Here is a 114,662-nt window from a genome sequence, read left to right as displayed (position 1 = left end):
GATCGGCATTTTCCTTGCCACCAGCGGACGGGGCGAGCTGTTTCCTGCTCCGACGATCAACCGCATCGTCGGCCTGATCATAAATGCGGCGCGCTCCACGCCCTTCATCATTCTCGTCGTTGCGATCATTCCGTTCACGCGACTGATCACCGGAACCTCGATCGGCACCTATGCGGCGATCGTGCCGCTGACGATCGCGACCATTCCCTTCTTCGCCCGTCTGGTCGAGGCGGCCATCCGTGAGATCGACAAGGGCCTGATCGAGGCTGCCCGCGCCATGGGTGCCACGCCGACGCAGATCGTCTTCAAGGTGCTTTTGGCGGAAGCCCGGCCTTCGCTGATGGCGGCGCTCACCATGACCATGGTCAGCCTGATCGGTTATTCGGCAATGGTCGGTGCCGTCGGCGGCGGTGGTCTCGGTGACCTTGGCATTCGCTATGGCTACCAGCGCTTCATGCCGGAAATGATGCTCGCTGTTGTCGTCGTGCTGATCGTACTCGTCCAGCTCGTGCAGAGCGCCGGCGATGCGCTGGCTCGTCGCTTCGACAAACGCAATCGCAAGAACTGAGTGTTTCAGAGGGGTAAAGATAATGAAGAAACTGATTGTCGCGGCCACGCTCGCCGCTCTCTTTTCCACCGGTGCGGCTTTTGCCGAAACCAAGAAGGTTGGTGTGACCCCCGGTCCGCATGCGCAGATCGTTGAGAAAGTGAAGGAAGTCGCCGCCAAGAAGGGTCTTGAGCTCGATGTCGTCGAATTCTCCGACTACGTCGTTCCGAACCAGGCGCTGTCGGATGGCGACATCGACATCAACTCGTTCCAGCACCAGCCCTACCTGGACAACCAGGTGAAGGAGCGCAGCCTCGATCTCGTCTCGGTGGCGAAGTCGGTCAACTTCCCGATGGCCGGTTATTCGAAGAAGATCAAGGCTCTGTCAGAGCTGAAGGACGGTGCATCGGTTGCCATTCCGAACGACCCGAGCAACGGCGCACGCGCGCTTCTGTTGCTGGCAGACCAGAAGCTGATCACGCTGAAGGACGGGATCGGCGTGAAGGCTTCGGTCGCAGACATTGTCGAAAACCCGAAGAAGCTCAACATCGTCGAACTGGACGCCGCCCAGCTGCCGCGTTCGCTCGATGACGTCGATCTGGCTGCCATCACCACCAATTACGCGCTTGCTGCCGGCCTCAACCCGAAGACGGACGGGATTTTCCAGGAAAGCACCAAGGCACCTTATGTCGGTGTCATCGCCGTTCGCGCCAAGGACAAGGATGCCGACTGGGTAAAAACCTTCGTCGAGAGCTATCACAGCGCGGAAGTGTCGGCCTTCATCGAAGAAAAGTTCAAGGGCGCGATCACGCCGACCTGGTAAGCGCCAACAGAATTGCGTTTCCGGCCACCTCCCAAGATACGCGGCCGGGAACGCCATAAAACCCAACAAAATCGTGAGGAAACATCCAATGAAGAAGCTCGTACTCGCCGCCGCATTTGCGCTTGCTGCTGCAAGCTCCGCACTTGCCGAAGACATCAAGGTCGGCGTCACGCCGGGTGAACACGCCAATATCATGGAAAAGGTTGCCGCCGTCGCCAAGACCAAGGGCCTCAACATCGATATCATCGAGTTCTCCGACTATGTCGTGCCGAACCAGGCGCTGAACGATGGCGACATCCAGGCCAACTCGTTCCAGCACCAGCCCTATCTCGACAACCAGATCGCCGATCGCAAGTTCGATCTCGTTGCCATCGGCAAGACGATCACCACCCCGATGGGCGTTTATTCCAAGAAGGTGAAGAGCCTCGACGAACTGAAGGACGGCGACACCGTTGCCATCCCGAACGACCCGACCAATGGCGGCCGCGCGCTGCTGGTACTGGCATCGAAGGGCCTGATCAAGTTCAAGGACGACGCCGGCATCAAGGTCACGCCTTCGGACATCATCGAAAACCCGAAGAATATCGAATTCTCAGAGCTCGACGCTGCCCAGCTGCCCCGTTCGCTCGATGACGTGGATGCTGCCGTCATCAACACGAACTACGCCATGGAAGCCGGCCTGAACCCGAAGAAGGACGCGATCGCAATCGAGGGCGAGAAGTCCCCTTACGCCAACATTATCGTTGTTCGCGCTGCCGACAAGGATCAGCCCTGGGCCAAGACGCTGGTTGAAGCCTATCACGACGAGAGCATCCGCAAGTTCATCAACGATGAATACAAGGGCGCCCTGATCCCGTCCTGGTAATTTTTGGTCGGACTAAAGTTTGATTTGTTACAGCCCCTTACGCAAGAGACCGCGTGAGGGGCTGTTGCATTTGTTGTCGCGTCTTGCATCACTATCTTAACTGTATCTGAAGGAATGTCCGCGATAAACTTCTGGTTTAGAGAGGGGTTTTATGGGGCTGTTATCATTCCGTTTCAGACGCCCCGTGAACGTTGGGCGAAAGTCCGCCGTGACTTCGATGCTCGGCGTCTTCGCCCTTGTTGTTTTTCTCGTCACGATTTTCATTCTCACGGCTGTCAACCGGATTGCCGACCACACCAACAATCTCGATGAACAGCGGTCGCGCGCGACGACCAGCGGCGCTGTGCGAACCTTTCAGGACCAGCTTCACGCGACGCTGAACGACTATGCGGCGTGGGACGATGCAGCCACATTCGTTTATGCCCCGGATGGTCAAGACTGGATCGTCAGCAATTTCGGCGACATGACCGTCAACAGCGATCTTTTCGACGTCGCGATCCTGCTCGATGCTCACCGTAATGTTCTGATGGCCTACCAGGATGGTCAGCCGGTCGCTTGGACACCCGGTGATTACTTTGATTCATCGCTCTGGACGCTTTACGACAAGGCTAAATCTGCCGGCCCGGAAAGCGTTCCCGAGGCAACAGGGTTTGTCGCATCCCAAAAGGGCGTTACGGCAGCCGGTGTGGCTCTCGTCCGCGAGAAGTCGGGCAAGATCACCGTGCCGCCGGAAAACCGGCGTTATCTCGTCTTTGCGCGCCATCTCGATGACGAGAAGGTTGCAGCACTCGGGGAAACCTATGTCATCGGCGGGCTTCATTTCGTCGGTGCAGATGAGGCGCTGCCCAGTGCAGTCGAGATCCGCAATCTGCATGGCCGGCTTCTGGCAAAACTTGGCTGGACGCCGCGCAAGCCGGGTGACGTCAGCTATCAGCAGGTTCGTCCACTGGTCTACAGCGCGGTTGCCATGGTCGGGCTGTTTTTCCTGCTTCTGCTGGTCGCGGGAACGAATACTCTCAATCGCCTGAAAGCGGACGAGGCTGCTGCACGCCGTCTGGCGATGACGGATAGGCTGAGTGGCCTGCTCAATCGTACTGGTTTTTTCGTGGCGCTGGATGACATGGTCGAGGAAGGATCGCGCAGCCAGCAAAGCGTGACGCTGCTCTATCTCGATCTCGATGGGTTCAAGGAAGTCAACGATGCCTATGGCCATGGAACCGGAGATACGTTGATCCGCAGCGTTGCGGCGGGCTTGAGGATTCTTGTCGGCGACGGGGCGGTGCTTGCCCGCGTTGGCGGAGACGAGTTTGCTATTGCTGTTCTTTCCGAAGATCCGGGTGGCGAAACGACACTGTTCTGTGAGCGAATTCTCGGGTTCTTCGAAGAGCCTTTCACCATCGGTGAGCGGGTGGCGGTAATCGGGACGAGTATCGGAATTGCAATATCCCCGCACGGCATGGTCAATGGTGGAGAGCTGGTCCGGCGTGCCGATATGGCGATGTATCGTGCCAAGGATAGCGGACGCAGCCGTTTCGACTATTACACGCCGGATATGGACGCCGAGCGCGAGGAGCGCCACAGGCTCGAGATCGACCTCAGGATCGCCATCGAACGCCAGGAGCTGACGGTTGTGTACCAGCCGGTGGTCTCGGCGCAGAATGGCAAGATTGTCGGTGTGGAAGCACTCGCTCGCTGGAACCGCAAGGGTTACGGTTCGGTCTCTCCTGATGTTTTCATCCCGATCGCGGAGACCTCTGGCCTGATCGATCAGCTCGGTCTTTTCGTGCTGCATCGCGCTTGCGAGACGGTGAAGCGCTGGCCTGGCCTAAAACTGTCAGTCAACATATCTCCCGGGCAGTTCCGCGACCCTGCATTTCCGCAGAATGTCGAATGCGTGCTGCGGCAGACCGAAGCCGTACCGGAAGACATCACGCTGGAGATGACCGAAGGTTACTTTATCCAGAATGCCGACCGGGCCAAGACGTCCATGGCCGGGCTGCGACGGTTGGGGGTCCATATTGCACTCGACGATTTCGGTGCCGGCTTCTCAAGCGTCGGTTATCTTCGCCAGTTCGGGTTCGACCGCATGAAGATCGACAAGTCGCTGATCCATGCGCTCGATCAGGAACGAAGCGCGGTTGACCTGTTGCATGCAACCGTTGCCCTTGCGCGCTCGCTGGATATTCCGGTCACCGCCGAAGGTGTCGAGACGGACGCACAGGTGCTGCAATTGCGGCTCACTGGCTGCGATCAGCTGCAGGGTTACCTGTTCGGCCAGCCGATGTCGGCCGACGATATCGATGGCGTTTTCCGGCGAGACGAGCGCAGGGCGATCTTTTCGCTGGCGTGAGCGGCTGCTGATCAGCTGCCGATATGCTTGACGCCGCGTTTCTTGGCGAGGGCGATCTGGTGCTGCCGCTGGCGGTAGCGCAGGCGATCCGCCTCGGTGCGCGTGTCGTAGCAGTTCGAGCAGGAGACACCTTCCTCGTATTTCGGAGACGTGATCTCTTCTGCGGTGATCGGATTGCGGCAGGCGTGGCAGAGCTTGTGATTGCCTTCCTTGAGCCCATGCTCGACCGAGACGCGCTCGTCGAAAACGAAGCAGGCGCCTTCCCACATGCTTTCCTCTTCCGGTACTTCCTCAAGATATTTGAGGATGCCGCCCTTGAGGTGATAGACCTCTTCGAAGCCTTCTTCCTTCATGAAGGCTGTCGCCTTTTCGCAGCGGATGCCGCCGGTGCAATACATGGCGATCTTCGGCTTGTTGTGCAGGCCGGTATTGTTGCGCACCCAGTCGGGAAACTCGCGGAAGGTCTTCGTGTTCGGATCGACCGCGCCCTTGAAGATGCCGATCGCGGTCTCGTAATCGTTGCGCGTGTCGATCAGGATCGTTTCGGGATCGGAGATCAGCGCGTTCCAATCCTTCGGGTCGACATAGGTGCCGACGATCTTGTTGGGGTCGATATCCTCGACGCCCATCGTGACGATCTCTTTCTTCGGCCGGACCTTCATGCGCAGGAAAGGCATTTTCGATGCGCGGCTTTCCTTGTGCTCCAGCTTGGCGAGTTCCGGCTGGGCGCGCAGATGGGTTAGAAGACGGGCGATCGCATCATCGGTGCCGGCGACGGTGCCGTTGATGCCTTCGCGGGCGATCAGCAGCGTGCCCTTGATGCCGTTTTCATCGCAGAACGCCTGAAGCGGCGCGCGAAATTCTTCGAAGCGCTCGAAACGGGCGAAGTGATACAGCGCCGCAACGAGGAAGCCATTGGTTGCCCCTTCGGCATTCTGGGGCCGCGATGTGATCTGATTGTCTGTCATGGGCGTCAAATACAGCGCTATCGTGTCGCACGCAACGCGGATTCTTTATCCGGCCTTGCGAGGCTCTTCCTCTCGCTTGCGGTGCTTGCCGGTGCTTATGGTGGCGGCCCTCTCCCAGAGAAGTGCGATGAGGGAAGCTTCCTGCTTCGGCTTCTCTGACAGGAGTGCGCGCGCCTGCTCCAGGGCATCGCGTCTGAGGGCCTGCTGGCGGTTGATGATCGCCGCAAGCAGGCGAGCGAGCGTGTCGCCGTTGCCGAACAGATCCGGCTCCTTGTCCGCCAGCTCGGTCAGCACTGAGAGATCGTGTTCATGGCCCAGAAGATCGACGAGCCTCTTGCATTCACCCTGCTTCGCCAGCATGGCCGAGGGCCAGATATCACGCAGCAGCGACAGGTGCATCCAGTAGGCCTGACCGCTCTTGCGCAGTTCGTGATAGGCCTCAGCCCCGCCATGCTTTTCGCATTCGGCGAGTGCCGCATGAGCTTTCACCAGTTGTTTCTTCCAGGCCTTGCCGAGATGTCTGGCGGTTTTGCTTGGCCTATCCGAGAGTTTGAGGGCATCGAGGGCTTCGATCGCTGCCCCGCAGCCTTCGATCGCCGCCTCCATCTTGGCTGGCAGGTCGTGCTCTTCTTCGGCTATGCGATCCCTGCGCGCTGTCAGCGTTGTTCGCGCCTTGTCGAGCGCCGTCCTTTCTTCGGGCGAGGCTGCGAAGTCGGTCAGATAGGTTACGGTCTCGACCAGCGCCGTGGCATCGCGCACGGACGAAAGCTGCCGGGCGATATCGCGTATGCGCGCATTCTCCTGGCTGCGGAAATCCGGAGCATCGGGCTGGATGAGGCGATAAAGGGAGCGGACGCGCTTGAAGCGCTTGCGCGCATCGTGAATGGCTTCGTGCGGCCCATCGGGATGATCTCGCAGATATCTGATCGCCTTCGACAACTGTTTCCGGGCGACGGAACGGAACTCGGTGGTGAACGGCTCAGACGGCCGTAAACGGTAGGCCATGCACGAGTTCCTCGCTCAGGTCTTCAATTGCCATGTTGACGTTCGAATAGCGCCGGTCGCCGGTGATCTCCTTGCCGATCCAGGTCGGAAGCAATGGCTGCTCCTTCTCGCTGGCGATCTCGACTTCGGCCACGACCAAACCGGCATAGGCGCCGGCATAGACATCCACTTCCCAGGTGTAGCCTTCGTAGGGGACGAAGTACCTTGTCTTTTCGAGGACGACGCCGAGAGCCTGCTCTGCCATTTCACGCGCATCGGCCAGAGGTATGTCATATTCGAATTCGTCCCGGGCGAAGAGATTGCGTCCGATCTTGATCGTCAGTTTCGCCTTCTTGTCATCCATGATGCGGACGCGGACCGAGCGATCCTTTCCGGAAGCGACATAGGCCTGCAGGAAACTGGAGGATGAGGAGGCACCGGAGCGCCAACCATCGGTCTTTACGAGGTACTTCCGCTCGATTTCCTTCGCCATGTCATTTACACCTGTCTTGGAACATCGACCGAAACCTAGTGCAAACATGACGATTGGAAAATGCGTTCTGTCGCACCGTCCGGTTTTTTCTCGACAATGACGGTGCCTACGGTTATTTCCGGGCGATATTTTCAATCGTTTCAGGGAGAATGTGCATGGCTAGCAAAACCGAGAAAGTCCTTTCGATCCTCAAGTTGCAGCCGGTCGTGCCGGTGCTCATCGTGGATGACGCGAAATCGGCGGTTGATCTGGCAAGGGCGCTCGTCGCCGGTGGCCTGCGCGCCATCGAGATCACCTTGCGCACGCCGGCAGCCCTTGATGCCATCAAGGCAGTTGCCGCTGAAGTCGAAGGCGCAAATGTCGGTGCTGGTACCATCCTGAACTCGAAGGACTACGAAGCTGCCGTCAAGGCTGGCTCGACCTTCATCGTTTCGCCGGGTGCAGCGCCCAGCGTCATCTCCGCCGCCAACGATTCTGCGGTTCCGCTTCTGCCGGGTACGGCAACGCCGAGCGAAGTCATGACGCTGCGCGAAGCCGGTTATGACGTGATGAAGTTCTTCCCTGCCGAACAGGCTGGTGGCGCCGCCATGCTGAAGGCATGGTCTTCGCCGCTCGCAGGTACTTTCTTCTGCCCGACCGGCGGCATCTCGCTCAAGAATGCCAAGGACTACCTATCGCTGCCGAACGTCGTCTGCGTCGGTGGCTCCTGGGTGGCTCCGAAGGAACTGGTTGCCGCAGGCGACTGGGCCGGCATCACCAAGCTCGCTTCCGAAGCCTTCGCACTGAAAGCCTGAGGCTGGCGGGGTAACCCCGCGAGGCGTTCTGACATTTTCGTTATCGATGACGCGGGAAAATTGTTTTCCCGCGTTTTCGTTCCTATCTCCCAATCGAAATTCAACCGATAGGAGATATCGATGTTCGACGCGAAAAAGCTTCTCGACCAGTTCCTCGGGTCACAGGTTCCCGGGCGCTCGGGAAGCGGCAAATCCGGATCCGCCTCGGGATGGGCCGGGCAGGTGACGGACATCGCCAAAAACAATCCGCTGAAGACGGCCGGTATTGCCGCCGCCATTCTCGGCACCAAGACCGGGCGCAAGTTCGCCGGAAACGCCGCCACGATCGGTGGTATCGCTGCCGTTGCGGGCCTTGGTTATCTCGCCTACAAGAACTACAAATCGGGGCAATCGCCGCAGGCCGCTCCGCAACCGCAGCCGACCGCGGCCCAGCCGATTGCGCTGCCGCCGCCAGATTCCGCCTTCAGCCTGGAATCCCCGCAGCTTTCCAATGATTTTGCGCTCACGCTGGTAAGGGCAATGATTGCCGCTGCCAAGGCGGACGGCCATATCGACCAGAGCGAGCGGGCCAATATCATGGAGAAGATCCATGCCGTGGATCTGGGGGCTGAAGCCGAAGCGTTCATTGCCGAGGAACTGGCGAACCCGGTCGATATCGACGATCTCGTCGCAGCGGCTCGAACCGAGGAGCAGAAGGTCGAGCTCTATACCGCGACGCGTCTGACGATCGATCCTGATACGCGGGCGGAACGCGGTTATCTCGATATGCTCGCCGGCCGTCTCAACCTGCCGGACGCATTGATCGACCATATCGACGCCACGGTGTCGTCGGCCAAGGTTGCTGCTCCTTCGGTGTGAACAGAACAGAAAAGCGCGTATCGGTTGTGGTTTCTCGGAACAATCGCCTCTGCTGATGCTTTTGTTGGCAGATAAAGGAGCGAGACGATGATGAAAACCGAGACGATTTCGACCGATATCTGGCTGAAAGTCATGTGCGCGCTGATGATCAATGCCGTGCTCTTCGGAGCCGGCGTCATTCCCGTGCTTTCCGTGCCGGCGCTTGCCGAGCAGGCGAAATACCTGATCCCTGTGGTAGTCGTGGCGAGCCTCGCGATTACGCCATTGCTGTGTGGGTTTGTTGCGCGGCGCATGCGGATCAGAAACTGGGGCGTTTCCCAGTGGCGCGAAGGCGATCTGATCTCGGGCTAGAGGCGATCGAAGGAAAAAGGTAGTGAAAACAAGGGCTGGCTGAAAAGCCGGCCCTTGTTCTTTCAACCGTCGGCCCCGCCGATGCGACGTCGGAACAGTCCCTCGAGCTTTTTCCAGATGCTTTCGGGTTCGGGTGAGCCAATCATCATTCGTCCCTCGCGGGTGATCGAGATTACCGCTCCCGTCGACCACTCTCCGCCGTGATCGATGCTGATGAGTTTGTTGCGCGCGGCGTCCTGAAAGAATGGTTCTTCTTCCAAGAATTCGTATTCATCGTCAGAAAGACAGAGGCGACCTGACGAACTCTCGGCGATATGGCCAAGAAAGGTCAGCAGACGAGGGTCTATCCGAGGTTTTTGCGGGAGGTTTACGGGCATCTTCAGCACCCCAAGATCTTCGCCTCATCTAAATCTATATTAGCGAAACAACAATATCCTCGCCCGGCCAAATATTGATTGATGAAAAATTGGAGATAAGCGCTGGAAGCTGGTTCAATGTCGAAGGCTGCGCGCGGCATTGCCTTTGCAATGTCCCTGACTTAATCGTCGGATGTCGAAACAAGGCCATTCCGATGCACGATCTGAAAACCTACAAAGTTGCAGCTCCCAAGCCCGTCACCTTGAAGGGACGGTTCGTCACTCTCGAGCCCTATGATCGCGATGTGCATCTAGAAGCGCTGTGGGAGGCTCTGGGCGGGGAGGGGATCAACGATCTTATCCGGTATTTCCCCAACGAGAACTATGCCACGGCAGACGAATTCGGAACTTGGCTGGAAGGCGCGCAGGCCAATCTCAGCTTCATCACGCTTGTCGCGCGTGAAAACGCCAGCGGCAAGATTGTCGGCATGGCGAGCTATATGCGTCCTGATCCCAAAAATGGGGTCGTCGAAGTGGGCTCGGTTGCGCATGGCGAGGCGATGAAGCGTTCGCCCATGGCGACCGAATTGCATTACCTCATGGCTAGGCATGTCTTCGAGGATCTCGACTATCGCCGCTACGAATGGAAATGCCACAACGAAAACGAGCCGAGCAAAAGAACGGCCGTTCGTTATGGTTTTACATTCGAAGGCGTCTTCCGGCAGCACGTCATCTCCCGCGGCGCAAATCGCGATACTGCCTGGTTCTCGATGATCGATGGCGAGTGGCCTGTCATCAAGGCCGCATTCGAGGCTTGGCTCTCGCCGGAGAATTTCGATGCCGATGGCAGCCAGAAGCGGCGGCTGGAGGATATTCGCGCCGAAATCGGCCGCGCTTGAGAGGATGAGCATGAAGCCGGAGACAAGATCGCAGGTGGTTGCCGCGGCGCTGATCATGATCGGCGCCGTCGTCGTCATTTATTTCCTGCCGTCTCTGGTGCTCTGGATCGGCCAGTATTCGCCGGTGCTTGCCTTCGTGGTCGGTGCGGTGCTGTTGCTTGGTTTCTTCTGGATCTTCTGGCTGAGGGCACGATATCAGCGCAGGCGCTGATATTTAACCCGGAAAGGCTCTAAGCCTGCAGGGATGCGCCGAGCAGCGACAAGCCCACCAGAAGGACGAAGAGCGCGCCGGCAATCTCGATCGCATGGCCGACGCGTCGGCCGGTCTTCGAACCGGGGCCGGCAACCTTGAGGGCGATATCCTTGGCACCAACAGCAAGCGATGCGAGGATCGTCACTGTGATCGCCGTGCCGAGCGACATGGCCAGCACCGACAGAATGCCACCAAGATAGAGACTGTTCAGCAGTGAGAAGCTCATGACCAGGATCGCGCCGGAGCAGGGGCGCAAGCCCACCGCAATGATCGCCGACCAGGCTTCCTTGAGGCTGAAGTCCTTGCCGTCCAGCATTTTCGGATCCGGCATGTGGCTGATACCGCAGGCCTCGCAATAGTCACCGTCTCCCTCGTAGTCGTGCTCGTCGATTTCCACGGCCTTGAAGTTCAGGCCGGTGGCGCTACGGCTTGCGGCAGGGCCATCGAACAGCATGGCGGTTGCTGCTGCCGGTTCGGATGTCCGGACGACCCGAACGTTTAAGGAGCGAAGCTTTTTCACCAGCAGCCAGGCGCCGAACACAGCAACCATGGCAAAGCTTGCGACTTCCATGGCCCAGGTCGCCTTGGTCATGGTGATACCCGAGCCGCGCAAGGCAAAGAAGGCTGCGCCGACGACAAGGATCGCGACCAGTCCCTGCAGAAGCGCCGAGACAAATGAAATGGCGACGCCGCGGCGAAGCTCCACTTCGTTGGCGATCATATAGGAGGAGATCACCGCCTTGCCGTGGCCAGGGCCGGCTGCGTGGAATACGCCATAGGCGAAAGACAGGCCGATGAGACCTGCCAATGCGGAAGGATCCTCCCGCATCGCTCTCAGCGCGCCGGTCAACGCACGGTAAAAGGATTGCTGATAATAATTGATCCAGCTGAGATAGGGAGCGAACGGCCCGCCAACGGAGAAGGAAGGTTCTGCCGAGCCGACGCCCAAAGGTGACTGGGCATGGGCAGCACCTGCAAGATACAGGCCGGCGAGGGCCGCAACGACGAAGGTTGCCGTTATGTTGAGCCTTGAAGATTTCAGCATGTCAGCTCCAGACGGGTCGCGAACATTTTGGACATGTCGGTTCCGGTCGGATCGTTGAAGAAGGCGTCGGTCAGCGTGGAGCTGTTCTGGGACAGCACCTCGTCGGGATCCGGCCGTACGACCTTGTGCTGACATTTCGCGAATGCCGGACCTTCTGCGACCAGATCCTTGTCGGTCGGAAAATCAATCGCGGTATACATGGTGGGGTCGTAGACACCAAAGGTCAGCCGGCCCTTGAGCGGCATCGGTTTTTCCGGCTTGACGGCGAAAAAGACCAGGATCTGGCCCTCGTTGAGGCTGACATGGATCACGTCCGGCTTCCGAACGCCGACCGGTGCGCCATTCACCGTCAGGGTGGTGAAGTAGTGATAGTCCCCCAGAGACGTGCGCATGGTCTCACCAAGTTCCGCCAGTTCCTCTTCATCGAGCTTCAGGTCGCTGTTCTTGTCGAAGTCCAGCAGCACGCTGGATGAAAAGACTTCGTCAAAGCGCCAGACATTGCGCAGTTCCTGGACGTTGCCGTCGGCGCCGCCGATCACTTCCAGCCGCGAATCGACGAATATGTGAGGATGAGCGCCGGCTGCATGGGGCAGCGCAAGGGCCAACAGGGCAGTGATGATCGCAAGTCTGTTTCGCATTCGGCCCGGTGCCCTATATTTTCCCCGCCTGATTTGAGCGATCTGCTGTGCCGTTCAAATGGGACGGAATTTCGACTCACGTGTTACACAATTACTGTGTCATCGCGCCTGGCGGAACCAGTTGGCGAGAAAATCGACGAAGCTTCTGACCTTGGCCGGAAGATAACGGCGATGCGGGTAGACGGCATAGATGCCGCGGTCCTTGATGATGTAGTCGTCGAAAAGCGTGACCAGTTCGCCGGACTGGATAGATGCATTGGCTATGAAATCCGGGATGATTGCAACGCCCAAGCCCGCGCGGGCGGCGCGCAAGGTCGCCTGCGGGCTGTTGACCTCGATCGGGCCCGATACGCCGACAGATAAAGTCGAGCCGTCCTTTTCGACGAAACGGATATTGTTGTGCCCGCGCGTGTTGGTGTCGATGATGAAGGGGACGCCGCTCAATTGCTGCGGATGGTCCAGCGGACCGTATTGCGCGACGATATCTGCGGTCGCGACGGCATGGACACGAAAATCGTTGAGTTTCTTGGCGATCATGCCGGAATCTTCCAGCCGCGTGATACGGATCGCCAGATCGAAATTTTCCTCGATCAGATCGACGAACCGATCGTCTGCGACGATTTCCAACTGAACATCGGGATGCGCCTTGGCGAAATCGATCAGCGACTGGCCGACATCGGCATCGATGAAGGTGCGCGGCACGGAAACGCGCAAGCGGCCCTTGAGGTCCGCATTGCCTTCGCGCACGAGGTCGGCGAGGTTGTCGATCTCTTTCAGGATATCCGAAGCGCTTCGGTAATAGGTGTGGCCTGCCTCCGTCAGTGAAAACTGCCGCGTCGTGCGGTTCAGAAGCAGCGCGCCGAGATCATCCTCAAGCTCGCGAACATATTTGGAGAGCAGCGCCTTGGAGCGTCCAGTACGGCGCGCGGCTGCCGAAAAACCCTCGGCTTCGACCACATCGATAAAGGCGCGCATGCGGGTGAGGGTGTCCAAGGCCTGTCTCCTGAATATTGAACGAAAGCGGCTGCTTCGTTCGATGTTTATGGACCAATGTAAAAATATGGTCGAGCGTAAAAAATCTCTTGATTATGACGGCGAATATTCTTATCTCCCGGCTTGCCCAAAGTCGCACGTGCCCATGGGTGTCCGCCGACCCTCGAAATGAGATTTATCTCTAAGGTGAGGTCATCGGTAAGGTACCTGGAACTAACCCCTCCAGTCGCTATTCCGGCCAACCGGAAAATGCGAGGACATCTGAAGCAACGACGGTGCGGGCCTTTCTAGTCTCTGCAAGCTTTCCATCAGCTTGCAATTCTGAAGAGGCACACCTGAATTGCCGGAAGTGCGGTAGGGACAACCCTCCAATCCAAGGCAGACAAAGCCGGATCAAAGCTCGTGGCAGGGCGTTGGTCTACATATCGCGCGGTAAAGCGTGCTCACGGTACCAGTGTCTCCAACTACTGGCCCCGAGCGCATTCTTATCCGTCCTTTGTCCTCCGGTTCGCAGCCGGAGCTTTGAGATTTCGAAGGGACTGACCCATGACCACTGCTCGCATCCTCGACTTCATCAAGACCCGACGTCCGGAAGGCCCGTGCCTCGTTGTCGACCTCGATGTCGTACGCGACAATTTCCATGCGTTCCGTCATGCCCTGCCGGATAGCTCCATCTATTATGCGGTCAAGGCAAACCCGGAGCCGGCAATCCTCAAGCTGCTCGCCTCCCTCGGCTCGAGCTTCGATTGCGCTTCCGTCGCCGAAATCCAGATGGCTCTCGATGCGGGTGCCACCGCCGACCGCATCTCCTTCGGCAACACGATCAAGAAGGAGCGCGATATCGCCCGCGCCTTCGCGCTCGGCGTCGGTCTCTTTGCCGTGGACAGCCATGAGGAAGTCGAAAAGATCTCCCGTGCTGCTCCGGGTGCAAAAGTGTTCTGCCGCGTTCTGACCGATGGCGAAGGCGCCGAGTGGCCGCTGTCGCGCAAGTTCGGCTGCGTGCCGCAGATGGCCGTCGACGTTCTCGTCTACGCTCACCAGCTGGGTCTCGAAAGCTACGGCGTGTCCTTCCATGTCGGTTCGCAGATGACCAAGGTCGATGCCTGGGATTCGGCTCTTGCCGATGCCAAGCGCGTCTTCGCACAGCTCGCCAAGCAGGGCATCGTCCTGCAGATGGTCAACATGGGCGGCGGCTTCCCGACCAAGTACCTGCGTGACATCCCGAAGGCCGAGGAATACGGCCAGGCGATCTCCAACTCGCTGCGCAAGCACTTTGGCAACAACCTGCCGAAGACGATCATCGAGCCGGGTCGCGGCATGGTCGGCAATGCTGGCGTCATCAAGGCGGAAGTCGTTCTCGTTTCGCGCAAGTCGGACAATGACAACCATCGTTGGGTCTTCCTCGACATCGGCAAGTTCGGCGGTCTGGCCGAAACCATGGACGAGGCGATCCGTTACCCGATCCGCACCGAGCGTGATGGCGACGAGATGGAGCCCTGCGTGCTGGCCGGCCCGACCTGCGATTCGGCCGACGTGATGTACGAAAAGAACATGTATCCGCTGCCGATCTCCCTTTCGATCGGCGACGATGTTCTGATCGAAGGCACGGGCGCCTACACGACGACCTATTCGGCCGTCGCCTTCAACGGCTTCGAGCCGCTCAAGGCTTACGTCATTTAAAGGCAGTCTCTGCCGATAGTTTCGCGGTTCCCGAACCTCCAGCCGGGGGCCGCAAATCCACAATGAAACCTCGATACCGTCTGAAACGGTTTTAAGTGCGGGAGGCCCAAAGATGGCCACTGTTCTTGATTCTGTCCGCGCATTCTTTGCGCCGAGCCAAACCTACACGATCGACATGGAAACTCCGGCCGATGTCGTCGCGCGCGAGACATTGCTCGATCGTGCCATGGGCACCGAGCGCCGCAAGAAGTCTTCGGAAAAGATCCGCCGCAACCGCCTGCCGGCGGAAGGGCTGGCGCTGGTCGCTCGCGATGGCGACGGCCACCTGATCGGCACGGTTCGCCTGTGGAATATCGAGGCCGGCATTTCGCCGGAAGGCAACCCGATCGAAGCGCTGCTGCTTGGTCCGCTCGCGGTGTCGGCGGATCAGGAAGGCAAGGGCATCGGTGGTGCTCTGATGCGTGCCGCCATTGCAGAGGCGCATAACCGCGGGCATGGAGCGATCCTGCTGGTCGGCGACGCTCCATACTATGAGAGATTCGGCTTTTTTGCCGAAAAGACTGCGCATCTCGTCATGCCAGGCCCTTTCCAACGCGACCGTTTCCTGGCGCTGGAGCTGAAGGCCGGCTGGCTTGAGGGTGCGGTGGGCATGATCGTTGCGAGCGGTCGCAAGCTGGCCTGAAAAACAATTGTTCAGCAAAAGGCCCTGCGGCCGTTCCGATCAGCCCGAAGCCCCGCCTCCATCTCTGGAAGCGGGGCTTTTTCATAAGGCCCATCTGGCCGAAGTTGCAGTGTGAATGGCAGTTTCTTGCAGGTTGACGCATCCGCTTCGATGTACTGAAAAGAGCGTGCTCGCACCGGGCCAATTATTTCAGTCAGATAAGAGGGGTTGTCATGCGCTCTGCAGGACTTTTCACCAAATCCGTTCTCGCACTTTCATTCGCCGCTGCCGCGCTGCCGGCCTCTGCTGCGGAAAAAATAGCTCCGAAGGTCATGGTCATCACCATGTTTGCCGGAGAGGCGAAGCCGTGGCTTGCCGAGCGCAAGCTTGAAACCAAGGTCAAGGTGCCCGGTCTGTCGAGCGAATATCCCGAAGTCGCCTGTGATGACGGCGGTCTGTGCATGATGACTACGGCGATGGGCTTTGCAAATGCTGCCAGTTCGGTCACGGCCATGGCTTTCAGCGGTCAGTTTGACCTGAAGAATACCTATTTCCTGATTGCCGGTATTGCCGGCGTCGATCCCTCCGACGGCACACTTGGTTCCGCGCATTGGGCGCGCTACGCAATCGATGCCGGTTTGCGCCACGAGATCGATCCACGTCAAATTCCTTCCGATTGGCCGAATGGCGTGGTTGCGCTCGGCGCCAAGAAGCCCGGCGAAAAGGCAGCCTGGGGATCCGGTACGGAAGTCTATCAACTGAATGAGACCCTGCTGCAAAAGGCTTATTTGCTGAGCAAGGACGTCGAACTGGCGGATAACGATGCCTCTAAGGCCTATCGCGCAGCCTATGCCAAGGCTCAGCCGGGAAGCCAGGCACCGATCGTCAGCATTTGCGACACGCTTTCCACCGACACCTATTGGCACGGGACGAAGATTGCCGAAGGCATGAGCGACTGGGTCTCACTGATGACGGAAGGCAAGGGAAACTACTGCACGACGCAGATGGAAGACAACGCAACGCTCACTGCGTTGAAGCGCGCTGCCGATGCAGGGTTGGTCGATTTCAATCGCATCGCCCTGCTGCGTACGGCCTCCAATTTTGACCGCGAGCCGGCCAATATGTCTGCCAGTGACTCCTTGAGTGCGAAGTCTGGCGGCTTCATGCCGGCAACGCAAAATGCCTATCGGGTTGGTGGCAAGCTGGTCGACGCCATCGTCGCAGACTGGGCGACCTGGCAGAGTGGAGTTCCCGCCAAGTAAGCGGATCGCAAGCACCCCGCCCGCGGGTCGGTGCTTGTTTAAATCAGCGGCGCATCGCCACTGCGTCATTTAGGCAACAATCGTTCTCTCCTTGATTAGTGAGCGCAGACGCTTGATCTCGATCAAGCGTCTGCAACTGCACGAGTTTTAGACCTTTTCCAGAAGATTCAAGCAGGCTGGAAGGAGAGGCTAAATGGCAATCAGCGGCAGGAACTATTCGCGTTGGGTGGCGGGGATCGGCGCAGGTTTTTTTGCATTCGGGGCGGCAGCCGCGGATTTGGCACCCGCCCAGGTCGCGCCTGTTGCAGAAGAGGCGATTTCGTCTCCGAGCCCTTGGCAGGTCCGCGTCCGCGCCCTCGGCGTCATCACTCATGACAATGGTTCGATCAACCAGTTGCCGGGTGTTGGTCTGGAATACAGCGACACGGTCATTCCGGAACTGGATATCAGCTACTTCTTCACCGACAACATTGCCGTTGAACTGATTCTCGGTACCACCAACGCCAAGATCAAGACCGATGGTCTGGCAGGTGGCGATCTGGATGTCGGCAAGGCCTGGCTGCTGCCGCCGACTGTTACGCTGCAGTATCACTTTACCGATTTTGGCGCTTTCAAGCCCTATGTCGGTGCGGGCGTGAACTATTCCCTATTCTATAACCAGTCCGAAAAGGGGGCCTTCCGGAACCTTGACGTCAAGAATGACTTCGGCGTGGCGCTGCAGGCCGGTTTTGACTACATGTTCGACGAGCACTGGGGCGTCAACTTCGACGTGAAGAAGATCTTCCTCGAAACTGACTGGTCGGCTGATCTCGGTACTACGAAGTTGAACGGCAAGGCCAAGATCGATCCCTGGTTGATCGGTGCAGGTGTTACCTACCGCTTCTGATCAAAGAAAAAGGCGGGGGTCTTGAGTGCGGCGCGACCTCATCGCGCCGCCTTTTTTGTTTTCTGGCCAGAATGTTCAGGCTCCAGACGGAGCACGGTAGGCGTCGGGAATGACGAAGATCTCGTCAGCGCGGCCGTAGCCGCCATCCTTCACTTCCTCGATCAGAACCATCGTGTGAGGACGTGCCGCCTCGCTCATGTATTCGACCAGCATATCGGTCATGCGATGCACGATCTCTTCCTTCTGGCTCTTTGTCAGCGCGCCTTCCGGCGTCTTGATGTTGACGAATGGCATCGGGATTTTCCTTCGTCTTCGCTTTTCAGATCATGCCGCCATTGGCGCGCAGAACCTGACCATTGACCCAACCGCTTTCAGTGCTTGCGAGGAACGACACGACGGAGGCGATGTCGTCTGGCTGGCCGAGGCGACCGAGCGGAATGTTGCGGATGATGTTCTGCACCAGTTCTTCCGACTTGCCGGTCATGAAAAGCTCGGTTGCGACTGGGCCGGGGGCGACGGCATTGACGGTGATGCGGCGCTTGCCCAATTCCTTGGACGCGACATGGGTCATGGCTTCGACGCCTGCCTTGCTGGCTGCATAGGGGCCGTAACCCGGGCCATACATGCCGACAACGCTGGACGAGAAGTTGATGATGCGGCCGCCTTCGCGCAGCCGCTTGCCGGCTTCGCGAATGCCGTAGAATGTGCCGGTGAGGTTGATGGCGATGTGCCTGTCGAATTCGGCGTCATCCATCTCGGTCAGCGGCGAAAGCTTCATGATGCCGGCATTGTTGACGAGGATGTCGACACCGCTGAAGCTTTTCTCCGCGGCCTCGAAGAGGGCGGTGACACCCGCCGATGTGCCGACATCCGCCTTGACGGCAATTGCCTTGCCGCCGGCCGTTTCGATTTCGCGCACGACATCGTCGGCAGCTCTCTGGCTCGATGCGTAATTGACGACGACAGCCAACCCATCCTTGGCAAGGCGCAGGGCCAAGGCCCTGCCGATACCCTTGGAGGCGCCGGTGATGATTGCTACGCGTTGTGTGTTCTCGGTCATGGTGTTTCTCCTTTGCTGGTCATGAAAATATGATGATCTCCACGGAGAACAATGTCTGTCATTTGACATGACAATTCTCATGTGATGAACAATTGCCATGGACAGATTACTGCGCATGCAGCTTTTCGTGCGGGTGGTGGAACGGGGCAGTTTTCTTGCGGCCGCCGCCGATCTGGGGCTCGCCCGCTCCACCGCCACGCAGGCGATCAAGGCTCTGGAGGCCGATGTCGGTGCGCGACTGCTCGAGCGGACAACGCGGCATGTGGCCGTTACGCTCGATGGTAGCGCATTCTACCAGCGTTGCTTGTCGATCCTTGCCGACGTGGATGAGGCGGAGGCGATCTTTCGGGATGCGAAGCCGCAGGGCATTCTGCGGGTGGATGGGCATCCGATGCTGACCCAGACTTTTCTTCTGCCGCATCTGAGGTCGTTTCTCGATCGTTATCCGCTCTTGGAGATCCAGTTCGGGCAGAGCGATCGGTTCGTCGATCTCGTGCGCGAGGGCATCGATTGCGTGATCCGAGCCGGTGAGGTGAGCGACAGTTCGCTGATCATGCGCAGGCTCGGCTCGATCCGCGAGATGACCTGCGCCAGCCCTGACTATGTCGAGGCTCGTGGCATGCCGAAGATGCCGGACGATCTGGACGGGCACCAAGCGGTCGGCTTCATCTCTTCGCGCACGGGGCAGATCATGCCGCTCGAATTCATGGTGGGGGAGGCCGTGCGCTATGTGACCCTGCCGGCGCGCGTCACCGCCAACAATTCGGATACGGTCATGGACCTTGCCCGCCGAGGTTTTGGCCTGATGCAGGCACCGCGTTATCACCTGCAGCGACATGTGGACGACGGTACGCTGGTTGAGGTGCTGCCGGATTTCCCTCCGCCGCCGACACCGCTTTCCGCTCTCTATCCGCAGAACCGCCAACTCTCGCCGCGGGTGCGCGTGTTCATCGATTGGGTGGCGAAGATATTTGCGGAAGCCGACATCTGAGGAAGCGCAAAGCTTGAAACGGCTCACATGGATTCATTTCGGCGTGAAGGTGCAGGTTCTGCCTTATTGCAGCAATCGCATTGCCTTATCTCTTCCATCATGATCACACGCCGTTCCGCACTCCTGTCCGCTCCATTCCTGTTTGCCGCCGGTCGCGCATTTGCGCAGCAGCCGGTGCCGCAACCACCCGAGACACTGAAAACCGTTCTCGACCAAGCCGCCGGGCTTGAACCGCTGAAGGTGGTTCTGGTTTATCGGGACGGAGAGCCGCTGGCCGAGCGGGCCTTCAATGGGCGCTCGCTGACGGCATCGAGCAATATCAAGTCGGCGTCGAAATCTATCGTCTCCTGCCTTGTCGGCATCGCGATCGACCGCAAGCTTCTGGAGGGGCCGGACCAAAAGATCGCGCCGATCCTGAAGGCGGATCTGCCGCGCAATCCTGACCCGCGCCTGCACGAGGTGACGATCGGCAATCTGCTTTCGATGCAGGCGGGACTGTCACGGATGTCAGGGCCGAATTACGGGCGCTGGGTGGCAAGCCCGAACTGGGTGCGATTTGCGCTGTCGGAACCGTTCGATGGCGAACCGGGCGGCGAGATGCTGTATTCGACCGCCTCGACGCATCTTCTCTCGGCCATTCTCACCCGTGTCGGGTCCAAGTCCACGCTGGCGCTGGCGCGCGAGTGGCTGGAGCCGGTCGACGGTTTCAGGATCGGTGCATGGGAGCGTGACCCGCAAGGCATCTATCTGGGCGGCAACCAGATGGCGATGTCCGCCCGCTCGCTGATGGCTTTCGGTGAGCTTTACCGCAATGGTGGCAAGACCGGGGAGGGGCGGCAGGTCGTCTCGCAAGGCTGGATCGACCAGTCATGGACCCCGCGCACCAATTCCCGGTTTTCCGGCGATGCCTATGGTTATGGCTGGTTCATGCGGGAGATCGGTGGAGAACAGGTCAAGTTCGGCTGGGGGTATGGCGGGCAGATGGTCTATGTCATTCCGTCACTCGCCATGACGGTGGTGATGACTTCGAATGAGAGCGGCCCGTCTGCTCGTAACGGTTACCGTGACCAGTTGCACGATCTTCTGGCGGACATCATTCGTGTCACGCGTGCCTGATCACCGCTCGACAGATCAATATTGAATAAAAGCCGGGATATTAGGGTTACCTGTTCATCATGCCACGGGCATTCCGTTGCATTATTGACGCCTAATATTAAGAGTGAATTCACAACCACGGCGAGCAAGTCGGTCGCGGTTGATTTTCGAATTCCTCTCCGGGAGCATCACCGGTTTCACGCCATTTGCGTGGGCCGAGGCTTTCCCGTGGGGTGGGTGGAGGAAGTATGGAGCCTCCACCCATTTCCCGAGAGAGTAGTCATGCGCTGATGTCGATTACGCCGCAGTCGCCTGCTTCTGAAGAGAAGGAGAGCAGCTTGCCGCTGGCGCTCCAGCTCAGGCCGGTAATCGCGCCCTTACCCGGACGTCGCAGCAGGGCTTCCTTCTCGTCGGCGATCCTGACGCCGAGGATCATGCCATCGATGAAGCCGATGGCGAGAACTTCTTCAGCCGGGTGGAAGGCGACGTGGGTGACCATGATATTGGCGCGGGTGCCGAGCTCCAGCGGTGCCTTGCCCATCGGGCCGTCCTTCGACGAGAAGGGCCAGACGATGGCGGCGGGAGCGCCCGAGGAGGCGAGCCACTTGCCCTTTACCGACCAGGAGAGCGATTTCACCTTGGCGGGATAACCGGTCATCCGCATGTGGCGGTTTTCGCCGGCTTTGCCGTCGAGTTTCCAGCCATGCAGCGCATTTTCCTGCATCATCGTAACGAGGAAGCGGCCATCCGGCGAGAAGGTGACGCCGGTATGGGCGCCCTTCCAGTCGAGGTCGGCTGCCGGGGCGTTGGTTCCGACCCAGTGCAGAGAGACGCCGTTGTAACGGGCAGCGGCAATCCGCAGACCCTTGCCCGCAAAGGCGATGCCTTCGACGCTGCGCTCTTCGGTGAATTCCTTGACCGAACCGTCGCCCTGTCTAACGATGCTTGTCTTCCCGACAGCATAGGCAACGGCATTCTGCGGACCGCCGGCGACAACGCTGATCCACTTGCGTGGCACTTCTGCCAGCAGTGTCGCCTCTCCGTCATGCCCGATGCGCAGAACCTTGCCGTCTTCGCCGCCGGAAATTAGGGTGGCGCTGAATGGATCGCGGATGCAGGTCAGGAGCCCCTGATGCGCTTCGGTAACCTTTTCGCCGCCATCGAGGCGGTGGATGGTGCCGGCAGCGGTGGCGAAAAAGGGAATGTCGCCCAGGAAATGCGTGGAGACGACGTGGCCTTCAATATCGAGCGGTGCAACTGTCGGCATCAGGCGGCCATCATTCGAGACATTGGTTCACTTTCCATATGGTTTTCGGGCGCCGTTTCCGACGCCCGTTTGTCTATATTGAAATCTGCAGCCGATGTCAGGCCGGCGTCTTGGCGGTTGCCTGGCAGGCGAGGAAGCTCTGCTCGATCTTGGCGAAATCCAGATTGCGGCCGATGAAGACGAGGCGGCTTTCGCGCTTCTCGCCATCCTTCCACGGACGCTGGTGATCGCCTTCGACGATCATGTGCACGCCCTGGACGACATAACGCTCTTCGTCGCCGGAAAAGGCGATAATGCCCTTCAAGCGCAGGATGTTGGGGCCTTCCGTCTGGGTGATCTTCTGGATCCAGGGGAAGAAGCGATCCGGGTTCATTTCACCGCCGCGAAGCGAGATCGACTTCACCGTGATGTCGTGGATCGGCGACATGGAATCATGATGGCCGTGGTGGTGGCCATGATCATGGTGATGATGATCGTGTCCGCAATCCGGGCCGCAGGTATGGTCATGGTCATGATGGTGGTGATCATGGCCGTGATGATGATGGTGGTCGTGATCGCAGTCCGGACCGCAGACGTGATCCTCGTGGTCATGATCGAGGAAGTGCGGATCGTTTTCGAGCGCACGCTCCAGATTGAAGGCACCTTGATCAAGCACGCGGGCGAGATCGACGCCGGAGCGGCTGGTCTTGTAGACGCGCGCCGTCGGGTTGATGGCGCGTACGACATCTTCGACGACGGCGAGCTCTTCCGGCGTGACGAGATCGGTCTTGTTGACGACAACGACGTCGGCAAACGCGATCTGGTCTTCGGCCTCGCGGCTGTCCTTCAGGCGCAGCGGCAGATGTTTTGCATCGACCAGCGCGACCACGGCGTCGAGTTCGGTCTTGGCGCGAACGTCATCGTCCATGAAGAAGGTCTGGGCGACCGGGACCGGGTCGGCAAGGCCTGTCGTTTCGACGATGATGCCGTCGAAGCGGCCCGGGCGGCGCATCAGGCCTTCGACGACGCGGATCAGATCGCCGCGCACCGTGCAGCAGACGCAGCCGTTGTTCATCTCGTAGATTTCTTCGTCCGACTCGACGATCAGGTCGTTGTCGATGCCGATCTCGCCGAATTCGTTGACGATGACGGCGTATTTCTTGCCGTGGCTTTCGGAGAGAATGCGGTTCAAAAGCGTCGTCTTGCCGGCGCCGAGATAGCCGGTCAGCACGGTGACGGGAATGGGCTTTGCTGCTGGAGCTTCGGTGGTCTGGTCGGTCATAGGGAAACCTCGAAGGTTAAAGGCTTGCGCCGAATGGCATTTGCATGGGGCGCCAGAAATCGTCCGCTCCATATAAGGGCAAGGCGGAGCGAGTTCAAAGGGTTTCGATGTTATAAAGTCACATCAAGCCGGGGCTGACGATATGGCTGATCTGATATCGGTGTGAACGAAGTCATCTCCGATATAAAGCAGCGGACAATCGAACTCCTTGGCCGTGGCGTAAGAGAAGCAGTCGCCAAAGTTCAAGCCTGCCTTATCGAAACTTTTGCCCCAGCGGATGTAGGCTGTTGCAGCCAGATGAGCTCGGACCGGGGTAAGGTCTATCGTTTGGGTAACCGAGCTCTTCAGAATGTCACTCACTTCCTTCACAAGCTTTCGCCGGGCTGCGACAATCAGAACTTCAGCCACTGTTCCAGTGGAGATCAGCACGCTGTTTTCCGCCTCGAGGATCTTTTCACATTCATGTGCAGAAGGCTCACCAGCTGCAATCGCGATAATCGCCGACGAGTCGATGACGATCATTTAGGCAAGCCAAATTCATCATACAGAAAGTCTTGGCTATGCGCAGCATCAGGACCTGGAACCGCTGCCTTTTCTGGAGCAAGCCTGCGGATTTCGTCGAAGAGTTTTCTTTTTTCCTCAGGGCTTAATGGAGCGCGCTTTGAAGAGAGCGGCAAAATCTCTGCCAGTTCTGCAGCAGCATCGTAGCTTTCACCCGGGCCTTCGACTACGGGGCGCACGATCTCCAGTCGTATCGGAGGTGAGCCTGTTTGAGTAAGCAGAACCTCTTCGCCTTGCTCGGCAAGTTTTACCAGTTCCGCTAATTTACCTTCGGCCTCTGCAATGGATATCCGCATATCTCGCCTCCTTATGGCGATCAACTAGCGTTAATATGTTGCATGTGAGTCGGCGGTACAAGCTCGATCATTCCAATGTGTCGACCTCAAACCGCGCCACATCCTCCAGCAATTCGATGATCCCCATCACCGCATGAGCGACCAGTTCTTCTCCACGTTCCGCAGTTGCAACCGAGGCATCGCCAGCCACGCCGATGGGGTTGAGATCCGACATTTTCCAGCCGAAGGCATGAGGGCCGTAGGCGCGCAGATGGGTGAAGTCTCGGGTGAACTCCGACTGGCGAGAGGTGAAGGCTTCAGCCTTTGCCATATCCACCCTATCCGGCCATAGCGCCAGCATGACGGAGGTCTCGATGTCGCCGCCGTGGATGTCGATTGCCTTGTCTTGCGGGGCGATCCAGCCCTGCGGTTGGCCGAAACGTGTCCAGCTGGTGGCGACGGCGAGCATGCTGAACCTGACGCGGGCCTCGGTCGCGACGATCGTCATCAGTGGCGAATTTCCGCCATGGGCGTTCAGCATGACGAACTTTTTGATGCCCTGGCCGTTCATGTCTTCGACAATGCCGAGCCATCGGTTGACGGCTTCATCGAAGGCAAGTGTGCGGGTTCCCTCGACGTCCATATGTTCGACCGAGTATCCGATGGGTTCGACGGGCAGGAAGGTGACGGGCAATTTCGAAGGCAGTGCCGGGATGAGTCGCTCTACGATACCTTCCGCAATCAGCGTATCGGTGTCGAAAGGCAGGTGCGGACCGTGCTGTTCATGAGCGCCAAGCGGCAGTACCGCGATCCAGTCGCGTCTTTCTGTGGACGCAAGTGTCTGATCATTGTCACAAAAGCGCGGTTTGGGATGCGACATCTGGCGGTGGTTTCCCGGTTTCGTTATGGATAGCGCGCACTACTATAATGACGACCTTCACCAAGCAAAGCGGGCAGGACCGATGAGCAAGAAAAAGGGCGAGAAGAAAGCGAAATCCGGCAAGAAGAAAGAGCTTGCTGCACTTTCGGCGGCCGATCTTGCGCCGGCGATCACTCAGGCGGCTCGTTCGGTTCGCACTGCGCTCAGTCGCAGCATTTCCGACAGCGGGCTCTATGCCGGTCAGGACGGGGTTATCCTCGCGCTTTCGGAAGATGACGGGCAGACGCCTGGTCAACTGGCCGCTAGGCTTGGCGTAAAGGCTCCGACCATGACGCGCACGATCGGGCGCATGGAGGCGCAGGGCTTTGTCGAACGCAGGGCTGACGGGCATGACGGGCGTCTGACCAAGGTTCACCTCACGGAAACCGGTCTTAAAAGCGTCGAGTCGATCGGCCAGTCCGTTGCCGATTGCGGCGCGATGGCGGTGAGAGGTTTTTCCGAAAAGGAAGTGCGCACGCTTCTCAAGCTGCTTCGGGCCGTGGAGCATAACCTGCAGCCGGAAGCTGACGAAGACTGACCATTTTCGGTACGCTCCCCACCTATTGTGCTTGCAAATTAAATTGTTTATTTAAAAATTTTAGTTTGCAAGGCCGGCATTAGAAACCGGCTTTCAAGAAAAGCATCTGGAGGGGTTATGGCGCAGAAGGTGAAGCTTTCTACGATCGCAGACAGCCTTGGACTTTCGACTGCAACAATTTCACTGGCACTCCGTGACAGTCCGCTCGTCGCTGCAGACACGCGCGACAAGATCAAGGAACAGGCACGGGCGCTGGGGTATATCTATAACCGCCGGGCCGCCAGCCTTAGAACCTCGCGTTCGGGCATTATCGGCGTCGTCGTGCATGACGTGATGAACCCGTTCTACGGGGAAATCCTCAAGGCGATCGAAACCGAACTCGATCGCAGCAGTCATACCTTTATTCTCTCCAACCATTATGACTCGGTCGAAAAGCAGCGCACCTTTATCGAGACGCTGCTGCAGCTTGGCGGTGATGGTGTGATCATGTCGCCGGCCATCGGCACGCCTGTCGAGGATATCAGGCTGGCGGAGCAGAACGGCATGCCGGCCATTCTCGTCGCTCGTACGATGGACGGTGTCGATCTGCCGACCTATCGTGGCGATGACAGCTATGGCATCTCGCTTGCGACCAATCACCTGATCGGACTTGGCCACCGGGTGATCGCGATGATCGGTGGTACCGACCAGACATCGACCGGTCGCGACCGCTATCAGGGTTATGTCGACGCGTTGCGCAAGGCCAATATCGAGGTCGATCCGGGCCTGCGCATTCCAGGTCCCCGCACGATGCAGGGCGGGTTCGAGGCTGCCGTGAACTTTTTGTCGTTGCCGCAGAAGCCGACGGCAGCGGTATGCTGGAACGATCTCGTGGCGATCGGACTGATGAACGGCATTGCCCGTGCAGGACTGATACCGGGACAGGACATTTCCGTCACCGGTTATGACGATCTGGAGCAGGCATCGATTTCGACGCCATCACTGACGACAGTTTCCAACCAGCAGGCGGATGTCGGGCGGCTTGCGGCACGTGCGCTTCTCGACCGGCTGGCCGGAAGCCATGAGCCGGACGGCCTGCATCTGATCAAGCCGGAAATGCGCATCCGCCAGTCGACATCGCCCTACAAGCCGCTGCGCGATCTCGCCAAGGCGTGACGAAAGCTCAGGCTGCCGCGCCCGCAAGCGTTGCCTTGCGGGCTGAATAGGCACGTACGGCCTCGCCAAAAGCTTCGAACAGGGCGCGGGACGGTGCATCCGTTTCGGCCCAGTATTCCGGATGCCATTGCACGCCAACGGCAAAATTCTTGGCGTCGATGACCGACACGGCTTCGACGGTACCGTCCTCAGCACGCGCTTCCACCTGCAGCCTTGGTGCCGTTTCGGAGATAGCCTGACGATGGAGCGAGTTTACCTGGACTTCGCCTGCGGTGCCGAGATAACGGGCGATGCAGGAACCTTCCGCAACGATGACCGGCTGGCGTATCGCATACATGCCGTCGCGATCCTTTACGTCGGGCTTGCGATGATCCCATATGCCGGGCTGATCCTGGATCTCGCTTGCCAGCGTTCCGCCGAGCGCGACGTTCAGTTCCTGAATGCCGCGGCAGATTGCGAGAAGCGGGATGCCGCGTTCGATGGCGCGGCGGATGAGCGGCAGGGATGTCGCGTCGCGGCCGGGATCAAATGGCCCGTCAGCCTCGGTGGCCTCTCTGCCGTAAAGCGACGGATGAACATTGCTGGCCGCACCGGAAATCAGAACGCCATCGACCCGGTCGAGAATGGTGTCCACATCATTGCCGGTTTCGAAGGCCGGCACGATGAAGGACATCACGTCGGCCACTTTCAGCGCGGCCGACACATACTGGTTCGGGGCGGCGTGCCAGATGGCGCCTTCGATGTCGCGAGTGTCGGCAGGAACGGCGACGATGGATTTCGGCAGGTGAGAGGGCATGTTGGTTCCGAATTGATGGGGTCGATGCCAGAGAAACAGAGAATGCCGTCAATTGCTAGAGGAATTGATGTTGCAAAACCAGCCGCCGTGGGACGGGAATTTTGGGTAAGGACCGGTGCCTAAGCGGGCATACATTATCTTCTCATTTTTTGCGCTATGTCATGAAATGATCTGCTCTTTGGGAGGACGCTACAGGTGACCAATCCAAAAGGAGACCCCCATGTTTGCCGCTCTTTCGCCCTATGTCGCCGGCCTTGTGATCATCTGGTGGCTTGTTGGAGCCTATGTCATCCCTCGTGACTTCATTCGTGTACAGCGGGCGAACCGTGCTGCCGGAAATGCCGAGAACGAGAAGACTTTCCGCGGGTGATGCAAACCGGCTCTGTGTCTTCACGATGAAACCGCAGCTGCTGAAATAATGGGCATATGCTGCTGAAAACAATTTATAATTAGAAGTTCACTCGGTACCGACCAAAGTCTAACTCATTAAAGGCGCTTCAACCGCTCGTTTATGATGAGCCTCGCTTGCAAGCCTTCATGCAACATGTTTTCCTCATATGCGATGTCCGGCGGATTGGAGGATACGCCGGAAGTCGATCATGATCGGGAGGATATTCATGGATCGTCGTCAGTTCTTCAAGAAAGCCGCAGTTACCGGGGCGGGGGCGCTTGCCGCCGGGTCTTTGGCTGCGCCTGCAATTGCCCAGTCAAATCCCAAAATCAACTGGCGTCTCACATCGTCATTTCCGAAATCGCTCGATACGATTTACGGCGGCGCGGATGATATTTCAAAACATGTTGCGGCAGCTACGGACGGGAATTTCACCATCCAGCCCTTCGCGGCCGGTGAAATCGTTCCGGGTCTGCAGGCCGCCGATGCCGTCTCGTCCGGAACGGTCGAGATGTGCCACACCTGCTCCTACTATTTCGTCGGCAAGGATCCGACATTCGCGATCGGAACGGCAATTCCGTTTGGCATGAATGCGCGGCTGACCAATTCCTGGTTCTATCAGGGTAACGGCAACACGCTGATGAACGAGTTCTACGCCAAGCACAACATTTACGGCTTGCCTGCTGGCAATACCGGGGCGCAGATGGGCGGCTGGTTCCGCAAGGAGATCAATACTGTCGATGACTTCAAGGGCGTGAAGATGCGCATTGCCGGTATCGCCGGTAAGGTGCTTGAAAAGCTCGGGGCGGTGCCGCAGCAGATCGCCGGCGGCGATATCTATCCGGCGCTAGAAAAGGGCACGATCGACGCTGCCGAATGGGTTGGCCCCTATGACGACCACAAGCTCGGTTTCTTCAAGGTTGCCAAATATTATTATTATCCGGCCTTCTGGGAAGGCGGGCCGACGATCCATGCCTTCATGAACCTCGACAAGTGGAACAGTCTGCCGAAGCAATATCAGGCAGCGCTGACCGATGCCTGCGCCTTTGCCAACACCAACATGATGGCCAAATACGACCAGAAGAACCCGACGGCAATCAAGCAGATCGTGTCACAGGGTACGACGTTGCGGCCTTTCAGCCAGGATATTCTGGAGGCCTGCTACAACGCGGCGCTGGAGGTCTACAAGGAGATCTCGGCAACCAATGCCGACTTCAAGAAGGTCTATGAGGATCAGGTAGCCTTCAAGAAGGAAGGATATCTCTGGATGCAGTTGTCGGAATACACGTTCGACACGTTCATGATGATCCAGCAGCGTAACGGCAAGATCTGATCTGAGCATTCATTGCCAATAAAAATCGAAAGCCCCGGAGCCATGTTCCGGGGCTTTCGAATATCAACGGAAGTTTATGAAAAGGCCCGGTTTTGGAGCCGGGCCTTTCGTGTCAGTTGAATTTCGGTGGTTCGGACAGATTGGGAGCCGCCGGCTGGGCCGGTGCGCCATCCATCGGGGGCAGGCCGAAATTCGGCATTCCACTCCCGCCGCTGTCATTGCCAAATCCGGGAACCTCGATCTTGATCGAGTTGAGGTCCACTTCCGGCGGCTTGTCGAGCCAGTAGGTCACCGATTCCGGCCAGAAGATAATGATGGCGACGAGGATGAGCTGCATGCCCAGCCACGGGATCGCACCGAGATAGATGTCTTTGGTTTTGACGGTCTTCGGCGCAATCGAGCGCAGGTAGAAGAGTGCGAAGCCGAAAGGCGGGTGCATGAAACTCGTCTGCATGTTGACGCAAAGCAGCACGCCGAACCAGATCAGGTCGATGCCGAGCGACTGGGCGACGGGCGCCAGAAGCGGCAGGACGATGAAGGCGATTTCGAAGAAATCGAGGAAGAACGCTAGGAAGAAGATGAAGATGTTGACGAAGATCAGGAAGCCGAGCGCGCCGCCGGGAATATGAGACAGAAGATGCTCGATCCAGAGGCCGCCGTCCATGCCCTGGAAGACCAGGCTGAAACAGGTAGCGCCGACGAGGATGAAGACCACCATGGAGGTGATCGTCATGGTGGAATGCATGGCCTGCTTGACGAGACCCCAGGTTAGACGGCGGTGCAGGGCGGCAAGCACCATTGCGCCGACAACGCCGAGAGCGCCTGCTTCCGTCGGCGTAGCCAGGCCGAGGAACAGGGTGCCGAGCACAAGGAAGATCAGCACGACCGACGGAACCATGCCCCAGAGGACACGGATGATGAGGGCGGCATTCAGTTCGCCGCGCGCTTCGGGCGGCAGTGGCGGCACATCCTTCGGGCGAACGATCGACAGGATGAAGATGAAGCCGAGGAAGATCAGGACCTGCAGGATCGAGGGGCCGATTGCGCCGAGATACATGTCGCCGACGGAGCGGCCGAGCTGGTCTGCGAGAACGATGAGAACCAGAGACGGCGGGATGACCTGCGTGATCGTGCCTGACGCGGCGATGACGCCTGTCGCGAGCCGCGGATTGTAGCCGTATTTCAGCATGATCGGCAGCGAGATCACGCCCATGGTGATGACCGATGCCGCGACCGTGCCGGTGATTGCGCCGAGAATGGCGCCGACGATGATGACCGCGTAAGCGAGGCCGCCCGGAATTGCGCCGAACAGCTTTCCGGTACCTTCGAGCAAATCCTCCGCCAGGCCGCAGCGCTCAAGTATCGCGCCCATCAAGGTGAAGAACGGGATGGCGAGCAGCAGGTCGTTGGAGACGATGCCGAAGATGCGCAGTGGCAGTGCCTGCAGGAAAGCAAAGTCGAAATGGCCGGTGGCAATGCCAAGCAGACCGAAGAAAAGACCGACTGCCGATAGCGAAAAGGCGACCGGAAAGCCGTAGAGCATGAAAATGATCATGCCCAGGAACATGGCTGGCGGCATTATGCCGAATGCGAACATGGCTTAATCCCCCGATGCCTTATTGAAGCGGTTTTTCGTAGGTCGTATCGACCTCAAGGGTGCCCGTAAGCCCCGCAATCCGCTTGATCAGCTCGGAAAAGCCCTGCAGCGCGAGCAACAGGAAACCCGCGACAATCACAAGCTTGACAGGCCAGCGCAGGAGCCCACCTGCATTGGAGGACATTTCTCCCTGCTGATAGGACAGGAAGAAGAATGGCCAGGAAAGCCATGCAAGATAAAGGCAAGCCGGGATGAGAAACACGATCAGGCCGAGCGTATCGATCCATAGTCGCGTACGATCCGAAACGGAGCCGTAAATAAGGTCGACGCGAACATGTTCATTGAGGCGCAAGGTATGGGATGCGCCGATCAGGACGACGAAGCCGAAGAGATACCACTGTATCTCTAGCCAGCCGTTCGAGCTGTAATTGAACATATATCGAATGAATGCGTTGCCTGCGCTGATCAAACAGCAGGCCAATACGAGGTAACCGGAAAATTTTCCCAGCACTTCGCTCAAGCGGTCTATCAGGCCGCTAAACCGTAATAAAAGTCTCATTCGTTCCCGCTCCCAACAGGTCCTTTTATCCCGCCTGTTCTGTGATGGCGATGTAAACCAAGGTCTAAGGAAAGAAAAGCGGAAACGAATGCACGCAGCGCGTTGCAGGCCCGAAGTTCAGGGCATTGCGGCTGCTTTCCAGCGTCAGGCCGCTCGGTAGACGGTGAGCCTATGGTGTATCGAATGAGTGCAACTTCCTTTACGCTTCGTTGAACACGTTTGAATCTTCGCTCCCCAAGGTTACGGGGGGAAACCGACCAACAATCAAATCTTAAAGGGTTTTCTGCATTGTCGCGCGAAAGCCAAGGGAATGAGACCCGGTGGAGACCCGATGAAGGATTTGGAAGCGAAGACGCTGCCGACAGAGCTGTATCTGCCGTTCGTCGAATCGCTATTCAACAACCGTGGAACGCTGTGGACTGGAATGGTTGTCCATATCCTGTCCTGCGCGATCATTTTTGCCACGACAGGGTCCCGGTTTTACATCCTCATGATTGCGGTGTTCATCACCGTATTTGCCTATCGCATCTATTGGTTCCGCCGGTTCGACCTGGTCGATCACGGCCAGCTTTCCAAGGGCGAGATCGAGGCCTGGGAAACGCGCTATGTAAATGGTGCGGCGATTACCGCATTCGTGCTCGGTATCGGCAGCGCCTATGCTGTTTTTGTTCTCAGGGACATGCTGGCCGCGTTCATGTGCATCGCTGTCACCATGGCTTCGATGGTTTCCATTGTCGGGCGAAACTATGGTTCGGCGCGCGCCGTTTCGCTTCAGACGATCGGGTGCTGCCTTCCGCTGGTTCTTGCCTGCCTGTTCACGGGAGACGTCTATCTCGCGCTCATCTCCCTCTTCCTCATCCCGTTCGGGCTGACGACGCAATCCATGGCAAAGGGTGTGCGGGAGTTCCTGTACGAAAATGTGCTGGCCTCACGAGAAATGACGCGGATCGCCGACCAGCTCGATATCGCGCTCACGACGATGACCCATGCATTGATCATGCTCGATGCCGATGGCCGGGTGCAGGTGATAAACCGTCGCGCCTGCGAGCTTCTGGAGTTGCCGAACGCGGATGAACTGAAGGGCGCGGCGTTTCTGACCGTGCTGCGACGAAGCGGGAAGTCGCTTTCTGATGATCTCTTAAGACGGATAGGGCAACTGTCCACGGGGCAGGCGGGCAAGACGCTCCTGTGCTTAAAGGAGACGGTCTACCTTGAGTTCTCGCTCAGCCACCGCGCCGACGGTGGCGTTGTCATGTTGTTCGAAGATGTCAGCGCGCGTGTTGCAGCAGAAGAAAAGATCCTGCATCTGGTGCGTTACGATACGCTGACAGGGCTGCCGACACGTGGTTATTTCGCCGAACTCGCCGCACGTCATCTCCATGACGTTGGCGCCGATCAGTTCGCGGCGTTTGTGATCTTCGATGTAGATGGCTTCAAGCATGTCAATGACATGCAGGGGCATGTGATTGGCGATCGACTGCTTGCCGCGATATCCGAGCGGTTGGTGCGTGAAGCGGGCCAAGACATCATTGTCGGTCGGCTGGTTGGCGACGAGTTCGTGATATTTGCGACCGGTCAGGAACGCAGTTCCCTGGAGGCTCGCATCAATGCCATCCAGACGGAAGTCCAGGGAAGCTATCGGGTTGGCAGGCTGGAATTGCCGGTGTTCGTCAATGCTGGCGGGGTGATTCTCGACGGGCATGATTTCGATATGGAGGCCTGCCAGATCAAGGCGGACCTCGCGCTCAACGACGCCAAGTCAGTGGGCAACGGGACATTGACCATGTTCCGGCCCGAAATGGATGCCCGTTATGTGGCGGAGCAGCGGCTGAAGGCTGACCTGCGTACTGCGATAGAGCAAGGGGACCTGACCGTCGTCTATCAGCCGATGTATCGTCCCGATGGCTCCGAGATGGAATGCTGCGAGGCGCTGGTGCGCTGGTCACATCCCGAGCGCGGCTTTATCGGTCCGAATATCTTCATTCCCATGGCAGAAAGCATGGGGTTGATTTCAGAGATCACCAGGTTCGTGCTCGAACGCGCCTGCACCGAATGTGTTTCCTGGCAGAACGAGCTCTCTGTTTCCGTCAATCTATCGATCCACGATCTTCGCGGCGGCCAGATCGTTCCACTGGTGGCGGACATCCTTGAGCGGACCAAGCTCGACCCGACACGCCTGCATCTGGAAGTGACCGAGAGCTGCTTCATGGATGAACCGGTTGTCGTCAGCGCCACACTTGGCCGGTTGCGTGCCAATGGCGTGACGATTGCCATCGACGATTTCGGTACGGGCTTCTCAAGCCTGAGCTACCTCGATTCCCTGCCAATCGATATCGTCAAGATCGATCGCGCCTTCGTGCGCGATATCGGGACCGAACCGCGACGCCTCAAGCTTCTCAGTGGTATCGTGCATCTGTCGCGAGAACTTGACCTGCGGATCGTCATTGAAGGGGTGGAGACGTTCGAGCAGCTCGAACTGGTCAGAAAGCATCGTTTTGCCGATCTCGTCCAGGGCTACATTTTTTCGCCGCCGATCCCCGCAAATGCAATCGCGGAACTCAGCCAGAAGACCGCCTCTGCCCGTCGGCACGCCAATCGACAGAACCGTCGGGACAAGGGCGCAGAACCGCGCGCTTTCGGTACCGTCGGCTGATCGCCTTCCCGCCTATTGTCAAAAAAATGATTCACTAATGCAGCTTGTGCTGATTTGTGACGTTTGGTTTCCTGTTAACCATACGCGTTAAAAGACTGTTAATCATGTTTTTCGTGATTGCGATCACGCCCCGTTTCAGGGTTAATCAATCGTTAATAGCGATGGGTAGCCCAATGTCAGTGGTACAGAGTTTTTCAGACAAGGCATTTTCCGAAAAGCTGCTCTCGGCACTCGATCATATCGAGTATCGGCGCATCGAGGGTCACGAGGATTTCGAGGATGTGGCGCGGTTGCGCTACAAAGCCTACAAGGCCCAGAATGTGCTGCCCGTCGGGGCGAGCCATCTGCTGGACGAAATCGATTTCGTTCCGCATGCCTATGTCTTCGGCATCTATTACTACGAGGAACTGATCTCCACGGTGCGCGTGCATCATGTGACGGCGGAACACCGCACATGTCAGTCCGTCGGCGTGTTTCCCGATGCGGTGAACGAGTTGCTCGACTCAGGCCTAACATTCATCGATCCGGCGCGCTTTGCCGTTGATCCGGATGTTGTAGGGGAACTGCCAACAATTCCCTACATCACGCTTCGCCCGTCGATCATGGCCGCCATTCACTTCGATGCCGACCGGGTGCTGCAGCATATCAGGCCGCCACATGCCGCTTTCTATCGGCGGGTATTTCTCGCGGACACGATCGTGCCGCCGACGATTGCACCGATGTACGGATTCGAGTTGACGTTGCTCGCGTCCAGAGTTCGGGAAGTTCGTCCGCAACTGATGCGCCGGTTCCCGCTATTCCAATCGGAGGCCTATGAACGGCGGCTGATGTTTGCGGAGCGGCCGACCATGCTGTCGCCGCCGCTGACCGTGCTGCCGACCGCGCGTTTCGCCAGTCGGCCGAGTTCGCCGGAAATGGCGTTTCTGCGCTGATTTCACCAGCCATTGCACTCGGCGGTTGTTCGTGTATTCCTGATATGGCCCGATACTTAGTCGGGCCGCTGGGAGAGTTGGGCTTTCAGGCTACCTGAAGCTCTACATGCGGAGATCAGGGAGAGGCTCGATGGACGATCATCACAATGGACCGGTAGAGATTGGTGCGCCTATGGATCACATGGCGCATGAGCGGACCTATGAAGCCTTTCTGGCGGCGGCTAAGTGGGGCACGATGACCATCGTTGCGCTGCTGATTGCCATGGCCGGTGGCTTTTTCGGCGGGCTCGGCCTGATCGGTGGCCTCGTTCTGTTCATCGTCCTCAATATTATCGGTGTTTTTCTGCTACGGTGAGAGGCTCCATGCTTTTGGCCATTTAACGGTCGATTGCATGATGCGGACAGGTTTGGACGACGACATCATCTGGTCGTTCAGCATCAATGAACAATCCGTTTCGGCAAATCCGGCATTCCCGGACTAACGGAAGCCGCTCCGGCATGCCATGTAAGCGTCAATACTATTTTTCAAACGCTTACGTCGGAGTGCCCCATGAAGAAGATCGGATTTCTCTCTTTCGGCCATTGGACGCCATCGCCGCAGTCACAGACCCGCTCGGCGGGTGATACGCTTCTACAGTCCATAGATCTTGCCGTCGCAGCGGAAGAACTCGGTGCTGATGGCGCCTATTTCCGTGTTCACCATTTTGCGCGGCAGCTTGCTTCTCCATTCCCGCTGCTTGCGGCGGTTGGCGCCAGGACCAGCAAAATCGAGATCGGTACCGGCGTCATCGACATGCGCTACGAGAACCCGCTCTATATGGCTGAGGACGCCGGTGCTGCAGACCTGATCTCTAAAGGACGTTTGCAGCTCGGTATCAGCCGCGGCTCGCCTGAACAGGTGATCGATGGATGGCGCTATTTCGGTTATGAACCGGAAGAGGGCAAGTCGGATGCCGATATGGGCCGCCGTCATGCGGAGGTGTTTCTTGACGTGCTGAAGGGCGAGGGGTTTGCCCAGCCGAACCCGCGTCCGATGTTTCCCAATCCGCCCGGCATGCTGCGGCTCGAGCCGCATTCGGAAGGATTGCGTGAACGGATCTGGTGGGGCGCCGGCTCGAATGCGACCGCGATCTGGGCTGCGCAGAAGGGCATGAACCTGCAAAGCTCGACGCTGAAGGACGACGAGACTGGCGAGGCCTTCCATATTCAGCAGGCCAAGCAGATCCGCGCTTATCGTGAAGCCTGGAAGGAAGCGGGCCATGCCCGCGAGCCTCGTGTTTCGGTCAGCCGCAGCATCTTTGCTCTGGTTGATGATCGCGACCGGGCCTATTTCGGGCGCGGCGGCAAGGAAGAGGATTCCATCGGCTTCATCGATGAGAAGACGCGGGCGATCTTCGGCAAGTCTTACGCTGCGGAGCCGGACGTCCTGATCGAAGAACTTCGCAAGGACGAAGCGATTGCCGAAGCCGATACGCTGCTGCTGACCGTGCCGAACCAGTTGGGCGTCGAGTACAACGCCCATGTTATCGAGGCGATCTTGAAACATGTGGCGCCGGCTCTTGGCTGGCGCTGAAGCTCATCAATCCGGATTCCAAAATGACAGAGCCGCCCGAAATTTCGGGCGGCTCTTCTGATTCCAATATAGCTTGTGGTCGTTGCGAGACGTGTCAGGCGCCGCCGCCGCTGCGCGTGCGTGCTGCACCATCGACGGCTGGCTTATAGTTCGGGTCGAGCCGGACAGCGTGCGAGTAGGACTTGTTGGCGCGGACACGATCGCCACGACGTTCGTAAACCAGCGCCTGGTTGGCCCAGGATTCCGCGATCTTGTCGTCGAGTTCGATCGCCCGGTTGAAGTCGGCGAAGGCATTGTCGTCGTCGTTCAGTGCGACATACGAAATACCGCGGCCGTTATAGGGTTCCGGCGAGCTCGAAGACAGCGAGATGGCCTTGGAGAAGTCCTCGATCGCCTGGGCGTGCTGTCCACGGACCTGATAGATCAGTCCACGATTGTGGTAGGCCCGGCCATCAGTCGTATCCAGCTGGATCGCCTTGTTGAAGTCGTTGAAGGCTTCGTCGTTGCGGCCGGCCTGACGGTAGATATTGCCACGACCGATATAGGCTACGTCGTAATTCGGATTGATCTGCAATGCGCGATTATAATCGTTTGCCGCGTCGACCGGCTTGCCCATGTTGCGGTAAACGAGCGCACGGTTAGCATAGGCCTGATAGAACTGCGGATTGATCTGGATGGCGCGATTGAAATCATCCACGGCGCGCTTGAATTCTCCGGCGCGGCCATAAGCCGATCCGCGGCTGTTATAGCCTTCCGGATCCTGTGGGTTGGACTGGATAACCGACGACAGCGATGCGATGTTTTCCTGCGACCCTTGCGCGCGATCAACACGGATGACGTCCGTTGTCGTCGGTCCCGTGGCGCATCCCGCAAGGCTCGCCATTCCGATAATCGCGCCGGTGATCAAAGCCTTCGAGCGAAGCTTGGTCATCAGTGGCTGGCTGGAAAATTCGGTTCCATCGAAAGCAACGGAAGTCTTGGCGGCCATCAGGCGCAGATCCTTGTCTGGGCATTATGAGTCGAGACCGACTCGGTGCAATGAAAAAAGCGGCGGCGCCTAAAGTCGCCACCGCTCCATAATCACATAAAAGCGTCTAAAAGACGGCCGATTAACGAGCCGGACGCGGCGTGGACGGCAGGAGGCCTTCGCGCTGCATACGCTTACGAGCAAGCTTGCGAACGCGGCGAACGGCTTCAGCCTTTTCGCGTGCACGCTTTTCAGACGGCTTCTCGTAGTAATCGCGCATTTTCATTTCGCGGAAAACACCTTCGCGCTGCAGCTTCTTCTTGAGAGCGCGGAGAGCCTGATCAACGTTGTTGTCGCGGACTAGTACCTGCACGTGAAATCCCGTTCCTTTGGTTCGTTGTTCGCCCCGGCCAATGTCTGATCTAAAGGCGAAATAATAGTGATGCCCGGCGTCAGGCCGTGCGATTGGTGATGGCAGATAGCAGATGAGTCCGCGGAAGTCCATATGGCACGAATGAGGTTAAGCTGAAAAAAGGTTGTAGTGTGGAAACCGCTTCCCGCCCGCGTTCTCAGGCCTATATCAGGGTTGAATGAAACCCGGCTTGGCCCGATGCGGTCATGGTGCCACCGGCTTAGCGGGCGGTTTGTTTTGGGTACATTGTTATATCAGGAGAATTTTATGCGTAGCGCCGTCTATTCCCGCTTTGGCGACCCGGCCGAGGTCCTTCATCTTGAGGAGAGGGCGCTTGTTATACCGGGCCCTGGGCAGGTGCGGATAAAAATGGGAATGGCCTCCATCCATAATCACGATCTGCTGACGATTTCCGGCCAATACGGCGTGAAGCCCGTACTTCCTGCCTTGGCGGGAAGCGAGGCGATGGGTGTGGTGGACGCGCTGGGCGAGGGCGTTAGCCATTTTGCCATCGGGCAGAGGGTGGCGGCCTACGGTCAGGGGACCTGGAGCGAATATTATATTGCCGATGCGGCGCGCGCCGTGCCCCTGCCTGATGCCGTGCCCGACGAGGCTGCGGCGCAACTCGTCTCCATGCCGCTCAGTGCGCTCACGCTTCTCGATTTCATCGAGGTCGAAAAGGGTGACTGGGTCATCCAGAACGCCGCCAACGGGGCTGTCGGCAAGGCACTTGCCATGTTTGCCAAGCGCCGCGGCATCAATGTCGTCAATCTCGTCAGAAGAGAGAGTGCGATCGGTGAACTCGCCGAGCTGGGCATTGGCAATGCAATCGCCACGGATACTACAGGCTGGAAAGATGAAGTCCGGGCGATGACTGCGGGTGCGCCGATCAGGGCTGCGGTCGATGGTGTCGGTGGCGCTTCGTCCGGCGATCTGCTGTCGCTGCTTGGCGAAAAAGGCGTGCTTGTCTCCTTCGGTGTGATGGCCGGAGAGCCGATGCAGATCTCCGCCGGCGATATGATCTTCAAGCAGGCGGTGGTGAAGGGGTTCTGGCTGGCAAAGCTTTCACCGACGATTGCGCCCGAGACAATGAAGAGCCTGATCGGCGAAATAATTTCCGGCGTGGCGAGCGGAGAGGTGAAGCTCGGCGTGTCTGAGATTTTCGATCTGGACGATGTCGCAAAGGCTGCAGCGGCAGCCGCCGAACCGCATCGCCGAGGGAAGGTGCTGATCCGCGGCTGAGCCGCATCGACCCCGTGTCGAAACAATCTTCCGATGCGTCGCAATATGACCATTGCGGCGCATATTGATTTGCGATGGGTATGACATTACCCAATTCAAGCTGGCCGTGAGGCCCTTGAGGTGGAGCAAGGAAGAGAGGCCAGATGCGCAAATATTCGGTTTTCGCCATAGCCCGCGAGGCAATGCGCGCTCACAAGGGATGGGAGGCGCAATGGACGTCACCGGAGCCGCGGTCGAGCTACGATGTGATCATCGTCGGCGCCGGCGGTCATGGCTTGGGAGCCGCCTATTATCTCGCGAAAGAGCATGGCATCACCAATATCGCGGTGATCGAAAAGGGCTGGCTCGGCGGCGGTAATACCGGCCGCAACACGACGATCATCCGCTCCAACTATCTCTATGAAGAGAGCATGGATATCTATGAGCATTCCCTTAAATTGTGGGAAGGCTTGAGCCAGGATCTCAATTACAACGTCATGTATTCGCCGCGCGGCGTGATGATGCTGTCGCACAACATCCACGACCAGCAGTCGTTCAAGCGGCATATCAATGCCAATCGTCTCTACGGTATAGATAATGAATGGCTGACGCCGGAACAGGCCAAGGCCTTCGTTCCCGTTCTCGATATTTCAAAAACGGCTCGTTACCCGATCAACGGTGCAGCGCTGCAGCGTCGCGGCGGCACGGCCCGGCATGACGCGGTTGCCTGGGGCTTTGCCCGTGCAGCCGCCGATCGCGGTGTTCACATCATCCAGAATTGCGAAGTCACGGGTATTCGGCGTGGTCCGGGCGGCGAGGTTCAGGGTGTTGAAACCTCCAAGGGCTTTATCGGAGCGAAGAAAATCGGCGTTTCGGCCGCCGGCCATTCATCTGTCGTGATGGAAATGGCGGACGTACGCGTACCGCTGGCTTCCAATCCGCTGCAGGCGCTGGTGTCGGAGCCGATGAAGCCGATCTTCCCGTGTGTCGTCATGTCAAACACGGTACATGCTTATATCTCCCAGTCAGACAAGGGCGAACTGGTCATTGGCGCCGGTACCGACCAGTACAATTCCTATTCGCAGACGGGCGGGCTGCAGATCATCACCCACACGCTGGATGCGATCTGCGAACTCTTCCCGATGTTCCGCCGGGTGAAGATGATGCGCCAATGGGGCGGGATTACCGACAACACGCCGGACCGCTCGCCGATCCAGGGCGTCACGCCGGTTCCGGGCCTGTTCGTCAATTGCGGCTGGGGTACGGGCGGGTTCAAGGCGACGCCGGGTTCGGCCAATCTGTTTGCGCATCTGATCGCCAGGGGCGAGCCGCACAAGCTGGCGGCCGGCCTGACGCTCGATCGGTTCCGCACCGGCCGCCTGATCGACGAAGCGGCTGCGGCCGCCGTGGCGCATTGATAAATAGGGGATAGACAAGATGCTTTTGATCCACTGCCCCTATTGCGAGGAAGATCGCTCGGAACTGGAGTTTCGCTGGGCCGGCGAGGCGCATGTCGTGCGGCCGGAAAACATCGCGGCGATTTCCGACGAGGAATTCGCGGAGTTCTTCTTCCTGCGAAACAACGAAAAAGGTCTCACCTATGAACGGTGGCGGCATATCCATGGCTGCGGCCGGTTCTTCAATGCGGCGCGCGATACGGTGAGTGACAGGTTCCTGGTGACATACAAGGCTGGCCTGCCGAAGCAGCCGGTGCCGGTGGCTGAAAAGTTTGCCGCAATCGCCGAAGAGAAGTCCGTGGAAACCTGGGAACAGACGGAAGGAGACGCACGATGAGCGCTTCCTCCAATTCCGGCGCGTTTCGCATCAAGGGTGCGGGGCGCCTGACGCCTGCCCGCACGGCCCGCTTTACCTTCGACGGCAAGAGCTATACGGCGCTCGAGGGCGATACGGTTGCGTCCGCGCTTCTGGCACATGGCGTGCATCTTCTCGGCCGCTCGTTCAAATATCACCGCCCGCGCGGCATCCTGACGGCAGGTCCGGAAGAGCCGAATGCGCTTCTCGACGTTTCTCGTGATGCTGCCCGTCGTCAGCCGAATGTGCGTGCCACGGTGCAGGAAGTGTTCGACGGTGCGAAGATCTCTTCGCAGAACCGCTGGCCGTCGCTGAAATACGATATCGGCGCGGTCAATGATGTGCTTTCGCCGTTCTTTGCTGCCGGTTTCTACTACAAGACCTTCATGTGGCCGAAAGAGGCCTGGCACAAGATCTACGAGCCGATCATCCGTCGCTCGGCGGGCTTGGGTGTTTCGCCGACGGAAGACGACCCGGATCATTATGCCAGCCGTTATGTGCATTGCGATGTGCTGATCGCCGGTGCCGGCGTGGCGGGCTTGACTGCAGCACTTTCAGCGGCTGCAACGGGCAAAAAGATCATCCTCGTCGATGAACAGCCGGAAGTCGGCGGTGCGCTGCATTACGATGCTTCGACCATGATCGACGGCCAGAACGGTTATGACTGGGCGCAGGCGACGGTTGCCAAGCTCAAGGCGATGCCGAATGTGACGGTGCTGACCCGCACCACCGTGTTCGGTTATTACAATCACGGTTTCCTCGGCCTCGTCGAGCGGGTGACCGATCATGTTGCCAAGCCATCCAAGGATGAGCCGCGTGAGCGTCTTTGGCAGGTGCGGACAAAGAAGGTCATTCTCGCGACCGGTTCCATCGAGCGGCATATGGTGTTCGCCAACAACGACCGGCCAGGCATCATGCTGGCGTCGGCGGCGCGCAATTTCCTCAATCATCACGGCGTCGCGGTCGGCCATAATGTCGGCGTCTACACCGCTCACGACTCCGCCTATGAAGCGGCCTTCGACCTGAAGCGTGCCGGCGTCTCGATCGCCGCAATCGTCGATAGCCGCGACAAGCCGGGCGAGGCGGTGCTGGCGGAAGCCCGCAAGCTCGGCATCGATGTTCTGACCGGCCATGCCGTCGTCGATACGTCGGGGCGTCTGCGGATCAATTCGATGACGGTTGCCCGCAACGGCAATTTCGATCGCCGCAAGATCAAGGTCGATGCGCTGATCATCTCTGCCGGCTGGACGCCCTCGGTACATCTCTTCTCGCAGTCGCGCGGTAAGCTGAAATTCGACGAGGTGAACCAGCGTTTCGTGCCGGATGTCTATGCGCAGAACGCGATCTCGGTCGGCACCTGCAACGGTACGGATGATCTCGCCGAACTGATCGACGAGGCGATCACGTCCGGTGGCGGCAGGCTGGCGCTTTCGGGCGAAAACCGGTTCGAATGGACAGGTGGCATGATAGGGGCTGCCGAAGGGGCAGGGCCTGATCATGCGGTGAAGGCGTTTGTCGATTTCCAGCACGACGTGACGGCCAAGGACATCCGCCTTGCCGTGCGCGAGGGGATGCATTCGATCGAGCATATCAAGCGCTTCACCACCAATGGCATGGCGTCCGATCAGGGCAAGCTTTCCAACATGCATGGCCTGGCCATCGCGTCCGAAATGCTGGGGAGGCCGATCCCGCAGGTGGGCCTCACCACGTTCCGTGCGCCCTATACGCCGGTCACCTATGGCACGCTGATCAACCATTCGCGCGGCGAGCTGTTCGATCCGGCGCGCAAGACACCGATGCATGCGCTGGAGGAAGCGGAAGGCGCCGAGTTCGAGGATGTCGGCAACTGGAAACGTGCCTGGTATTTCCCCAAGCGTGGGGAAGATATGCACACGGCCGTCAGCCGCGAATGCAAGACGGTGCGCGATGTCGCCGGCATTTTCGATGCTTCGACACTCGGCAAGATTGAGGTGGTCGGGCCGGATGCGGCAGCGTTTCTCAATCTGCTCTATACCAATGCCTGGGACACGTTGAAGCCGGGGAAATGCCGTTACGGCATCATGACCCGCGAGGACGGTTTCATCTATGACGATGGCGTCGTAGGACGACTGGCGGAAGATCGTTTCCATGTGACCACGACGACCGGCGGTGCGCCGCGTGTGCTCAATCACATGGAAGACTATCTGCAGACGGAATTCCCGCATCTGAAGGTGTGGCTGACCTCGACCACCGAACAATGGGCGGTGATCGCGGTGCAGGGGCCGAAAGCGCGCGAGATCATCGAACCTTTCGTAGAAGGGCAGGATCTCTCCAACGAGGCTTTTCCGCATATGAGCATTGCCGAGTGCTCGGTCATGGGCGTGCCGGCGCGGCTGTTCCGTGTCTCGTTCACCGGAGAAGTGGGCTTCGAAATCAACGTGCCCGCCGATTACGGCGCGGCCGTGTGGAAGGCGATCTGGGAACGGGCGCAAAGCATGGGCGCCTGCCTCTATGGCACCGAGACCATGCATATTTTGCGTGCCGAGAAGGGCTATCTCATCGTCGGACAGGATACGGATGGAACGGTGACGCCGGATGATGCCGGTTATGGCTGGGCGGTCTCCAAAAAGAAGACGGACTTTGTCGGCATCCGCGGATTGAAACGTCTGGACCTCGTGCGCGAAGGCCGCAAGCAACTGGTCGGGCTTCTGACCAAGGATCCGAAGGAGGTGCTGGAAGAAGGCGGCCAGATCGTTGCCGATCCAAACCAACCGAAACCGATGACCATGCTCGGTCATGTTACCTCGTCCTACTGGTCGGAAAATCTCGGCCGCTCGATTGCGATCGCGCTGGTTGCCGGCGGACGGTCGAGAATGGGCGAGACGCTTTATGTGCCGATGGCCGACAAGACGATTGCCGTCGAAGTGACCGACATGGTGTTCTTCGACAAGGAAGGAGGCCGGATCAATGGCTGAGCTTGGTTCCACTATAGCAACGCGTAGCCTTCCGCTTTCTGGTGCGCATGGCGGTTCAGCCGCCGTGCGGCTGGAGCCGGCGGCACCTGCTTCGCGGATTTCCCTGCGTGTGCGCGCAGAAGACGTGTCGGCCCTGTCGGCAGCACTGGGCGTTGATCTGCCGGTGAAGCCGAAAACCTCCGCCTTTGCCAACGGGCGCACGGCGCTTTGGCTGGGGCCGGATGAGTGGCTGGTGATCGACGAGGGCGAGAGTGGGCTGATGACGGCCGCTGCCAATTCCGGTGCGCTGCATTCCGCAACCGATGTTTCCCATCGCAACACGGCCATTCTCGTCTCGGGGAAGGGTGCCGCCGATGCGATCAATGCCGGCTGTGCCCAGGATCTGTCTCTCGATGTTTTCCCGGTCGGCGCATGCTCGCGCACGCTGTTCGGCAAGGTGGAAATCGTACTGCTCCGGACCGCCGAGGACGCGTTCCGGGTAGAGGTTTGGCGGTCGTTCTCCGACTATGCCTTCGGTCTTCTGAGCGAGGGCGCGCGGGACGCGGCGCTCTGATCATTTGGCCTTCGACCATAGCCTAACTTGATCTTGGCTTATCGATATCGCACCCTCCCGGATCAAAACGGGAGGGTTTTTCTATGCCGGAAGTACAATGGATCGTGCTTGGGCTGGCGGCAGCGATTGCCGGTGGTGTCATCGCTGCCAAGCTGGCGGGTGTCGAACTCTGGAAGGGTTTGCTTGTCGGTGGGGCGGCTGCGATTGCAGCGTTTCTGGCGTCCTTTGCACCGGGTATCGATCGTGATCTTTCCATGCCGATAGCGGCGCTGATCGCGTCCGGCATTGCCGGCACGACAGTCGGGCTCAGTGCTGCACGAACTGCGCCGATCCTCATTGGTGCGGCTGTTCCGCCGCTTCTCGGCCTGTTGATGCTGGATCTCAGCTGACAGGCGTATTGCTATTGCAGCTGCCGCCATCCGGCGGCTAGTCTCTTCCGGCAAAACTCTGGGAGGAGTTCGTGAAGATACGTGCGGCCGTTTTGCGGCAATCGCCAGTCGTACCGCCTTTTGCTATAAGCAGGCCGCTTTCGATCGAAGAACTGGATCTCGATCCGCCGGGGCGTGAAGAGGTGCTTGTGCGCATCTCTGCGGCGGGACTTTGTCATTCCGATCTTTCCGTTATCAACGGCGACCGCCCGCGGCCGATGCCGATGGCGCTTGGTCATGAGGCTTCCGGTGTCGTGGAGGCCGTTGGTCCTGGCGTTCATGACCTTGTGCCGGGCGATCATGTGGTGATGAGTTTCGTGCCAAGCTGCGGCCATTGTCTTGCCTGTGCCGAAGGCCGACCGGCGCTTTGTGTGCCGGGCGCAGAGGCGAACGGCAAGGGCGTGTTGCTGTCGGGAGAGCGACGGCTGGTCTGTGACGAGGTTCCGGTTAATCACCATCTCGGCGTGTCCGGCTTTGCCACGCATGCGGTGGTTTCCCGATACTCGGCGGTAAAGATCGATCGCGATCTTCCGCTCGCCGAAGCGGCATTGTTCGGTTGTGCGGTGCTGACGGGAGTAGGGGCTGTCGTTAACACCTGCAAAGTGCAGCCGGGGCAGAACGTCGCGATTGTCGGCCTCGGCGGCGTCGGCCTTGCAGCGGTTCTCGGTACGCTTGCGAGCGGCGCCGAACGGGTGATCGCCGTCGATCTGGCTGCGGCAAAACTCGACGTCGCCCTCAAGCTCGGTGCGACGGACGTCTTTCTGGCAAGCGATGTGGATGTGATTGAAAAGATCCGCGAGGCGACAGGTGGTGGCGTCGATCATGCGCTTGAAATGGCCGGCTCGACGCGGGCGTTCGATCTCGCATACCGTATCACCCGACGGGGAGGGATCACGGCGACTGCCGGCCTTGCCAACCCGGTCAGTCAATTCGCCATTCCAGCGGTCAGTCTCGTGGCAGAGGAACGGCGTGTGCTCGGCAGCTATCTCGGCGGATGCGTGCCCGCCCGCGATATCCCGCGGTTCATCGGCCTCTATCGCCGTGGAAAGCTGCCGGTGGACCGGCTGTTGTCATCGACAGGACCGCTGGAGGAAATCAACGAGGCTTTCGACCTGCTGCACGAAGGCAAGGTCATCCGCCACGTCATCACGTTTGGATAAACGCCTTCGATTAGACTCCTTCGGGCCGATCCTTCGGGTCGAACTGGACGATGGTGATCCAGGTGGTGGTCAAGGCCGGTTTCTTTTCGTTTTCGATCTCGACCGAAACCTCGTAGGTGGTCATCAGCATGCCGCCGCCGCGAAACCGGCAGTCGGACAGGGTGAAATGCCCACGCACGCGCGCACCGCATTTGACCGGCGACATGAAGCGGACGCGATCAAACCCGTAATTGATGCCCATAGTCTGCTCACGGATTTTCGGCACGGTGCCGAAATTCATTGCGGAGAGCAGCGACAGGGTGAGGAAACCATGGGCGATCGTGCCGCCGAACGGGCTTTCGGCGGCGGCGCGCTCGGGATCAACATGAATGAACTGATGATCGAGCGTCGCATCGGCGAACTGGTTGATCATCGTCTGGTCGACGGTGATCCATTCGGACACGCCGAGTTCCTGGCCCACAAGTCCCGGCACATCGGCCAGCGAAATCTCACGCATGCAGCACACCGCTCTTGTCGTCGTTTTCTAGCTATTGTCCGCAGATCGCAGCATTACCCTTTCAGGCAGAAGCTGACGGAGCGGGAAGGAAGGAGGTTCGTCCAAGGCTTATTGGTGAGCAGATCCTGCCAGCCGGTGCCGGGCAGAATAAACTCAGTATCTTCATGGCCCCGGTTGAAGAGGATTGCAAGACGGGTCGAGCGCCCCGATGAAAGGTCCACCGTCGCAACGACCATGCCCATCAACCGGTTGTCGGCATTTTCCCAGTCGGAAACCTGCATAGGAGCGCCCGACGGGGTCAACCATTCGATATCGCCATTGCCGGTGAAGAAGCCGGTTTCGGAGAAGACGGAGAAGCGTTTGCGAATGCCGGCAAGCAGCGCCGTGTGCCGCACCAGTTCCGTATCCGGCTCCTGCCAGTCCATCCAGGTGATCTCGTTATCCTGGCAATAGGCATTGTTGTTGCCGCGCTGCGACCGGCCCGCCTCGTCGCCCATGGTGAGCATGATGGTGCCGCGGCTGGCAAACAGCGTTGAAAGCAGCGCCCGGACATCGCGACGCCGGCGCTCCTGCACCTCAGGATCGGTGGTCCAGCCTTCCGCGCCGTTGTTCCAGGAGTAGTTTTCGTTGTGGCCGTCGCGGTTGTCCTCGCCATTGGCATCATTGTGCTTGTGTTCATGCGAGACGAGGTCGAACAGGGTGAAGCCATCATGGGCGGCGAGGAAATTGACGCTGCGCGTCTGGCCGGATCTTTCGAAGATGTCCGACGATCCGGCAAGCCGCGTGGCGAGTGCTCCGGTCATCCATTGATCGCCGCGCCAGTAGCGGCGCATGTCGTCGCGGGCGCGGTCGTTCCATTCGAGGAAAGGGGCCGGGAAATTGCCGAGTTGATAACCTCCGGGGCCGATATCCCAGGGTTCGGCGATGAATACCCGGTCCTTCAGCAAGTCATCGGACAAGATGGATGTGAGAGTTTCGCCATTCGGGTCGAAACCTTCTGCAGTGCGACCGACGACAGGGGCGAGGTCGAAGCGAAAACCATCGATACCGGCATGACGAACGAAATGACGCAGCGTATCGACGATCAGTTGTCGGACGACCGGATGATCGGCAGCGACCGTGTTGCCGGTGCCGGTGTCGTTGACCAGCGTGCCCGGCTCATGCGGCAGATGGCGGTAATAGGCGAGATTGTCGATGCCGCGCATGGAAAGCGTCGCGCCATAGCGGTCGCTTTCGCCGGTGTGATTGAAGACGAGGTCGAGGATTACCCCGATGCCTGCCTCGTGCAATGCCGCAACGGTTTCGCGCAGTTCCGCCATGCCGCCGGGGCAAAGGCGCGGATCGAGCGCCATGAAGGCGACCGGATTGTAGCCCCAGCCATTGGTGAGACCGAGCGGTGGAAGATGGCGCTCGTCGATCCATGCGGTGACCGGCATCAGCTCGATGGCATCGACGCCGATCTGTTGCAGGTGGGCGATGATGGCGGGATGGGCAAGCGCGGCGACCGTGCCGCGGATCTCTTCCGGGACATCGGGGTGAAGGATGGTGAAGGGTTTGACCGCGATCTCGTAGACGAATCCGCCGGGGGGCAGGAGCGGTGCCGATATATCAGCCTCGATGTCTTCGGTGACGACCGCTCTCGGCACGAGGTTGGCGGTATCGGTTTGATAGGTGGCGAGGTCGTGATCGGCCAAAAATGGACGGTCGAGTTCCTTCGCGTAAGGGTCGACCAGAAGTTTTGACGGATCGAACCACAGTCCTTTGTCGGGATCATAAGGGCCGTAAGCGCGGTAGCCGTAACGCTGACCGGCGGTGAGCCCTTCGATCGAGATGCGATGAATGTTGTCGGCGCCGCGAAGCATGGCGTGGCTAGCGGTTTGGTCGCCTCTCTCGGCGTCGAACAGGCAGAGTTCGATCTTTTCTGCGGAAGAGGACCAGATGGCGAAATCGACCCCATTCGGGGTGAGGGTTGCGCCCAACGGTTGGCTCTGTGCCATGCGATTATCCCCTCTGGCCTGCCGGCCATCTCCCCCACAAGGGGGGAGAAAACCAGCCGCGATCTTCTGCCGCCAATTGAGCCGTGGCGTTGCGGCTTGTTAAGCCCCTCCCCCTTGTGGGGAGGGGACTTTGCCATCTGTGTTGGGTCGCCATTTCGCGGAGATGCTTTCGGCAGGGCAGAGGGAGGTAAATTCATCTGCGATCTCCGGGCTTCGACGATTGACGCTTACGTAATCACCGTCGGTGCATCACGCCCGGAGCGCTTCTTCAGCTCAGAGATCTCGTCGGCCACGGCGATCAGATCTGCAAGCGCCACCTGCGTGTCGATATCGTGCTTGGCCGGGTCCGGCTCGTAGCGTTCGACATAGACGCGGATAGTGGCGCCCGAGGTGCCGGTGCCCGACAGGCGGAAGACGACGCGGCTGCCGCCTTCGAAGAGGACGCGGACGCCCTGGTTCTTCGAAACGGAGCCGTCGATCGGATCGTGGTAGGCAAAATCATCGGCGGCGGCGACCTTGAGGGAACCGAAGTTCTGGCCCGGCAGGTTGCCGAGTTTTTCGCGCAGCGCGGTCATCATGCCGTTTGCGGCATCCGAATCCACTTCTTCGTAGTCGTGACGGGAATAGTAGTTGCGGCCATATTCGGCCCAGTGGCTCTTGACGATTTCCGCGACGCTTTCGTTGCGGCCGGCCATGATGTTCAGCCAGAAGAGAACCGCCCAGAGGCCGTCCTTCTCGCGCACATGGTCCGAACCGGTGCCAAAACTTTCTTCGCCGCAGACGGTGACCTTGCCGGCGTCGAGCAGGTTGCCGAAGAATTTCCAGCCGGTCGGCGTTTCGTACATGCCGATGCCGAGCTTTTCGGCGACGCGGTCAGCGGCGGCACTGGTCGGCATCGAGCGGGCGATGCCGGCAATGCCCTTGGCATAACCCGGCGCGAGCTTAGCATTGGCCGCGATGATCGCGAGGCTGTCGGATGGGGTGACGAACATGCCTTTGCCGACGACCATGTTGCGGTCGCCGTCACCATCGGAGGCCGCGCCGAAATGGGGGCCGTCCTTGCTCATGACGTCGTCATAGAGTTCCTTGGCGTGAACGAGGTTCGGGTCCGGGTGATGACCACCGAAATCCGGCAGTGGCGTGGCGTTGCGGACCGAACCTTCGGGTGCGCCGAGGCGGTTTTCGAGGATTTCCGTGGCATAGGGGCCGGTGACAGCACCCATCGAATCGATCACGACGCGCACGCCGCTTGCGATAAGCGCGCGGATGGCGCCGAAATCGAAGAGCTGTTCCATCAGTTCGGCATAGTCGGCAACCGGGTCGATGACTTCAACGGCCATGCCGGCAACCTTGAACGTGCCGATCTTGTCGAGGTCGAGATCAGCCGTATCGGCGATCTTGTAGGTGTCGATGACCTTGGAACGGGCGTAGATGGCGTCGGTTATCTTTTCCGGTGCCGGGCCGCCATTGCCGATATTGTACTTGATGCCGAAATCTTCGGTCGGCCCGCCGGGGTTATGGCTGGCGGAAAGAACGATGCCGCCGAAGGCGTGATACTTGCGGATGATGTTGGAGGCGGCGGGCGTCGACAGAATGCCCCCCTGGCCGACCATGACCTTGCCGAAGCCTGCCGCTGCGGCCATCTTGATCGCCTTCTGGATGACTTCGCGGTTGTAGTAGCGGCCGTCGCCGCCGATCACCAGCGTCTTGCCGTCAAAACCTTCGAGGCTGTCGAAGATCGACTGGATGAAATTTTCCGCATAGTTCGGCTGAGCGAAGACCGGGACCTTCTTGCGCAGGCCGGATGTTCCCGGCTTCTGATCCTGGTAGGGAGTGGTGGTAACGGTCTTGATCATGCTCAAAGGCCTTTTCGTACAAGAATTTCGGAAAACAGATCAGCGTACAGGGCGGCGCTGCTGCTCCATGAAACATCGGATTTCATGCCCTGCTTCTGCATACCAGTCCAGACATTCTGGTCCTTATAAAGGCGGATGGCACGACGAAGAGCGCGGGAGAGATTTTCAGCGGTAACGGGGCCGAAGGAAATACCGGTCGCAGCACCCGACGCAAGGCCTGCATGGCTGGCATCGATGACGGTATCGTTCAATCCGCCGACGCGCGATACGATCGGCACGCAGCCATAGCGCAGGCCATAAAGCTGGGTGAGGCCGCAGGGTTCGAAACGCGAGGGAATGACGATCGCGTCGCAGCCTGCCTGCATCATATGGGAGAGCGGCTCGTCATAGGCGGCAATGACGCCGACCTTGCCGGGATGGCGGGTCGCGGCGGCATGGAACGTGTCTTCCAGCAGCTTGTCGCCAGAGCCGAGCACGGCGAGGCGGGCGCCCTGGATGACGAGATCGTCGATCGAAGCGGCGAGAAGGTCCATGCCTTTCTGTTCGGTCAGACGTGAGACGACACAGAAGAGCGGGCCGTCGCCCGGTTCGAGGGCAAAGCGATCGGATACCAGTCGCTTGTTTGTCTCGCGTGTGTTCAGGGCTGCGGCGGAATAGGGGGCGGCCAGCATCCGATCGGTTTGCGGGTCCCAGACGTCGGTATCGATGCCATTGACGATGCCGGCAAGATCAGAGGCGCGATATTGCAGCAGGCCTTCCAGCCCCATGCCGTATTCCGGCGTCAGGATTTCTTCCGCATAGGAGGGGCTCACCGTCGAAATCGCCCAGCTTGCCTGCAATCCTGCCTTCAGGAAGCCGACATTGCCGAAATATTCGACGCCATCGATGGAAAAGGCGTGCGGCGGCAGTTCCAGCCCGGGAAAGATGTCTGCGCCGAAAATGCCCTGGAAGGCGATATTGTGGATGGTGAGCAGGCTCGGCACTTCCGGCTCGTTCGCATAACGCATGAAGGCCGGCACCATGGCTGCCTGCCAGTCATGCACATGCACGAGGTCCGGTTTCCAGCCGCCTGGGTCGCCGGTCAATCCCTGTTGCGCGATGATTGCCCCGACTTTCGACAGGGCTGCAAAGCGTTTCCAGTTGTCCGGGTAATCCTTGCCGGTCACATCGAGATAGGGGCCGCCCTCGCGATCGAAAAGTTCGGGACAATCGAGGATCAGAAGATCAAGTCCCTGATATTCGATCTCGAGGATACGTGCCTCGGTGCCGAGCAGGTCAGGAAAGGTCCGCCTGAGGATCGCGTTTCCGGCAATGCGCATGACGGCGGGGTAGCCGGGCATCAGCGTTTTCACCGCAACGCCCTGTTTGCCGAGCGCCAGCGGTAGCGCGCCGGCCACATCGGCCAGCCCGCCCGTCTTGACCAGAGGATAGACTTCGGAAGCGACCGAAAGAACCTGCATCACAAATCCAACTTGTCGATCATTTTCTGCGTGATGAGGCAAATGCCACTTTCGGTGCGACGGAAGCGCTTGGCGTCGAGTTCGGGATCCTCGCCGACAATCAGACCTTCCGGAATGGTTACACCATGGTCGATGACAACATCACGAAGCTGGGCGCGGCGGCCGATACGGACATTCGGCAGCACGACCGCGCCGTCGAGTTTCGAATAGGAGTTTGCACGCACGCCGGTGAAAAGCAGGCTCTTGTTGAGCGACGAGCCGGAGATGATGCAGTCACCGGAGATGACTGACGAGGTAGCGGAGCCTCGGCGGTTTTCATCGTCATGGACGAATTTCGCCGGTGCGGTGATTTCCGCATAGGTCCAGATCGGCCAGGACTTGTCGTAGAGATCGAGGCCGGGGACGATTTCTGTCAGGTCGACATTGGCCTGCCAATAGGCGTCGATCGTGCCGGCATCGCGCCAGTAAGGTTCGCGCTCATAATCGGAGCGGACGCAGCTGTCGGCAAAACGGTGAGCGACGGCCTTACCGTGCTCGACGATATAGGGGATGATGTCCTTGCCGAAATCGCGGCTGGAACCGGCGGTCTCTGCATCGCGCTTGAGGGCGTCGATCAGGAATTTCGTGTGGAAGACGTAGATGCCCATCGAGGCGAGGGCAAAATTCTTATTGCCGGGAATGCCCGGAGGATCGGCCGGCTTTTCGACGAAATCGATGATCTGGTCCTTCTCATCGACATGCATGACGCCGAAGCCGGTCGCTTCCATGCGCGGTACTTCCAGGCAGCCGACGGTGACGTCTGCGCCGGAATTGACGTGCTGCTGCAGCATCAACTCGTAGTCCATCTTGTAGACGTGGTCGCCGGCGAGGATGACCATGTATTCGGGTGCATAACCCTCGATGATATCGATGTTCTGGTAAACGGCGTCGGCCGTGCCTTCATACCACTGCGTTTCGGAGACGCGCTGGGAGGCGGGCAGGATGTCGAAGCTCTCGTTGCGCTCGGGGCGGAAGAAGTTCCAGCCGCGCTGCATATGGCGGATCAGCGAGTGGGCCTTGTACTGGGTGGCGACACCGATACGGCGGATACCGGAATTCAGCGCGTTGGAAAGCGCGAAATCGATGATGCGGGCCTTGCCGCCGAAATAGACGGCGGGCTTGGCGCGCCGGTCGGTCAGTTCCTTCAGGCGGCTGCCGCGACCACCGGCCAGAACATAGGCCATGGCGTCGCGTGACAGAGGCTGGATGCGTTGCTTGTCGTTCATGGTTCTCCCTCCCTTATGCCTTGTCTGCAAATTCCAGCATGATCGTCGCCAAAGGCGGCAATGTCACGTCTGCCCAGATGCTTCCTCCCGCATCCACGGCCTGAACCTTGCCGCCATTGCCCTTGCCGCTGCCGCCATAGATTTCGGCGTCGGTATTGAGCACTTCCCGCCATTTCCCGGCATGGGGCAAAGGAAGCCTGTAGTTCTGGCGATAGACCGGGGTGAAATTGGTGATGACAGCCACCGGCTTTTCGCCAGGCGCCATGCGCAGCCAGGCAAAGACGGAATTGTCGGCGTCATCGACGATCAGCCAGCGAAACCCTTCACCCTCGCAATCGCGCGCGTGCAGGGCGGGTTTGGAGCGGTAACAGAAATTGAGATCGCGAACGAGGCGGCGCATGCCTTCATGCGGGTGATAGCTGAGCAGGTTCCAGTCGAGGGACTTGCTCTCGCTCCATTCGCTCCACTGGGCAAATTCCTGGCCCATGAACAGCAGCTTCTTGCCCGGATAACCCCACATGAAGCCGTAATAGGCGCGCAGGTTGGCAAATTTCTGCCAGTCGTCACCGGCCATCTTGGCGATCAGCGAACCCTTGCCGTGAACCACTTCGTCATGGCTCAAGGGCAGGACGAAGTTTTCGGCGAAAGCGTAGACGAGGCCGAAGGTGATGGCGTTGTGGTGGTGCTTGCGGTGGATCGGCTCGCGGGCGAGATAGCTCAGCGTGTCATGCATGAAACCCATGTTCCACTTGAAGCCGAAGCCAAGCCCGCCTTCATGGACGGGGGCCGAAACCTTGGGCCATGAGGTCGATTCCTCGGCGATCGTCATGACGCCTGGATGCGCGCCGTAGGAGAGCGAGTTCATCTTCTGCAGGAAGCGGACCGATTCCAGATTTTCCCGGCCACCATATTCATTCGGGATCCATTCGCCCTCGCGGCGGGAATAATCCAGATAAAGCATCGAGGCGACGGCATCGACGCGCAGGCCATCGAGATGGTATTTTTCGGCCCAATAGAGCGCGTTGTTGATCAGATAGGACAGGACCTCGACGCGGCCGAAATTGTAGATCGCGGTGTTCCAGTCGGGGTGATAGCCCTGACGCGGATCGGCGTGTTCATAAAGCGCGGTTCCGTCGAAATCGCGCAGACCGTGAGCGTCGGTCGGGAAGTGTGCCGGTACCCAGTCGAGGATGACGCCGATGCCGACCTTGTGGCAGCCGTTGACGAAACGGGCAAAACCTTCCGGCTCGCCGAACCGGGCGGAGGGGGCGTAAAGGCCGGTCGTCTGGTAACCCCATGAGGGATCATAAGGGTGTTCGGTGATCGGCAGGAACTCGATATGGGTGAAGCCCATGTCGACACAGTAAGGGATCAGGCGCGAGGCGAGTTCGTCCCAGGAGAGGAATGTGCCGTCCTCGCGGCGCTGCCATGAACCGGCATGGACTTCATAGATGGTGATCGGCTGGCGGCGATGGTCGGCCTTTTCCCAGAATTCACGGTGTGCGTCGTCTTCCCATTCCTGGGCCAGTTCCGCTGCCGTTACCGAGGCGGTTTTCGGTCGCATTTCGGCGCGCCGTGCAAACGGATCGGCCTTCAGCGGCTGCAGTTTGCCATCCTTGCCGATGATCTCGAATTTGTAGGCTGATCCTGCACGGACATCGGGTGCGAAAATCTCCCAGATGCCGGTATCCTGGCGCAGCCGCATCACATGGCGGCGGCCGTCCCAGTTGTTGAATTCGCCGACGACGGAGACGCGCCGTGCATTCGGCGCCCAGACGGCGAAGTGAAAGCCGTCAACGCCTTCGTGGCGGATCGGATGGGCGCCCATCTTGTCGAAAAGGCGCAGATGCGAGCCTTCGCGCAAAAGGTAATCGTCCATGGGCCCGAGAACCGGCCCGAAAGAATAGGGGTCGGTCACCGCCCATTCAACATCGCCGCGCTGGGCGCGATAGCGGATCGGCTGTAGCTGGGCAGCCTCGACAAGGCCTTCAAAATATCCTGCCTCGTGGCGGCAGGTCAGTTCGCCAAGCTCTGCGCCGCTCAGCGAAAGCACCGTGACCTCTTCGGCACCGGGGATAAAGCAGCGGGCACGGTATTTTTCGCCGAGCTTGTGAAGCCCAAGCACGGCGAAAGGGTTCGTATGCCTGCCTGCCAAAATCGCCTCGATCTCGGACAACGGGATTTCTCCAGGAGCTCTCCCGTCATCGAGCGCACTCGGCGATTTTGTCATCAGGCTCTCCAGATTTCCGACGCGTACTGGCGGATTGTGCGGTCCGAAGAGAACCAGCCCATCCGGGCGGTATTGCGAATTGTCTTTGAATACCAGGATTTAGGGTCTGTCCAGATTTGGTCAACAGTGCGCTGTGCCGCAGCATAGGCATCGAAGTCGGCGGCGACCATGAACCAGTCGTGGTTATAGATGCCGTCGATCAGTTCCTGGAAACGCGATCGGTCGTCAGGCGAGAAAACGCCGGAGGCAATCGCGTTCAGCGCCTGGGCCAGTTCGGGCGACTGCTCGATCAGTGCACGTGGATTATGCCCGTCCGAGCGCACTTTCGCCACTTCATCCGCCGTCAGGCCGAAGATGACGATATTGTCGTCGCCGACATGTTCACGCATCTCGACATTGGCGCCGTCAAGAGTGCCGATCGTGAGCGCGCCGTTCAGGCCGAACTTCATGTTGCCCGTGCCGGATGCTTCCATGCCGGCGGTGGAGATCTGTTCCGACAGGTCGGCGGCGGGCACGATGGTTTCCGCCAGCGAGACGTTGTAGTTCGGAACGAAGACGACTTTCAGCAGGCCGCGCACCGACGGATCGTTGTTGATGACGCGGGCGACGTCATTGGCCAGTTTGATGATCAGCTTGGCGTTGTGATAGCTCGGCGCCGCCTTGCCGGCGAAGAGTTTTACACGCGGCACCCAATCCAGTTCCGGGTGCGAGCGGATCTGGTCGTAAAGCGCGACCGCTTCGACAATGTTGAGAAGCTGGCGCTTGTATTCGTGGATACGCTTGATCTGGATGTCGAACAGCGCCGACGGATCGAGCCTGATGCCCATGCGGCTGCCGACGAGATTGGTCAGCGTCACCTTGTTCGCCCGCTTCACCGCCGCGAATTTTTCCTGGAAGCTTGCGTCGTCGGCGAACTTGTCCAGCTCCACCAGCGCTTCGGTATCATCGAGGAACTTGTCGCCGATCGCCTCGCGGATCAGCGAGGTGAGGCCGGGATTGCACTGCATCAGCCAGCGGCGAGGGGTGATGCCGTTGGTCTTGTTGTTGATGCGGGTCGGATAAAGCGTGTGAAGGTCGGCAAAGACCGTTACCTTCATCAGATCGGTATGCAGCGCCGAGACGCCATTGATCGAATGGGAGCCGACAAAGGCGAGGTTGCCCATGCGCACCCTTCGCTCGCCGCCTTCATCGATCAGCGAGATCGCGCGGACCTGCGTGTCGGAGAAGCGCTTTTCCTTGCGGGCTTCCAGCAGGATTTTTGCGTTGATCGCATAAACGATCTGCATGTGGCGCGGCAGAAGGCGTTCGAAAAGCGGAACCGGCCAGGTTTCCAGCGCTTCGGGAAGAAGCGTGTGGTTGGTGTATGAGAAGGTCTGGCGGACGATTTCCCAGGAGAGGTCGAAATCCATGCCGTGAATATCGACGAGCAGACGCATCAACTCGCCGATCGAGACGGCCGGATGGGTGTCGTTCAGCTGGATCGAGACCTTCTCGTGAAGGTTGGTGAAATCCGGATATTGCTGCAGGTGACGACGCAAAATGTCCTGAAGCGATGCGGACGAGAAGAAGAACTCCTGGCGCAGGCGCAATTCCTGACCGGCCGGGTTGGCATCGGCCGGATAAAGGACGCGGGTCAGGGCTTCGGCCTTGTTGCTTTCGCGCAGCGCGCCGATATGGTCGCCGGCGTTGAAGGCATCGAGCAGGATCGGATCGATCGGCTGGGCCGACCAGAGGCGCAGCGTGTTGACGCGCTTGCCGCGCCAACCGACGATCGGCGTGTCGTAGGCCATGGCGATGACGCGTTCGGCCGGCTTCCAGACATAACGTGGCGTATCTTCGTAACCGCCGACCGTATCCACTGATCCGCCGAAGCCGATTTCATAGGAGCTTTCGCGGCGCTCGAATTCCCATGGGTTGCCATGAGCAAGCCAGGTTTCCGGCAGTTCAACCTGCCAGCCGTCTGCCATCTGCTGGCGGAACAGGCCGTGGATGTAGCGAATGCCGTAGCCGTAGGCCGGGATGTCGACCGTCGCCATGCTCTCCATGAAGCAGGCGGCGAGACGACCCAGGCCGCCATTGCCGAGCGCTGCATCCGGTTCAAGACCTGCGATTACCGAGACGTCGACGCCAAGTGACGACAGCGCATCACGGATTTCGGCCATCAGTCCGAGGTTGCTCACCGCATCGCGCATCAGGCGGCCGATGAGGAATTCCAGAGATAGATAATAGACGCGCTTCTGGCCTGTCCGGTAGGCCTGTCGCGTACTCTCCATCCATCGATCGATGATCCTGTCCCGGACGACCAGAATCGTGGCCGTCAGCCAGTCATGGGGCTTGGCCACCTTGGCATCCTTGCCGATGCGGTAGGTCAGGCGCTCGATGATCTCTTCCGCCATGATCTCGGGGCGGGAGGAGCGTGGGGCCGGATAGGGAATTTCGATGGGGGGAGTTTTGCTGTTCATATAGTCGCCAATTGTTCTCGGTTGAGCGGGGTGGAGGAATGTCCGATTCAGTCGATATGGCAGAATGTTACCGGCACAGTTATGCACCGATGTGAAAGCCTTGCAACGGGCGAGTTGAATATGGTTGCCGGAGGGTAAGCGGGAGCTTTGTTTTAGGCATGCTAAAAGCCCCGCGATGGGCGAGGCTTTGCTTTTGGTTTTTGGATGTGGCCTGTTACTTTGTCAGACGGACAAACTCGCCGTCCGGCGCGCATGTTGTGGCGACGGTATAAAAGAAGTCCTGTCGCGAAAAGCCGCCGCCGTCTTCCCATGCATGGTTCGAAGTCTTGCCGCAGATGAGGATATCATCAAGCGGGCTGGTCACGCCCTTGGGCAATTGCTTACCTTCAACGAAAAGGTAGTGGCTTGTATCCGGGTTGTCTGTGCGCAGGGTCAGATCGTATTTGGCGTATTGTGCAAGATCCGTCTTGTAGCAATAGACGTTCGATCCAGAGAGATACAGCCGTTCTCCGGTTGGGCAGCTGTCGTTCTTGATGTCCATCTGCAGGACCAGCTTGGTATATTTGCCGAGATTCAAGACGCCACTCGGGCTGACAGTCATCGTGCCCTGGCCGCCATCGTCACGGGTGACTGGCTGGTAGGTTACCGTACCTATCGTTTCTTCCTTAGTGCTGTTCGGCCTGACGACGCGGATTGTCACCTTCTTCCAGTACCAGCCCTGCGCCTGTGTCGGCGTGAAATTGATGGTCTTCGGCTTGAGAGGAGCAATCGCTTGCGAAGTCACGCCCACATCAATGTTCGAAATGCCTGCGAGTTGCATCACGCTGTTGGCTGATTTTCCCTCGATGCTGACATTGACGTTTTGACCGGTCATCGTAACGCTATAGGTCGCCCCAGTGGGAAGTTTGGCCTTATATCCTTTGAGGAACGCTTCAGCTTTGGCGATAGCCGCGGCACTGTTGGTGCCATCATATACCGCGCCACCAGCAAGTGCAGCGGCGTCAGCAATACCCTGCATATTCGTTCGCTGGGTATAGGCCGTGCTCACGTCGAGGACGCTGCCTCCCGCGAGAAGAAGCGGAACCATGATGAGTGCCGTCATGATTCCGAAATTACCGCCGCGATCGTCTGCAAAACGCTTTAAAATGGCCATGATGCTCGCCGTCCCTGACTACGGCCGCACTTTCGACCGTTCTAATGGTCTAATGCAGCAAGAGCTCTGCATGACGGCTTAATGAAAAGCATCGCATTTTAGCGATCGGTCGAAATCAGCGCCAAAACGGGGCTACTTGACCGGAATTACGTCAACTGCCTGATCGGCCTTTTGATTTCCGTAACCTTTGAGCACGCCGATGACGGGGGCGACGTCGGAATAGTCGCGGCCGTAGCCGACGACGATGTGGTCGCTGCCGGCGGGCATGTCGTTGGTCGGGTCGAATTCGATGTAACCCAAAGCATCGCCGCACCAGATGCGCACCCAGGCATGCATGGCATCCGCCCCCTCAAGCCGCTCCTTGCCCGGCGGCGGGATGGTGCGCAAAAAGCCGGAGACATAGCCTGCCGGGATGCCGAGGCTCCTGAGCGCCACGATCATCACATGGGAGAAATCCTGGCAGACCCCGCGTTTCAGCTTGAAGGCTTCCTTCGGCGTGGTGTCGACAGTCGTTGCCTCGGGATCGTATTTGAAATCATTGTGGATGCGGGTGCAGAGCGCGGCAGCGATCTCACGCACGGTCTGGCCCGGCTTCACGGTTTCGCGCGCATAGGCCGCGATCGACGGCTCGTCGGGCAGTCTCGGGCTGGCGGCAGTCAGATGATGGGGCGAGGACGGGTCGATAGACCAGATGTCGGTCAGCTCCTTGCGCAGCACATCGAGCGGGGGCGACAGATCCGCCGTCATCGTCGGGGCGTCGACCATGACGCGGGCCTGCATGCGGATATCCAGCCGGTCATGCGGGGCTCGGACGAGAATGGATGTCGCCTGCTGGCCGAAAAAGTCGATGAAGGTGACCTTTTCATCAGTTGCCGGCGAGACGGTGACGGAACCTGCGATCAGGCGCTGGCGGTCTGGGAGCGATAGCGGCAGGAGCCGGATGACATGGCGCGCGCCGGAAGCCGGCACATCGTAGGCATAACCCATGTGGAGAGAGAGGTCGTAGAGCATTCGTCGTTCCTCCCTTCCAACTCAACTGCAATAGGTTCGGCCGAGAAGATCGGAGAGGTTCTCCAGATCCTTTTCCAGCCTGCGATAGACATCCTCGTTCATCGTCTCCGGCGTCATCACCGCAAGCCCCGAATGAAGGCGCATGGCCTCGCGATAGAAGGGTGACATCTGGCCGTTGTCGTAGGCGTTCGGCAGTTTTTCCACCTCGGTGCGGATCTCGTTCAGCTGGAACAGGATCGAGCGCGGGTTGAGCGGATCGAGTGCGAGCAGGTCGTTGACCGTCAGGCGCGCCGTGTTGACGTTGTAGCGGCGGCGGTGGGTCATGACGCTGTCGCCGATCTCAAGCAGCATGTCGAGCGCGCCATCGGGTGCATCCGGGCCGGAGAGGTGGGCGAGCATGCGCGTCATGTGCAGGCCGCGTTCCAGATGGCGGCCGATGGACAAGAAACGCCAGCCGGTGAAGCGATACATGTTTTCATGCACGAGACCGGCAAAGCCTGCGAGCTTGCGCAACAGGATGGTTGCTGCATGGGCTGCATCATCACCCGGTTGAGCCGCTTCATGGAAGCGCTTGGCGGTCTTCGCCAGATCGGTCAAGGCCAGCCAGCCATCGGGCGAAAAACGGTCGCGGATATTGCTGGCGGAATAGATGGCGCTGTTGATGTTTTGAAGTAGCGGTTCGGGCACGGCTTTGACCATGTCCATATCGACCGACTTCAGGTAGCGGGTCACATCGGCAAGCAGAGGCGCATTCGGATCTGCCGATTCCGCGTAACGCAGATGCCAGGAACGCAGGATGCGCAAGGCGCCTTCGGCGCGTTCGATATAACGGCCGAGCCAGTAGAGATTATCGGCGGCGCGGCTCGGCAGCGAGCCCGGCATGTTACGGGTAAAGCTCTCTTCCGGCGGCAGCAGGGTCGATTTCGACACCGGCTTGTCGGAGACGATCCAGACGTCGGCGGCAGCCCCGCCCGACTGCATGGCGATCGCGGCAACATCATCGCCGGTGCCGATGCGGGCAAAGCCGCCGGGCATGATTTCCCAGCCGTTTTCGGTACGGGCAGCAAAGACGCGCAACGACATCGGCCGCGGCGTCAGCTTGCCATCGACCCAGGTCGGCGTCGTCGAAAGGGTGACGACTTCCTGGCCGACGAGTTTTGCACCTTCGCTCGCCAGCCAGTCGCCGACCGTGTCCTTCGCGGTCTCGCGCAGCGACGAGCCGAGTACGGACTGGCTGTTGTCGTCGAAGAAAGGCAGCCGGGAATAGGCGGGGCCGATGACCATGCGCTCGATATTCTTCGCCACATGCTCGCGCTCGGATTGCTGGCCGCACCACCATGTGGCGATCGACGGCAGGATCGGGTCTTCACCGAGCAGACGGCGGCAGATGGTGGGGGCAAAGGCGAGAAGCGCTCGGGTTTCCAGAATGCCGGAGCCAAGCGCGTTGACCAAAGTCAGCGAGCCGGAGCGCAGCGCCTGCACCATGCCGGGCGTGCCGATATGCGAATTCTGGTCGAGTTCCAGCGGGTCGGCATAGGATGCATCGAGGCGACGCCATAGCACGCCGACCGGCTTTAAACCGGCAACGGTGCGGACCATGACGCGGTTGTTGACGACGGTCAGATCCTCGCCTTCGAGCAGCATGAAGCCGAGATAGCGGGCGATATAGGCGTGTTCGAAATAGGTCTCGTTGGCGGGGCCGGGCGAGAGGACGGCGATCCGGTCATCCGGGTATTGCTTGCGCGATTGCAACGCATCGCGGAAGGCGCCGAAGAAGGAGGCGAGGCGATGGACGTGGGTTTCGCCATAGATATCGGAGAAGGCGCGGGTGGTGGCGACGCGGTTTTCCAGCGCGAAGCCTGCACCCGACGGCGCCTGGGTGCGATCGGCCAGAACCCACCAGTTGCCATCCGGACCGCGGCCGATCTCGAAGGAACAGAAATGCAGGTAATGGCCGCCGACCGGCTTTACGCCGACGAGCGGGCGCAGGAATTCAGGATTGGCGGCGATCAGTTGCGGTGGCAGAAAACCTTCCTGCACCAGCCGGTTTTCACCATAGATGTCGGCAATCATCGCCTCGAGCAGGTCGGCACGCTGCTGCAGTCCGCGAGAGATATTCTGCCACTCGTCTTCCTGGATCAGGACCGGGATATGGGAGAGCGGCCAGTTGCGCTCGCCGGTGCCGCCGGGGCCGGTGCCGCCATAGGTGCGGTAGAAAACGCCGGCATCGCGCAGATAACGGTCGGCGCGGGCGAAACGCTCGTAAAGATCGCCTTCCGACAGGCGGCTCAGATGGGCGATGAGGTTTTGCCAGACAGGCTTGATCTCGCCCTTGGCATCGAGCATCTCGTCGGCCACGCCGGGGAGCGCGGCATAACCGAGGATCGGATCGTGTTCGATCTCCTCATCCATGCGTCGTTCGCTCGCCGTGCCAGTCGTCAATTCGCGTCATACTCCTTGCGGCCGGCGGAGATCGAGCGTCAGGGGGAATTCGGGCGAAGGCGTCTCCGGCATCAAGGGATAAAATCCTGCCGTGTGACCCCAGGGCTCGAATCGCGCCAGACGCCGCGCTTCCGCCTCGTTGCCGTTCACCGGGAAGGTTTCATAATTGCGGCCGCCCGGATGCGCAACATGATATCTGCAGCCGCCAATCGCGCGGCCAGACCATGTATCATAAATATCGAATGTAAGCGGCGTGTTAACCGGCAGCACGGGATGCAGGCCGGAGGCCGGCTGCCATGCCTTGAACCGCACGCCGGCGACCGAGACATCGGACTGGCCGGTTTGCTTCAATGGCACGGCGCGACCGTTGCAGGTGACGGTGTAGCGCGACGGGTTGGAGGTCTCCAACCTCACCTGAAGCCGCTCGACCGAACTGTCGACGTAGCGCACGGTGCCGCCGATCGCGCCCTGTTCGCCCATGACATGCCAGGGCTCCAGCGCCTGCCTGAGTTCCAGCTTGGCGCCTTCGTAGTCCACCTCGCCGAAGAAGGGGAAGCGGAATTCCAGCTGCGCCTCGAACCATTCGGGACGCAGGTCGAAGCCGTTTTCGCGGAGGTCCTGCAGCACATCGATGAAATCGGCCCAGACATGATGGCCAAGCATGAAACGGTCGGCGAGCGCCGTGCCCCAACGGACAAACTTGCCCTGAGCCGGGTTCTTCCAGAACCGGGCGATGAGGGCGCGTACCAGAAGCTGCTGGGCGAGCGACATGCGGGCATTCGGCGGCATTTCGAAACCGCGGAATTCGACAAGGCCGAGGCGACCGGTCGGGCCATCCGGCGAAAACAGCTTGTCGATGCAGATTTCCGAACGGTGAGTGTTGCCGGTGACATCGGTCAAGAGGTTGCGGAACAGGCGGTCGACCAGCCATGGAAGCGGCGGCACGCCCTGGCCGGGAGCGGGAACCTGGGCGAGCGCGATTTCCAGCTCGTAAAGGCTGTCGTGGCGGGCTTCATCGATGCGGGGTGCCTGAGAGGTCGGGCCGATGAACAGGCCGGAGAAGAGATAGGACAGTGACGGGTGGCGCTGCCAGTGGAGCACGAGGCTTTTCAACAGGTCCGGGCGGCGCAGGAACGGGCTGTCATTCGGGTTGGCGCCGCCGACCACGACATGGTTGCCGCCGCCGGTGCCGGTGTGGCGACCGTCGATCATGAACTTGTCGGCGCCGAGACGGCTCTGGCGGGCCTCCTCATAGATCGCGGTGGTGATGTCGACGGTTTCCTTCCAGCTTGAGGCCGGATGGATGTTGACCTCGATCACGCCTGGATCGGGGGCGACGCGGATGACGTTGAGGCGCTCGTCATGCGGTGGTGCGTAGCCTTCGATATGGACCGGCAATCCCAGCTTGGCGGCGGCATTTTCGGCGGCGGCGATCAGTTCGAGATAGTCCTCGATCCGCTCGACAGGCGGCATGAAAACGCAAAGACGGCCATCGCGCGGCTCCACGGAGATGGCCGTGCGCACCGCGCCGCCGATCTCGCCGAGTGTCTGCTCTACGCGACCGAGATTAGTCGGGTCTCCCGCCTTGAAGGAAGATTCCGGCATGGCTCGGCCTTGGGTCGCATGCCCGGCGGGCACGAACGTATCCGGCAGCGCGCCGCGCGGGATCGATGGATCGGCTTCATGGATGTAGGGAAACTGCGAGGGTGGAATATAGGGCAGGGTGCCGAGCGGCAGGCGGTAACCGACGGGGCTGTCGCCGGGAACGAGAAAGATGCGGCCGCGGCGGGTGCGCCATTTCTCGCTGATCCATCGGCGGCTGATGGGTGAGCCGCTGGCCTGCGCATTCCATGCCTGAACGGGCAGGACGTGGCCAGTCGGCTTTGTAAGCCCGCGCTCGAAAACGCGGGCGATGCGGTTGCGCTCTTCCGGGTCCTTGAGTTTTGAATTGGACGGATCGACATTGTCCGGCAGCGAGCCTTCCTTGATGATCCATTCGGCGGGATCTTCATAGGCCGGCATCACCATGTCGGCTTCGATGCCGAGTTCACCGGCCAAGGCGGTCAGAAAGTTCTGCGAGTCGTCTTCGCTGACGCCGTTGTCACTGCCTTCCTGTGCGACGAGGTCCGGGTTCTGCCAGATAGGCCTGCCGTCCTTGCGCCAATAGAGCGAGAAGGTCCAGCGAGGCAGGCTTTCTCCCGGGTACCATTTGCCCTGACCATAATGCAGGAAGCCACCGGGGGCGAATTTTTCGCGCAGTCGACGGATCAGGATGTCCGCCTTTTCCCGCTTGGTGGGGCCGACGGCACCTGTGTTCCATTCGTCGGATTCGAAATCGTCGATGGAGACGAAGGTCGGCTCGCCACCCATGGTGAGGCGTACGTCCTGCGCCAAAAGTACCCGGTCCACCTCTTCGCCGAGTTCGTTCAACGCGTCCCAGCTCTCATCGGAAAACGGCTTGGTGATGCGCGGATGTTCGGCGACGCGGGCAACGTTCATCGCGAAGTCGAAGGATGTTTCGGCCTCGCCGAAATAACCGCCGGAGATCGGCGCGGCATTGCGGTAATGCGGCGTTGCGGCGAGCGGGATGTGGCTCTCGCCGGTCAGGAGGCCGGAGGTCGGATCGAGGCCGATCCAGCCGGCTCCGGGAAGATAGACTTCGCACCAGGCATGCAGGTCGGTGAAATCCACTTCCGTGCCGGAAGGGCCATCGAGTGCCTTCAGGTCGGGCGTGAGCTGGATGAGGTAGCCGGAGACGAAGCGGGTGGCGAAGCCGAGATTGCGCAGGATCTGGACCAGCAGCCAGCTCGTATCGCGGCAGGAGCCGAGTGCCGCCGTCAGCGTCTCTTCCGGTGTCTGGACGCCGGGTTCCATGCGGATAACATAGCTGATGGCCTGCTGCAGCCGCGCATTGATGCCGACGATCATATCGACCGTCGGCTGGTCCGGCGACATGTCGAAATTCTTCAGATACTCGACCAGGGCGGGGCCTGGCGGTTCAGGGATCATGTAGATCGACAGATCCTCGATCAGCTCTTCAGGATATTTGAACGGCCATTTGGTGGCTTCCTCTTCGACGAAGAAATCGAAGGGATTGTAGACCGTCATGTCGGCGACGAGATCGACCTCGATCTTGAACTCGGTGACCGGGTCCGGGAAGACGAACCGCGCAAGATAATTGCCGTAAGGATCCTGCTGCAGGTTTACGAAATGGTTTTCCGGCGTGACCTTCAGCGAATGCGACAGCACTTTGGTGCGCGAATGGGCGGCGGGTTTCAGGCGGATGATCTGGGGTCCGAGGCGGACGGGCTTGTCGTAGATGTAATGGGTGAGATGATAGATGCTTGCCTTGATCGACATGCTGTCCCTTCGAATGCCCTTATCCGGGCGCTCCCGTTTTCCCCCTTGTCGGGGCGTTCCCGCGGATGCTGTTTTTCGGCCTCGTTAAGCGGGCCGGTGCATCACTATTGAAGCTAAGTTTGTGCAATGCGGAAGAAGAAAGCAAGGACGATTGCGTGGTTATCGCTTGGACGAAACAGGGCGAGATCGATTTGTGGCAGCGCGTTCTTCCAATTCTGCCCCATAGTTTGCCAGTATAAAGTGATGACAAGCGGAAACCGAAGGTGAAGCGGCTCTGCCTGTACAACCCTTTACCGCGTGGTAAGTCTGCAGGAAGCATAGAGTCATGACATTGCGAGAGGAGCCAGTCGCAGATGTCTCACGCGGCCGCAGCAGCACCCGAACCTTACGAACTTCCGCTTTCCGGCCAGCTTCGCATGATGATGGCAGCATTCTGGGCATCACCGGTGCGTCGGCATCTGGTCATGCTTGCGATTGCGCTGCTCATCATCATCATCGCGACGACCTATGCGACCTATCGGCTGAATGAGTGGAACGGTCCGTTTTACGATGCGCTCGAGCGGCGAGACATGGCAGGTTTCCTCAAGCAGCTCGGCGTGTTCGCCATTATCGCCTTCTGCCTGACGCTGCTCAACGTGATCCAGACTTGGCTGAACCAGATTACCGCGCTGAAAATGCGCGAGGGGCTGGCGCGCGATCTCGCCAATGTCTGGCTGACGCCGGGGCGGGCGCTGAAGCTCGCAGGTGCAGGATCGATCGCCAACAATCCCGACCAGCGACTGCACGAGGATACTCGTATCCTGGCGGAGAACACCACGGCGCTGGCGATCGGTCTGGTCAACTCCACCATCCTGCTCGGCAGCTTCATCGGTGTGCTCTGGGCGATCTCGACGGATTTCGGCTTCAATATCGCCGGTCATCACGTCGTCATTCCGGGCTACATGCTCTGGGCAACCATCCTTTATGCGCTGACCGGATCGGTGCTCAGCAATGTCGTCGGCAGCATGCTGGCAAGGCTCAATGCCGATCGTTATGCGCGCGAGGCTGATCTTCGCTCCGCGCTGGTGCGCGCCAACGAGAACCTGAAGCCGATCACGCTTGCCCGCGGCGAGCCGAGCGAGCTTGCCCGTGTGCAGGACGCGATCGGCGGCGTGCTCGACATGCTGCGCAAGCTCGCCTGGGCGCTGACCAATCTCACCTGGGTCTCGTCCGGCTTCGGCTGGCTGGCGCTGGTGGCGCCGATCATCATCGCTTCGCCGATGTATTTTTCCGGCGAACTGACATTCGGCGGCCTGATGATGGCGGTCGGTGCGTTCAACCAGGTGAACACGGCGCTGCGCTGGTATGTGCAGAACTTCAGCGTCATCGCCGACTGGCGGGCAACGCTTGCCCGCGTTTCCTTCTTCCGCAATGCCCTGCTGATGGCCGATGCTCCGGCACAGGAAGGCGAGGTCATCACCTACAAGCACGGGGCGGAAACCGATGGGCTTTCGGTCAAGGGTGTCGAGGTTTATGGCGAGCCTGATCGTGGCGCGGACGGTCATGGCATCAAGCTGAAGGAGGACGGCTTCAGCGTCGATCCCGGCGAGAAAGTGATGGTCAACGGCGATCCCGGCACGGACAGACATCTGTTCTTCCAGGCGCTTGCCGGCATTTGGCCCTGGGGCAAGGGCGAGATCCTGCTGCCGCAGGCCGATAGGATGATCATGATGCCACAGGAGGGATATCTGCCGAGCGCCAAGCTGCGGGATGTGATGACCTATCCTTCGGGCATTCCGGACGTCACGGATGACGCCTTGAAGGCTGCCCTGCTGCAGGTGGGGCTCGATCGTTATGTCGAGCAACTGGACAAGGTGGAGCGCTGGGATCGGGTTCTCGACAAGGAGGAGGAGGCGGCGCTGCAGGTCGCCAATGCTGTTCTGCGCAAACCAGACTGGCTGATCATGGACGATGTGCTGGAAGGTCTGGAGCCGGAGGTGCGCGTGCAACTGATCAGCGTTCTCGAAGGGCTTGAGGGCACGGCGCTTGTCTATGTCGGTCGCTCGGAAGATTTTGCCAATCGGTTCAAGCCGAAGATCTACCATGTGGCGCCGCTTCAACCGAACGGGGCGAATGGGAACGGGCATGACAGCGCCCCAAGCGACAGTGAGACGGCATGAATAATCATTCTTCCCTGACGAAAAACGGACACGCCAAGACGGGACAATGCATCGTCTGCGGCCGGACCTTTCCGCTGTCAAAGCTGCATAAGGCCGGCAGTCTCAGGCCGCATCTCTACGAGATGATCGCCGAGGAGGTGAAAGATTGCGCACCGACCAGCCTGATCTGCGACGACGATCTTGCGCGCTTTCGGCGCCGCTATGTCGAAAGGCTTCTGGAGGAGGAGCGTGGCGAGCTTTCCGATCTCGACCAGAAGGTGCTGGACAGTTTTGAGAAGGGTACGCTGACGGTTCAGACAAGTTCCACCGCGGCCGCCGACCGGAAGTCGAGTTTCGGTGAGAAAGTTGCCGACAAGGTGGCGTCCTTCGGCGGCTCGTGGACCTTCATCCTGTCCTTCATCGCCATTCTGGTGGTCTGGATGGGGATCAACGTCGTCAACGTCTTTGCCCAGCCTTTCGACCCCTATCCGTTTATTCTTCTCAATCTGGTTCTCTCCTGCCTTGCTGCCCTGCAGGCCCCGGTGATCATGATGAGTCAGAAGCGGCAGGAAGAGAAAGACCGGCTGCGCGCCGAAAACGACTACATGATCAACCTGCGTGCCGAACTTGAGATCCGGCAATTGCACGAGAAGATCGACCACCAGATGGCCAAGCAATGGGAGCGTCTGGCGGAATTGCAGCAGATCCAGATCGAGCTTCTGGAGAGGCGAGACGACCCGCGAAAGGGCTAGAGCAACAAGCTCGTGATGTCGCTTGTTGGTCGTTGCATCGGATCGCAGACATCGCTAAGAAGCCGATGCGCTGGACGACCTGCGCCTTGAAACGTTCCGGGGACGGCCCCTTCTCTCTTACGAGATCGGTATGCCGCCAGAGAATATCTTTCCCAATCCTGTAGTCTCAACGGTTCGCGAAGTCCGCGTGCCCGGCAGCGCATTCGCGTTGTCGGCGCATCGCGTCCTGCCGTGTCCGTTTCATTCCAGAGGACATTATGGCCGGACCCATTGAACAGTTCGAAATCAAGACGCTTGTCGATATCGGCATCGCAGGCGTGGACCTGAGTTTTACCAATGCATCCGCCCACATGGTGCTGACTGTTGCTATCGCCAGCGCATTCCTGCTGTTTTCTACCAGTGGAAGAGCGCTTGTGCCGGGCAGATGGCAATCCAGCGCCGAGCTGCTTTATGAATTCGTCATGAAGGTGCTGAAGGACAATGCGGGTGAAGGCGGCATGCGTTTCTTTCCCTTCGTCTTCTCGCTGTTCATGTTCATTCTCGTTGCCAACATGATCGGCATGTTTCCCTACGCCTTTACGGTGACCGCCCAGATCGCGGTGACGTTCGCTTTGGCCATCTTCGTCTTTGCGCTCGTCACGCTCTATGGGATTGCGCGAAACGGACTTGGTTTCTTCCGCCTGTTCATGCCGGCGGGCGTGCCGGTGATGCTTGCACCGATCATCGTGCCGATCGAGATCATTTCCTACATCTCGCGTCCGGTCAGCCATTCCGTGCGACTGTTCGCGGTCATGCTGGCGGGGCATATCACGTTGAAGGTGTTTGCCGGCTTTGTCGTTTCGCTTGGCGGGTTCGGTGCCCTGGGAATGGCCGGCGCTATCCTGCCGCTGTTCATGACGGTCGCCATCACCGCGCTTGAGTTCATGATGGCCGGCATCCAGGCCTATGTCTTCACCATGCTGACCTGCATGTATCTCAATGATGCCCTGCATCCGGGCCATTGATTTGGTTCAAGGCGCCGTCGAATAGGCGGCGCCTTTTTCATCCGATCACGCCGGTGTCTGCGGGATGCGACCGGCGTTAGGCCTGCGCAGGTTGAAGAGGTTGCCGGTCAGGATCAGGGCCGCGCCGACGGCCATCAAGGCGTCCACCCCTTCGGAATACATGAAATAGCCGATGACGGCCGATAGCGGCACGCGCAGATAATCCATCGGCATCGCCACCGTCGCATCGGCGTGGGAAAGGGCCTTCGCCAGGCAGAAATGCGCAAATGTGCCGGTGAATGCGATGATGAAGATCCACGGCCAGACGCCGGCTGACGGCCAGGTCCAGACACGTAGCGCCGGGATGAGGCCGATAATCGACTGGATGATCAGCATCCAGAAGATGATCTTCGTGGCACTGTCCGTGCGGGTCAGGAACTTGGTTGCAATGAAGGATACGGCGAAGAAGAAGGCGGCACCCAGTACGACCAGATGTCCGGGATCAAGCGGCACTGCACCCGGCTTGATGATCAGCAGCACACCAACCAGACCGAAGCCGATCGCCACGCATTTGCGCCAGGTCAGGCGTTCGCCGAGGAAAGCTGCTGCCATAAGGGCAGCCCAGATCGGTGCGGTAAATTCGATGGCGATCACCTGCGCGAGCGGGATCATGGTGATGCCCATCAGCCAGGTGAACTGACCGACATAGTGGGCGATGTTACGGGCAATATGAGCCGGAAGGATGCCCGTCCGCATGGCCTTGAAGCCGCCTTCACGATAGACGAAGGGGAGGAGCATGACGAAGGCGATGACCGAGCGCATTTCCATTGCCTGGAAAACGTCGATCTCGCGTGTGACCTCGCGTCCGGAAACCGCCATGAGCAGGAAGAGGGCGATCGATGCCATCATCCATCCGGCCGCCTTTGCGATCGATTGCGTATTCTCCACCCCGTGTCTCCTCATGCGGCATGCCGTTCCGGCAATGCCCTATAGGGTTTCAGCTGCTAATGGAAATGGCCTTTTCGCCACATATGGCAGTGCCGTTGCGGTATTGGGCCGTATGCGATTTCGCGTCTAGCGCCACATGCCGCGCATGCGGGCTGTGACGTCTATTCGCACCTGTTGACGATGCTGGCGCTCAGCATCGGACATGGGGGCGACCACCGGCCAGGCGGAGGTTTCGAAGAATTGCAACAGCGTTGCCGGAATGAAGCGGGTGCGGGCGGCATAGACATGCCGGTCGCCTTGAGAATGCTGGCCATGCACAAAGAAACGCTGCGGGGTGATGACGTGGAGATGGTCCTTGGCGCGGGTCATCGCCACGTAGAGCAGACGGCGTTCTTCTTCGATCTCGGCTGTAGAGCCGACGCCGAGATCGGATGGGATGCAGCCGTCGACACAGTTCAACAGGAAGACGGAGCGCCATTCCTGGCCCTTGGCCGAATGAATGGTCGAGAGGATCATGTAATCCTCATCGAGCAGCGGCACGCCGGCCTGATCGCTGGTCGCATCCGGAGGGTCCAGCGTCAGCTCGGTTAGAAAGCGTTCGCGCGAGGTATAGCCGGATGCGATCTGTTCGAGCTGCAGAAGGTCGGCCTTGCGGGTCTCTGCGTCCTCATGGACGCGCTCGAGATGCGGCTGGTACCATTCGCGCGCCGTGCCGATTTCCGCCGGCCAGCCCTCGTTCTTGCGGATAGCGGTGAGCATTTCGATGAAGGCAGGCCAGTCTGCTCCGGAACGGGGCGGAGCGGGGATTTCCTGTAGTGCCGCGAGCGGCTCCGGGTCGGTCGCGATCGCATCGAGGATCTTACCGGCGGTCTGCGGGCCGATGCCGGGGATAAGCTGCATCAACCGGAAACCGGCAACGCGGTCGCGCGGGTTCTGGGCAAAACGCAGGGCCGCCAGCATGTCTTTCACATGGGCGCTGTCCAAGAACTTCAGGCCGCCGAATTTGACGAAAGGGATGTTGCGGCGGGTGAGTTCGACTTCCAGCGGGCCGGAATGATGCGAGGCGCGAAACAGCACGGCCTGCTGTTTCAGCGTCATGCCGGTCTCTCGGTTTTCCAGCACCTTTTCGACGATGTAATTGGCCTGCTCCGTCTCGTCCTTGACGGCAACGAGGCGAGGGCGCTCTTCCGACTGGCGGTCGGTCCAGAGGTTCTTGGTGAAGCGCTCGCGGGCGAGCTCGATCACGCCGTTTGCAGCGGCAAGGATCGTATTGGTTGAACGATAGTTGCGGTCCAGCGTGACGATATTGGCCGGCGGATCGAACGTATTGGGGAAATCGAGAATGTTGCGGATCGTCGCCGCGCGGAACGAATAGATAGACTGCGCGTCATCGCCGACGACGGTTAATCCATGTCCGCCGGGTTTCAGGCCCATCAGGATCGAAGATTGCAGCCGGTTGGTATCCTGATATTCGTCGACCATGACGTGATCGAAGTGGGCACCGACATCCTCGGCGATCGACGGTTCGCTCATCATCTGTGCCCAGTAGAGCAGCAGGTCGTCGTAATCGAGCACGTTCTGGGCCTGCTTGGCTTCGACATAGGATGCGAAAAGCTCGCGCAGCTGCTTTTCCCAGGCCTGGCACCATGGGAACCAGTTTTTCAGCACCTCATCCAGCGGCGTTTCGGAATTGACCGCGCGGGAATAGATGGCAAGGCAGGTGCCCTTGGTCGGGAATCGGCTTTCCATCTTGGAGAAACCCAATTCGTGGCGCACGAGGTTCATCAGGTCGGCGGAATCCTCCCGGTCATGGATGGTGAAGTCCGGGTCGAGGCCGATCTGATAGGCGTAGATGCGCAGGAGCCGCGAGCCGATGCCGTGGAACGTGCCGGCCCAGGTGAGCGCATCGGTCATGATGCCGGCATTCGCGCCCATCACCTGCTTGCATATACGCTCGACACGGCGGCCCATTTCGGTGGCCGCGCGGCGGGAAAAGGTCATCAGCAGGATACGGCGCGGATCGGCTCCCGAGACAATCAGGTGGGCAACGCGATGGGCCAGCGTATTGGTCTTGCCGGAGCCTGCGCCGGCGATCACCAGCAATGGGCCCGCAGGGCCGCCATTCGGGACGTCCGAACCATGCTCGACCGCACGGCGCTGGGCGTCATTCAGTTTTTCCAGATAGGCGACCGACATCAAATTCCGCACGTTGTTCCCGATGTGTTCGTTAGCTGTAACTGATTCGCACCCGCTTGCCTTCATTCCGTCCCGATCAGCGCGCTCAAGGTCAAACTTGACCGCATCGCTCGCCTTTCGCTATCGATTGTGGATCGCTTATCGCGTGGGAGATTTTCGTGAAAAGTTCGACCGTTTTCCTGGCCGGCGCGTTTGCCGCCGTTTCCTCGCTGACCTCTGCCTCCGCCGTATCGGCTCAGGTTGCCGACAGCCTGACGATCTACAATGCCCAGCACGAAGGGCTGACGAAGGAATGGGCTGACGCTTTTACCGAGGAGACCGGTATTGTCGTGACGATCCGCAACGGTTCCGACATGGAATTCGCCAATCAGATCGTGCAGGAGGGGGCGAACTCGCCTGCTGACGTGTTCCTGACGGAAAATTCTCCGGCCATGGCGCTGGTCGATGGCAAGGGTCTGTTCGAACCGGTTGACAAGGCGACGCTGGAACAGGTGCCGGAACAATTCCGCCCGTCGAATGGGCACTGGATCGGCGTTGCCGCGCGCTCCACCGTGTTTGCCTATGACAAGACGAAGCTCTCAGAAGACACGCTGCCGAAATCGATGCTCGATCTTGCCAAGCCGGAATGGAAGGGGCGCTGGGCGGCCTCGCCATCGGGTGCCGATTTCCAGGCAATCGTCGGCGCGCTTCTGCAGTTGAAGGGCAAGGATGAGACGGCTTCCTGGCTGAAGGGCATGAAGAAAAATTTTGCGGCCTATCGCGGCAATTCGGTTGCGATGAAGGCCGTCAATACCGGGCAGGCCGAAGGGGCGCTGATCTACCACTATTACTATTTCGGCGATCAGGCGAAGACCGGCGAAAACAGCAACAATGTCTCTCTGCATTATTTCAAGCATGAGGACCCGGGGGCCTTCGTGTCGATTTCCGGCGGCGGCATTCTGGCGTCGTCCCAGCACAAGCCGCAGGCGCAGGCTTTTTTGAAATGGCTGACAGGCAAGGATGGGCAAACGGTTCTGCGGGACGGCACATCCTACGAATATGCCGTCGGCAAGGGTGAGGCTTCCAATAAGGCGCTGGTGCCGCTCGATGAGTTGCAGGCGCCGAAGGTCGAGCCTTCAACGCTGAACAATGCCGACGTCACGGACATGATGACGGCTGCCGGCCTGCTCTAAAGCGGGCGGTTGTGATTCCGGTTGCGTGGGGACACTACAGGGCTTAGCTGCGGTGTCCCGTCATATTCAGGTCGACCATGACGTCAATTGCCGACAGCAAGCCGCTTTCCATGCCGCTGCCTCGTTTCAGATCGGGGATGCGCGGAACCTTTTCGCTTGCCGTCGTCATCGCATTTTTCGCGCTTCTGCCGCTGGGCTTCGTTTTCTGGGCAACGGCGGTGACCGGCGTTGAGACCGCGTCGCAGATGATCTTTCGGCCGCGAGTCGGCGAGCTGATGACCAATACGCTGCTGTTGGTGCTGTTCACCGTGCCGCTTGCAACGCTGCTCGCAACCTCTCTGGCGTGGCTGACCGAGCGGAGCGACCTGCCTTTCGCGAGGGTGTGGTCGGCGCTTTGCGTCGCGCCGCTCGCCATTCCGGCCTTCGTGCATTCCTACGCCTGGATCGGCCTATGGCCGGGTTTTCACGGATTGCCTGCCGGTATCGCGATTTCCGTCACTGCGTATTTTCCGTTTCTCTATCTGCCGATTTCAGCGGCACTTCGGCTTCTCGATCCGGCTCTCGAAGATCAGGCCGCCTCGCTCGGTCTTTCCGATGCGGCGGTTTTCCGGCGCGTGGTGCTGCCGCAACTGCGCCTGTCCATCCTCGGCGGCGGGCTGCTGGTGGGCTTACATCTTCTCGCCGAATACGGCCTCTATGCGATGATCCGCTTCGACACGTTCACAACCGCGATCGTCGACCAGTTCCAGTCGACCTATAATGGCGTAGCGGCAAATATGCTGGCTCTGGTGCTGGTTTTATGCTGCCTCGTCCTGCTCGGTTTCGATGCGGGCTTGAGGGGCCGCCGGCGTTATGCCCGCATCGGTTCCGGCGTGGCTCGGCGGTCGCGAAAGGCCTCTCTCGGCCGCTGGCGTTATGCCTGCATGCTCTTGCCGTTTGCGGCAGTTGTCTTCGCGCTCGGTATTCCGGCCATCACCCTGTCGCGCTGGCTGTTTGCCGGTGGCTCGGAAATCTGGCGGATGAACGAGATCGGTCTGGCGCTCAGCCAGACGCTGGTTATCTGCGTGGTTGGCGGGATCGCAACGACGCTTGCGGCAGTTCCCATCGCCTGGCTTTCGGTGCGTCGGCCGAGCCGCGGCAGCCGGATCATCGAGGGATGTTATTATCTCGCCAGTTCGATGCCGGGCGTGGTCGTGGCGCTGGCGCTGGTGACGATTACGGTGAGGGTCGCCCTGCCGCTTTACCAGACGGTTGCGACGATCGTGCTTGCCTATGTCATCATGTTCCTGCCGCGGGCGCTGATCAGCCTTCGGTCCAGCATCGCGCAAGTGCCGGCGGAGCTTGAGCAGGCGGCTGCGAGCCTCGGACGCTCGCCGGCCAATGCACTCTGGTCGACGACCATCAGGCTGGCGGCACCTGGGGCCGCCGCCGCGGTGGCGCTTTCCTCGCTCGGTATCATGAATGAACTGACGGCGACGCAGATGCTGGCACCGAACGGGACCCGCACGCTCGCCATGGCTTTCTGGGCACTGACCAGTGAAATCGACTATGCCGGTGCAGCACCTTATGCGCTGCTGATGATCCTCTTCTCGCTGCCGATGACGGCGCTTCTCCACCATCAATCAAAAAAGATCGCCGGCCGATGAGTTTTGTAGATATCCAGGCACTTCGCAAAAGTTTCGGACCGGTGGTGGCGCTGGACGGAATTGACCTCATGGTCGAACGCGGTAGCCGCACCGTCGTTGTCGGGCCATCCGGCTGCGGCAAGACCACGCTGCTGCGCCTGATTGCCGGTTTCGAGGCACCGGATGCCGGCCGCATCCTTATTGGCGGCGACACTATGGCGGAAGGCATGGCGGCGATGCCGGCATATAAGCGCAATATCGGTATCGTTGCGCAGGATGGATGCCTGTTTCCGCATCTCACCGTCGCCGGCAATATCGTCTTCGGCATGACGGAAGACCTGTCGGCGAAGCAGCGAAGAGCTGCGGAGCTGATGGAAATGGTCGGGCTGGAGCGTTCGATGCTGGCGCGCCGTCCCGATGAACTCTCAGGCGGGCAGCAGCAACGTGTTGCGCTGGCTCGCGCTCTTGCCCGCAAGCCGAGGCTGATGCTGCTTGATGAGCCGTTCTCGGCGCTGGATACGGGGCTGCGCGCTCAAACGCGCAAGGCTATCGGTGATGTTCTGAGGCAAGAGGGAATTGCGACGCTGCTCGTCACCCACGACCAGGCGGAAGCGCTGACTTTTGCCGATCAGCTTGCGGTGATGCGAGGCGGGCGTCTCGTGCAAGCCGGTCGACCGCGCGATGTCTATTCACGTCCCGCAGACCCGGCTACGGCTGCGTTTCTGGGTGAGGCTATCATCCTTCCCGCAGAAATGACGGATGGCCATGCCCACTGCGTGCTGGGACGGCTGCCGCTATCCGATCCCGCCATGTGTGCACGGCAAGGGATAATCATGCTGCGGCCGGAGCAGATCACGATCGCCGGCGAGGACGGTGAAGGGGTGGTTTTCGGGCGTGTGGTGGAGACCAGTTTCTGCGGATCGACCTGTGATATGCGCATCGTCCTGCGCGACGATGAGAGTGTCGTCCTTAATATCGAAGTCCCGAGTTCGACCGATGTGATCGCCGGCCAGGAGATCGCCCTGCGTATTTCGGGGACGGCGCACGTATTCGGCTGATTTTGTTCCAAGGATTGGAACCGGGAACATTGGAAAAACGTTATCTGCCCATCGCAATCAAGGACACAAATCCATGCTGAAATGGGCTCTCATTTTCCTCGTCATTTCCCTGATTTCGGGCTTCCTCGGTTTCTCGGGAGTTTCCGCGGCAACGGCAGGCATCGCCAAGATCCTGTTCTTCCTGTTCCTCGTCATCTTCCTGATCTTCCTCGTGCTCGCGCTGATGGCTGGCAGTGCAATCATGTGACGGTGGGCATGTGACCGCCGGACACCCTCCCAAACAGCAAAGCCGCCCTTGTGGGCGGCTTTCGCATGTTGAGGTGAAGCTATCAGGATTTCATCGCCCCGGATGTTTCTGGGCGAAGACAAGCAATTGCCAGACGACCGGCCCCAGAAGCGAATGTTCGTGATGGCTTTTCGGGATCGCAGTACCCTTGTCGACGACGATCTCGTCGCCACAAGCCCGGCAGCGATAGATGCCTGCATTGGTAACGGGCTGTCCAGGCTTGTAATCCTGGTCAAAGGCCCATGAATTGGCCTGAACGAGGCGCTCAGAATATTTGTACTGTGCCATCCTGCTTCTCTCGGGTCGATGCCTCTGTTGCGTGGAAGACTGCCCAAAACAAATGACCAAACAGTAATTTAGGCGCGAGGGTTTGCAGATTTTTTGCTTTTTTGCAGGTTTCGTCGCTACAGGATCGCATAGGTATTCGACATTAAGGATGCGGTTCGATTTGTTGTCGTTCCGCAGAGGCGGACAGAGTTTGTCGATAGGTGCGATATGCGTCGTGACGTTTTCAGGAGATAATTGATGAACGTCAGCAAGTCTGCCGAAGGCGATAAGCCACCGCCGAAGCGAAAGCCGATATGGCCGTGGCTTATTGCTCTGCTTCTCACGCTGGCGGCAATTTATGCTCACCATCGGATATCACTGATGATCGATGATCTGGCGCAGATGGCGAGAGATTTTGTCCAGTTTGCGAGGTGGATTCTGACGAAGCTGGAGGGATAAGCGGAGAGTGGGCAGAGCTGGCCGGAGTTGGCTCGCCCAGTCGGTTCGACCGAACCTCGGGCTCTATCTACGGGTCTTCCGGAAATGCAAAAGGCCCTGTGAGAACAAGGCCTTGCGAAGTTTCGGATGGTGGGCGTGACAGGGATTGAACCTGTGACCCCTACGATGTCAACGTAGTGCTCTCCCGCTGAGCTACACGCCCATCCGATGTCGGCGCATAGACCATAGTGTGATCGGGCCGTCAACTGGCTTTTTGGAAGAAATGCGAAGTTTTTTTGACGGGCCCGGATTTCCGGGGTTTTGTGTCTGTGGATGAGCAAGTGTGGGTGCCGAGAGAGGTAATGTGCTGATCCTAAAACGCAAAAGGCGCCAGAAGGGGCGCCTCGATTATTCGTCTGATTCTGAAAAAATGTTTTCAGGCCGCTGCGAGCATCTTGTTTACTTCGTCGACCAGGTCGCGAAGGTGGAAGGGCTTGGACAGGACCTTTGCGTCCTTCGGTGCCTTCGAGTCAGAGTTCAGTGCAACGGCGGCAAAGCCGGTGATGAACATCACCTTGAGGTCCGGGTCGAGTTCGGTGGCGCGACGGGCAAGCTCGATGCCGTCCATCTCCGGCATGACGATGTCGGTCAAAAGCAGCGAGAAGGGCTCTTCACGGAGCCGGTCATAGGCGCTGGCGCCATTGTCGAAAGAGGCGACCTTGTATCCCGCCTTTTCCAGTGCCTTCACCAGAAAACGGCGCATATCGTTGTCGTCTTCGGCGAGAAGGATTTTCTGTATCATCGTCGGGACCGTATCCGTGCATGCCTGAGGTTGTATGAGCCTTCCATAATGCCAGCTTACGGTAAATTTCCGTTTAACCGACGCGGAACGGCGTTTGGTGGGATATACATAGTATGGACTTGGCGTCGGGCAACTGGCAACATGCCACATTAGACTTGTTCGTGACATGGTAAAGGCAGGATGGATCAGTCCGCGGGAGATTTTCGGGAGTTTGAAGTCAGGGAACCGGCGGCGCAGACAATTCCATTCGTCTTCAATTCACCGCATAGCGGCAACCATTTTTCTGTGGATTTCCTGGCGAGCAGCCATCTGGACGCGCTTTCGATCCGGCGTTCCGCCGATCACTACGTTGACGAGCTCTTTGCTGACGCCCCTGAACTGGGAGCTCCGCTTCTTGTTGCACACTTTCCGCGTGCATATCTCGATGTCAACCGCGAGCCTTACGAATTGGACCCGCGGATGTTCGACGGGCCGCTACCTCCCTATGTCAATATAGGCTCGATGAGGGTCGCAGGGGGGCTCGGAACGATCCCGCGCATCGTTGCGGAGAACATGGAAATCTACCGCAAGCGGCTTTCCGTCGATGAGGGGCTGTCCCGTATTGAGACGATCTATAAACCTTATCACGCTTGCCTGCGCAAATTGATCGCGCGCACCCATGCCCGCTTCGGCATGGGTATTCTGATCGACTGCCATTCGATGCCGGGAAATATCCGTCTCTCGGGTTCGGATGTGCGGCCGGATTTCATCATCGGCGACCGCTACGGGACCAGTGCGTCGGCGGAGCTTTCGCGCGCTGCGCTGCATTTCTTCGACGAGATGGGTTTTTCGGCCGTGCGCAACAAACCTTATGCGGGCGGGTTCATCACCGAGCATTACGGTCGGCCGGTTCGCGGCCTGCATGCGCTGCAGATCGAGATCAACCGCAGCCTCTATGTCGATGAGGTGACGCTGGAGAAGAAGGCGGAGTTTCCGCTGGTGGCTGCTGCGCTTTCCACGTTCATGCGGCAGATGGCGGAGTTCGTCGGTGAATTCGCCGATGACGCAGGTGCGCTCGCGGCCGAATAGCCGCGTTTCCTCAAATCACAGGTCTTTCCATAAAGCGTGGGCTGTCGTCGGCCTTTGCCGTTCTGCGGGCAAAAAAAACCGCGCTCATCGCGCGGCTAAGTCTAGGGAGGAAACACCCAAGGAGGGTATTTACAGTCAAAGACTGTGATTAGGAGATTAGGGCTGGTTATGCACATTTGTCAAGCATATTTATGATGTGATTAAATTTGCGTCATTTTTGGGCTTTCTGATTAAGCTCGCGGCATTAAAAGCGGTTTTCTTTGGCAATAAGAGGTCCTAAGAAGGATGCTTCCTGTTCCTGCCATGCATTTTGATCTCCCAAGCCAAGGACTTATCGATGTTGCCAGACCGCGATTTTTTCAACGCACTTGCCGATGCCGCCAAGGGTGAGACGCTGCCGCGGTTCCGCACCGGGATTTCTGTCGTCAACAAGTTGGCCGGAGGGTTCGATCCCGTGACGGAAGGCGACCGGGCCGCGGAGACGGCTATCCGGGCGCTGATCCAGGAGCGTTTTCCCGAGCATGGCATACTCGGCGAAGAGCATGAGAACGTCGGGCTTGATCGCGAGCATGTCTGGGTGATCGATCCGATCGATGGAACGCGGGCGTTCATTTCCGGCCTGCCTGTCTGGGGAACTTTAATCGGGTTCCGTTCCAATGGGCGTGCAACCATGGGAATGATGGATCAGCCGTTTATCGGCGAGCGTTATTTTGCCGACGGTAACCGTTCCTTGTATTCGGGGCCGGATGGCGAGCGGCAGATTTCGGTGCGCGATTGCGGGTCGCTTGCCGATGCCATCCTGTTCACGACCTCACCGCATATCTTTCAGGGCGATGACCTGAAGCGCTACCGCGCCGTCGAAGAGAGGGTGCGTCTGTTCCGCTATGGCTGCGATTGTTATGCCTATGCGCTGCTTGCTGCGGGACATGTCGATCTCGTCGTCGAAAACAGCCTTCAGCCTTACGACGTCGGGGCGCTGATCCCGATCATCGAGCAGGCCGGCGGGATCATCACGACCTGGGACGGCGGTCGGCCGGAAAATGGTGGCAATATCATCGCTGCTGGATCCAAAGCTGTTTACGATGAGGCGATGGCGCTGCTCGCCGGACGCTAAAGAGAGGGCTTCAGGCGGCGGTTTCGGTCATTTCGAGGCCGCCATCCAGGCCCGGCATGAAGGTCTCGATCGCATCCATGGCCTGGGCGCGATAGATATCCTTTTCCTGAAACAGCTCGTGCCTGCCGCCGGTGACGGGGATGAGTTGCCCGGCGCGAAAATTCCGCGACAGGTTTTCCTGCAGGCGGTAGGGCACGACGCCGTCGAGCACGGGTGCCAGGATCAGTGTCGGGATGGTGATTTCCATCAGGTGCGACTGCAACGAAACGCGGGAGGCCGCTTTCAATGTCTCGTGGACCCATCGTGCCGTCGGAGCGCCGACCGTCAGGTCCTCGAAGGTTCGATAAAGTTCGAGATTGCGCTCAAAACGCTTTCGGTCGCCGGTCAGGCCGTTGCCCTCGAAGGGGATCAGTCGGCGGTCTCCGCCGAGTTGGACACCGCCGAAACCGGTCCACGACATCAGTCGCGCCAGGGGGCGAGCGAATTTTTCCGAAGCCGGCTGGCCGTGGAAGCCGACATAGGGCGATGCCAGCGCCATCCGGCTGATCCGGTTCGACAAGCGCGGTGCGGCGGAAAGGGCAATCAGCGCGCCGGTGGAATGGGCGACAAGGAAGAAGGGCAGGCGGGCATCCGGCAATACGACCTGTTCCAGAAAGATCTCGAGATCCTTCTCGTAATCGGAAAAGCGCTGGACATGTCCCTTTTTGCCGTCTTTCTTCAACCGGTCAGAGCCGCCCTGTCCACGCAGGTCATAGGTCGCGACCCAGAGGCCCATGGCGTTCAGCTGACGGATGGTCTCGAAATATTTTTCGATGAATTCGTTGCGACCCTGCAGCAGCACGATTGTGCCGCGCGCCGGCACGATATCCGAGCGGAAGAGCCCGTAGCGGATTTTTACGCCGCGATGACCGGTAAAGTAGCCCGCGGAGTAATTGTCCGGCGCCGGGTTTTCCGGCGTGGGGCGAAGGATGTCGTGGCTGATTTGGTTCTCGCTCATGATTTCAGCGTTAGGCGAGTATGGTGATAGGTCAAGCAAAATCGCTTCTGTCGCCATTGCAGCTTTTGGTTGGGCCGCGCGTCTCGGGCGTGGTGGGGCCGAATTTGCCGATCGTTCTTATGGAAAAGAAGGCCGGAACCGGCGACACGGGGATGACAGCGCGGTTCCGGCAAGGCTGGCCGAAGCGAAGGGACGAATGCTGCTTCGGTCCATGGAGGCATGCCGCCTTCCAGAACTTATTTCTATCAAGCTGGTGCTGAACCCCGGCAAAACCGATCATTCATGCGGCATTCATTGGTCAAACAACCCGGATGCATGGGGGTCTTGAAGGGCGTCGCGGCAATTCCCATCTTCACTCTGCAGGCGCCGAAAGGGTCTGTTCAACGGGGTCTTCATCGCCATTACGGGATGTTGATGCCCACATGAAAACCGCAACGTCGCTTCAATGGAGGACATTATGCGTCACGTCGATTTCTCTCCCCTCTACCGCTCCACTGTCGGTTTCGACCGCCTTTTCAATCTTCTCGACAATCGCAACTTTGGCGATCAGGGGCAGAGCTATCCGCCTTATAATATCGAGCGGACCGGTGAAAATACCTATCGCATCACCATGGCCGTCGCCGGTTTCGACGAAAAGGAACTGTCGATCGAATTCCAGGCCCACGCGCTCACCGTGAAGGGTGAAAAGGCCGAGGAAGATGGTGCCGATCAGAACGAATATCTCTATCGCGGCATTGCCAAGCGCGCCTTCGAGCGGCGCTTCCAGCTTGCCGATCACGTCGAAGTCGAGACCGCTTCGCTGAAGAATGGATTGCTTCACATCGACCTCGTCCGGAATATTCCGGAAGCGATGAAGCCCCGCCGTATTTCGATTGCAGCCGAAGCCGGCGACACGGCCAAAACGATCGAAGCCCAGCTTGCTCCGCAGCAGGTAAACTAACGCTTTCGTCCTCTGATCCTCCCATCAAGGACTTCTAGCCGACGCCCCTTCCGGAAACGGGAGGGGCGTTTTTGTATCCGGCACCGATCAGGCCGCTACCGGTTCCGCCTTCACTTCCTTTGCCTTCAGCCGCTCGGCGTATTTTTGCGCGAGCACTGCGCAGGTCATCAGCTGGATCTGGTGGAAGAGCATGATCGGCAGAACGATTGCACCGATCGATGCAGAACTGCCGGAGAAGATCGCGTTTGCCATCGGCACGCCTGATGCCAGCGACTTCTTCGAGCCGCAGAAGGTGATGGTGATTTCGTCTTCCTTGCTGAAGCCGAGCAGCCTGCTGCCGAACATGGTGATGCAGAGTACGGCGGCGAGCAGGACGATATCGAGGCCGATGACGACGGCGATATCGGTGATCGAGAAGGTCTTCCAGATGCCTTCGATGACGGCCGTCGAGAAGGCGAGATAGACGACCATCAGGATAGAGCCGCGATCGAAAGGCATCAGCAGCGTCTTCTTCGAGCGGATCCATTTGCCGATCCAGGGCTGCAGGATCTGGCCGAGAATGAAGGGGGCGAGCAGCTGCAGCGCAATCTTTTCCAGAGCATCAAGCGAAACGCCGCCGCCGCCCGTCGTCGACAGGAGCAGTGCGATGAGGGCAGGGGTCAGGAACATGCCGAGAATGTTGGAGCCGGATGCGGCGACGATGGCGGCCGGGACATTGCCGCCGGCCATCGAGGTGAAGGCGATCGATGACTGCACGGTCGAGGGCAGGACGCAAAGGAACAGCATGCCGAGATAGAGCGGTGCGGGCAGGATGCTTTCAGGAATGAAGCCGAGAGCTAGGCCGAGGATCGGGAAGACTGCAAATGTGGTGAGCACGATGGTCAGGTGCAGGCGCCAGTGCAGAACGCCGGCAACCACGGTGTCGCGGGCTAGGCGCGCGCCATGCAGGAAGAACAGCAGCCCAATGGCAATATCCGTTGCAATCGCGAACCACTCTGCCCAGGTGCCGTAAATGGGAAAGAAGGATGCGAGGATCACGGTTCCCAGCAGCATCATCGTATATAGATCGGGCAGAAAGCGCTTCATCACATGCTCCGCGGGCCTTGGCCCTTAAGGGTAGGAAGATTGCGATTTCTGTTATCGCAAAGTAGAATGCAAGAACTAACAGTTATCATGAATTGCGATGGCGATGCTGAACCTTCATCATCTCGACAGTTTTCTCATGTTGCAGCGGACCGGCAGTTTTACCGAGGCCGCAGCAAGGCTCGGGGTCGGGCAATCGACCGTGACGCAGCATATTCAGCGGCTGGAGAAATCGCTGGGACGTCAGCTTGTGTTTCGCGATACGCATCAGGTGAGGCTGACTGCCGATGGCGAGGCGCTTGTCGGTTATGCGCGGGGAATGCTCGATCTCAATGGTCAGGTCCTGTCGCTTTTCGGTGAAAGCCGGCTGCGGGGGCGGCTGAGGCTGGGTGTGTCGGAAGATGTCGTTGCCAACCGGCTGACGGGGATTTTGGAGGATTTCATTCGTCTCCATCCGCTGGTCGATCTGGAGTTGACGGTGGCGCTCTCGGCCGTTCTCAACCAGATGCAGGATGCCGGTGATCTCGATCTCGTGCTGGCCAAGCGCCATGTCGGCGAAACGCATGGCAAGCTTCTCTATCGCGAGCCGCTGGTCTGGCTTGCGCGTGATCCGCACTTCGCTCCGGCCAGGGATGTGGTTCTGCCGTTGATCGCATTTCCGCCACCCTCGATCACCCGTCGTGTAGTGCAGGAGGCGCTGGACCGGGAGAAGCTCGCGTGGCGGGTCGTCTGTACCTGCGGCAGCCTGAGCGGGCTGACGGCTGCGGCGCGTGCGGGCATGGGAGTTATGGTGCAGCCGCGCAGCATGGTGCCGGAAGGCCTGCGGGAAATTGCCGGCGATCGGCTGCCGAGGCTGGAAGATGTGGAGTTCGTCCTGATCCCGCGGCGCGGCGCCGATGCGGTGATGGTCGAGGCTCTGTCGAGCCTGATTGCGGCACGGATCGTCCCGCAATCGATTTAGGGATCGAGTTTAGTCTTAAGCCGAGGCGCAGATAGACAGGAACTGGTCGACATCCTCTTCGGTCGTCGCAAAGGAGGTGACCATGCGGATCAGGGCTTCGTCCTTGCGGACCTTTTCCGGCATGTCGCGCGGTTCCAGCCAGTCGTAGAATTTTGCACCCTGTTCGGCTGCTGCCTTGGCGGAGGCTTTGGGCAGGACGGCGAAGACTTCGTTCGCTTGCGTCGGCCATGCCAGGCGGGCGCTGTTGAGCGAGCCAAAGCCTGTGCGCAGGCGGTCAGCCATCGTATTGGCATGCTTGGCCAAGTCCAGCCAGAGGTCGTCCTGCAGATAGGCTTCAAACTGGGCCGCGATGAAGCGCGACTTGGAGAAAAGCTGTGCGGTGCGCTTGCGCAGGAAGGCGAAGTCCCTGGCAAGCTGTGGGTCGAAGAAAACGATGGCTTCAGCGCACCAGCAGCCATTCTTCGTGCCGCCGAATGACAGGACATCGACGCCGCGCTTCCAAGTCATTTCCGCTGGCGTGCAGCCGAGAGAAACGAGAGCATTGGCAAAGCGCGCGCCGTCCATGTGCAGCGGCAGGCCGTTCTGCTTTGCGATTTTCGAGATCGTGTCGATTTCGTCGAGCGTATAGATGGTGCCGACTTCGGTTGCCTGGGTCATGGTGACGGCGGCAGCGCGGCCATGGTGAACGGCGTCCTGAGGATAGCGTGCAATCCGTTCGACGAGATTTTCCGGCAGCATCTTGCCGGCCGGGCCTTCGACGCCAACCATGCGCATGCCGGAGAAGAAGTCCGGCGCGCCGCATTCGTCTTCGATCACATGCGCTTCGGTGTGGCAGAAGGTCAGGCCGCCGGCGCGGGCGATGCTGGCAAGCGAAAGCGAATTGGCAGCCGTGCCGGTGGCGACGAAAAAGACCGCGACCTCTTTTTCAAAGATCTCGTTGAAGCGCTGCTCGATGGAGCGATCCAGATCGCTCGTTCCATAGGCTGCGGCGAAACGAGTCGATTCCTTCGACAAGCGTTCGTTGATGGCAGGATGGGCTCCTGCCCAATTGTCGGAGGCGAAGAACATGAATTGACACCTTGGGGTGGTTGGGAGGTGCCGGGAGATTAAGACTTTTTCGCTTTCGTGCAACGGTAAAGCCTGCCTCCGATGGGTGGACCTATTCGCATGGCAATGAAAGGGTTTATCGGATCGGCTTTGCGTAATTAAATTACTCAAACCTAGTTGTTTTGCGTAACGGACTGTCGCGTCGCCTACAGATTTTTGCAGACACACCCTTGTGAGAACGTTAAAATCATGCGATATCAGATTGAGAAATAGGTCAGCTTTTCTGTCCTAATTTATCCGGCGATCAGCTTTTAACTCGTGTCGAGCCGCCGAATTTGACGCCGATCTGGTTTGGGCTTCGAGTCATTATTGGCTCTCGGCCTGATGCTGGAGCGGCGCCGTTGCGTGACTGGTGATGGCGCTGTCATCTCCAGGATTTGATGGGATGCCACCTTGCTCGCTGAAGATAGCGGCCAACAGGAGGAATGACGATGACGAAGAAGGTTCTAGATCAGCACTGTCCCACCGACATAGCCTCGGCGAAAGCCGTGGAGGGTGTGCCTTTCGTCGCGTCCGGCATTCCTGCCGCCCAGGGTCTTTATGATCCGCGCAACGAGCATGATGCCTGCGGCGTCGGCTTCATTGCCAATATGAAGGGCCAGAAGTCGCATCAGATCGTCAAGGACGGCCTGTTCATCCTCGAGAACCTGACGCATCGCGGTGCTGTCGGTGCCGACCCTCTGATGGGTGACGGCGCAGGCATTCTGGTGCAGATCCCGGATCGGTTTTTCCGCGAAGAAATGGCCAAGCAGGGCATCACGCTGCCGAAGGCCGGCGAATATGCTGTCGGTCACTTCTTCCTGCCGCGCGATGCCGAGCAGATCGAGCATTTCAAGAAGGTCATCATCGATGTGATCGCCGAAGAGGGGCAGCAGTTCCTCGGCTTCCGCGATGTGCCGGTCGATAATTCATCGCTCTCGAAGGCGCCGGATATCGCGGCGACCGAACCCTATCACCTGCAGGTCTTTATCGGTGCAGGGCGCGATGCCGCGACCAATGCCGAGTTCGAGCGCCAGCTCTTCCTCGTCCGTAAGGTGATTTCCAACCGTATCTATGACCAGTTCGGCGGACAGGAAACCGGCTTCTACCCGGTTTCGTTGTCGTCCTCGACCATCGTCTACAAGGGCATGTTCCTCGCCTATCAGGTCGGCGCGTATTATAAGGACCTTGCCGACCCGCGTTTCGAGACGGCGGTCGCACTGGTTCACCAGCGTTTCTCGACCAACACCTTCCCGTCCTGGAAGCTGGCGCACCCGTACCGCATGGTTGCGCATAACGGCGAAATCAACACGCTGCGCTCCAACGTCAACTGGATGGCGGCGCGTCAGGCTTCAGTGTCTTCGCCGCTCTTCGGCGATCATATCTCCAAGCTCTGGCCGATCTCCTATGAAGGCCAGTCGGATACGGCCTGCTTCGACAATGCGCTCGAATTCCTGTTGCGTGGCGGCTATTCGCTTGCACATGCGATGATGATGCTGATCCCTGAGGCATGGGCCGGTAACCAGTCGATGTCGAAGGAGCGCAAGGCGTTCTACGAATATCACGCTGCCCTGATGGAGCCGTGGGACGGCCCCGCTGCCGTCTGCTTTACCGATGGTAAGCAGATTGGTGCTACGCTCGACCGTAACGGTCTGCGTCCGGCCCGTTATCTCGTGACCGACGATGATCGCGTCATTCTCGCATCGGAGGCCGGTACGCTGCCTGTGCCGGAAGATAAGATCATCAAGAAGTGGCGTCTGCAGCCGGGCAAGATGCTGCTGATCGACATGGAAAAGGGTCAGATCATCTCCGACGAGGAGCTGAAGACGACGCTTGCAACCCGTCACCCTTACGAAAAGTGGCTGGATCGCACCCAGCTTATCCTCGAAGATCTGAAGCCGGTGGAGCCGCGCGCGCTGCGTCGCGACGTCTCGCTGCTCGATCGCCAGCAGGCTTTCGGTTATACCTCGGAAGACACCAAGATCCTGATGTCGCCGATGGCGACGACCGGTCAGGAAGCGGTAGGTTCGATGGGAACCGATACGCCGATCTCGGCGATGTCGGAAAAGTCGAAGCTGCTCTACACCTATTTCAAGCAGAACTTCGCGCAAGTGACGAACCCGCCGATCGACCCGATCCGCGAAGAGCTCGTCATGAGCCTCGTGTCCTTCATCGGTCCGCGTCCGAACATTCTCGACCATGAAGGCATGGCGAATGCCAAGCGTCTGGAAGTGCGCCAGCCGATCCTGACCAATGGCGATCTGGAAAAGATCCGTTCGATCGGCCACACGGAAGACCGCTTCGACACCAAGACGCTCGACTTCACCTATGACATCGAGCGCGGCGCCGAAGGCATGCCGGAAATGCTCGATCGTCTCTGCGAGCGCGCCGAGGCTGCGGTCAAGGGCGGCTACAATATCATCGTCTTGTCCGACCGCCAGATCGGCCCGGATCGCATCGCCATCCCTGCGCTTCTGGCGACGGCTGCCGTGCACCATCACCTGATCCGCAAGGGGCTTCGCACCTCGGTCGGTCTGGTCGTTGAATCCGGCGAGCCGCGCGAGATCCATCACTTCTGTCTTCTGGCCGGTTACGGCGCGGAAGCGATCAACCCCTATCTCGCCTTCGACACGCTGACCGACATGCATATGCGCGGCGAGTTCCCCAAGGAAGTCGATGCCGGCGAGATGGTCTATCGCTATATCAAGGCGGTCGGTAAGGGCATCCTCAAGGTCATGTCCAAGATGGGCATCTCGACCTACCAGTCCTATTGCGGCGGCCAGATTTTCGATGCGGTCGGCCTGAATTCCGAGCTGGTCGACAAGTATTTCTTCGGCACGGCGACTTCGATCGAAGGCATCGGCCTCACCGAAATCGCCGAGGAAACCGTCAGCCGCCATGCATCGGCCTTCGGCAAGGATCCGGTTCTCGCCTCGTCGCTCGATATCGGCGGCGAATATGCCTACCGCATGCGTGGCGAAAGCCACGCCTGGACGCCTGATGTCGTTGCGACCCTGCAGCACGCCGTTCGCGGCAACAGCCAGGATCGCTACCGCGAGTTCGCCCAGATGGTGAACGAGACCTCGGTTCGGATGAACACGATCCGCGGCCTGTTCAAGATCAAGTCGGCGGAAGCGCTCGGCCGCAATCCGGTGTCGCTCGATGAGGTCGAGCCGGCTGTCGATATCGTCAAGCGGTTCTCGACAGGTGCGATGTCCTTCGGCTCGATTTCCCGTGAGGCGCATACGACGCTCGCGATCGCCATGAACAAGATCGGCGGCAAGTCGAACACCGGTGAGGGTGGCGAAGAGAGCGATCGTTACCTGCCGCTGCCCGATGGTTCGATGAACCCGGAACGTTCGGCGATCAAGCAGATCGCGTCCGGCCGCTTCGGCGTCACGACCGAATATCTGGTCAATGCCGACATGCTGCAGATCAAGGTGGCGCAGGGTGCAAAGCCCGGCGAAGGCGGTCAGCTGCCCGGTCACAAGGTCGATGCGACCGTCGCCAAGACCCGTCACTCGACGCCGGGTGTCGGCCTCATCTCGCCGCCGCCACACCATGACATCTATTCGATCGAAGATCTGGCGCAGCTGATCTACGACCTGAAGAACGTCAACCCGACTTCGGATATCTCGGTCAAGCTGGTGTCTGAAGTGGGCGTCGGCACGGTTGCCGCCGGTGTTGCCAAGGCGCGCGCCGACCATATCACGGTTGCCGGTTTCGACGGCGGCACGGGTGCGTCGCCGCTCACTTCGCTCAAGCATGCCGGTAGCCCATGGGAGATCGGCCTTGCCGAAACCCAGCAGACGCTGGTGCTGAACGGCCTTCGTTCGCGTATCGCCCTGCAGGTCGATGGCGGACTGAAGACCGGTCGCGACGTCATCATCGGTGCGCTTCTCGGGGCCGACGAATTTGGCTTCGCGACGGCCCCGGTCATCGCTGCCGGCTGCATCATGATGCGCAAGTGCCATCTGAACACTTGTCCCGTGGGCGTTGCCACCCAGGACCCCGTTCTGCGCAAGCGCTTCAAGGGTACGCCGGAACACGTCATCAACTACTTCTTTTTCGTCGCCGAAGAAGTGCGCGAAATCCTGGCCTCGCTCGGCTTCACCAAGTTTGACGACATTATCGGCCTTTCCGACCTGCTCGAGAAGGATGAGATGTTGGCGCACTGGAAGTCTCAGGGCCTCGATTTCTCAAAAATCTTCCATAAGGTGGAAGCTCCGAAGGCTGCCACCTATTGGACCGAACGCCAGAAGCATCCGATCGACGATATTCTCGACCGCAAAATGATCGAGAAGTCTGCCGCGGCGCTTGAAAGCAAGGAGCCTGTGGTCTTCGAAGTACCGATCAAAAACGTCGACCGTTCTGCCGGTGCGATGCTTTCGGGTGAACTTGCCAAGCGTTGGGGTCAGAAGGGTCTGAAGGACGACACGATCCATGTGACGCTGACGGGTACCGCCGGTCAGTCCTTCGGCGCCTTCCTCGCCCGCGGCATCACTTTCGATCTCGTCGGCGACGGCAACGACTATGTCGGCAAGGGCTTGTCGGGTGGCCGGATCATCGTGCGTCCGCCGGAAAACTCGAAGATCGTCGCTGAAAACTCGATCATCGTCGGCAATACTGTGCTTTACGGCGCGACGACGGGCGAGTGCTATTTCCGCGGCGTCGCCGGCGAGCGCTTCTCGGTGCGCAACTCGGGTGCGATCGCGGTTGTCGAAGGCGTGGGTGACCATGGCTGCGAATACATGACCGGCGGTATCGTCGTCGTTCTCGGCGAAACGGGCCGTAATTTCGCGGCCGGCATGTCGGGCGGTGTCGCCTACGTGCTGGACGAGAAGGGCGATTTCGCCAAGCGTTGCAACATGGCGATGGTCGAGCTCGAGCCGGTTCCGGAAGAAGACGACATGCTGGAGAAGCTGCATCATCACGGCGGCGACATCATGCACAAGGGACGTGTCGACGTTTCCGAAGACATGACGCGCCACGACGAAGAGCGTCTCTATCAGTTGATCTCCAACCACATGCACTACACCGGTTCGACCCGCGCCAAGGATATCCTTGATCGCTGGAGCGAGTTCCGGCCGAAATTCCGCAAGGTCATGCCGGTCGAATATCGCCGCGCGCTGGTCGAGATGGAACGCATGCGGATGGGCGTCGCAGCGGAGTAATTTAAAGGATGGAAACATTGTGATATGACATTGTCATATCACAATGTGGAGGTGCCGATGTTTCCTTCGGTTAAGGAGCGGAAAGCCAAAATATTCAAGAACGGCAGAAGCCGGGCTGTGCGGATACCGAGTGACTTTGCCCTTCCGGGCGAGGAAGTGATTATCCGGCAAGAACAGGATGGAGTGATTACCATTCATCCTGCTCGGGCCAAGCGGTCGCCGGGCGAATTGGTCGAATGGCTCCGGGAGCGAGCCGAAATCGGGGCTGAATTTCCCGATATCGATGATCTCCCGCTCAAGCCAATCGATCTGGATCTGCCGGAATGAGTTACCTCCTCGATACGAACGTGATCTCGGATCTGATCCGAAATCCATCGGGGCGAGCAGCCACTAGGGTGGTCGGGCTCAGCGAGGGCGAACTCAGGACAAGCATCATCGTAGCGGCGGAGCTTCGCTACGGTGTTGCAAAGAAAGGGTCGCAGCGTCTGGCTGATCTTGTGGATTCGGTTCTTGCCGATTTCGAGATCCTGCCATGGGAGGCACCTGCCGATATGCATTACGCATCGGTTCGCCACGGATTGAGCCGCAGCGGATTGCTTATCGGTGACATGGATATGCTGATCGCAGCACATGCGCTCTCGTTGGATGCGGTGCTGGTGACGGACAATGAGAGAGAGTTTTCCCGCGTGTCGGGATTGAAGGTTGAAAACTGGCTGCGCTAGCCACGGATAAGAGGTCAATGATGCGTGTCGTGCATGGGGCCGTGTCCATTGTGATAGCCGCAGCCGTTCCAGCCGCAGTTTATCTAACCGGCAATATTGTCGGATTGGAATTCATCTTGTGGGTGCGGTCATAGGCCTCGCCTACTGGTATTGGGGGCCTCTGGGCCTGCCATTTTGAAGAGGGAATGACATGGGCAAGGTAACGGGTTTCATGGAAATCGACCGGCAGGTGGGCAAGTATCAGCCTGCGTCGGATCGTATCCGCCATTTCCGCGAATTCACCATTCCGATGTCGGATGCGGAAGTGACCAAACAGGCGGCCCGCTGCATGGACTGTGGCATCCCCTATTGCCATGGCCCGACCGGCTGTCCCGTGCATAACCAGATCCCGGACTGGAACGATCTGGTTTATAACAACAAGTGGGAAGAGGCGATCCGCAACCTCCATTCCACCAACAACTTCCCGGAATTCACCGGTCGCGTCTGTCCCGCGCCGTGCGAGGAAGCTTGCACGCTGAACCTTGAGGATGCGCCGGTCGCGATCAAGACGGTCGAGCAGGCGATTGCCGACAAGGCCTATGAGCTTGGTTATATCGTGCCGCATCCGGCAACGGTGAAGACCGGCAAGAAGGTTGCCGTTATCGGCTCCGGCCCTGCCGGCATGGCTGCTGCCCAGCAGCTGGCCCGCGCCGGTCATGAAGTGCATGTCTATGAGCGTGAAAGCAAGGCCGGCGGCCTGCTGCGCTACGGCATTCCTGACTTCAAGATGGAGAAGAATTTCATCGACCGCCGCGTCGAGCAGATGACCGGCGAAGGCGTGACCTTCCATTACGGCGTCAATATCGGCGTCGACAAGAAGGTTGAAGAGCTGACCGCCGAGCATGATGCCGTCGTCTATTGCGGTGGTTCGGAAACTCCGCGTCCGGCGGGCATTCCCGGTGCTGACCTGCATGGCGTCTATGATGCCATGCCGTATCTTGTGCAGCAGAACCGTCGCATCGGCCGCGAGAACATCGACAGCGTTGCCTGGGCGGCCGAGCCGATCCTGGCCGGCGCCAAGCATGTCGTTGTCGTCGGTGGCGGCGATACGGCGTCGGACTGTGTCGGCACGGCTTTCCGCCAGGGTGCCGTCAAGGTAACCCAGCTCGACATTCGTCCGCAGCCGCCGGAAAAGGAAGACAAGCTTGCCGTCTGGCCGTTCTGGGCGACCAAGATGCGTACTTCGTCGTCGCAGGCCGAAGGTGCGATCCGCGAGTTCCAGGTGGCGACGCTCGAATTCATCGGCGAAGATGGTCAGCTGACCGGCGTGCGCTGCTGCGAAGTGGATGAACGCCGCAAGCCGATCGCCGGAACCGACTTCATCATCAAGGCCGATCTCGCCTTTATCGCCATCGGCTTCTCCGGTCCGATGAAGGACGGCGTGCTCACTGAACTCGATGGCAAGCTCGAGATCAATGTCGACCGTCGCGGTTCCACCAATGTCGTTGCCAATGAGCGCGACTACAAGACTTCGGTCGACAAGCTGTGGACGGCCGGTGACGTGCGTCGCGGCCAGTCGCTGGTGGTCTGGGCGATCCGCGAAGGCCGCCAGGCTGCCCGGGCGATCGATGAGGCGTTGATGGGAAGCACTGTCCTGCCGCGCTGAACGACATCTTTTGTCGTCAAAGCAGAATAGTCGAAGACGCCGTTCTCCCTTCGTGGAAAGCGGCGTTTTTCTTGTCTGGCCGCTTTCTGATGCGGTTGGGAGACGTCGCATTCCTTTCGAAATTTGACACGTATCAAGGGAGCGGAAACCTGAACATGCGACGGGTCGATCAAGACGCCTGATAAACGTCAAAATTCGAGACGCCCCGAGGACATGTGACTATGCGTGTGAATGTTCCTGCTATTTTTCGCTATTTCAAAGAGATGGTTCCGTTCCGGATCATTCCGGCGATCATCACGACACTCTTTCTCCTGACACTTCTGGCGATCCCCGCACCGACCGGCCTTGATGAAAACGGCTGGAAGATGCTGGCGATCTTCCTCACCACGATCCTGGCGATCATCCTGAAGGTAATGCCGATCGGCGTCATGGCGCTGATGGCCATCGTCATCGTTTCGCTGATGCAGGTGACCTCGCCGACATCGAAGGGCGCGGTTGCCGATGCGCTGAGCAGCTTTGCCAACCCGCTGATCTGGCTGATCGTGATTGCCGTCTTGATCTCGCTGGGTTTGCGCAAGACCGGGCTTGGCCGTCGTCTCGGCCTCGGCTTCATTGCGCTTCTCGGCAAGCGGACGATCGGCATCGGTTACGGGCTGGTCTTCTGCGAGCTGATCCTCGCGCCGTTTACGCCGAGCAATACTGCTCGTGGCGGCGGCATCATCCACCCGATCATGAAGTCGATCGCCAACGCCTTCGATTCGGATCCGGCAAAGGGGACACAGGGCAAGGTCGGTACCTATCTGGCGCTGGTGAACTACCATGCCAATCCGATTTCGTCGGCCATGTTCGTGACCGCGACCGCGCCGAACCCGCTTGTGCTCGAATATATCTCGAAATCGACCGGCGGCGCGATGCAGCTGACCTGGGTCAGCTGGGCACTGGCGATGTTCGTGCCGGGCCTCGTGGCACTCATCGTCATGCCGCTCATCCTTTACATGATCTCGCCTCCGGAGCTGAAGCGCACACCCGACGCCATCGACTATGCCAAGAAGGAGCTGGCCGCGATGGGGCCTCTTTCGGGCAAGGAAATGGTGATGATCGGCACGTTCGTCATGTTGCTTCTGCTCTGGGCCAACGTTCCTGCGATGATTTTCGGCGCGGCCTATACGCTCGATCCGACCGTGGTCGCGGTGCTTGGCCTGTTTGCCCTGCTGATTACCGGTACGCTCAACTGGGATGATATCCTGTCGGAAAAGAGCGCCTGGGATACGCTCATCTGGTTCGGTGCGCTCGTGATGATGGCCGACCAGTTGAACAAGCTCGGCGTGATCGGCTGGTTCTCGAACGGCATGAAGGACATGATCTCGCATGCCGAACTGAGCTGGCAGATGACGGCCGCGATTCTGGTGCTGATCTTCACCTTCGCGCACTACATGTTCGCCAGCACCACCGCGCATGTCAGCGCCATGATGCTCGCCTTCCTCACCGTCGGCGTGATGCTGATCCCGGCTGAATACCATGCCGTCTTCCTGCTGATGATGGCCGCAAGCTCGTCGATCATGATGACGCTGACCCACTATGCGACCGGCACCTCGCCGATCATCTTCGGCAGCGGTTACATCACCATGGGCAGGTGGTGGGGCATCGGTTTCATCATGTGCCTCGTCAACCTCGTCATCTTTGCTGGCGTCGGCGCGATCTGGTGGAGAGCGCTGGGCTACTGGTGATCGGCTGGAAACACGGAACATGAAAGACGACAGGCGCCTTCAAGGGCGCCTGTTTTTATTGTGTCTTCGAGATCTTGTAGTTGTCGATGCGCCCGGTGGGCGGCGGGTCCATCTCGCCGCGTTTGACGAGCTTCTCCCTTGGAGACTGGGAGAGAGCACTGGTCGATGGGATGGCTCCCAAAAGTTCCTTGCCACCATCGAGGTCGGGATCGGAAAGGCTGATCGGCAGAGCCGGGAGTACCTTGTTGGGATCTGCCGGAAGGTTGAGATCGGGAAGGGTGCCGGGACCGATGTTCACCAGCTCCGGGCTTGCCATGTCGCCCAGGTGGCGGCGCGCCAGCTTCTCGACATAGAATGCCAGTTTCTGCTTGCCGGCTGCGGTGAAGGTAATGCCATCGGCGCCACGCAGACGAACCTGCTGGCCGTTGACGTCGGAACCGGTCAGAATGAACTTGCCGTCTTCATCGACGAACCCGTCCCAAATGTCGACGAACTCGCCGCCTACTTCTTCCGTTCGGGAGCGGTAGATGGCGTTGAGCTTGACGGCATCGGCCATCATAGACGGTGACTGGAAGGAGGGCAGGCCGACCCAGAGGAGTGGCAGCTTGCGGCTCGTCACGATGCGGGTGACTTCCGTCACACGGCGCCGGTATTCACCGAACCATGCATCGGTCGCGAACTTTTCCTTCGCGCCTGATGTCATCTGCTGCCGGTCGTTTGCCCCGATCATGACGACCACGATTGCCGGCTTGGCTTCGTCGATGATGCCGGGCAGTTCTTTCAGCCAGTCGTAATGGTCGTCGCGGACAAGGCCTGACGAGCCGTCGCTGCGTGTAAACACGGCAACACCGGGTGATGCTTCGAATGTCGTCTCCAGCTCACCGCCGATACTGCCGGCGAAAAAGTCGCCGACAACGAGGATCTTGCGGGCTTTTTCCAGCTTTGCGACCGGATCGGGTTTTGGCGGGGCGAGCGGTATCGGAGGCCGCGGGGCGGCCGGCCTTGCCGCACCGCGATTGCGCTCCCGGCGCGGCGCCATCTCAATGATCGAGCCATTGCGGCGGTTATAGCGGACCGGCGGTTCTTCTCTCTCATAACGAGGGCCGCCGAAAAGGAGATCGAACAGATTGCGGCGTCTGACCGGCTCCTGTGCATCGGCTGTAACAGGAAAGCTGCCGACCATGAGGACAGCCACCAGCACGCCGCAACCGACGCGCCGAACAAGGCTTTTCTCCATGGTTCCAACAGGCATTGTTACGAATCCCGACGGGCTATCACAGTCACGAATTTTGCGTCCGCCGGCTCACATGTCAACGCAAGGCACGAAGCAGTGTCTGCGACGGTTCGCCGTTCTGGTCCATGCCCAGGCGCTTCTGTATCGCCGAGATTGCGGCCTTGGAGCCAGAGCCGAAATTGCCGTCGACTTCGCCGTCATAATAGCCGAGTTCCTTCATCCGGCTCTGAAGCTCGAATTTTTCCTTGATATCGAGCGTGCCGTGCGGACGCGGCCATGACTGCTGCATGCCGCCATAACCGGCGATCTCGTCGGCAAGAAGCCCGACGGCGAGAGCATAGCTGTCTGCCGCATTGTATTTCTTGATGGTGAAGAAGTTTTTCATCATCAGGAAGGCCGGGCCATTGGAACCGCCCATCAGCTTGAGGCTCGCGCGGTCTGTGCCGCGCGGAAAACCCTTGCCGTTCGGACGGACGAAACCGAGTGCCGCCCATTGGGCAAGCGTCTTTGTCTGGCCTTCGTATTTGGCGGCACCAGAGGGCAGAACGGCTTCGTAACCCCAAGTCTTGCCTGTGGTCCAGCCGTTCTTGGCGAGAAGGTTGGCGGAGGTTGCCAGCGCATCGGGGATCGAATGCCAGATATCGCGCTTGCCGTTTCCATCCGCATCGATTGCGTAAAGCAGATAGCTGGTCGGGATGAATTGCGTATGTCCCATCGCCCCAGCCCAGGAGCCGGTCAACTGTTTGGGGGTGACATCGCCGGCCTGCAGGATCTTCAAAGCTGCGATCAGCTGCGTGCGGGCGAATTTGGCGCGCTTGGGGTCCGCCCATGCGAGGGTGGCGAGTGCCTGGGGTACGTGATGAAGCCGTTCCGGCTTTTCCAGCACCGCGCCATAGTTGGATTCCATTGACCAGATGGCGAGCAGGATGTGCTTGTCGACACCGAAATGACGCTCGATGGCGTTCAGCGTGCCGCCGTGACGGGCAGCCATCTGCCGGCCGACCTGCACGGTATAAGGGTTGACGCGGCTATCGAGATATTCCCAGATCTGCGACTTGAACTCAGGCTGGTACTGCGCCTTCTGCAGCGCTTCCGGATCCGGTTCGTTGATGCCGGCAAAGGCTTTCTGGTAGGTCGAGCGGGTGATGCCACTTTTAGCTGCCGTCTCGTAGAAATCTGCAACCCATCTCTTGAAACCTGCATCAGCCTGGGCATTTAACGGCATCATGACCGTCAGTCCGGCGGCGAGCAGGAGAGCAAGGCTACGTGAACGGGTGCGGAATTTTGTCATAGGCAGTCGTATCCATTCCTTCATGCGCCATTCATGGCGTGTCTGGTATGCGGCTCAACGATGTCTTAACAAAATAGAGTCAACAAATTCTTTACCATAGATCACGGGTTCGTGGGAGCCTTTTGCTAAACGGTAGCAATTGCACACTAGAACCCCGAAGGTTTCATATCCGCACAATGAAGTGCATTCAGGAGGCATGAGTGTCTGAACAGCGTAAGATCCGCAAAGCAGTATTTCCGGTTGCCGGGCTCGGCACGCGTTTTCTTCCGGCGACCAAGGCCGTTCCGAAGGAAATGCTGACCGTCGTCGACAAGCCGGTCATTCAGTATGTGGTGGATGAAGCGGCTGAAGCCGGCATCGAGCATTTTGTTTTCGTCACCGGTCGCGGCAAGGGCGTGATCGAGGATTATTTCGATATCCAGTTCGAGCTGGAGCAGATGCTGCGCGAGCGCAACAAGAACGCCGAACTGACGCTTCTTTCGCATATCCTGCCGAAGGCCGGTACCGCCAGCTTCACTCGCCAGCAGGTGCCGCTCGGTCTCGGTCACGCCGTATGGTGCGCACGCGATATCGTTGGCGACGAGCCTTTCGCGGTGCTCTTGCCCGACATGATCATGTCGTCGGAAAAGAGCTGCCTCAAGGGCATGGTCGAGCTTTACGAACAGACAGGCGGTAACGTTCTCGCCGTCGAGGAATGTGATCCGGAACAGGCGCATAAATACGGTATCGTCGGCAAGGGTGCCGACGTCGGCAATGGCGGCTTCAAGATCACGGAGATGGTCGAGAAGCCGGCCAAGGGTACGGCTCCGTCGAACTTCTTCATCAACGGTCGCTACATCCTGCAGCCCGAGATTTTCAAGATCCTGGAAACACAGGAGCGCGGTGCAGGCAACGAAATCCAGCTGACGGATGGCATGCTCGCGCTGGCCCAGAACCAGGAGTTTGCGGCCTATCCGTTCACCGGTGAGACCTATGATTGCGGCGCCAAGGATGGCTTCATTCTCGCCAACCTCGCATTCGCCCTGCAGCGCCCGGATATCCGTCCGGCGATCGAAGGTCCGCTGAAGGCGCTGGCTGCCAAGCTGAAGTAAGGTCTGCCTTCGATTACAAAATAAAGAAGCCGCCGAGACATGTCTCGGCGGCTTCTTCGTTTTCGGGGCGGAGATTTCCCCCGCCGTGATGGCTTGATCAGACGGCCTTATGGCCCTTGATGCCGTAGTAGAAGATATACACGTAGCAGAGTACCGGCATCAGGAACGCCATGTGAATGGTGAACGTATCGGCCAGTGCGCCCATGAGGACCGGGACGATCGCGCCGCCGACGATGGCCAGGCACAGGATGCCCGAGCCTTGACTGGTGTGACGGCCGAGGCCTTTCAGCGCCAGGCTGAAGATGGTCGGGAACATGATCGAGTTGAACAGGCCGACCGCGAGCACCGCCCACATGGCCAGCTTGCCACCGGTAAACACCGTCATCAGCAGCAGAAGGGCTGCAATGATGGCGTTGAAGGCGAGAGCCTTGCCGTCCTCGATGTAGCGCATTGCGTAAGCGCCGATGAAGCGGCCGATCATTGCACCGCCCCAGAAATAGGCGACGTAGTGGGCTGCTTCTGCTTCCGGCAGGTTGGCGATCGTCGGCTCAGCGAGGTAGTTCACCAGGAAGCTGCCGATAGAAACTTCACCGCCGACGTATACAAAGATACCGATCGCACCGAGTACGAGGTGCCGGTAGGACCATGCCGATGCGCGTTCCGTGCCATCCGACGCAACTTCTTCCTCTTCGATCTGCGGCAGCTTCAGTGCTGCGAAGATTGCCGAAAGAACGAGGAAGGCGATTGCCAGGAGCATGTATGGGAAGCGCACGGCGTCAGCTTCTTCCAGGCGCAGCGTTTCCAACTGCTGACCGGTGGCTGTGGCGATGTCGCCGGTTGCGGCGGACAGGATCAGGAATGCGCCGAATAGCGGAGCAACCGTCGTACCGAGCGCATTGAAGGCCTGCGTCAGCGTCAGGCGGCTTGCGGCGGTTTCAGGGGCACCGAGTTCCGTCACATAGGGGTTCGCGGCAACCTGCAGGACGGTAACGCCCGATGCGAGGATGAAGAGGGCGCCGAGGAACAGACCATAGACGCGGTAGGCGGCGGCCGGGATGAAAAGTGCGCAGCCGACGGCTGCGATCAACAGGCCGACGACGATGCCCCACTTATAGCTGATGCGCTTGACCAGCGCGCCGGCCGGCAGCGAAACGATGAAATAAGCCCCGAAGAAGCAGAACTGGATGAGCATCGACTGCGTGTAGTTCAGCGAGAAGACGTTCTTCAGATGCGGGATCAGGATGTCGTTCAGGCAGGTGATGAAACCCCACATGAAGAACAGTGACGTCAGAGCAATGAGAGCGAACTGATAATTGTTGGCGCCTGCGCGGGAAGACTGTGCGCTTCCGGCCTGTGTGCCGTTATTGGGAAGACTAGCCAATTTAGAACCTCAACTTACGCCATGCGGCAATGTTGCGTTGCGGCAAAAACTTGCCGAATGCGGCGCTATATGCTGCATCTGCTAACAGAAGGAAGAGGGCGAAGGTCTGTATACATCGCCATTTTGCAAATCCGCCCTCAACGGAAGAGGCGGAGCGGTGATCTCACCATTGCATCTGAAGCATGGGAGAGAGAGCGTTTGTGTCAGGCGCGAAACATATGTTCACCCGCCCGCGGGTTACGACAACTTGCGACAAGTTGTCATGACGTCATAGTAGGGGATGTGAGTTTTTGCTCGTTTTAGAGGCAAAAGCTGTCGATGGCGTTTGCGACGTATGCTCGTGGCGCATCACGCGAATTCACGGAAACGTGATCAGCGTCTCAAGGTCAGGCCGACCCCGGCCCGCAAGATATCCTGATCAGAGCCGCCGCCTGTCGTGGTCTCGTATTCGATATCGCCGGTCATATCGAGATAGCGGTTGATGCTCCAGGTCAGACCCGCGCCGGCGATCCAGGTCGTGTTGTTGTCGCTGGATCCCTGGAAGTCGCGATATGTCGCGCTCCCTGTCAGGCGCGCAACGAGATGCTCGCGCATCTGGTGGGCGAGGGCGGAGCTCAACTGATATTCCGCCCAGCCACCCTGGCCTGCAGCGGTCGAGTCCTGGACCGTGCTACGAAGCCCGATATTGATATCGGTGCCGCGTCGGGGCGACCAGCTGACATTGCCGTCCGCGGTAAAGGCATCGACGGCATCGAGACGCGCGTCGTCATAGGAGACGCGCTGATAACCGCCGGCCAGCTCGCCGCGCAGCTTTTCCCCGAAATCGAATGCGACGCCGGCGCGTGTCGCATAGTTGTCCGACGAGCGCTGGTATCCGGCGCTGTCGCGGCGGCGATCGTAGAATGTGTGGCCGAGGGCGACTTCGGCAAACGGAATGATCGCCGGCGAAAGCTCGTAGCCGAGGCGCAGGCGCGCATCGATGCCGGTGCGGTTTCTGTCCTTCATGCTAAAGACGGTACCATCGGACAGTTTTGCATCGGTATAGACATCGCGGCTGGCGCCGATCGCAGCCAGCCCTCGAATGCGTCCTACCTCACGTTCGATGGAGGCTTCGGTCTCGAATTGATGGACACCGGCCTGCTCGGAAGCATCGCCAATCGCATTCGGATCGGCGACATCCTCGCGTTCGAAACTGTAGTTTCCGGTAATATGCGCGATCGTGTCGTCTGCGAGATCAAGCCGCAGGTCGGCGCCAATCCGCGCATTCGGATCCGTGTCGTTCTGGTTTCCGCTCAGATTGCGTTCGTACACACCTTCGCCGGTAATCGTCAGCGCGTGCCGCGACCAGTCTGAGGTCAGTGTTCCGCGTATGCCTGTTGCAAGATAGTTGCGCGTCTCCTTCGAGCCTTGGTCGCGGGTAATCTCGGTGTTGACGCTCTGGTTGACGGAGGGGCGCAGAACAAAGGTGCCCAGGCGCACGCCGGGAGCCGCCGCTTCCTCGCGACGTTGCGCTTCCCATCCGGTGCGGTCGGTGGGCGTCGCGCCATCATCCAGCGGCTGGTCGTATTGCTGGTTCAGGTCCTCTTCGGAAGGTTGGTTCAGGTCATCCGACTCGCCGGTGTTTTCCGGTTGGGCCGGCCGTTGCGGCGCTGTGGTCACGGTCGGATCGTAGGGACCGGATGCGCTCTGATCCCCACCATCCTGCGTAAATTGGGTCGGCCATGTCGCCGTGGTCGCACCGCCTGTGACGCTTGCCGTGCCGGCGGTCCCGAAATGGTTGTCGGGCAGGCCGGGCAGGGGAGTGGTGGTGTTGGAAAAGAGGCTTTGAGCATGGGACACGCTGCCGCCGGACACGGCTGCGATCACGACGGCAAGGCCTATGGCTGTCCGCCGCCCGCGTCGGGCCGTATCTGTCAGAAGCGTGTTTCTCATCGAATGCCCGGCAACCTTAAATGCTTACCCAAATGTAAACCACTGTGGTTAAGGATTGGTTGAAGTGGCTGGATGATGGTGGATGGACAAAGGACCGCGGCGAAAGCTGATGGACTTGAGGTGGAAAAGGGACTAAGTCTGCCGATCATGATCAAGCGCGCTTTACAACTCGTCGAACACGACGTCGTCGATTCCGCCTTGCGGACAATTTCCTTTGGGCAGCAAGGGCTTAGCGCTCTTGAGGAGGCCCTGAAGGATAGTCTTGGACCGGCCTTTCGCCAGGCTGTGGAGACGATCGGCGCAATCGACGGTCGAGTGGTGATCACCGGTGTCGGCAAGAGCGGACATATCGGCCGCAAGATTTCGGCAAGCCTTGCCTCTACCGGCACGCCCTCCTTCTTCGTTCATCCCGTCGAGGCAAACCACGGCGATCTGGGCATGATTGCTCCCGGCGACGTGGTGCTGGCGCTTTCCTGGAGCGGCGAGACGGCCGAGCTGCAGGGCATTGTTTCGTTTACCCGACGCTTCTCCGTTCCGCTGATCGCGCTGACCTCTGGCGAAACATCGACACTGGCGCGCGAGGCCGACATTGTCCTTCTGCTGCCGAGGGCGCAGGAAGCCTGTCCGCATGGCCTTGCGCCGACCACATCGACCTTGCTGCAGCTTGCGCTCGGTGATGCGCTTGCAGTTGCGCTGCTCGAAGCACGCGGTTTTTCGGCGGCGGATTTCCGTGTCTATCATCCGGGCGGCAAGCTCGGGGCGATGCTTTCCCATGTCAGCGACCTGATGCATACGGGCGAGCAGTTGCCGCTGGTGAACAAAGGCGCTTCGATGCCGGACGCCATCCGCGAGCTTTCTGCCAAGCGCTTCGGCTGCGTCGGCGTGATCGATGACGAGGGGCGTATCTGCGGTGTCCTGACCGATGGCGATATTGCCCGCCATCTCGACGGTAATCTCAGCACGATGATTGTCGACGAGGTGATGACGGTCAATCCGAAGACCGTCGGCAAGGCGACGCTTGCGACAGCTGCCATGGCGCTTCTCAACAAGCACAGCATCGGTGCGCTTCTCGTGGTCGACGAGGACAAGCGACCGATCGGCATCGTGCATTTCCATGACTTGTTGAGGGTCGGGGTGGCCTGAGGGCAAACCGATTTCGGGACTGGATGTCCAGATTTGGATGGCCACTGGCGCATGGTGTTTTACCAACGTGCGCCAGCAGCCTGTTCCCTGTTATTTCTCCCGGTAGAATATCATGCCGCCGTGATGCAGGACGTCGTTTTCGACGAATGTCCCGTCAGCGGTGAAGCCGGTATCGTCCCAGTAATCGATATGAGTGCCGGTCACGAGATAGCGACCGCGATAGGCACTCTTCCTGTTGCCTCGGGCTTCGTCGTAACGGCCGGTCGGCAGCAGTTCCTGTCGAATGCGACCGTCCCCGGTTACCCACATGCCGAGATAGGGGTGATTCTGGGCTTGTGCCTGATTGCTCATGTTGTCTTCTGCCTTTGCCAGATGGACCGCCGCTCCAAGTGAGGCCGCGGTGGCGATGATGATTGCGATAATGATGGCAAGCGGATTGCTCATGGTCGTTCCTCCCATGCTGGAGTGATCAGTGGGCCGCCTTTGTCGGGCGTACGACGATCTCGTTGACATCCACGTCTTCCGGCTGCTCGATGGCGAAGCGTACGGCGCGAGCGATTGCATCCGGAGCAAGCGCGATCGCCCGGTAGGTCTTCATGCCTTCGGCGGCAACGGGATCGGTGATCGTGCTGGCCAGTTCGCTTTCCACCACGCCGGGATGGATGCAGGTGACGCGCAGCCTGTCGTTTTCCTGTCGCAACCCATCCGAAATGGCCCGGACGGCGAATTTCGTGGCGCAATAGACAGCCGCCGTCGGCACGACCTGAAGCGCGCCGATCGAGGCGATGTTGATGATGTGGCCGGAGCCACGTTCCGTCATCTCGGGCAGAACGGCGGCCACGCCGTAAAGAACGCCCTTGATATTGACATCGACCATGCGGTCCCATTCGTCGACCTTCATCGAGGCCATGGGGGACAGCGGCATGATGCCGGCATTGTTGACGATGACGTCGATACGGCCGAACTCGTGTCTTGCTACATCGGCGAAAGATGCAACATCGGTACGGTCCGTCACATCGAGCTTGCGGGTCATGACCTTTCCGCCAGTCCGACGGATTTCATCGGCCAGCTCTTCAAGACGTTCGGTGCGCCGGGCACCCAGCACGACAGTCGCTCCGGCCTTTGCGAGTTCCCGTGCAATCCCTGCTCCGATGCCGCTGGAAGCGCCGGTAATGAGAACAACCTTGTCCATGACATTTCCTTCCGTGTCTGCCGCGTGATTGCGGTTGCCAGAAAGGTAGTCGCAGGGCATTGTCGCGATAAGCCGCTTAGTCTTTTCCAGTTTGGTAAATGAAGCTAACCAATGTTGCCCGACTTCAATGCCCTTGCAGCCTTTGTGATCGTTGCCGAAGAAAAGAGTTTTCGTGCCGCTGCCGATCGGCTGGGCGTCACGCGCTCGGCTGTCAGCCAGACGATCCGCAAGCTGGAGGAGGCGCTTGGTATTGCAGTGGTTTCCCGCACCACCCGCAGCGTCGCTCTGACCGAAGCGGGCGAGCGGCTTTATGCGGAGGTCGCGCCCGCCTTTTCCGGCATGCAGTCCGCCATAGAGGCGGCGGCAAGCCTGCAGGACAGGCCGCGCGGACAGTTGCGGCTTGCCGTGTCATCGATTGCGGAGAGTTTTCTTTCGGGGCCGATGCTCGCGTTCTTTGCGGAGAATAATCCCGAGGTCAAACTGCATATCACGGTCACCGACGAAGAGTTCGATATCGTCGAAGAAGGCTATGACGCCGGGGTGCGGCTGGGCGAGGTGATTGCGCAGGATATGATTGCGGTTCCTGTCTCCGGCGAGCAGCGCCAGCTTGCCGTCGCGTCGCCGGATTATATCGAGCGGTTTGGCGCGCCTAGTCATCCGGGCGAATTGACCGAGCGCCGTTGCATCGGCTGGCGCAGGGCACCGAACCTGCCGGCCTATCGCTGGGAATTCGCGGAAGACGGACGAGAGTTTTCCGTCGCGGTCAACGATGCGATCACGACGACCGACATGGCGCTGATGATAAAACTCGCGACTGCCGGTGCCGGGATCAGCTTCGGCATGGAAGACAGTTTTCGGGCGTCGATCGCGCGCGGAGAACTGGTGCCGGTGCTTGAGCGTTTCTGCCCGCGTTTCGCAGGCTTCTATCTATATTACCCCAGTCGCCGCAACATGGCTCCAAAACTGCGCGCCCTGGTGGATCACCTGCGCAGCTTCCGGCAGGGGCAGGCGATTTCTTCGGAGTGACATGCGGCAGTGGATTTCGCAGTCCGCGCTTCAAACGGCAGGGCGACAGTGTTATGGCGCGTGAGATCCGCAATTCCGGCGGAATAACAGAACGGACAGGGAGCCGTCGCGGATAAGGGGCATGGATCAGAATTCTTCTCCCTATATTCTCTTCCGTGACGATCTTGCCGAACGGCAGCTGTTGTTCTCGTCTCCAACGGAACTGGTCGTTGCCCACCATGTGGATGAGGTCGTGCCCGCCTTGCGTCGGCTGGAGGCGTGCAAAGCCTCCGGCAAGTGGCTAGCCGGTTATCTTGCCTATGAGGCCGGTTATGCGTTTGAGGAAAAGCTTCGGCCGCTTTTGACGGCTGGTCGGGAGACGCCGCTTGTCTGCATGGGCGTGTTTGACGGGCCGGTTGAGGATGGCGACCCCAGGCTTTCATCACCCGGTGGTGTCAAGCCCAATGCAGCCTTGAGCAATCCGCAAGCCGCCTGGAACGAAGAAACCTACGCGGCCCGCTTTGCCGTTCTGCATGATCACCTGCGCAAGGGAGATTGCTTTCAAGGTAATCTCACCATGCCGATCGAGGCGTATTGGCCGGGGGATGCGCGGGAATTGTTCTGGTCGCTGATCGCACGCCAGCCGGTGCGATACGGCGCACTTGCCGAACTTGGCGGACCGGCCATCGTCTCGCGCTCGCCGGAACTGTTCTTCTCGGTCGATAGCGATGGCTGGATCGAGACCCATCCGATGAAGGGAACCGCAGCCCGGGGAGGGACGTCCGAGGAAGACGAGGCGATCAAGGCCGCTATGCTTGAGGATGAAAAGACGCTGGCGGAAAACCGGATGATCGTCGATCTCCTGCGCAATGATATCTCACATGTCACAGAGGCAGGCACGCTTTCGGTGCCGAAACTTTTCGAGATTGAAACCTATCCGACGGTGCATCAGATGGTGAGCCATGTTCGCGCCAGGCTTTTGCCGGATGCGGGGTTGCCGGAGATCATGCGGGCGCTGTTTCCCTGCGGGTCGATTACCGGCGCGCCGAAGCTTTCCGCAATGACGATCCTGCAAAAGCTGGAACGGGTGCCGCGGGATGTCTATTGCGGGGCGATCGGCTGGTGTGATCCGGCAGGGCCGATGCGATTTTCGGTGGCTATCCGCACGATCAGCCTTTTTTCCGGCGGAAGGGCGGTCTTCAATGTCGGCGGCGGTATCGTCTTCGATTCGGTGGCGCAGGCGGAATATGAAGAGTGTCTGTTGAAGGCCAGGTTTGCGGTGGGAGACCAATGGATTTCTCGTTGATCGAGACGATGCGCTGGACGCCCGAGGACGGGTTCCTGCGGTTCGAGCAGCATCGCAGGCGGCTTGTGCGTTCAGCCGACGCGCTCGGCTTTCGCCAGCCGGCGGATATCGAACCCGCGCTGAAGGATGCGGTCGATGGCGATGAGCCGCTCAGGGTCCGGCTTGTCATGTCGTTTCGCGGCAAGATCGAGGTAACGACCTCGCCCTTCAGCCTGCAGGGCGATGACACGGTCTGGAAGATCAGGATCGGGTCTACGAAGCTCAAATCCGACGATCCGCTCTATCGGCACAAGACCACCCGCCGCGAGCCTTACGAGGCGGCGCGGGCCGAGTTTCCGGCTGAGGCAGTGGACGAGGTTCTGCTCACCAATGAGCGCGGCGAGCTGTGCGAGGGAACGATCAGCAATCTGTTCGTCGAGGACAGCGAAGGCATGTTGCTGACACCGCCGATCACCAGCGGCATATTGCCCGGCGTGTTGCGTGCCGATCTTATCCGCGAGCGCCGCGCCAAAGGAGCCGTACTCAAGCCCTCTGATCTCGATGAGGCGATGGAAACGGGCCGGCGGATCTATGTCGGCAACTCGCTGCGAGGGCTGATCCGGGCGGAACTGGCGGGCTGATCGCATGGCCGTTTGGCGGGTTGCAATGGCGCGAGGTTAAAACCAAACTGCGGCGAACAGGAGAAGCCGTGCCGATGTCCGTTTCCGCCCCGTCGAAATCCCTGCCTTCCAGTCTGTCTCCGCCGACCTACACACCTTACGACGGTTCATCGAAGCCATTCACCATCGGGCTTCTGCAACTGGAGCCGGATCGCTGGATCGAGCCGGATGAGGATCTCGTCGAACAGATCCGGTTGAAGCGTGAGCTGGTGGCCGAACATGGCGAACGCGTGCTGCGGGCGGAGCCGGGAACTGAGGCGGCGCAGCAGGAGGTTCTCGACCTCTTGAGCGAATACCTGCCGGCACATCATCCGGATCGATACTGCCTTGGCGATGGCGGCCTGACTGTTGCCGGTTTGACGACAGATGTGGTCGACACTGAGGTGATGCCGCTCCGACGCGCCGGATTGCTGGTGCAGGACGATCTGGTGATCATGCGGAACGGGGACGACGGCTGGCGTATCGCTGCGGCGTTTCTCGCCTTTCCCTCATCCTGGCGACTTTCGGACAAATTCGGGCGTTCGATGGATGAGGTGCATGCCCCGGTTCCCGGTTTTCAGGGTGGCAGCCGCAATGCCGGACTGATCAACCGGATGTTCGACAACCTGTCGCCGGACCGGATCGTTGTGCGGTGGAACTGGTCGGTCAACTGGTCCCACGCGCTCTATCATCCCGACGCCAAATCGGCAGAGGAAAAGCGCGGCGTGCCGGCGGAAAAAACCTTTATCCGTGTGGAGCGGCAGACGCTGCGCAAACTGCCCGTCTCGGGCGATATTCTCTTCACCATCCGTATCTATCTTGATCCCGTCACAGCCATCCTTTCGCAGCCGAATGCGGCCGAACTGGCCGCCTCGATGGCCGATCAACTGGAGGCGATGTCAGAGGACGAGACCGCCTATAAGGGACTTGCCGAGAAGCGGTCGGAACTCGTCGCGCTGCTTCGCGAAACAGAAGCCGTTAAGAGTTTGGCGCGATAGTGCCACGGCCTTGCCGCGATCATGGAACAAGCCCTTTATTGTGACGAGATTTTGTGATCTAGGCCGCGCAATCAAACGGACGTTACAGACGACCGTTAGGCCGGGAAAAACCGGCAACGGTTGTAAAATAGCAGTCCATCCATAGGGAGTATGACATGTCGGATACCAACTACCCGGTCTATGCCGAAATTACCGGTCCGATCGTGATGATCGGCTTCGGTTCGATCGGCCGCGGCACGCTGCCGCTGATCGAGCGCCATTTCAAGTTCGACAAGAGCCGGATGGTGGTCATCGACCCTCGCGAAGAGCCGGCCGACATGGAAATCCTTGCCAAGCATGGCGTTCGCCACATCAAGGAGCACGTCACCAAGGAGAACTACAAGGAGCTGCTCAAACCGCTCCTGACCGAAGGCGAAGGCCAGGGTTTCTGCGTCAACCTGTCGGTGGATACCGGCTCGCTCGACCTGATGAAGCTCTGCCGCAAGCTCGACGTGCTTTACATCGATACGGTCGTCGAGCCCTGGCTTGGCTTCTATTTCGACAAGAACATGAAGAATTCCGAGCGCACCAATTATGCGCTGCGCGAAACCGTGCGTCATGAGAAGCGCAAGAACCCGGGCGGCACGACGGCGGTTTCCACCTGCGGTGCAAATCCGGGCATGGTTTCCTGGTTCGTCAAGCAGGCGCTGGTCAACCTTGCCAATGATACCGGCCTGAAATTCGACGAGCCGGACCAGAACGACCGTGAAGGCTGGGCCAAGCTGATGAAGAAGCTCGGCGTCAAGGGCGTGCACATCGCCGAGCGCGACACCCAGCGCACCAAGCATCCGAAGCCGCTCAACGTGTTCTGGAACACATGGTCGGCAGAAGGTTTCATCTCGGAAGGTCTTCAGCCCTCCGAACTCGGCTGGGGCACCCACGAAAACTGGATGCCGAAGAACGCCAAGAAGCACAAGAAGGGCTGCAAGGCGGCGATCTATCTGGATCAGCCGGGCGCCAACACCCGCGTGCGCACCTGGTGCCCGACACCGGGCCCGCAATACGGTTTCCTCGTCACCCATAACGAGTCGATCTCGATTGCCGACTACTACACGGTCGAGAAGGACGGCGAAGTCGTCTATCGCCCGACCTGCCATTACGCCTACCACCCGGCCAATGATGCGGTGCTTTCGCTGCACGAGATGTTCGGCAATGGCGGCAAGCAGCAGCCGGTCCTGCACGTCCTGAACGAAGACGAACTTGAGGATGGCGTCGATGAACTCGGCGTATTGCTCTACGGCCACGAAAAGAACGCCTACTGGTACGGTTCGCGCCTGTCGCTTGAAGAAACCCGCCGCATCGCGCCTTACCAGAACGCCACCGGCCTACAGGTGACCTCCGCCGTTCTCGCCGGCATGGTCTGGGCGCTGGAAAACCCGAAGGCCGGCATCGTCGAGGCTGATGAGGTTGACTACAAGCGTTGCCTCGAAGTGCAGACGCCTTACCTCGGCCCGGTCGAAGGTCACTACACCGACTGGACCCCGCTCGAAGGTCGCCCGGGCCTGTTCCCGGAAGATATCGACGAGAAGGATGCCTGGCAGTTCAAGAACATCCTCGTTCGCTGAACCTTGGCGATAGTCGATTTTCTGTGTATTTTCAGGACGCCCGCGGTCTCGCGGGCGTTTTTTCGTCGAGACAGAATGTCCCGACACTGTACAAGCGGGCGGCTTGCCATAGATGAAGCGGGACGCCATGGTCTTTTTCAAGCATGACCGAGCGAATCGCGGGAGATAAATCATGAAACTGAAATTGGGCTTTGCGCTGATCGCAGCCGCCGGTCTGAGCGCTTGTGTATCCTCTCCGCCGCCGCGGCAGATGGCTGCAGCGCCGCAGCCGCAGGGCGTCGAAGGAAGCTGGGTCGATCCGAACGGTATCGTTTCCACCTTCCAGGCCGGCACGTTCAACACGCGCGCCAGCGACAGCAACGCACTGCTCGCATCCGGAACCTACACGACACTTTCGCCGACCATGGTCGAGATCAACATGACTTCGCTGGTGCGCAAGACCCAGTCGCGCGTCAACTGCGCGCTTGTCAGCACCAGCCAGCTCAATTGCACGCAGGATAGCGGTGCACAGTTCTCGCTGACGCGACGGATCTGATTTCACACACAATATTCGAATATTCTGGAGAACCCCGCGCAAGCGGGGTTTTCGCGTTATGGAGGCAAAATGATGCAGTGCGCTCTTGTCATATTTGACTTGAAACCGATTTTGCTTGGTGAAAGCATGCGCTGCACAACGGCTGTCACACTTGCCGTCTAACGAAAATCGGGAACCACTGCGCGTTCTGCGCGGTGATGAGACAAGGAGAGAGATGATGATGAAGACTATGGGACTTGGGATCTTGACCGCGTCGGTCATGGCCCTTTCGAGCGGCGTGGCGCTGGCGGATTTCGAGCTCAATATTCTCCACATCAACGATCTGCATTCGCGCATCGAGCCGATCAACAAGTTCGATTCCACCTGCACCGCATCGGAAGCCGAAAAGAACGAATGCTTCGGCGGCATTGCCCGCGTCAAGTCTGCCATCGATGCCCGTCGCGCCGAGCTGCAGGGCAAAAACGTCCTGGTTCTCGATGCCGGTGACCAGTTCCAGGGCTCGCTGTTCTACAGCACCTACAAGAGCGCGCCCGTTGCCGAATTCATGAACGGCATTGGTTTCGACGCGATGGCGATTGGTAACCACGAATTCGACGATGGCCCGGAAGAGCTGCTGAAGTTCATCGATGCGCTGAAATTCCCGATCATTTCCGGCAACACGGTTGCCAAGCCTGGTTCGCTTCTGGCCGACAAGTACAAGGGTTATGTGGTCAAGGAATTCGGCGGTGAGAAGGTTGCCGTCGTTTCGGTTCTGGCGACCGACACGGCCGAGACGGCTTCTCCCGGTCCGGATATCAGCTTCGAAGACGAGATCGAATATCTGAAGAAGGCTGTTGCCGAGCTGCAGGGGCAGGGCGTCAACAAGATCGTCGTGCTCTCGCATGTCGGTTACGTCAAGGACCAGGAGATCGCAGCGGCGGTCGACGGGATCGACGTGATCGTCGGTGGCCACAGCCACACCTATCTCTCCAGCACCGACAGCAAGGCTTCCGGCCCCTATCCGACGCTGGTGAAGAACCCGGCCGGTGTCGATGTGCCGATCGTCACGGCTTACGCCTATTCGAAATATCTCGGTGATTTCGCAGTGGTCTTCGATGACGCCGGTGCCGTGAAGTCCACGTCCGGCGCGCCAAAACTTCTCGATGCAAGTGTTGGGCAGGATGAGGCCTATCTCGCCAAGGTGAAGGAACTCGGCGGTCCGCTCGAAGAGCTGAAGAAGAAGGTCGTTGGTTCCTCCGAAGGTGCCATCGATGGCGACCGCGCCAATTGCCGCGTCAAGGAATGCACGATGGGCAACCTGGTTGCCGATGCGCAGCTCGACCGCGTCAAGGATCAGGGCATCACCATCTCGATAGCCAATGGCGGCGGTCTGCGCGCCTCGATCGATGGCGGCGACGTGACGATGGGTGAAGTGCTCACCGTCCTGCCGTTCCAGAACACCGTCGCCACCTTCCAGCTCAAGGGCTCTGACGTTGTCGTTGCGCTTGAAAACGGTGTCGGCCAGATCGACGAGGGGGCCGGTCGCTTCCCGCAGGTCGCCGGCCTGAAATATTCCTTCGACAAGTCGAAGCCGGCCGGTTCCAAGGTCAGCGACGTTCAGGTCAAGGAAGGCGATGCCTTCGTCGCGATCGATCCGAACAAGGTCTATGGCGTCGTGACCAACAACTATGTCCGCGGTGGCGGCGACGGCTACAAGGTTTTCACCACCAATGCGCAGAACGCCTATGATTTCGGTCCGAACCTCGAAAACACTGTTGCGGATTACCTGGCGGCCAACAATCCCTACAAGCCTTATACGGATGGCCGTATTACCGACCTGACGCCTGCCGATTACAAGCCGGCGCCGAAGGCCGATGCAAAGCCTGCCGCTCCGGCTCCGGCTGCAACCGCACAGGCTCCGGCAACTGCTCCGGCCGCCACGGCGCCGACGACTGTCGAGGCCCAGGGCCAGACCACGCCGCCGGCTGCCGGCCCGAGCAAATATACGGTCGTCAAGGGCGACTCGCTCTGGAAGATTGCCGAAAGCACCTATGGCGACGGCGAGAAGTGGACGGATATTTCCAAGGCAAACAGCCTGCGCAACCCTGATATCATCCAGGTCGGCAAGGAACTGGAACTGCCCGCCAAGTAAGGTTCACGTGAGGTTGTTGATCCCGGTCAAGGCCGGGATTGACGAACTCGATCATGGGTAGGGACAAATTGTCCCAGCGACAATTGCGGCTCGGGGTTTCCCGAGCCGTTTTTTGTTTCTAAATGATCCGCAACACGTTGATCGCCGTAATGGTTCGGTACGCTATCTGGAAAGCCTTCATGAGCATCTCGTCTTCCTCCATGCCTGCCTCCCACCAGCCCGTGTCCTTCGGCAAGGTCGGTGTGCTGCTGATCAATCTCGGTACGCCCGACGGTACGGATTACTGGTCGATGCGGCGTTACCTCGCCGAATTCCTCTCCGACAGCCGCGTCATCGAATGGTCGAAGCTCTACTGGTATCCGATCCTCTACGGGATCGTGCTCAACAAGCGGCCGCAGAAGGTGGGCAAGGCTTACGAGGAGATCTGGAACAAGGATCTCGATGAAAGCTACTTGCGCACCTATACCCGCAATCAGGGTGAACTGATGGCCGAGCGGCTGAAGGACCTGCCGAATGTCGTGGTCGACTGGGGCATGCGCTACGGCAATCCGTCCATCGCCTCGAAGATCGATGCGCTGAAGGCACAAGGCTGCGACCGGATCGTGCTCTTCCCGCTCTATCCGCAATATGCGGCGGCGACGACCGCGACCGTCAACGACAAGGCGTTCGAGCACCTGATGAAGATGCGCTGGCAGCCGGCCGTGCGCACCGTGCCGACTTATCACGACGACCCGGCCTATATCGAGGCGCTGGCCAATTCGGTGCGGAGCACGCTGTCTACGCTCGACTGGGAGCCGCAGCTGCTGATCACCTCGTTCCATGGCATCCCGCAGTCCTATTTCAAGGCGGGCGATCCTTATTACTGTTTCTGTCAGAAGACGGCGCGGCTGTTGCGCGAAAAACTCGGCTATCGCGAGGATCAGTTGCGCATCACCTTCCAGTCGCGTTTCGGGCCGGAGGAATGGCTGCAGCCCTATACCGACAAGACGATGGAAGGGCTGGCGGCGGAGGGCATCAAGCGCGTCGCCATCATGAATCCCGGCTTCGTGTCGGATTGTCTCGAGACGCTCGAAGAAATCGCCGGCGAGGCGGGCGAGATCTTCATGCATCACGGTGGCGAGAAGTTCGTTCACATCCCCTGTCTGAACGACAGCGAGGGCGGAATGGACGTGCTGGAAACGGTTGTGCGGCGGGAGTTGCAGGGCTGGGTGTAAACCCGGATAAACGGAGTGGATCATGAAGAAGGCAATCGTCACTGGCGGAGCAGGCCTGATCGGAGCCGGGATCTGTGAGGCGCTGATCGCTGGTGGTTTCGAGGTTGCCTCTTTCGATCTCTCCGGCAAGGTCCATGCCGTCGAGGGTGTTCGTGCCATCGAATGTGATGTCGCGGAGGAAGCGTCGGTCGAAATCGCCGTTGCCGGCCTGGGCTGGGACCGGATCGATCTTCTCGTCAACAATGCCGGCGCCACCGGTGGCGCGCTCGGCACGCCGCTTCTCGACCTGTCACTCGCCGACTGGCGGCGTGTCATAGACAGTCACCTGACCGGCGCCTTCCTGATGACCCGTACCGTCGCGCCGCTGATGCGCGAGGGCGGCTCGATCGTCAACATGGCCTCCACCCGCGCCTTCATGTCGGAGCCACATTCGGAAGCCTATGCCGCCTCCAAGGGCGGGCTGGTGGCGCTCACCCATGCACTGGCAGTCAGCCTTGGCCCTAAAATCCGCGTCAATGCGATTGCGCCCGGCTGGATCACCAACGAGATGCATTTGAGCCACGAAGACGAGGCGCAGCATCCGGTCGGCCGCGTCGGGCGGCCGAAGGATATTGCCGATGCCGTGCTTTATCTCGACGGCGCCGGTTTCGTCACCGGTCAGGTGCTGACGGTCGATGGCGGCATGACGAAGAAGATGATCTACGCCGAGTAGAGGTGGAAAGAGGGGCAGGGCGAGGCGGTCACATGCAAATTCCCCCTCTGGCCTGCCGGCCATCTCCCCCATAAGGGGGGAGAAGACTTGCAGCAGTCGCCTGCCTCGATTGGGCGTAGACGGCGTGTCCGGGTTAAGCCCTCCCCCTTGTGGGGAGGGTGGGGAGGGGTTT

The 114,662-nt window shown here is 59.4% G+C and carries 102 protein-coding genes and 1 tRNA gene (1 of these 103 running past the window's edge); 59 read left to right on the top strand and 44 right to left on the bottom strand.

Annotation, left to right across the window (positions count from 1 at the left end; genetic code table 11):
- The 4 genes from JNB91_RS02800 to JNB91_RS02785 form a co-directional block, all read left to right on the top strand.
- Positions 1-568: the 3' portion of a methionine ABC transporter permease gene (locus tag JNB91_RS02800; protein ID WP_220323998.1), read on the top strand. The gene continues 101 nt to the left of window position 1, outside the view; only the last 568 of its 669 coding nucleotides appear in the window; its start codon lies off the left edge, out of view; its stop codon occupies positions 566-568.
- 22 nt (positions 569-590) lie between these two features.
- Positions 591-1,370, top strand: coding sequence for a MetQ/NlpA family ABC transporter substrate-binding protein (locus JNB91_RS02795; protein WP_220323997.1), 780 nt, complete (start codon positions 591-593; stop codon positions 1,368-1,370).
- 88 nt (positions 1,371-1,458) lie between these two features.
- Complete coding sequence (locus JNB91_RS02790) at positions 1,459-2,235, top strand: MetQ/NlpA family ABC transporter substrate-binding protein (protein ID WP_220323996.1); 777 nt, start codon at positions 1,459-1,461, stop codon at positions 2,233-2,235.
- Between the two features lie 151 nt (positions 2,236-2,386).
- Positions 2,387-4,585 carry a bifunctional diguanylate cyclase/phosphodiesterase gene (locus tag JNB91_RS02785; protein ID WP_220323995.1) on the top strand — a complete coding sequence of 733 codons (2,199 nt, stop codon included), beginning with the start codon at positions 2,387-2,389 and terminating at the stop codon, positions 4,583-4,585.
- Positions 4,586-4,596: 11 nt separating this feature from the next.
- Here the strand turns inward: JNB91_RS02785 and trhO are convergent, their stop codons facing one another.
- From trhO to JNB91_RS02770, 3 genes are read right to left on the bottom strand one after another with little or no spacing between them, the layout of a single operon-like run.
- Positions 4,597-5,553 carry an oxygen-dependent tRNA uridine(34) hydroxylase TrhO gene (gene trhO, locus JNB91_RS02780; RefSeq protein ID WP_220323994.1) on the bottom strand — a complete coding sequence of 319 codons (957 nt, stop codon included), beginning with the start codon at positions 5,551-5,553 and terminating at the stop codon, positions 4,597-4,599.
- A gap of 45 nt (positions 5,554-5,598) precedes the next feature.
- On the bottom strand, positions 5,599-6,558 hold the full coding sequence (locus JNB91_RS02775; protein ID WP_220323993.1) for a CHAD domain-containing protein: 960 nt from the start codon (positions 6,556-6,558) through the stop codon (positions 5,599-5,601).
- Positions 6,533-7,030 carry a CYTH domain-containing protein gene (locus JNB91_RS02770; protein WP_220323992.1) on the bottom strand — a complete coding sequence of 166 codons (498 nt, stop codon included), beginning with the start codon at positions 7,028-7,030 and terminating at the stop codon, positions 6,533-6,535. The genes JNB91_RS02775 and JNB91_RS02770 overlap by 26 nt, the downstream gene beginning before the upstream one ends.
- Before the next feature lie 155 nt (positions 7,031-7,185).
- Between JNB91_RS02770 and JNB91_RS02765 the strand changes: the two genes are divergently transcribed.
- The 3 genes from JNB91_RS02765 to JNB91_RS02755 all read left to right on the top strand — a co-directional run bounded on the left by JNB91_RS02765 (position 7,186) and on the right by JNB91_RS02755 (position 9,033).
- Complete coding sequence (locus JNB91_RS02765; protein WP_220323991.1) at positions 7,186-7,824, top strand: 2-dehydro-3-deoxy-phosphogluconate aldolase; 639 nt, start codon at positions 7,186-7,188, stop codon at positions 7,822-7,824.
- 120 nt (positions 7,825-7,944) lie between these two features.
- Positions 7,945-8,682 carry a tellurite resistance TerB family protein gene (locus JNB91_RS02760; protein WP_220323990.1) on the top strand — a complete coding sequence of 246 codons (738 nt, stop codon included), beginning with the start codon at positions 7,945-7,947 and terminating at the stop codon, positions 8,680-8,682.
- 87 nt (positions 8,683-8,769) lie between these two features.
- Entirely contained in the window at positions 8,770-9,033 is a 264-nt protein-coding gene (locus tag JNB91_RS02755; protein WP_220323989.1) for a hypothetical protein, read from the top strand.
- Positions 9,034-9,095: 62 nt separating this feature from the next.
- On the opposite strand, the gene JNB91_RS02750 is transcribed toward JNB91_RS02755, so the two are convergent.
- Entirely contained in the window at positions 9,096-9,419 is a 324-nt protein-coding gene (locus tag JNB91_RS02750) for a hypothetical protein (RefSeq protein WP_220323988.1), read from the bottom strand.
- Positions 9,420-9,604: 185 nt separating this feature from the next.
- Between JNB91_RS02750 and JNB91_RS02745 the strand changes: the two genes are divergently transcribed.
- Both JNB91_RS02745 and JNB91_RS02740 read left to right on the top strand, forming a co-directional pair.
- The gene (locus JNB91_RS02745) at positions 9,605-10,288 is read left to right on the top strand and encodes a GNAT family N-acetyltransferase (protein ID WP_220323987.1); all 684 of its coding nucleotides are present in this window, start codon (positions 9,605-9,607) and stop codon (positions 10,286-10,288) included.
- Positions 10,289-10,298: 10 nt separating this feature from the next.
- Positions 10,299-10,499 carry a hypothetical protein gene (locus tag JNB91_RS02740; RefSeq protein ID WP_220324253.1) on the top strand — a complete coding sequence of 67 codons (201 nt, stop codon included), beginning with the start codon at positions 10,299-10,301 and terminating at the stop codon, positions 10,497-10,499.
- 19 nt (positions 10,500-10,518) lie between these two features.
- On the opposite strand, the gene JNB91_RS02735 is transcribed toward JNB91_RS02740, so the two are convergent.
- The 3 genes from JNB91_RS02735 to JNB91_RS02725 all read right to left on the bottom strand — a co-directional run bounded on the left by JNB91_RS02735 (position 10,519) and on the right by JNB91_RS02725 (position 13,217).
- Positions 10,519-11,586 carry a nickel/cobalt transporter gene (locus JNB91_RS02735; protein ID WP_220323986.1) on the bottom strand — a complete coding sequence of 356 codons (1,068 nt, stop codon included), beginning with the start codon at positions 11,584-11,586 and terminating at the stop codon, positions 10,519-10,521.
- Positions 11,580-12,224: a DUF1007 family protein gene (locus JNB91_RS02730; protein WP_220323985.1), complete on the bottom strand. Its 645-nt coding sequence runs from the start codon at positions 12,222-12,224 to the stop codon at positions 11,580-11,582. Before JNB91_RS02730 ends, JNB91_RS02735 begins: the two co-directional genes overlap by 7 nt.
- A 99-nt stretch (positions 12,225-12,323) precedes the next feature.
- Positions 12,324-13,217, bottom strand: coding sequence for a LysR family transcriptional regulator (locus JNB91_RS02725; protein WP_220323984.1), 894 nt, complete (start codon positions 13,215-13,217; stop codon positions 12,324-12,326).
- Positions 13,218-13,763: 546 nt separating this feature from the next.
- Between JNB91_RS02725 and odc2 the strand changes: the two genes are divergently transcribed.
- From odc2 to JNB91_RS02705, 4 genes are all read left to right on the top strand, one after another.
- Complete coding sequence (gene odc2, locus JNB91_RS02720) at positions 13,764-14,897, top strand: ornithine/lysine decarboxylase (RefSeq protein WP_148143355.1); 1,134 nt, start codon at positions 13,764-13,766, stop codon at positions 14,895-14,897.
- 112 nt (positions 14,898-15,009) lie between these two features.
- The gene (locus JNB91_RS02715; protein WP_220323983.1) at positions 15,010-15,579 is read left to right on the top strand and encodes a GNAT family N-acetyltransferase; all 570 of its coding nucleotides are present in this window, start codon (positions 15,010-15,012) and stop codon (positions 15,577-15,579) included.
- Positions 15,580-15,791: 212 nt separating this feature from the next.
- A complete protein-coding gene (locus JNB91_RS02710) occupies positions 15,792-16,820 on the top strand; it encodes a purine-nucleoside phosphorylase (protein WP_220323982.1) in 1,029 nt (342 codons plus the stop codon).
- A gap of 193 nt (positions 16,821-17,013) precedes the next feature.
- On the top strand, positions 17,014-17,706 hold the full coding sequence (locus JNB91_RS02705) for an OmpW/AlkL family protein (protein ID WP_220323981.1): 693 nt from the start codon (positions 17,014-17,016) through the stop codon (positions 17,704-17,706).
- Positions 17,707-17,781: 75 nt separating this feature from the next.
- Here the strand turns inward: JNB91_RS02705 and JNB91_RS02700 are convergent, their stop codons facing one another.
- Both JNB91_RS02700 and JNB91_RS02695 read right to left on the bottom strand, forming a co-directional pair.
- Positions 17,782-18,000 (bottom strand): tautomerase family protein, encoded by a 219-nt coding sequence (locus JNB91_RS02700; RefSeq protein WP_220323980.1) that lies wholly within the window; start codon positions 17,998-18,000, stop codon positions 17,782-17,784.
- A 25-nt stretch (positions 18,001-18,025) separates the two neighbouring features.
- The gene (locus tag JNB91_RS02695; RefSeq protein WP_220323979.1) at positions 18,026-18,766 is read right to left on the bottom strand and encodes an SDR family oxidoreductase; all 741 of its coding nucleotides are present in this window, start codon (positions 18,764-18,766) and stop codon (positions 18,026-18,028) included.
- A 97-nt stretch (positions 18,767-18,863) separates the two neighbouring features.
- Here JNB91_RS02695 and JNB91_RS02690 point away from each other — a divergent pair, with 97 nt between their 5' ends.
- Complete coding sequence (locus JNB91_RS02690) at positions 18,864-19,757, top strand: LysR substrate-binding domain-containing protein (RefSeq protein WP_220323978.1); 894 nt, start codon at positions 18,864-18,866, stop codon at positions 19,755-19,757.
- Positions 19,758-19,856: 99 nt separating this feature from the next.
- Entirely contained in the window at positions 19,857-20,873 is a 1,017-nt protein-coding gene (locus JNB91_RS02685) for a serine hydrolase domain-containing protein (protein WP_220323977.1), read from the top strand.
- 259 nt (positions 20,874-21,132) lie between these two features.
- Here JNB91_RS02685 and JNB91_RS02680 read toward each other — a convergent pair whose 3' ends face one another.
- The 5 genes from JNB91_RS02680 to JNB91_RS02660 form a co-directional block, all read right to left on the bottom strand.
- The gene (locus tag JNB91_RS02680; protein WP_220323976.1) at positions 21,133-22,119 is read right to left on the bottom strand and encodes a WD40 repeat domain-containing protein; all 987 of its coding nucleotides are present in this window, start codon (positions 22,117-22,119) and stop codon (positions 21,133-21,135) included.
- A 97-nt stretch (positions 22,120-22,216) separates the two neighbouring features.
- Positions 22,217-23,380 carry a CobW family GTP-binding protein gene (locus tag JNB91_RS02675; RefSeq protein ID WP_220323975.1) on the bottom strand — a complete coding sequence of 388 codons (1,164 nt, stop codon included), beginning with the start codon at positions 23,378-23,380 and terminating at the stop codon, positions 22,217-22,219.
- Between the two features lie 123 nt (positions 23,381-23,503).
- Entirely contained in the window at positions 23,504-23,902 is a 399-nt protein-coding gene (locus JNB91_RS02670; protein ID WP_220323974.1) for a type II toxin-antitoxin system VapC family toxin, read from the bottom strand.
- Positions 23,899-24,237 (bottom strand): type II toxin-antitoxin system prevent-host-death family antitoxin, encoded by a 339-nt coding sequence (locus JNB91_RS02665; RefSeq protein WP_220323973.1) that lies wholly within the window; start codon positions 24,235-24,237, stop codon positions 23,899-23,901. The genes JNB91_RS02670 and JNB91_RS02665 overlap by 4 nt, the downstream gene beginning before the upstream one ends.
- A gap of 67 nt (positions 24,238-24,304) precedes the next feature.
- Entirely contained in the window at positions 24,305-25,096 is a 792-nt protein-coding gene (locus JNB91_RS02660) for a creatininase family protein (protein ID WP_220323972.1), read from the bottom strand.
- A gap of 82 nt (positions 25,097-25,178) precedes the next feature.
- On the opposite strand from JNB91_RS02660, the gene JNB91_RS02655 reads away from it, so the two are divergent.
- Entirely contained in the window at positions 25,179-25,673 is a 495-nt protein-coding gene (locus JNB91_RS02655) for a MarR family winged helix-turn-helix transcriptional regulator (protein ID WP_220323971.1), read from the top strand.
- Positions 25,674-25,790: 117 nt separating this feature from the next.
- Positions 25,791-26,828: a LacI family DNA-binding transcriptional regulator gene (locus JNB91_RS02650; RefSeq protein WP_220323970.1), complete on the top strand. Its 1,038-nt coding sequence runs from the start codon at positions 25,791-25,793 to the stop codon at positions 26,826-26,828.
- 7 nt (positions 26,829-26,835) lie between these two features.
- On the opposite strand, the gene JNB91_RS02645 is transcribed toward JNB91_RS02650, so the two are convergent.
- Positions 26,836-27,612: a gamma-glutamyl-gamma-aminobutyrate hydrolase family protein gene (locus JNB91_RS02645; RefSeq protein WP_220324252.1), complete on the bottom strand. Its 777-nt coding sequence runs from the start codon at positions 27,610-27,612 to the stop codon at positions 26,836-26,838.
- Between the two features lie 232 nt (positions 27,613-27,844).
- Here JNB91_RS02645 and JNB91_RS02640 point away from each other — a divergent pair, with 232 nt between their 5' ends.
- Complete coding sequence (locus JNB91_RS02640) at positions 27,845-27,994, top strand: hypothetical protein (protein WP_220323969.1); 150 nt, start codon at positions 27,845-27,847, stop codon at positions 27,992-27,994.
- A gap of 247 nt (positions 27,995-28,241) precedes the next feature.
- Positions 28,242-29,348 (top strand): TRAP transporter substrate-binding protein, encoded by a 1,107-nt coding sequence (locus JNB91_RS02635; protein ID WP_220323968.1) that lies wholly within the window; start codon positions 28,242-28,244, stop codon positions 29,346-29,348.
- Between the two features lie 112 nt (positions 29,349-29,460).
- Here JNB91_RS02635 and JNB91_RS02630 read toward each other — a convergent pair whose 3' ends face one another.
- Together JNB91_RS02630 and JNB91_RS02625 are read right to left on the bottom strand one after the other, a co-directional pair.
- Positions 29,461-30,945: a TRAP transporter large permease gene (locus JNB91_RS02630; RefSeq protein WP_220323967.1), complete on the bottom strand. Its 1,485-nt coding sequence runs from the start codon at positions 30,943-30,945 to the stop codon at positions 29,461-29,463.
- A 19-nt stretch (positions 30,946-30,964) separates the two neighbouring features.
- A complete protein-coding gene (locus JNB91_RS02625; RefSeq protein WP_220323966.1) occupies positions 30,965-31,504 on the bottom strand; it encodes a TRAP transporter small permease subunit in 540 nt (179 codons plus the stop codon).
- Between the two features lie 331 nt (positions 31,505-31,835).
- On the opposite strand from JNB91_RS02625, the gene JNB91_RS02620 reads away from it, so the two are divergent.
- The 4 genes from JNB91_RS02620 to JNB91_RS02605 all read left to right on the top strand — a co-directional run bounded on the left by JNB91_RS02620 (position 31,836) and on the right by JNB91_RS02605 (position 36,662).
- Complete coding sequence (locus tag JNB91_RS02620; protein WP_220323965.1) at positions 31,836-34,157, top strand: putative bifunctional diguanylate cyclase/phosphodiesterase; 2,322 nt, start codon at positions 31,836-31,838, stop codon at positions 34,155-34,157.
- A gap of 173 nt (positions 34,158-34,330) precedes the next feature.
- Positions 34,331-35,089: an N-acyl amino acid synthase FeeM domain-containing protein gene (locus JNB91_RS02615; RefSeq protein WP_220323964.1), complete on the top strand. Its 759-nt coding sequence runs from the start codon at positions 34,331-34,333 to the stop codon at positions 35,087-35,089.
- Positions 35,090-35,219: 130 nt separating this feature from the next.
- On the top strand, positions 35,220-35,444 hold the full coding sequence (locus JNB91_RS02610; RefSeq protein WP_220323963.1) for an aa3-type cytochrome c oxidase subunit IV: 225 nt from the start codon (positions 35,220-35,222) through the stop codon (positions 35,442-35,444).
- Positions 35,445-35,639: 195 nt separating this feature from the next.
- Entirely contained in the window at positions 35,640-36,662 is a 1,023-nt protein-coding gene (locus JNB91_RS02605) for an LLM class flavin-dependent oxidoreductase (protein WP_220323962.1), read from the top strand.
- A 94-nt stretch (positions 36,663-36,756) separates the two neighbouring features.
- On the opposite strand, the gene JNB91_RS02600 is transcribed toward JNB91_RS02605, so the two are convergent.
- The gene (locus JNB91_RS02600; protein WP_223218045.1) at positions 36,757-37,593 is read right to left on the bottom strand and encodes a tetratricopeptide repeat protein; all 837 of its coding nucleotides are present in this window, start codon (positions 37,591-37,593) and stop codon (positions 36,757-36,759) included.
- Between the two features lie 178 nt (positions 37,594-37,771).
- On the bottom strand, positions 37,772-38,002 hold the full coding sequence (gene rpsU / locus JNB91_RS30660; RefSeq protein ID WP_112457677.1) for a 30S ribosomal protein S21: 231 nt from the start codon (positions 38,000-38,002) through the stop codon (positions 37,772-37,774).
- Positions 38,003-38,308: 306 nt separating this feature from the next.
- Between rpsU and JNB91_RS02590 the strand changes: the two genes are divergently transcribed.
- The 7 genes from JNB91_RS02590 (at position 38,309) to JNB91_RS02560 (ending at position 46,169) form a co-directional block, all read left to right on the top strand.
- Positions 38,309-39,283, top strand: coding sequence for a zinc-binding dehydrogenase (locus JNB91_RS02590; protein ID WP_220323960.1), 975 nt, complete (start codon positions 38,309-38,311; stop codon positions 39,281-39,283).
- Positions 39,284-39,426: 143 nt separating this feature from the next.
- Positions 39,427-40,680 (top strand): sarcosine oxidase subunit beta family protein, encoded by a 1,254-nt coding sequence (locus JNB91_RS02585; protein ID WP_220323959.1) that lies wholly within the window; start codon positions 39,427-39,429, stop codon positions 40,678-40,680.
- A gap of 19 nt (positions 40,681-40,699) precedes the next feature.
- Positions 40,700-41,056, top strand: a complete 357-nt coding sequence (locus JNB91_RS02580; RefSeq protein WP_220323958.1) for a sarcosine oxidase subunit delta — start codon at positions 40,700-40,702, stop codon at positions 41,054-41,056.
- Complete coding sequence (locus JNB91_RS02575; protein WP_220323957.1) at positions 41,053-44,028, top strand: sarcosine oxidase subunit alpha; 2,976 nt, start codon at positions 41,053-41,055, stop codon at positions 44,026-44,028. Before JNB91_RS02580 ends, JNB91_RS02575 begins: the two co-directional genes overlap by 4 nt.
- Complete coding sequence (locus JNB91_RS02570; protein ID WP_220323956.1) at positions 44,021-44,581, top strand: sarcosine oxidase subunit gamma; 561 nt, start codon at positions 44,021-44,023, stop codon at positions 44,579-44,581. The genes JNB91_RS02575 and JNB91_RS02570 overlap by 8 nt, the downstream gene beginning before the upstream one ends.
- Before the next feature lie 83 nt (positions 44,582-44,664).
- Entirely contained in the window at positions 44,665-44,970 is a 306-nt protein-coding gene (locus tag JNB91_RS02565; RefSeq protein ID WP_220323955.1) for a hypothetical protein, read from the top strand.
- A 71-nt stretch (positions 44,971-45,041) separates the two neighbouring features.
- Positions 45,042-46,169, top strand: a complete 1,128-nt coding sequence (locus JNB91_RS02560; protein ID WP_220323954.1) for a zinc-dependent alcohol dehydrogenase family protein — start codon at positions 45,042-45,044, stop codon at positions 46,167-46,169.
- A gap of 10 nt (positions 46,170-46,179) precedes the next feature.
- Here the strand turns inward: JNB91_RS02560 and JNB91_RS02555 are convergent, their stop codons facing one another.
- The 11 genes from JNB91_RS02555 to JNB91_RS02505 form a co-directional block, all read right to left on the bottom strand.
- Positions 46,180-46,665 carry a MaoC family dehydratase gene (locus JNB91_RS02555; protein WP_220323953.1) on the bottom strand — a complete coding sequence of 162 codons (486 nt, stop codon included), beginning with the start codon at positions 46,663-46,665 and terminating at the stop codon, positions 46,180-46,182.
- Positions 46,666-46,718: 53 nt separating this feature from the next.
- Positions 46,719-48,662, bottom strand: coding sequence for a glycogen debranching protein GlgX (glgX, locus tag JNB91_RS02550; RefSeq protein WP_220323952.1), 1,944 nt, complete (start codon positions 48,660-48,662; stop codon positions 46,719-46,721).
- Positions 48,663-48,889: 227 nt separating this feature from the next.
- Positions 48,890-50,518 carry an alpha-D-glucose phosphate-specific phosphoglucomutase gene (locus JNB91_RS02545; RefSeq protein WP_220323951.1) on the bottom strand — a complete coding sequence of 543 codons (1,629 nt, stop codon included), beginning with the start codon at positions 50,516-50,518 and terminating at the stop codon, positions 48,890-48,892.
- A gap of 2 nt (positions 50,519-50,520) precedes the next feature.
- Positions 50,521-51,978, bottom strand: a complete 1,458-nt coding sequence (gene glgA, locus JNB91_RS02540) for a glycogen synthase GlgA (protein ID WP_220323950.1) — start codon at positions 51,976-51,978, stop codon at positions 50,521-50,523.
- Positions 51,978-53,243 carry a glucose-1-phosphate adenylyltransferase gene (gene glgC, locus JNB91_RS02535; protein WP_220323949.1) on the bottom strand — a complete coding sequence of 422 codons (1,266 nt, stop codon included), beginning with the start codon at positions 53,241-53,243 and terminating at the stop codon, positions 51,978-51,980. Before glgC ends, glgA begins: the two co-directional genes overlap by 1 nt.
- 13 nt (positions 53,244-53,256) lie before the next feature.
- The gene (gene glgB, locus JNB91_RS02530; protein ID WP_220323948.1) at positions 53,257-55,473 is read right to left on the bottom strand and encodes a 1,4-alpha-glucan branching protein GlgB; all 2,217 of its coding nucleotides are present in this window, start codon (positions 55,471-55,473) and stop codon (positions 53,257-53,259) included.
- The gene (locus JNB91_RS02525; protein ID WP_220323947.1) at positions 55,473-57,935 is read right to left on the bottom strand and encodes a glycogen/starch/alpha-glucan phosphorylase; all 2,463 of its coding nucleotides are present in this window, start codon (positions 57,933-57,935) and stop codon (positions 55,473-55,475) included. Before JNB91_RS02525 ends, glgB begins: the two co-directional genes overlap by 1 nt.
- Positions 57,936-58,149: 214 nt before the next feature.
- On the bottom strand, positions 58,150-59,088 hold the full coding sequence (locus JNB91_RS02520; RefSeq protein WP_220323946.1) for a TadE/TadG family type IV pilus assembly protein: 939 nt from the start codon (positions 59,086-59,088) through the stop codon (positions 58,150-58,152).
- A 132-nt stretch (positions 59,089-59,220) separates the two neighbouring features.
- Positions 59,221-60,099: a transglutaminase family protein gene (locus tag JNB91_RS02515; protein WP_220323945.1), complete on the bottom strand. Its 879-nt coding sequence runs from the start codon at positions 60,097-60,099 to the stop codon at positions 59,221-59,223.
- 21 nt (positions 60,100-60,120) lie between these two features.
- Positions 60,121-62,511 carry a circularly permuted type 2 ATP-grasp protein gene (locus JNB91_RS02510; RefSeq protein ID WP_220324251.1) on the bottom strand — a complete coding sequence of 797 codons (2,391 nt, stop codon included), beginning with the start codon at positions 62,509-62,511 and terminating at the stop codon, positions 60,121-60,123.
- A gap of 36 nt (positions 62,512-62,547) precedes the next feature.
- Positions 62,548-65,901 (bottom strand): transglutaminase family protein, encoded by a 3,354-nt coding sequence (locus JNB91_RS02505; RefSeq protein WP_220323944.1) that lies wholly within the window; start codon positions 65,899-65,901, stop codon positions 62,548-62,550.
- Between the two features lie 353 nt (positions 65,902-66,254).
- Between JNB91_RS02505 and JNB91_RS02500 the strand changes: the two genes are divergently transcribed.
- The 3 genes from JNB91_RS02500 (at position 66,255) to JNB91_RS02490 (ending at position 69,795) form a co-directional block, all read left to right on the top strand.
- Positions 66,255-68,060: an ABC transporter ATP-binding protein/permease gene (locus JNB91_RS02500; RefSeq protein WP_220323943.1), complete on the top strand. Its 1,806-nt coding sequence runs from the start codon at positions 66,255-66,257 to the stop codon at positions 68,058-68,060.
- Positions 68,057-68,791, top strand: a complete 735-nt coding sequence (locus JNB91_RS02495; protein ID WP_220323942.1) for a DUF1003 domain-containing protein — start codon at positions 68,057-68,059, stop codon at positions 68,789-68,791. The genes JNB91_RS02500 and JNB91_RS02495 overlap by 4 nt, the downstream gene beginning before the upstream one ends.
- Before the next feature lie 257 nt (positions 68,792-69,048).
- A complete protein-coding gene (locus JNB91_RS02490; protein ID WP_220323941.1) occupies positions 69,049-69,795 on the top strand; it encodes a F0F1 ATP synthase subunit A in 747 nt (248 codons plus the stop codon).
- A 45-nt stretch (positions 69,796-69,840) separates the two neighbouring features.
- On the opposite strand, the gene JNB91_RS02485 is transcribed toward JNB91_RS02490, so the two are convergent.
- On the bottom strand, positions 69,841-70,722 hold the full coding sequence (locus JNB91_RS02485) for a DMT family transporter (protein WP_346269250.1): 882 nt from the start codon (positions 70,720-70,722) through the stop codon (positions 69,841-69,843).
- 126 nt (positions 70,723-70,848) lie between these two features.
- The gene (locus tag JNB91_RS02480) at positions 70,849-72,918 is read right to left on the bottom strand and encodes an ATP-dependent helicase (protein WP_220324249.1); all 2,070 of its coding nucleotides are present in this window, start codon (positions 72,916-72,918) and stop codon (positions 70,849-70,851) included.
- 158 nt (positions 72,919-73,076) lie between these two features.
- Between JNB91_RS02480 and JNB91_RS02475 the strand changes: the two genes are divergently transcribed.
- The 4 genes from JNB91_RS02475 to JNB91_RS02460 all read left to right on the top strand — a co-directional run bounded on the left by JNB91_RS02475 (position 73,077) and on the right by JNB91_RS02460 (position 77,020).
- Positions 73,077-74,090 carry an iron ABC transporter substrate-binding protein gene (locus JNB91_RS02475; RefSeq protein WP_220323940.1) on the top strand — a complete coding sequence of 338 codons (1,014 nt, stop codon included), beginning with the start codon at positions 73,077-73,079 and terminating at the stop codon, positions 74,088-74,090.
- A gap of 110 nt (positions 74,091-74,200) precedes the next feature.
- A complete protein-coding gene (locus JNB91_RS02470; protein WP_223218029.1) occupies positions 74,201-75,736 on the top strand; it encodes an ABC transporter permease in 1,536 nt (511 codons plus the stop codon).
- Entirely contained in the window at positions 75,733-76,773 is a 1,041-nt protein-coding gene (locus tag JNB91_RS02465; protein ID WP_220323938.1) for an ABC transporter ATP-binding protein, read from the top strand. Before JNB91_RS02470 ends, JNB91_RS02465 begins: the two co-directional genes overlap by 4 nt.
- A gap of 73 nt (positions 76,774-76,846) precedes the next feature.
- A complete protein-coding gene (locus tag JNB91_RS02460; RefSeq protein ID WP_112457707.1) occupies positions 76,847-77,020 on the top strand; it encodes a DUF1328 domain-containing protein in 174 nt (57 codons plus the stop codon).
- 90 nt (positions 77,021-77,110) lie between these two features.
- Here JNB91_RS02460 and JNB91_RS02455 read toward each other — a convergent pair whose 3' ends face one another.
- Complete coding sequence (locus JNB91_RS02455) at positions 77,111-77,347, bottom strand: hypothetical protein (RefSeq protein WP_220323937.1); 237 nt, start codon at positions 77,345-77,347, stop codon at positions 77,111-77,113.
- Positions 77,348-77,584: 237 nt separating this feature from the next.
- Between JNB91_RS02455 and JNB91_RS02450 the strand changes: the two genes are divergently transcribed.
- Positions 77,585-77,785, top strand: a complete 201-nt coding sequence (locus JNB91_RS02450) for a hypothetical protein (RefSeq protein ID WP_220323936.1) — start codon at positions 77,585-77,587, stop codon at positions 77,783-77,785.
- Positions 77,786-77,912: 127 nt separating this feature from the next.
- Here the strand turns inward: JNB91_RS02450 and JNB91_RS02445 are convergent.
- Both JNB91_RS02445 and cpdR1 read right to left on the bottom strand, forming a co-directional pair.
- Positions 77,913-77,987 (bottom strand) — tRNA-Val (locus tag JNB91_RS02445).
- 213 nt (positions 77,988-78,200) lie between these two features.
- The gene (gene cpdR1 / locus JNB91_RS02440) at positions 78,201-78,566 is read right to left on the bottom strand and encodes a response regulator CpdR1 (RefSeq protein WP_112457710.1); all 366 of its coding nucleotides are present in this window, start codon (positions 78,564-78,566) and stop codon (positions 78,201-78,203) included.
- Between the two features lie 180 nt (positions 78,567-78,746).
- Between cpdR1 and JNB91_RS02435 the strand changes: the two genes are divergently transcribed.
- On the top strand, positions 78,747-79,634 hold the full coding sequence (locus JNB91_RS02435) for an N-formylglutamate amidohydrolase (protein ID WP_220323935.1): 888 nt from the start codon (positions 78,747-78,749) through the stop codon (positions 79,632-79,634).
- A gap of 337 nt (positions 79,635-79,971) precedes the next feature.
- Positions 79,972-80,748: a histidinol-phosphatase gene (gene hisN / locus JNB91_RS02430; RefSeq protein ID WP_220323934.1), complete on the top strand. Its 777-nt coding sequence runs from the start codon at positions 79,972-79,974 to the stop codon at positions 80,746-80,748.
- A gap of 10 nt (positions 80,749-80,758) precedes the next feature.
- On the opposite strand, the gene JNB91_RS02425 is transcribed toward hisN, so the two are convergent.
- The gene (locus JNB91_RS02425; protein ID WP_223218028.1) at positions 80,759-81,745 is read right to left on the bottom strand and encodes an alpha/beta fold hydrolase; all 987 of its coding nucleotides are present in this window, start codon (positions 81,743-81,745) and stop codon (positions 80,759-80,761) included.
- Here JNB91_RS02425 and JNB91_RS02420 point away from each other — a divergent pair.
- Together JNB91_RS02420 and JNB91_RS02415 are read left to right on the top strand one after the other, a co-directional pair.
- Entirely contained in the window at positions 81,717-82,073 is a 357-nt protein-coding gene (locus JNB91_RS02420) for a hypothetical protein (protein ID WP_220324272.1), read from the top strand. The genes JNB91_RS02425 and JNB91_RS02420 overlap by 29 nt on opposite strands.
- A 129-nt stretch (positions 82,074-82,202) precedes the next feature.
- Positions 82,203-82,685 carry an Hsp20 family protein gene (locus tag JNB91_RS02415; RefSeq protein WP_220324248.1) on the top strand — a complete coding sequence of 161 codons (483 nt, stop codon included), beginning with the start codon at positions 82,203-82,205 and terminating at the stop codon, positions 82,683-82,685.
- Between the two features lie 87 nt (positions 82,686-82,772).
- On the opposite strand, the gene JNB91_RS02410 is transcribed toward JNB91_RS02415, so the two are convergent.
- A complete protein-coding gene (locus tag JNB91_RS02410) occupies positions 82,773-83,771 on the bottom strand; it encodes a bile acid:sodium symporter family protein (RefSeq protein ID WP_220323932.1) in 999 nt (332 codons plus the stop codon).
- A 103-nt stretch (positions 83,772-83,874) separates the two neighbouring features.
- Here JNB91_RS02410 and JNB91_RS02405 point away from each other — a divergent pair, with 103 nt between their 5' ends.
- Complete coding sequence (locus tag JNB91_RS02405; protein ID WP_220324247.1) at positions 83,875-84,729, top strand: LysR family transcriptional regulator; 855 nt, start codon at positions 83,875-83,877, stop codon at positions 84,727-84,729.
- Between the two features lie 15 nt (positions 84,730-84,744).
- On the opposite strand, the gene JNB91_RS02400 is transcribed toward JNB91_RS02405, so the two are convergent.
- A complete protein-coding gene (locus JNB91_RS02400; protein ID WP_220323931.1) occupies positions 84,745-85,797 on the bottom strand; it encodes a threonine aldolase family protein in 1,053 nt (350 codons plus the stop codon).
- 464 nt (positions 85,798-86,261) lie between these two features.
- Between JNB91_RS02400 and gltB the strand changes: the two genes are divergently transcribed.
- From gltB to JNB91_RS02375, 5 genes are all read left to right on the top strand, one after another.
- Complete coding sequence (gene gltB, locus JNB91_RS02395) at positions 86,262-90,989, top strand: glutamate synthase large subunit (RefSeq protein ID WP_430736232.1); 4,728 nt, start codon at positions 86,262-86,264, stop codon at positions 90,987-90,989.
- Between the two features lie 57 nt (positions 90,990-91,046).
- The gene (locus JNB91_RS02390; protein ID WP_223218026.1) at positions 91,047-91,316 is read left to right on the top strand and encodes an antitoxin; all 270 of its coding nucleotides are present in this window, start codon (positions 91,047-91,049) and stop codon (positions 91,314-91,316) included.
- Positions 91,313-91,711: a type II toxin-antitoxin system VapC family toxin gene (locus JNB91_RS02385; protein ID WP_220323929.1), complete on the top strand. Its 399-nt coding sequence runs from the start codon at positions 91,313-91,315 to the stop codon at positions 91,709-91,711. The genes JNB91_RS02390 and JNB91_RS02385 overlap by 4 nt, the downstream gene beginning before the upstream one ends.
- Before the next feature lie 190 nt (positions 91,712-91,901).
- On the top strand, positions 91,902-93,356 hold the full coding sequence (locus tag JNB91_RS02380; protein ID WP_220323928.1) for a glutamate synthase subunit beta: 1,455 nt from the start codon (positions 91,902-91,904) through the stop codon (positions 93,354-93,356).
- Between the two features lie 221 nt (positions 93,357-93,577).
- Positions 93,578-95,083 carry a DASS family sodium-coupled anion symporter gene (locus JNB91_RS02375; RefSeq protein ID WP_223218025.1) on the top strand — a complete coding sequence of 502 codons (1,506 nt, stop codon included), beginning with the start codon at positions 93,578-93,580 and terminating at the stop codon, positions 95,081-95,083.
- Positions 95,084-95,138: 55 nt separating this feature from the next.
- On the opposite strand, the gene JNB91_RS02370 is transcribed toward JNB91_RS02375, so the two are convergent.
- Together JNB91_RS02370 and JNB91_RS02365 are read right to left on the bottom strand one after the other, a co-directional pair.
- Complete coding sequence (locus JNB91_RS02370; RefSeq protein WP_223218024.1) at positions 95,139-96,320, bottom strand: SGNH/GDSL hydrolase family protein; 1,182 nt, start codon at positions 96,318-96,320, stop codon at positions 95,139-95,141.
- A 73-nt stretch (positions 96,321-96,393) separates the two neighbouring features.
- Positions 96,394-97,608, bottom strand: a complete 1,215-nt coding sequence (locus JNB91_RS02365; protein ID WP_220323926.1) for a lytic murein transglycosylase — start codon at positions 97,606-97,608, stop codon at positions 96,394-96,396.
- 200 nt (positions 97,609-97,808) lie between these two features.
- On the opposite strand from JNB91_RS02365, the gene galU reads away from it, so the two are divergent.
- Positions 97,809-98,699, top strand: a complete 891-nt coding sequence (galU, locus tag JNB91_RS02360; protein ID WP_220323925.1) for a UTP--glucose-1-phosphate uridylyltransferase GalU — start codon at positions 97,809-97,811, stop codon at positions 98,697-98,699.
- Positions 98,700-98,796: 97 nt separating this feature from the next.
- Here galU and JNB91_RS02355 read toward each other — a convergent pair whose 3' ends face one another.
- Positions 98,797-100,080: a sugar MFS transporter gene (locus JNB91_RS02355; RefSeq protein WP_223218023.1), complete on the bottom strand. Its 1,284-nt coding sequence runs from the start codon at positions 100,078-100,080 to the stop codon at positions 98,797-98,799.
- A 372-nt stretch (positions 100,081-100,452) separates the two neighbouring features.
- Entirely contained in the window at positions 100,453-102,012 is a 1,560-nt protein-coding gene (locus tag JNB91_RS02350) for an outer membrane beta-barrel protein (protein ID WP_220323924.1), read from the bottom strand.
- Positions 102,013-102,159: 147 nt separating this feature from the next.
- Between JNB91_RS02350 and JNB91_RS02345 the strand changes: the two genes are divergently transcribed.
- A complete protein-coding gene (locus JNB91_RS02345) occupies positions 102,160-103,155 on the top strand; it encodes a KpsF/GutQ family sugar-phosphate isomerase (protein WP_220324244.1) in 996 nt (331 codons plus the stop codon).
- Positions 103,156-103,245: 90 nt separating this feature from the next.
- Here the strand turns inward: JNB91_RS02345 and JNB91_RS02340 are convergent, their stop codons facing one another.
- Together JNB91_RS02340 and JNB91_RS02335 are read right to left on the bottom strand one after the other, a co-directional pair.
- Positions 103,246-103,599, bottom strand: coding sequence for an Atu4866 domain-containing protein (locus JNB91_RS02340; RefSeq protein WP_220323923.1), 354 nt, complete (start codon positions 103,597-103,599; stop codon positions 103,246-103,248).
- A gap of 25 nt (positions 103,600-103,624) precedes the next feature.
- Positions 103,625-104,347, bottom strand: coding sequence for an SDR family oxidoreductase (locus JNB91_RS02335; protein WP_220323922.1), 723 nt, complete (start codon positions 104,345-104,347; stop codon positions 103,625-103,627).
- A 111-nt stretch (positions 104,348-104,458) separates the two neighbouring features.
- On the opposite strand from JNB91_RS02335, the gene JNB91_RS02330 reads away from it, so the two are divergent.
- The 9 genes from JNB91_RS02330 to JNB91_RS02290 all read left to right on the top strand — a co-directional run bounded on the left by JNB91_RS02330 (position 104,459) and on the right by JNB91_RS02290 (position 114,490).
- A complete protein-coding gene (locus JNB91_RS02330; RefSeq protein ID WP_220323921.1) occupies positions 104,459-105,373 on the top strand; it encodes a LysR family transcriptional regulator in 915 nt (304 codons plus the stop codon).
- A gap of 121 nt (positions 105,374-105,494) precedes the next feature.
- Complete coding sequence (locus tag JNB91_RS02325; RefSeq protein ID WP_220323920.1) at positions 105,495-106,658, top strand: aminodeoxychorismate synthase component I; 1,164 nt, start codon at positions 105,495-105,497, stop codon at positions 106,656-106,658.
- Positions 106,643-107,278: an aminotransferase class IV family protein gene (locus JNB91_RS02320; protein WP_220323919.1), complete on the top strand. Its 636-nt coding sequence runs from the start codon at positions 106,643-106,645 to the stop codon at positions 107,276-107,278. The genes JNB91_RS02325 and JNB91_RS02320 overlap by 16 nt, the downstream gene beginning before the upstream one ends.
- A 74-nt stretch (positions 107,279-107,352) precedes the next feature.
- Positions 107,353-108,294: a heme-dependent oxidative N-demethylase family protein gene (locus tag JNB91_RS02315; RefSeq protein ID WP_223218022.1), complete on the top strand. Its 942-nt coding sequence runs from the start codon at positions 107,353-107,355 to the stop codon at positions 108,292-108,294.
- Positions 108,295-108,449: 155 nt separating this feature from the next.
- A complete protein-coding gene (locus tag JNB91_RS02310; protein ID WP_220323918.1) occupies positions 108,450-109,898 on the top strand; it encodes a homospermidine synthase in 1,449 nt (482 codons plus the stop codon).
- 172 nt (positions 109,899-110,070) lie between these two features.
- On the top strand, positions 110,071-110,433 hold the full coding sequence (omp10, locus tag JNB91_RS02305; protein WP_220323917.1) for an outer membrane lipoprotein Omp10: 363 nt from the start codon (positions 110,071-110,073) through the stop codon (positions 110,431-110,433).
- Positions 110,434-110,650: 217 nt separating this feature from the next.
- Positions 110,651-112,564: a 5'-nucleotidase C-terminal domain-containing protein gene (locus tag JNB91_RS02300; protein ID WP_220323916.1), complete on the top strand. Its 1,914-nt coding sequence runs from the start codon at positions 110,651-110,653 to the stop codon at positions 112,562-112,564.
- Between the two features lie 179 nt (positions 112,565-112,743).
- A complete protein-coding gene (hemH, locus tag JNB91_RS02295; RefSeq protein ID WP_220323915.1) occupies positions 112,744-113,778 on the top strand; it encodes a ferrochelatase in 1,035 nt (344 codons plus the stop codon).
- A 22-nt stretch (positions 113,779-113,800) separates the two neighbouring features.
- The gene (locus tag JNB91_RS02290) at positions 113,801-114,490 is read left to right on the top strand and encodes an SDR family oxidoreductase (protein WP_220323914.1); all 690 of its coding nucleotides are present in this window, start codon (positions 113,801-113,803) and stop codon (positions 114,488-114,490) included.
- Positions 114,491-114,662 lie beyond the last annotated feature (172 nt).

Source organism: Aliirhizobium wenxiniae, from assembly GCF_019511445.1.
Lineage (GTDB): Bacteria > Pseudomonadota > Alphaproteobacteria > Rhizobiales > Rhizobiaceae > Neorhizobium > Neorhizobium wenxiniae_A.
Note: the sequence above shows the minus strand (reverse complement) of the source record. Positions and strands in the feature narration are given on the sequence as shown.

Coding starts and splice junctions, on each gene's coding strand:
- JNB91_RS02765 (WP_220323991.1), top strand. CDS start 7,186: ATGGCTAGCAAAACCGAGAAAGTCCTTTCGATCCTCAAGTTGCAGCCG.
- JNB91_RS02730 (WP_220323985.1), bottom strand. CDS start 12,224: ATGCGAAACAGACTTGCGATCATCACTGCCCTGTTGGCCCTTGCGCTG.
- JNB91_RS02405 (WP_220324247.1), top strand. CDS start 83,875: ATGCTGAACCTTCATCATCTCGACAGTTTTCTCATGTTGCAGCGGACC.
- JNB91_RS02435 (WP_220323935.1), top strand. CDS start 78,747: ATGGATCAGTCCGCGGGAGATTTTCGGGAGTTTGAAGTCAGGGAACCG.
- JNB91_RS02785 (WP_220323995.1), top strand. CDS start 2,387: ATGGGGCTGTTATCATTCCGTTTCAGACGCCCCGTGAACGTTGGGCGA.
- hisN (WP_220323934.1), top strand. CDS start 79,972: ATGTTGCCAGACCGCGATTTTTTCAACGCACTTGCCGATGCCGCCAAG.
- JNB91_RS02320 (WP_220323919.1), top strand. CDS start 106,643: ATGGATTTCTCGTTGATCGAGACGATGCGCTGGACGCCCGAGGACGGG.
- JNB91_RS02420 (WP_220324272.1), top strand. CDS start 81,717: ATGTCGTGGCTGATTTGGTTCTCGCTCATGATTTCAGCGTTAGGCGAG.
- JNB91_RS02505 (WP_220323944.1), bottom strand. CDS start 65,901: ATGTCGATCAAGGCAAGCATCTATCATCTCACCCATTACATCTACGAC.
- JNB91_RS02370 (WP_223218024.1), bottom strand. CDS start 96,320: ATGGAGAAAAGCCTTGTTCGGCGCGTCGGTTGCGGCGTGCTGGTGGCT.
- glgC (WP_220323949.1), bottom strand. CDS start 53,243: ATGAACGACAAGCAACGCATCCAGCCTCTGTCACGCGACGCCATGGCC.
- JNB91_RS02520 (WP_220323946.1), bottom strand. CDS start 59,088: ATGGCCATTTTAAAGCGTTTTGCAGACGATCGCGGCGGTAATTTCGGA.
- JNB91_RS02555 (WP_220323953.1), bottom strand. CDS start 46,665: ATGCGTGAGATTTCGCTGGCCGATGTGCCGGGACTTGTGGGCCAGGAA.
- JNB91_RS02600 (WP_223218045.1), bottom strand. CDS start 37,593: ATGACCAAGCTTCGCTCGAAGGCTTTGATCACCGGCGCGATTATCGGA.
- gltB (WP_430736232.1), top strand. CDS start 86,262: ATGACGATGACGAAGAAGGTTCTAGATCAGCACTGTCCCACCGACATA.
- JNB91_RS02460 (WP_112457707.1), top strand. CDS start 76,847: ATGCTGAAATGGGCTCTCATTTTCCTCGTCATTTCCCTGATTTCGGGC.
- JNB91_RS02570 (WP_220323956.1), top strand. CDS start 44,021: ATGGCTGAGCTTGGTTCCACTATAGCAACGCGTAGCCTTCCGCTTTCT.
- glgX (WP_220323952.1), bottom strand. CDS start 48,662: ATGGCACAGAGCCAACCGTTGGGCGCAACCCTCACCCCGAATGGGGTC.
- JNB91_RS02390 (WP_223218026.1), top strand. CDS start 91,047: ATGTTTCCTTCGGTTAAGGAGCGGAAAGCCAAAATATTCAAGAACGGC.
- JNB91_RS02710 (WP_220323982.1), top strand. CDS start 15,792: ATGCGCTCTGCAGGACTTTTCACCAAATCCGTTCTCGCACTTTCATTC.
- JNB91_RS02325 (WP_220323920.1), top strand. CDS start 105,495: ATGGATCAGAATTCTTCTCCCTATATTCTCTTCCGTGACGATCTTGCC.
- JNB91_RS02415 (WP_220324248.1), top strand. CDS start 82,203: ATGCGTCACGTCGATTTCTCTCCCCTCTACCGCTCCACTGTCGGTTTC.
- JNB91_RS02365 (WP_220323926.1), bottom strand. CDS start 97,608: ATGACAAAATTCCGCACCCGTTCACGTAGCCTTGCTCTCCTGCTCGCC.
- JNB91_RS02300 (WP_220323916.1), top strand. CDS start 110,651: ATGATGAAGACTATGGGACTTGGGATCTTGACCGCGTCGGTCATGGCC.
- JNB91_RS02760 (WP_220323990.1), top strand. CDS start 7,945: ATGTTCGACGCGAAAAAGCTTCTCGACCAGTTCCTCGGGTCACAGGTT.
- JNB91_RS02770 (WP_220323992.1), bottom strand. CDS start 7,030: ATGGCGAAGGAAATCGAGCGGAAGTACCTCGTAAAGACCGATGGTTGG.
- JNB91_RS02425 (WP_223218028.1), bottom strand. CDS start 81,745: ATGAGCGAGAACCAAATCAGCCACGACATCCTTCGCCCCACGCCGGAA.
- JNB91_RS02680 (WP_220323976.1), bottom strand. CDS start 22,119: ATGCCGACAGTTGCACCGCTCGATATTGAAGGCCACGTCGTCTCCACG.
- JNB91_RS02620 (WP_220323965.1), top strand. CDS start 31,836: ATGAAGGATTTGGAAGCGAAGACGCTGCCGACAGAGCTGTATCTGCCG.
- JNB91_RS02655 (WP_220323971.1), top strand. CDS start 25,179: ATGAGCAAGAAAAAGGGCGAGAAGAAAGCGAAATCCGGCAAGAAGAAA.
- JNB91_RS02715 (WP_220323983.1), top strand. CDS start 15,010: ATGGCCACTGTTCTTGATTCTGTCCGCGCATTCTTTGCGCCGAGCCAA.
- hemH (WP_220323915.1), top strand. CDS start 112,744: ATGAGCATCTCGTCTTCCTCCATGCCTGCCTCCCACCAGCCCGTGTCC.
- JNB91_RS02565 (WP_220323955.1), top strand. CDS start 44,665: ATGCCGGAAGTACAATGGATCGTGCTTGGGCTGGCGGCAGCGATTGCC.
- JNB91_RS02450 (WP_220323936.1), top strand. CDS start 77,585: ATGAACGTCAGCAAGTCTGCCGAAGGCGATAAGCCACCGCCGAAGCGA.
- JNB91_RS02610 (WP_220323963.1), top strand. CDS start 35,220: ATGGACGATCATCACAATGGACCGGTAGAGATTGGTGCGCCTATGGAT.
- JNB91_RS02705 (WP_220323981.1), top strand. CDS start 17,014: ATGGCAATCAGCGGCAGGAACTATTCGCGTTGGGTGGCGGGGATCGGC.
- JNB91_RS02795 (WP_220323997.1), top strand. CDS start 591: ATGAAGAAACTGATTGTCGCGGCCACGCTCGCCGCTCTCTTTTCCACC.
- JNB91_RS02590 (WP_220323960.1), top strand. CDS start 38,309: ATGCGTAGCGCCGTCTATTCCCGCTTTGGCGACCCGGCCGAGGTCCTT.
- JNB91_RS02340 (WP_220323923.1), bottom strand. CDS start 103,599: ATGAGCAATCCGCTTGCCATCATTATCGCAATCATCATCGCCACCGCG.
- JNB91_RS02690 (WP_220323978.1), top strand. CDS start 18,864: ATGGACAGATTACTGCGCATGCAGCTTTTCGTGCGGGTGGTGGAACGG.
- JNB91_RS02660 (WP_220323972.1), bottom strand. CDS start 25,096: ATGTCGCATCCCAAACCGCGCTTTTGTGACAATGATCAGACACTTGCG.
- JNB91_RS02615 (WP_220323964.1), top strand. CDS start 34,331: ATGTCAGTGGTACAGAGTTTTTCAGACAAGGCATTTTCCGAAAAGCTG.
- JNB91_RS02500 (WP_220323943.1), top strand. CDS start 66,255: ATGTCTCACGCGGCCGCAGCAGCACCCGAACCTTACGAACTTCCGCTT.
- JNB91_RS02380 (WP_220323928.1), top strand. CDS start 91,902: ATGGGCAAGGTAACGGGTTTCATGGAAATCGACCGGCAGGTGGGCAAG.
- JNB91_RS02745 (WP_220323987.1), top strand. CDS start 9,605: ATGCACGATCTGAAAACCTACAAAGTTGCAGCTCCCAAGCCCGTCACC.
- JNB91_RS02310 (WP_220323918.1), top strand. CDS start 108,450: ATGTCGGATACCAACTACCCGGTCTATGCCGAAATTACCGGTCCGATC.
- JNB91_RS02665 (WP_220323973.1), bottom strand. CDS start 24,237: ATGCGGATATCCATTGCAGAGGCCGAAGGTAAATTAGCGGAACTGGTA.
- JNB91_RS02350 (WP_220323924.1), bottom strand. CDS start 102,012: ATGAGAAACACGCTTCTGACAGATACGGCCCGACGCGGGCGGCGGACA.
- JNB91_RS02635 (WP_220323968.1), top strand. CDS start 28,242: ATGGATCGTCGTCAGTTCTTCAAGAAAGCCGCAGTTACCGGGGCGGGG.
- JNB91_RS02385 (WP_220323929.1), top strand. CDS start 91,313: ATGAGTTACCTCCTCGATACGAACGTGATCTCGGATCTGATCCGAAAT.
- JNB91_RS02695 (WP_220323979.1), bottom strand. CDS start 18,766: ATGACCGAGAACACACAACGCGTAGCAATCATCACCGGCGCCTCCAAG.
- JNB91_RS02465 (WP_220323938.1), top strand. CDS start 75,733: ATGAGTTTTGTAGATATCCAGGCACTTCGCAAAAGTTTCGGACCGGTG.
- JNB91_RS02335 (WP_220323922.1), bottom strand. CDS start 104,347: ATGGACAAGGTTGTTCTCATTACCGGCGCTTCCAGCGGCATCGGAGCA.
- JNB91_RS02400 (WP_220323931.1), bottom strand. CDS start 85,797: ATGTTCTTCGCCTCCGACAATTGGGCAGGAGCCCATCCTGCCATCAAC.
- cpdR1 (WP_112457710.1), bottom strand. CDS start 78,566: ATGATACAGAAAATCCTTCTCGCCGAAGACGACAACGATATGCGCCGT.
- JNB91_RS02510 (WP_220324251.1), bottom strand. CDS start 62,511: ATGGATGAGGAGATCGAACACGATCCGATCCTCGGTTATGCCGCGCTC.
- JNB91_RS02575 (WP_220323957.1), top strand. CDS start 41,053: ATGAGCGCTTCCTCCAATTCCGGCGCGTTTCGCATCAAGGGTGCGGGG.
- JNB91_RS02675 (WP_220323975.1), bottom strand. CDS start 23,380: ATGACCGACCAGACCACCGAAGCTCCAGCAGCAAAGCCCATTCCCGTC.
- JNB91_RS02755 (WP_220323989.1), top strand. CDS start 8,770: ATGATGAAAACCGAGACGATTTCGACCGATATCTGGCTGAAAGTCATG.
- JNB91_RS02580 (WP_220323958.1), top strand. CDS start 40,700: ATGCTTTTGATCCACTGCCCCTATTGCGAGGAAGATCGCTCGGAACTG.
- JNB91_RS02480 (WP_220324249.1), bottom strand. CDS start 72,918: ATGTCGGTCGCCTATCTGGAAAAACTGAATGACGCCCAGCGCCGTGCG.
- JNB91_RS02630 (WP_220323967.1), bottom strand. CDS start 30,945: ATGTTCGCATTCGGCATAATGCCGCCAGCCATGTTCCTGGGCATGATC.
- glgA (WP_220323950.1), bottom strand. CDS start 51,978: ATGCAGGTTCTTTCGGTCGCTTCCGAAGTCTATCCTCTGGTCAAGACG.
- JNB91_RS02700 (WP_220323980.1), bottom strand. CDS start 18,000: ATGCCATTCGTCAACATCAAGACGCCGGAAGGCGCGCTGACAAAGAGC.
- JNB91_RS02790 (WP_220323996.1), top strand. CDS start 1,459: ATGAAGAAGCTCGTACTCGCCGCCGCATTTGCGCTTGCTGCTGCAAGC.
- trhO (WP_220323994.1), bottom strand. CDS start 5,553: ATGACAGACAATCAGATCACATCGCGGCCCCAGAATGCCGAAGGGGCA.
- JNB91_RS02735 (WP_220323986.1), bottom strand. CDS start 11,586: ATGCTGAAATCTTCAAGGCTCAACATAACGGCAACCTTCGTCGTTGCG.
- JNB91_RS02605 (WP_220323962.1), top strand. CDS start 35,640: ATGAAGAAGATCGGATTTCTCTCTTTCGGCCATTGGACGCCATCGCCG.
- JNB91_RS02375 (WP_223218025.1), top strand. CDS start 93,578: ATGCGTGTGAATGTTCCTGCTATTTTTCGCTATTTCAAAGAGATGGTT.
- JNB91_RS02625 (WP_220323966.1), bottom strand. CDS start 31,504: ATGAGACTTTTATTACGGTTTAGCGGCCTGATAGACCGCTTGAGCGAA.
- JNB91_RS02495 (WP_220323942.1), top strand. CDS start 68,057: ATGAATAATCATTCTTCCCTGACGAAAAACGGACACGCCAAGACGGGA.
- JNB91_RS02650 (WP_220323970.1), top strand. CDS start 25,791: ATGGCGCAGAAGGTGAAGCTTTCTACGATCGCAGACAGCCTTGGACTT.
- JNB91_RS02685 (WP_220323977.1), top strand. CDS start 19,857: ATGATCACACGCCGTTCCGCACTCCTGTCCGCTCCATTCCTGTTTGCC.
- JNB91_RS02640 (WP_220323969.1), top strand. CDS start 27,845: ATGTTTGCCGCTCTTTCGCCCTATGTCGCCGGCCTTGTGATCATCTGG.
- JNB91_RS02545 (WP_220323951.1), bottom strand. CDS start 50,518: ATGATCAAGACCGTTACCACCACTCCCTACCAGGATCAGAAGCCGGGA.
- JNB91_RS02670 (WP_220323974.1), bottom strand. CDS start 23,902: ATGATCGTCATCGACTCGTCGGCGATTATCGCGATTGCAGCTGGTGAG.
- JNB91_RS02410 (WP_220323932.1), bottom strand. CDS start 83,771: ATGAAGCGCTTTCTGCCCGATCTATATACGATGATGCTGCTGGGAACC.
- JNB91_RS02290 (WP_220323914.1), top strand. CDS start 113,801: ATGAAGAAGGCAATCGTCACTGGCGGAGCAGGCCTGATCGGAGCCGGG.
- odc2 (WP_148143355.1), top strand. CDS start 13,764: ATGACCACTGCTCGCATCCTCGACTTCATCAAGACCCGACGTCCGGAA.
- JNB91_RS02525 (WP_220323947.1), bottom strand. CDS start 57,935: ATGAACAGCAAAACTCCCCCCATCGAAATTCCCTATCCGGCCCCACGC.
- JNB91_RS02775 (WP_220323993.1), bottom strand. CDS start 6,558: ATGGCCTACCGTTTACGGCCGTCTGAGCCGTTCACCACCGAGTTCCGT.
- JNB91_RS02585 (WP_220323959.1), top strand. CDS start 39,427: ATGCGCAAATATTCGGTTTTCGCCATAGCCCGCGAGGCAATGCGCGCT.
- JNB91_RS02515 (WP_220323945.1), bottom strand. CDS start 60,099: ATGCTCTACGACCTCTCTCTCCACATGGGTTATGCCTACGATGTGCCG.
- glgB (WP_220323948.1), bottom strand. CDS start 55,473: ATGACAAAATCGCCGAGTGCGCTCGATGACGGGAGAGCTCCTGGAGAA.
- JNB91_RS02330 (WP_220323921.1), top strand. CDS start 104,459: ATGTTGCCCGACTTCAATGCCCTTGCAGCCTTTGTGATCGTTGCCGAA.
- JNB91_RS02740 (WP_220324253.1), top strand. CDS start 10,299: ATGAAGCCGGAGACAAGATCGCAGGTGGTTGCCGCGGCGCTGATCATG.
- JNB91_RS02315 (WP_223218022.1), top strand. CDS start 107,353: ATGTCCGTTTCCGCCCCGTCGAAATCCCTGCCTTCCAGTCTGTCTCCG.
- JNB91_RS02490 (WP_220323941.1), top strand. CDS start 69,049: ATGGCCGGACCCATTGAACAGTTCGAAATCAAGACGCTTGTCGATATC.
- JNB91_RS02455 (WP_220323937.1), bottom strand. CDS start 77,347: ATGGCACAGTACAAATATTCTGAGCGCCTCGTTCAGGCCAATTCATGG.
- omp10 (WP_220323917.1), top strand. CDS start 110,071: ATGAAACTGAAATTGGGCTTTGCGCTGATCGCAGCCGCCGGTCTGAGC.
- JNB91_RS02470 (WP_223218029.1), top strand. CDS start 74,201: ATGCCGCTGCCTCGTTTCAGATCGGGGATGCGCGGAACCTTTTCGCTT.
- JNB91_RS02345 (WP_220324244.1), top strand. CDS start 102,160: ATGATCAAGCGCGCTTTACAACTCGTCGAACACGACGTCGTCGATTCC.